This window comes from Collinsella sp. AM10-26, assembly GCF_003472525.1.
In the GTDB taxonomy this organism is placed as follows: domain Bacteria; phylum Actinomycetota; class Coriobacteriia; order Coriobacteriales; family Coriobacteriaceae; genus Collinsella.
The window spans coordinates 1-90,306 of record NZ_QRMC01000009.1 but is presented as its reverse complement, the minus strand read 5'-3'; the positions used below and the strand labels follow the sequence as shown (position 1 = coordinate 90,306).

Annotated in this window: 71 protein-coding genes and 7 tRNA genes; 43 read left to right on the top strand and 35 right to left on the bottom strand. The window is 59.1% G+C overall.

The window, feature by feature from the left end; all coding sequences use genetic code 11:
* Window positions 1-520: 520 nt before the first annotated feature.
* From DW123_RS08780 to DW123_RS08735, 10 genes are all read right to left on the bottom strand, one after another.
* Window positions 521-596 (bottom strand) — tRNA-Lys (locus DW123_RS08780).
* A 28-nt stretch (window positions 597-624) separates the two neighbouring features.
* Window positions 625-1,905, bottom strand: coding sequence for an aminopeptidase (locus DW123_RS08775; protein ID WP_118098374.1), 1,281 nt, complete (start codon window positions 1,903-1,905; stop codon window positions 625-627).
* An 89-nt stretch (window positions 1,906-1,994) separates the two neighbouring features.
* A complete protein-coding gene (locus DW123_RS08770) occupies window positions 1,995-2,570 on the bottom strand; it encodes a hypothetical protein (protein ID WP_118098372.1) in 576 nt (191 codons plus the stop codon).
* Window positions 2,571-3,449 (bottom strand): phosphoribosylaminoimidazolesuccinocarboxamide synthase, encoded by an 879-nt coding sequence (locus tag DW123_RS08765; RefSeq protein WP_118098370.1) that lies wholly within the window; start codon window positions 3,447-3,449, stop codon window positions 2,571-2,573.
* A 118-nt stretch (window positions 3,450-3,567) separates the two neighbouring features.
* Window positions 3,568-5,133: a cell wall metabolism sensor histidine kinase WalK gene (locus DW123_RS08760; RefSeq protein WP_117734831.1), complete on the bottom strand. Its 1,566-nt coding sequence runs from the start codon at window positions 5,131-5,133 to the stop codon at window positions 3,568-3,570.
* Window positions 5,134-5,144: 11 nt separating this feature from the next.
* Entirely contained in the window at window positions 5,145-5,867 is a 723-nt protein-coding gene (locus DW123_RS08755) for a response regulator transcription factor (protein WP_117716225.1), read from the bottom strand.
* Between the two features lie 152 nt (window positions 5,868-6,019).
* Complete coding sequence (locus DW123_RS08750) at window positions 6,020-7,231, bottom strand: twin-arginine translocation signal domain-containing protein (RefSeq protein ID WP_118273655.1); 1,212 nt, start codon at window positions 7,229-7,231, stop codon at window positions 6,020-6,022.
* Window positions 7,231-7,494: a TIGR03905 family TSCPD domain-containing protein gene (locus DW123_RS08745; RefSeq protein WP_117629999.1), complete on the bottom strand. Its 264-nt coding sequence runs from the start codon at window positions 7,492-7,494 to the stop codon at window positions 7,231-7,233. Before DW123_RS08745 ends, DW123_RS08750 begins: the two co-directional genes overlap by 1 nt.
* Window positions 7,495-7,622: 128 nt before the next feature.
* A complete protein-coding gene (gene purB / locus DW123_RS08740; protein WP_118273654.1) occupies window positions 7,623-8,969 on the bottom strand; it encodes an adenylosuccinate lyase in 1,347 nt (448 codons plus the stop codon).
* A 555-nt stretch (window positions 8,970-9,524) separates the two neighbouring features.
* A tRNA-Gly gene (locus DW123_RS08735) sits at window positions 9,525-9,599 on the bottom strand.
* A 297-nt stretch (window positions 9,600-9,896) separates the two neighbouring features.
* Between DW123_RS08735 and DW123_RS08730 the strand changes: the two genes are divergently transcribed.
* The gene (locus tag DW123_RS08730) at window positions 9,897-13,328 is read left to right on the top strand and encodes a SpaA isopeptide-forming pilin-related protein (RefSeq protein ID WP_118273653.1); all 3,432 of its coding nucleotides are present in this window, start codon (window positions 9,897-9,899) and stop codon (window positions 13,326-13,328) included.
* 66 nt (window positions 13,329-13,394) lie between these two features.
* On the opposite strand, the gene DW123_RS08725 is transcribed toward DW123_RS08730, so the two are convergent.
* Both DW123_RS08725 and DW123_RS08720 read right to left on the bottom strand, forming a co-directional pair.
* Window positions 13,395-13,613 (bottom strand): hypothetical protein, encoded by a 219-nt coding sequence (locus DW123_RS08725; RefSeq protein ID WP_022094153.1) that lies wholly within the window; start codon window positions 13,611-13,613, stop codon window positions 13,395-13,397.
* Between the two features lie 21 nt (window positions 13,614-13,634).
* The gene (locus DW123_RS08720) at window positions 13,635-16,832 is read right to left on the bottom strand and encodes a hypothetical protein (protein WP_118273652.1); all 3,198 of its coding nucleotides are present in this window, start codon (window positions 16,830-16,832) and stop codon (window positions 13,635-13,637) included.
* Window positions 16,833-17,030: 198 nt separating this feature from the next.
* Here DW123_RS08720 and DW123_RS08715 point away from each other — a divergent pair, with 198 nt between their 5' ends.
* Together DW123_RS08715 and DW123_RS08710 are read left to right on the top strand one after the other, a co-directional pair.
* A complete protein-coding gene (locus tag DW123_RS08715; RefSeq protein ID WP_118273651.1) occupies window positions 17,031-18,053 on the top strand; it encodes a YafY family protein in 1,023 nt (340 codons plus the stop codon).
* Complete coding sequence (locus DW123_RS08710) at window positions 18,040-18,957, top strand: YafY family protein (RefSeq protein ID WP_118273650.1); 918 nt, start codon at window positions 18,040-18,042, stop codon at window positions 18,955-18,957. Before DW123_RS08715 ends, DW123_RS08710 begins: the two co-directional genes overlap by 14 nt.
* On the opposite strand, the gene DW123_RS08705 is transcribed toward DW123_RS08710, so the two are convergent.
* Window positions 18,954-21,848 carry a helicase C-terminal domain-containing protein gene (locus DW123_RS08705; RefSeq protein WP_118273649.1) on the bottom strand — a complete coding sequence of 965 codons (2,895 nt, stop codon included), beginning with the start codon at window positions 21,846-21,848 and terminating at the stop codon, window positions 18,954-18,956. The genes DW123_RS08710 and DW123_RS08705 overlap by 4 nt on opposite strands.
* Complete coding sequence (locus DW123_RS08700; RefSeq protein WP_118273648.1) at window positions 21,842-22,807, bottom strand: D-alanine--D-alanine ligase; 966 nt, start codon at window positions 22,805-22,807, stop codon at window positions 21,842-21,844. The genes DW123_RS08705 and DW123_RS08700 overlap by 7 nt, the downstream gene beginning before the upstream one ends.
* Window positions 22,808-22,892: 85 nt before the next feature.
* Here DW123_RS08700 and rlmN point away from each other — a divergent pair, with 85 nt between their 5' ends.
* The gene (rlmN, locus tag DW123_RS08695; RefSeq protein ID WP_118273647.1) at window positions 22,893-23,945 is read left to right on the top strand and encodes a 23S rRNA (adenine(2503)-C(2))-methyltransferase RlmN; all 1,053 of its coding nucleotides are present in this window, start codon (window positions 22,893-22,895) and stop codon (window positions 23,943-23,945) included.
* A gap of 199 nt (window positions 23,946-24,144) precedes the next feature.
* On the opposite strand, the gene DW123_RS08690 is transcribed toward rlmN, so the two are convergent.
* From DW123_RS08690 to rpmH, 9 genes are all read right to left on the bottom strand, one after another.
* The gene (locus tag DW123_RS08690; RefSeq protein ID WP_118273646.1) at window positions 24,145-24,399 is read right to left on the bottom strand and encodes a hypothetical protein; all 255 of its coding nucleotides are present in this window, start codon (window positions 24,397-24,399) and stop codon (window positions 24,145-24,147) included.
* Window positions 24,389-25,294: a ParB/RepB/Spo0J family partition protein gene (locus DW123_RS08685; RefSeq protein WP_199570211.1), complete on the bottom strand. Its 906-nt coding sequence runs from the start codon at window positions 25,292-25,294 to the stop codon at window positions 24,389-24,391. The genes DW123_RS08690 and DW123_RS08685 overlap by 11 nt, the downstream gene beginning before the upstream one ends.
* Complete coding sequence (locus DW123_RS08680; RefSeq protein WP_117734820.1) at window positions 25,287-26,087, bottom strand: ParA family protein; 801 nt, start codon at window positions 26,085-26,087, stop codon at window positions 25,287-25,289. The genes DW123_RS08685 and DW123_RS08680 overlap by 8 nt, the downstream gene beginning before the upstream one ends.
* Window positions 26,088-26,221: 134 nt before the next feature.
* Window positions 26,222-26,887, bottom strand: a complete 666-nt coding sequence (gene rsmG / locus DW123_RS08675) for a 16S rRNA (guanine(527)-N(7))-methyltransferase RsmG (protein ID WP_233540176.1) — start codon at window positions 26,885-26,887, stop codon at window positions 26,222-26,224.
* 168 nt (window positions 26,888-27,055) lie between these two features.
* Entirely contained in the window at window positions 27,056-27,625 is a 570-nt protein-coding gene (locus tag DW123_RS08670) for a R3H domain-containing nucleic acid-binding protein (protein WP_118273644.1), read from the bottom strand.
* A gap of 44 nt (window positions 27,626-27,669) precedes the next feature.
* The gene (locus DW123_RS08665; RefSeq protein ID WP_117734818.1) at window positions 27,670-28,440 is read right to left on the bottom strand and encodes a YidC/Oxa1 family membrane protein insertase; all 771 of its coding nucleotides are present in this window, start codon (window positions 28,438-28,440) and stop codon (window positions 27,670-27,672) included.
* A gap of 29 nt (window positions 28,441-28,469) precedes the next feature.
* A complete protein-coding gene (gene yidD / locus DW123_RS08660) occupies window positions 28,470-28,694 on the bottom strand; it encodes a membrane protein insertion efficiency factor YidD (RefSeq protein WP_117584026.1) in 225 nt (74 codons plus the stop codon).
* Window positions 28,691-29,029 carry a ribonuclease P protein component gene (gene rnpA / locus DW123_RS08655; RefSeq protein WP_117763255.1) on the bottom strand — a complete coding sequence of 113 codons (339 nt, stop codon included), beginning with the start codon at window positions 29,027-29,029 and terminating at the stop codon, window positions 28,691-28,693. The genes yidD and rnpA overlap by 4 nt, the downstream gene beginning before the upstream one ends.
* Window positions 29,030-29,049: 20 nt before the next feature.
* Window positions 29,050-29,184 carry a 50S ribosomal protein L34 gene (rpmH, locus tag DW123_RS08650; RefSeq protein ID WP_019127408.1) on the bottom strand — a complete coding sequence of 45 codons (135 nt, stop codon included), beginning with the start codon at window positions 29,182-29,184 and terminating at the stop codon, window positions 29,050-29,052.
* Window positions 29,185-29,529: 345 nt separating this feature from the next.
* Between rpmH and DW123_RS08645 the strand changes: the two genes are divergently transcribed.
* The 7 genes from DW123_RS08645 to gyrA all read left to right on the top strand — a co-directional run bounded on the left by DW123_RS08645 (window position 29,530) and on the right by gyrA (window position 40,445).
* A complete protein-coding gene (locus tag DW123_RS08645) occupies window positions 29,530-30,675 on the top strand; it encodes an ATP-binding protein (protein ID WP_118273643.1) in 1,146 nt (381 codons plus the stop codon).
* Between the two features lie 15 nt (window positions 30,676-30,690).
* Window positions 30,691-32,415 (top strand): DnaA ATPase domain-containing protein, encoded by a 1,725-nt coding sequence (locus tag DW123_RS08640; protein WP_118273642.1) that lies wholly within the window; start codon window positions 30,691-30,693, stop codon window positions 32,413-32,415.
* Between the two features lie 238 nt (window positions 32,416-32,653).
* The gene (gene dnaN, locus DW123_RS08635) at window positions 32,654-33,757 is read left to right on the top strand and encodes a DNA polymerase III subunit beta (protein ID WP_022094338.1); all 1,104 of its coding nucleotides are present in this window, start codon (window positions 32,654-32,656) and stop codon (window positions 33,755-33,757) included.
* 9 nt (window positions 33,758-33,766) lie between these two features.
* Window positions 33,767-34,873, top strand: coding sequence for a DNA replication/repair protein RecF (locus DW123_RS08630; protein ID WP_118273641.1), 1,107 nt, complete (start codon window positions 33,767-33,769; stop codon window positions 34,871-34,873).
* A complete protein-coding gene (locus DW123_RS08625; RefSeq protein ID WP_118273640.1) occupies window positions 34,860-35,423 on the top strand; it encodes a DciA family protein in 564 nt (187 codons plus the stop codon). Before DW123_RS08630 ends, DW123_RS08625 begins: the two co-directional genes overlap by 14 nt.
* 105 nt (window positions 35,424-35,528) lie before the next feature.
* A complete protein-coding gene (gene gyrB / locus DW123_RS08620; RefSeq protein WP_118098354.1) occupies window positions 35,529-37,559 on the top strand; it encodes a DNA topoisomerase (ATP-hydrolyzing) subunit B in 2,031 nt (676 codons plus the stop codon).
* A gap of 186 nt (window positions 37,560-37,745) precedes the next feature.
* Window positions 37,746-40,445, top strand: coding sequence for a DNA gyrase subunit A (gene gyrA / locus DW123_RS08615; protein ID WP_199570214.1), 2,700 nt, complete (start codon window positions 37,746-37,748; stop codon window positions 40,443-40,445).
* Between the two features lie 158 nt (window positions 40,446-40,603).
* Here gyrA and DW123_RS08610 read toward each other — a convergent pair whose 3' ends face one another.
* Genes DW123_RS08610 through DW123_RS08580 form a run of 7 tightly spaced genes read right to left on the bottom strand, consistent with a single transcriptional unit; the run spans window position 40,604 to window position 45,466 of the window.
* Window positions 40,604-41,677: a type IV pilus twitching motility protein PilT gene (locus DW123_RS08610; RefSeq protein ID WP_118273639.1), complete on the bottom strand. Its 1,074-nt coding sequence runs from the start codon at window positions 41,675-41,677 to the stop codon at window positions 40,604-40,606.
* Window positions 41,678-41,697: 20 nt separating this feature from the next.
* Window positions 41,698-42,201, bottom strand: coding sequence for a hypothetical protein (locus DW123_RS08605; protein ID WP_118273638.1), 504 nt, complete (start codon window positions 42,199-42,201; stop codon window positions 41,698-41,700).
* Window positions 42,202-42,612 carry a hypothetical protein gene (locus tag DW123_RS08600; protein ID WP_118273637.1) on the bottom strand — a complete coding sequence of 137 codons (411 nt, stop codon included), beginning with the start codon at window positions 42,610-42,612 and terminating at the stop codon, window positions 42,202-42,204.
* A 1-nt stretch (window position 42,613) separates the two neighbouring features.
* Window positions 42,614-43,153, bottom strand: coding sequence for a DUF4860 domain-containing protein (locus DW123_RS08595; RefSeq protein WP_117743363.1), 540 nt, complete (start codon window positions 43,151-43,153; stop codon window positions 42,614-42,616).
* A complete protein-coding gene (locus tag DW123_RS08590; protein WP_117743362.1) occupies window positions 43,150-43,476 on the bottom strand; it encodes a hypothetical protein in 327 nt (108 codons plus the stop codon). Before DW123_RS08590 ends, DW123_RS08595 begins: the two co-directional genes overlap by 4 nt.
* 21 nt (window positions 43,477-43,497) lie before the next feature.
* Window positions 43,498-44,550: a type II secretion system F family protein gene (locus DW123_RS08585; protein ID WP_117743361.1), complete on the bottom strand. Its 1,053-nt coding sequence runs from the start codon at window positions 44,548-44,550 to the stop codon at window positions 43,498-43,500.
* Window positions 44,551-44,587: 37 nt separating this feature from the next.
* Entirely contained in the window at window positions 44,588-45,466 is an 879-nt protein-coding gene (locus DW123_RS08580; RefSeq protein ID WP_158570745.1) for a transglutaminase family protein, read from the bottom strand.
* 379 nt (window positions 45,467-45,845) lie between these two features.
* Here DW123_RS08580 and DW123_RS08575 point away from each other — a divergent pair, with 379 nt between their 5' ends.
* The 9 genes from DW123_RS08575 (at window position 45,846) to typA (ending at window position 60,434) form a co-directional block, all read left to right on the top strand.
* On the top strand, window positions 45,846-55,940 hold the full coding sequence (locus tag DW123_RS08575; RefSeq protein WP_118273635.1) for an Ig-like domain-containing protein: 10,095 nt from the start codon (window positions 45,846-45,848) through the stop codon (window positions 55,938-55,940).
* Window positions 55,941-55,955: 15 nt separating this feature from the next.
* Window positions 55,956-56,465 (top strand): hypothetical protein, encoded by a 510-nt coding sequence (locus DW123_RS08570; protein WP_118273634.1) that lies wholly within the window; start codon window positions 55,956-55,958, stop codon window positions 56,463-56,465.
* 156 nt (window positions 56,466-56,621) lie between these two features.
* Window positions 56,622-56,698 (top strand) — tRNA-Ile (locus DW123_RS08565).
* 67 nt (window positions 56,699-56,765) lie between these two features.
* Window positions 56,766-56,841 (top strand) — tRNA-Ala (locus tag DW123_RS08560).
* Window positions 56,842-56,845: 4 nt separating this feature from the next.
* Window positions 56,846-56,922 (top strand) — tRNA-Ile (locus DW123_RS08555).
* Between the two features lie 185 nt (window positions 56,923-57,107).
* Window positions 57,108-57,608, top strand: coding sequence for a bifunctional nuclease family protein (locus DW123_RS08550; protein WP_118098345.1), 501 nt, complete (start codon window positions 57,108-57,110; stop codon window positions 57,606-57,608).
* Window positions 57,609-57,998 (top strand): hypothetical protein, encoded by a 390-nt coding sequence (locus DW123_RS08545; protein WP_118273633.1) that lies wholly within the window; start codon window positions 57,609-57,611, stop codon window positions 57,996-57,998.
* Window positions 57,999-58,028: 30 nt separating this feature from the next.
* Window positions 58,029-58,478, top strand: a complete 450-nt coding sequence (locus DW123_RS08540) for a hypothetical protein (protein ID WP_117734803.1) — start codon at window positions 58,029-58,031, stop codon at window positions 58,476-58,478.
* Window positions 58,479-58,595: 117 nt separating this feature from the next.
* Complete coding sequence (typA, locus tag DW123_RS08535; RefSeq protein WP_118273632.1) at window positions 58,596-60,434, top strand: translational GTPase TypA; 1,839 nt, start codon at window positions 58,596-58,598, stop codon at window positions 60,432-60,434.
* A gap of 128 nt (window positions 60,435-60,562) precedes the next feature.
* On the opposite strand, the gene DW123_RS08530 is transcribed toward typA, so the two are convergent.
* Complete coding sequence (locus DW123_RS08530; protein ID WP_118273631.1) at window positions 60,563-61,708, bottom strand: polymer-forming cytoskeletal protein; 1,146 nt, start codon at window positions 61,706-61,708, stop codon at window positions 60,563-60,565.
* Window positions 61,709-61,814: 106 nt separating this feature from the next.
* Complete coding sequence (locus DW123_RS08525; protein ID WP_233540177.1) at window positions 61,815-62,504, bottom strand: trimeric intracellular cation channel family protein; 690 nt, start codon at window positions 62,502-62,504, stop codon at window positions 61,815-61,817.
* A gap of 303 nt (window positions 62,505-62,807) precedes the next feature.
* Here DW123_RS08525 and DW123_RS08520 point away from each other — a divergent pair, with 303 nt between their 5' ends.
* Entirely contained in the window at window positions 62,808-63,815 is a 1,008-nt protein-coding gene (locus tag DW123_RS08520; RefSeq protein ID WP_118273629.1) for a hypothetical protein, read from the top strand.
* 160 nt (window positions 63,816-63,975) lie between these two features.
* Here the strand turns inward: DW123_RS08520 and DW123_RS08515 are convergent.
* Together DW123_RS08515 and DW123_RS08510 are read right to left on the bottom strand one after the other, a co-directional pair.
* A tRNA-Ser gene (locus DW123_RS08515) sits at window positions 63,976-64,066 on the bottom strand.
* Between the two features lie 48 nt (window positions 64,067-64,114).
* Window positions 64,115-64,205: transfer RNA gene (locus DW123_RS08510), tRNA-Ser, on the bottom strand.
* Window positions 64,206-64,700: 495 nt separating this feature from the next.
* Between DW123_RS08510 and rpsF the strand changes: the two genes are divergently transcribed.
* The 16 genes from rpsF to DW123_RS09780 all read left to right on the top strand — a co-directional run bounded on the left by rpsF (window position 64,701) and on the right by DW123_RS09780 (window position 82,444).
* A complete protein-coding gene (gene rpsF, locus DW123_RS08505; protein WP_006235831.1) occupies window positions 64,701-64,994 on the top strand; it encodes a 30S ribosomal protein S6 in 294 nt (97 codons plus the stop codon).
* A gap of 48 nt (window positions 64,995-65,042) precedes the next feature.
* Window positions 65,043-65,495 (top strand): single-stranded DNA-binding protein, encoded by a 453-nt coding sequence (locus DW123_RS08500; RefSeq protein ID WP_117794619.1) that lies wholly within the window; start codon window positions 65,043-65,045, stop codon window positions 65,493-65,495.
* A 72-nt stretch (window positions 65,496-65,567) separates the two neighbouring features.
* A complete protein-coding gene (gene rpsR / locus DW123_RS08495) occupies window positions 65,568-65,834 on the top strand; it encodes a 30S ribosomal protein S18 (RefSeq protein WP_006235829.1) in 267 nt (88 codons plus the stop codon).
* Between the two features lie 15 nt (window positions 65,835-65,849).
* Entirely contained in the window at window positions 65,850-66,389 is a 540-nt protein-coding gene (gene rplI / locus DW123_RS08490) for a 50S ribosomal protein L9 (RefSeq protein ID WP_089572584.1), read from the top strand.
* Window positions 66,390-66,607: 218 nt separating this feature from the next.
* A complete protein-coding gene (dnaB, locus tag DW123_RS08485; RefSeq protein WP_117734797.1) occupies window positions 66,608-68,005 on the top strand; it encodes a replicative DNA helicase in 1,398 nt (465 codons plus the stop codon).
* 93 nt (window positions 68,006-68,098) lie between these two features.
* Window positions 68,099-69,385 carry an adenylosuccinate synthase gene (locus tag DW123_RS08480; protein WP_118273628.1) on the top strand — a complete coding sequence of 429 codons (1,287 nt, stop codon included), beginning with the start codon at window positions 68,099-68,101 and terminating at the stop codon, window positions 69,383-69,385.
* 118 nt (window positions 69,386-69,503) lie between these two features.
* Window positions 69,504-70,808: a phosphoribosylamine--glycine ligase gene (gene purD / locus DW123_RS08475; protein WP_118273627.1), complete on the top strand. Its 1,305-nt coding sequence runs from the start codon at window positions 69,504-69,506 to the stop codon at window positions 70,806-70,808.
* 21 nt (window positions 70,809-70,829) lie between these two features.
* A complete protein-coding gene (locus DW123_RS08470; protein WP_199406603.1) occupies window positions 70,830-71,525 on the top strand; it encodes an NUDIX domain-containing protein in 696 nt (231 codons plus the stop codon).
* Window positions 71,526-71,728: 203 nt separating this feature from the next.
* Window positions 71,729-73,501: an ABC transporter ATP-binding protein gene (locus DW123_RS08465; protein ID WP_118273626.1), complete on the top strand. Its 1,773-nt coding sequence runs from the start codon at window positions 71,729-71,731 to the stop codon at window positions 73,499-73,501.
* Between the two features lie 19 nt (window positions 73,502-73,520).
* Complete coding sequence (locus DW123_RS08460) at window positions 73,521-74,486, top strand: hypothetical protein (RefSeq protein ID WP_117743350.1); 966 nt, start codon at window positions 73,521-73,523, stop codon at window positions 74,484-74,486.
* A 317-nt stretch (window positions 74,487-74,803) separates the two neighbouring features.
* Window positions 74,804-76,309, top strand: a complete 1,506-nt coding sequence (gene carA / locus DW123_RS08455; RefSeq protein ID WP_233505199.1) for a glutamine-hydrolyzing carbamoyl-phosphate synthase small subunit — start codon at window positions 74,804-74,806, stop codon at window positions 76,307-76,309.
* 98 nt (window positions 76,310-76,407) lie between these two features.
* On the top strand, window positions 76,408-79,722 hold the full coding sequence (gene carB, locus DW123_RS08450; RefSeq protein WP_118273625.1) for a carbamoyl-phosphate synthase large subunit: 3,315 nt from the start codon (window positions 76,408-76,410) through the stop codon (window positions 79,720-79,722).
* 742 nt (window positions 79,723-80,464) lie between these two features.
* A complete protein-coding gene (gene purE / locus DW123_RS08445) occupies window positions 80,465-80,929 on the top strand; it encodes a 5-(carboxyamino)imidazole ribonucleotide mutase (protein ID WP_006235810.1) in 465 nt (154 codons plus the stop codon).
* 35 nt (window positions 80,930-80,964) lie between these two features.
* A complete protein-coding gene (locus DW123_RS08440; RefSeq protein ID WP_117734786.1) occupies window positions 80,965-81,960 on the top strand; it encodes a class B sortase in 996 nt (331 codons plus the stop codon).
* A gap of 64 nt (window positions 81,961-82,024) precedes the next feature.
* Window positions 82,025-82,243, top strand: coding sequence for a hypothetical protein (locus DW123_RS09785; RefSeq protein ID WP_233540178.1), 219 nt, complete (start codon window positions 82,025-82,027; stop codon window positions 82,241-82,243).
* Window positions 82,244-82,267: 24 nt separating this feature from the next.
* Window positions 82,268-82,444 carry an ABC transporter substrate-binding protein gene (locus tag DW123_RS09780; protein ID WP_233540179.1) on the top strand — a complete coding sequence of 59 codons (177 nt, stop codon included), beginning with the start codon at window positions 82,268-82,270 and terminating at the stop codon, window positions 82,442-82,444.
* 90 nt (window positions 82,445-82,534) lie between these two features.
* Here the strand turns inward: DW123_RS09780 and DW123_RS08430 are convergent, their stop codons facing one another.
* The gene (locus tag DW123_RS08430; RefSeq protein ID WP_117743346.1) at window positions 82,535-83,764 is read right to left on the bottom strand and encodes a putative ABC transporter permease; all 1,230 of its coding nucleotides are present in this window, start codon (window positions 83,762-83,764) and stop codon (window positions 82,535-82,537) included.
* A 285-nt stretch (window positions 83,765-84,049) separates the two neighbouring features.
* On the opposite strand from DW123_RS08430, the gene DW123_RS08425 reads away from it, so the two are divergent.
* From DW123_RS08425 to DW123_RS08400, 6 genes are all read left to right on the top strand, one after another.
* The gene (locus tag DW123_RS08425) at window positions 84,050-85,720 is read left to right on the top strand and encodes an amidophosphoribosyltransferase (protein WP_117743345.1); all 1,671 of its coding nucleotides are present in this window, start codon (window positions 84,050-84,052) and stop codon (window positions 85,718-85,720) included.
* 157 nt (window positions 85,721-85,877) lie between these two features.
* Window positions 85,878-86,981: a phosphoribosylformylglycinamidine cyclo-ligase gene (gene purM / locus DW123_RS08420; protein ID WP_117743344.1), complete on the top strand. Its 1,104-nt coding sequence runs from the start codon at window positions 85,878-85,880 to the stop codon at window positions 86,979-86,981.
* Complete coding sequence (gene purN, locus DW123_RS08415) at window positions 86,971-87,672, top strand: phosphoribosylglycinamide formyltransferase (RefSeq protein ID WP_117743343.1); 702 nt, start codon at window positions 86,971-86,973, stop codon at window positions 87,670-87,672. The genes purM and purN overlap by 11 nt, the downstream gene beginning before the upstream one ends.
* Before the next feature lie 152 nt (window positions 87,673-87,824).
* Window positions 87,825-88,289: a PTS sugar transporter subunit IIA gene (locus DW123_RS08410; RefSeq protein WP_117743342.1), complete on the top strand. Its 465-nt coding sequence runs from the start codon at window positions 87,825-87,827 to the stop codon at window positions 88,287-88,289.
* Window positions 88,290-88,423: 134 nt separating this feature from the next.
* Window positions 88,424-89,644, top strand: coding sequence for a peptidylprolyl isomerase (locus DW123_RS08405; protein ID WP_117743341.1), 1,221 nt, complete (start codon window positions 88,424-88,426; stop codon window positions 89,642-89,644).
* A 54-nt stretch (window positions 89,645-89,698) separates the two neighbouring features.
* Window positions 89,699-90,142, top strand: coding sequence for a GatB/YqeY domain-containing protein (locus DW123_RS08400; protein ID WP_117743340.1), 444 nt, complete (start codon window positions 89,699-89,701; stop codon window positions 90,140-90,142).
* Window positions 90,143-90,306: the final 164 nt, after the last annotated feature.

The following is a 90,306-nucleotide window of genomic DNA, read 5'->3' as shown; positions in this document are numbered from 1 at the left end:
CGCGCGGCAAGGAGATATATTGCCAGACCGGAGGGGCCCCGGGGGCGGGAATCACGCACTCCATATTTTGTTCACAAATAAATAGATCCCTCAGTCGCGTCACTGAGGTTAAAACTGAAGCATTGGCTTCTGATATTGGCGATGACCAGCTGTTTTACGAGTATTGAGACATCGGTCATCTCTGGAGCGCTACTTTACTCCAAAGGCATCAGCTATTTGTTTCTCATCGGTAAAAGGCGGGTTTTGTTCGCCAAGCGTTCTTATATATAGATAGATACGGGTTCGAACCCATGAAAGGGCGAAAAAAAGACGGCCAACCGAAGTTGACCGTCTCAACAATCTTTGGTGGGCCGTCAGGGGTTCAGCCTGCTTCGCAGGCGGCCGCTGCGGCGCTTTCTCGCCTCGCGCGCTGCGCTGGCAAACGCTCTCGCGTTTACTCAGCTCCGCGCCCCGACGGGTTCGAACCCGTGTACCGGCAACAAAAAAGCGGCCGGCATCCGCCAGTCGCTTTTCTTTTCTATGGTGGGCCGTCAGGGGTTCGAACCCTGGACCTTGGGATTAAAAGTCCCCTGCTCTGCCAGCTGAGCTAACGGCCCGCGGGTGGCATTGTACCACGGTCTGGGTCTATTCCCAACTCCATTGGCCGTTCTGGAAAATCACAACTTCACGTCCATCAGGCGTAATGCCCGTAATATCGATGTCGTCCGTGCCGATCATAAAGTCAACATGCGTGCTCGAGACGTTAACGCCATGCTCCAGGAGCTCCTCCTTGGACATGTCATACCCGCCCTCGATGCACTCGGGGAAGCCGACACCCAGCGCAAGGTGGCAGCTGGCGTTCTCGTCATAGAGCGTATCGTAGAACAGAACGCCACTTTCGCGGATCGGCGTGTTCTTGGAAATGAGCGCGACCTCTCCCAGATGAGCAGCGCCCTCATCGGTATCGATGATGCTCGCAAGCGTCGCCTTGCCCACGCGGGCGTCGTAGTCCACCACACGGCCGCCCTCGAACTTAATCCAAAAATCGTCGACCTTGTTACCGTGGTGGATGAGCGGCATGGCCGAGTACACGATACCGTCGGCACGCATGCGATCGGGCGAAGTGAAGACCTCCTCGGTGGGGATGTTGGGGAAGAAGGGATGTCCATCGGGCGTCTTACCCTTGCCGCCGGCCCACTCGTGACCCTTCGTCATGCCAATCGTCAGATCGGTTCCATTTGCCGCGGTGTAATGCAGCCGGTCAAAACGATTGTCGTTCAGGAAGCGCAAGTTCTTTTCGAACGCCGCGTCATGAAGCTCCCAGTCGCTCTCCGGGTCCTGGCCATCGGCGCGAGCGGTGTGCAGAATCGCATTCCACAGCTTATAGATTGCAACCTCATCGGCGTCTCCCGGGAACACCTCGTGCGCCCAAGCCACGACCGGAGCGCCGGCGATGCACCACGGATTGATGTTGTAATCCAGTCCACGGCGGAAAACTTTGCACTGCGTATTCCTCGCCTTGGATGCCGCGGCCGGCTTGGCTGGATCGATGCCCTTGAGGGCTGCGGGATCCGCACCCTCGATAAAGATAAAGCAGGCACCGTCCTGGGCTAGGGAATCCAGCTGCAGGCGCTTCCACTCGGGCGTCTGCTCAAAATAGCTTTTATCGACATGCTCGTACGTGAGCCTCGTCACGGCATCATCGGCCCAAATGACCGTCACGTGGCCGGCGCCGGCAGCATAGGCCTCCGCGACCACCACGCGCGCAAACGGCGCGCACTCGACCGGAGACTGAACGACGACTTCCTGGCCGGGCTTGACGTTTACGCCCTTGCAGACAACCAGGCGAGCGTAGTTTTTAATCTTGGGCTCCAGGGCCTTCATGCCCTCCAGAGCTTCTTCAACCGTCAGGGCAGCTCGAATCATGTGCCACTCCATCTATCTATAGAACAGTAAAAAGGCGCGTCGCAAAAACGACGCGCCTTATATCTTAGCGATAAGTATGAATGCAAACGCTATTTCTTCTTGGAGTCCTTTTTGTCCTCCTCGGCAGCCGCGCGCTCAATAAGAGCGTTGAGCTTGTTCTCGGACATGCCCTCGGCCTGCGTGCGGTACATGTTGCGTAGGGGGCGGATGCGCACGAAGTCATAGATAAAGTCGCCCAAAATGATGACGTAGGACAAAACGATGCCGACCATCTGGACGGGGCTGGACACCATGCCAGCGGGAGCGAAGTACAGCGAAGCCCAAATGGCCACGACGAGCACCATGCCAATGGCGAGCACAATCCACCAGATGCGACGGCGCTTGGTGTAGTCCTCGTCCTGCTTGAGGAGGATATTCGACACCGTATAGATGCGGTCCTCCTTGGCGCGCTGCTTAGCCTTGCGGGCGCGCTTCTCCTCTTTAGAGAGGCCCTCGAGGTTCTCACCCTTCTCGAGCTCTTTGCGGCGTGCCTTAGACGAAGCCGGCACGACGCGAACGGAGCTCGCTGCTTGGCGGGCGGGCTTAGCAGATGCGGCAGACTTGCGCGCAACCCCGGTAACTTCGTGGGATTGCGTGCGCTTGTTCGTGGCGCTACGGGTACTCACTTATGCGTTCTCCTTCATGCTTTTGAACTGGGAGCCCGTGATGATCTGGAAGGCCTCGCGATAGCGCTCAGACGTGCCATCGATGACCTCGGCGGGCAGGTGCGGGGTCTCCCCCGTCATATCCCAGTTGGCCTTGAGCCAATTGCGGACGAATTGCTTGTCGTAGCTAGGCTGGATCTTGCCCTCCTCGTAGCTGGCAGCAGGCCAGAAACGGCTGGAGTCGGGCGTGAGGCACTCGTCGATCAGCGTGACCTTGCCATCTATGACACCAAACTCAAACTTAGTGTCGGCAATGATGATGCCACGGGTCGCGGCGTACTCAGCAGCGGCCTTGTAGATCTTGAGAGACAGGTCACGAATCTGCGTGGCGATGTCCTCGCCCACGATCTCGCAGCAACGCTCGAACGAGATGTTCTCGTCGTGGTCACCGATCTCGGCCTTCGTGGACGGCGTGAACAGCGGCTCGGGAAGCTTGGAAGCCTCGATCAGGCCCTCAGGCAGCTGGATGCCGCAGACGGTGCCGTTCTCGTCGTAGGTCTTCTTGCCCGAACCGGTCAGATAGCCGCGGACGATGCACTCGATAGGAATCGTCTGGGCCTTCTTAACCAGCATGGCGCGGCCAGCGAGGTAGTCACGATACTCAGCAAACTCCTCGGGGAAATCCGCCGGGTCGATGGAGACGAGATGGTTGGGGACGATATCGGCAAACTTGTCGAACCAGAACGCCGAGATGCGATTGAGCACCTCTCCCTTAAACGGAATCTCGTCGGGAAGAATGAAGTCGAACGCAGAAATGCGGTCGGTGGCGACCATCAGCAGGTTTTCACCGGCATCGTAGATATCACGAACCTTGCCACGGGAATCCGGACGACGCTCCATCGTTGTCACGTGAGTCACTCCTTACCTAAATACGACAGAAATGCGGGTTCTTTCCCACACGTTTTCGCAAACTCGGAGCGGCAGGGACGCGGCCCCTCCTTCACCGAATAGCGAAAAGCTAGTGCTCCATTGTAGTAGATGCCGCGTCCGCCGTGTGCTCGCGGGGCAGATGAATTGTAAAAGTCGTACCCTTTCCAAGCTCCGACTCCACGGATATGTAGCCATGGTGACGCTCGACGATCTGCTTGGTCACGGCGAGGCCAACGCCCAGGCCGCCAGCTTCGCGGGCGCGGCTGGCATCGGCGCGCCAAAAACGGCCGAAGATGCGCGACAGATCGTCCTTGGCAATGCCGATACCGGTATCCGAAACGGCAATACTGACATGCTTGCGGTCACTGAGCACCGACACCACGACCCAACCGCCCTCGGGGGTGTAGCGCATGGCGTTGCTCATGAGGTTGATGACGCATTGCGTGATCATATCGGGGTCGGCCTCGACGACATCATCGTGACCTTGGGTCTCGTCTGCAAAGCGCAAGCGCAGATCGCGGTCGACAAACAGGCGCTCCTGAGCGTTGACGATGGAGCGCACGAAGGGGACCATGTCCACCTGCTCAAGGTTGAGCGGCGCCGTGCTGTTTTCCATGCGCGACAGGTCGAGCATCTGCTGCACCAGACGGGCAAGTCGACGCGTCTCGGAAGCAACGGTTTCCAAATGCTCATCATCGGTGGGATACACGCCGTCCTGCATGGCCTCGACCGTTGCAAGCATGGCCATAAGCGGTGTGCGAAGCTCGTGCGCGACATCCGAGGTCAGGCGCTTTTCGTGCTTCATATCCTTCTCGAGCGAGGTGGCCATCTCGTCAAAGGTCTCACCCAGCTGATCGATTTCGTCATCGCCGCGCAAGCCCGTGCGAGCGGATAGATCGCCATCGCGAATTTGCTTGGCCGTGCTGGTAATACGATGAATCGGCTTGGTGAGCATGCGCGACATGAGCGATCCGATAACGACCGAGATGCAGACTGCCACAACCGCGGCAAGGGCCATGGCGTTAAAGGTCTTCTCTCTAAACGCAGAATCTGCCTTGGTGAGCAGGGCGTCGGAGCCGATGGCCCATAGCTTTACCTGTCCGACATGCTCGCCGGAAGACGTTATGATTTCGACGTTGGCAACACTATCGGAGTCGGTGGGCGCCGACGAAACCGGGCTATGCGAGGCCTTTTTACCGCTCGAGCTGCTCGACGCCGATTCGCTCTCGCGCACATCGGCGGTCGCACTTGCCGAAGGCCATGAGTCGTCATAAACGATCACGCCCTTTTTGTTGACGACCTGCATGCCCAGATCGTCGGACACCAAACTCGATGTCGCGACCGTGCGCAGCTCGCCCGCCGTCCAATTGCCGTTTTCCTCGTACGAGGTCGCAAGCTTTTCGGCGGCAGAATTGGCGATCTCAACGATATTGGAACGCGTGTAATCCGAAAAGACGGTGCCCCATACAACGGAGACAACGCCCACCAGCACCAATACCGTCATGAGCGACGTCAGGGCAAAAGCCAGGGCCATACGCGAGGGATAGCTCATCGTTGGCCGTGAATCGGAACGAGGCGTGTTCCAACTTGCTTTGGAACCCGCCTCGTTCTCCTGCTTGTGCTTTTGTCCGATTTCAAAGCGCGCAGGTGTCATATGTGATTTCCCTATTTCTCGTCCGACTTATCGGTCTTGGCCGGGGCCTCGAAGCGATAGCCAACACCGTGGACGGTATAGAGCCACTTAGGCTTCTTGGGGTCGTCGCCCAGCTTGGCGCGAAGGTTCTTCACGTGGCTGTCGATGGTGCGCTCATAGCCCTCAAAGTCGTAGCCGAGAACCTTCTCAACCAGCTCCATACGGTTGTAGACACGACCGGGATGACGAGCAAGCGTGGTGAGCAGCTTAAACTCGGAAGCGGTCAGGTCCACTTCCTTGTTCTCGACCAAAATCTTGTGGCCCGAGATATCGATGACCAGATCGCCGAAGTCGAGTACCTCGACGGCGGGCTCGTCGGCCTGATGGGCACGGCGGAACAGAGCGCGAACGCGCGCAACAAGCTCGCGCGGCGAGAACGGCTTGATCAGATAGTCGTCGGCTCCGAGCTCGAGGCCGATAATACGGTCTTCGATCTCGCCCTTGGCGGTAAGCATGATAATAGGCACATCCGAGGTGTCGCGAATGGTGCGGCAAACGCGCTCACCGGGAATCTTAGGGAGCATGAGGTCGAGCACGACCAGGTCGAACTGATGCTTCTCGAACTCCTCGATAGCAGACTGGCCGTCGCCCACGCCCACAACCCAATAGCCCTCGCGCTCGAGATAGGCAGCGACAGCGTCACGGATTGCCTTCTCATCCTCGACCAGCAGAATCTTTTTTGCATCTGAAGCCATAACACGGCCCCCCTGTCTCAATTAGCTAAGAACAAGCCCATTTTAACGCACCTATGCCCACCGAGCACCGCTGCAGTGCGGCGGCTCGGCGGGCGGTACTCACAATTACAACGCGTTTATTCCCCCGTTGGCACCTTTTTAACCCCTCGGTACTAAAGAGAGAACAGGCGGGCAGTGACCGTCTCGGGGATTCCCTGGCTGTTGCGTACCGTGGCATAGGTCAAAAACGTATTCGATTTACCCGCCGTAGCTGGATAATCGCCATATTCAAGGGCGCGGTCGGGCGACAGCAGCGAGCCATAGGTTTTGGCGGAGGTATCGATCAGAAAATGCGATGCCTGAACCTTAACCAGATATTTGTTCTTCCTGCCGGCAGCACATGCAAGCGGCTCACGCGACAGGAATAGGAAGGTCCCGTTCTCGTTGCCAATATAGGTGCCCATGTTGCCAAGACTTCCCACGCCGTTATAGGTCGCCTCGATGGAGAACACAAATGTGTCACCCATATATACGGCCTCAAAGGGAGACACCGAGGAGGGAAGGACCAGCTGAGCCCTTTTGGTATTGTTGCCGTCCGTCAGGTCAATCGCCGTCATGCCGTAGTAGACACCCTCGTCATTGCGCACGCGCGGGGATATGGTCAAGATACCGTCACTCACGCGCGGGGCAGATGCAAAGCGACCCGTTGACTTCCAAATGGTCTCGGCCTTTGCCTCATCGAGCGAACGGCGGTAGCAATACGAATCGCTACTCGTCTTATTTCCGCCCGTTGAGGGCATCTTGTACCAAATGACAGACGATTCGAACGCCGTAAACATCGGCGGATCGTAGTCCTTGCCGCCTCGGTCGAGCTCAACCACATCGCCGGCAAGCGACGCGCCTGCCATACTTTGCGCATAGAGCTTCCATGACGAATTCGCAAAGTTCATCTCGACCCAAGCAAACACGCCATCGCCGGCGCGGACATCGTAAAACGAATACCCCGTACCTTCGACGGGATCCTCGATAAGCGTCGTGAGCGAGCCATCGCCCAGGTTGAGCACACCAAGCGTATTGGCATGCAGGGCAGAAGCAGGCGCCATCATCGCGGCAGCGTAGTCACCATCGCAGTAGTACAGTAGCGTGCCCAAGGGCAATGTCCATGAAGCCGTGGGCTCAAGATCGATATCGACGGCCTCATACTCATCCGTAATCGAGATAATCTTTGAGTCGTCTTTGATAACCTGTGGCTCGCCGGCAGCGTCGTCGCTGGTACCCGTTTTCTTTGAGCATCCGGCAAGCACCGTGGCAGCGCCCGCGGCAGCCCCTCCGAGCACAAAGCCGCGGCGCGATATTCCGTTCTTGATCTGGCCGGCGATACTCATTAGGCGATCTCGGCGCGAGCGGCCTCGATAGCGCGCGTGAGCTGATCGGCGCAAGAAGTCTTCTTCATACCGCAGGTATTACCAGCGAGAACCTCGATGACGCGATCGGCAGGAGCGCCCTCGACCAGCTTGGAGATAGCCTTGAGATTGCCGTTGCAGCCACCGGTAAACTCGACGCCCACCACCTTGTTGCCGTCATCGGACAGGTCAAGGTGAATATTGCGAGCACACACGCCCTGAGGCTTGTAATCAAACGAAATCATGCGATCCCCTCTCAGAATGTTATTCGAGACGACTATTATCCCCGTCTTTCCCTAAATGCAACGAGGCGCTTTGCCGGCAACACACATTACCAGCAAAGCGCCCTAAAAAGCTAACGTTATGCCCGAACCTACTCGAAGCTCAGCTGCTCCAGGCGATCGAAGACCGTGTCGATACGGGTGAGGAAGTCCCACGGATCAAAGATCTCGTCGAGCTTCTCCTGGCTGACGGTGCAGCGCGGGTCGGCCTCGAGACGCTCCTTAAAGGTGGGACCGGAGACGCAATCCTGCACCTCGTGCCAGGTAGCCATGGCGTTTTCCTGCACGATGGCATAGGCATCCTCGCGGGTGATGCCCGTATCGACGAGGGCCAGCAGGACCTTGGAGGAGAAGATGAGGCCGCGAGTCTTGTTGAGGTTGGCCATCATGCGAGCCGGATACAGCTGCAGGCCGTCGATAACGCGGATAAGGCACTGGAACATGTGGTCGAGTGCGATAAAGCTATCGGCCTGGGCGACGCGCTCGGCAGAGGAGTGCGAAATGTCGCGCTCATGCCACAGGGCGACATTGTCGAAGGCAACCTGGGCATTGGACTTCACGACGCGCGACAGGCCACAGACCTTCTCCATGGTGATCGGGTTGCGCTTATGTGGCATGGCGGAGCTGCCCTTTTGACCCTTGCGGAACGGCTCCTCGGCCTCGAGCGTATCGGTCTTCTGCAGATTGCGGACCTCGGTAGCAATGCGCTCGCAGGTGGCCGCCGTGGTGGCAAGGACGCCGGCCAGGTAGGCATGATGGTCGCGGCTGATGACCTGCGTGGACAGCGGATCGTGGACCAGGCCCAGGTGCTCACAGACGTACTCCTCGACGAACGGCTCGATGGAGCTGTAGGTGCCGACGGCACCGGAGATGGCACCGAAGGCAACGTTCTTGCGAGCGTCCTCAAGACGATCCAGATCGCGCTTGAGCTCCCAGGCCCAAGAGCCAAACTTCATACCGAAGGTCATCGGCTCGGCATGGATGCCATGGGTGCGACCGGCGCAGAGCGTGTTGCGCTCCTCGAAGGCGCGACGCTTGCAAATCTCGCCAAGCTTCTTGACGTCCTCGATAATCAGGTCACAGGCCTGGGTGAGCTGATAGCACAGAGCCGTATCGCCCAGATCGGAGCTGGTCATGCCATAGTGAACCCAGCGGCTGGGCTTGGGGTCGCCCTCGGGCACATCGGCGTCGATGTACTCCTTCATGTTGGTCAGGAAGGCAATAACGTCGTGGCGCGTGACTTCCTCGATCTCGTCGACCTTTGCCTTCTCAAAGTTGGCGTGGTCGCGGATCCACTGGGCCTCTTCTTTGGAAATACCGATCTTGCCGAGCTCCGCCTGAGCCTCGCAGGCCAGGACCTCAATCTCCTGCCAAATGGCGTACTTATTCTCGAGGGAGAAGATGTGTCCCATCTCCGGGCGGGTATAGCGATCGATCATAGCGGCTCCTTTTTGGTTATTGGCACGTTGGTCGTAACCCAACCATTGTACCGTGCGCGGGTGCGAGTATGGACAGTAGGCATGAACCTAACATTTTGGAATTGGAGCGGGCAACGGGACGTCCGCGCGCCCGCGTCGCGGACGCGCACCGGCTGTGGGCGATCTCCTCGGATTCACGGAGACGATGGGGAGGCTTTGTTGAATTGGCCGTCCCGAGGTCTCCCATGCTCGATGGAGCGGGCAACGGGACGTCCGCGTATTTGCTTCGCAAATCCGCACCGGCTGCGGTCGGCATGCTCCGGTCCACGGAACCGCTGAAGGAGACCCGGTCGAGCCGTGTGTCCCAGCGTCTCCCTTTGCTGGGGGAGCGGGCAACGGGACGTCCGCGTATTTGCTTCGCAAATCCGCACCGGCTTCAGGCGCCTGCCGGCGCCTTCGCCTGCTCGCTACAAACGCTTCGCGTTTGCTTTACGCTCGCACCCTGTCGGGTTCGAGTCCCGGCACTTTATTGAAAAAAGCACGGCACCGTAATGGTGCCGTGCTTGTGCTCTTAACTGGAGCGGGCAACGGGACTCGAACCCGCGAGTGTCAGCTTGGGAAGCTGATGCCTTACCACTTGGCGATGCCCGCTTGTGTGTTGGCTAGTATAACGCGGTTGTCTTGTTCGATACAAGGGTGGCGATGCTTGTTTTAGCTGTGGAGATTCGTTTGAAAATCGCATCAATTGTGGAGACGAGGACCTTTGACCTCCTGTTCTCCTTATCTTCTACCTGCGCTTTTGTCTGATTGTTGTATTTGAGCTCAATTTGTCAGGAATTGGGCAAGCTTTTGGTCAGGCTCCGGTACTTACCCGCATGAACCTCGGCTGTAGCCTCATCCTACGCGCCGCAGCCTCCCCGTGCGGCGCACGAGGGATAAGGAGCAGCCATGTCCAACGCACCCATGCACTCTGTCCACAGCGCAATCGCAACAGGTCCGCTGCTCCTGCTCCTCTTCCTGCTTTTCGGCTGCCTGGCACCGGGAGCCGCATTTGCCGTCGATGGCTACGATCGGCTCGGCTTCCGCACCATTAGCGATGATTGTGGACCCTTCTTCATCGGCAAATATGAAGCTCAGGACGCCTCGATTGCCTACTGCATGAACCAGGAACGCCCCGGGCCCACCAAGCCGGGCGGCCCATGGCTCAACTTTGATCAAGGCTGGGTGTGGCTCGACGACGAGTTCGCGGCAATCGTTTGTCACGGATATCCTACCGCCACGTCGTTTGGCGGTTATCATCTTTCACCAGATCGCGCCCGCGCTGCCACCCAGCTTGCCGTATGGATGCTCAACGGCACTACCCATGTCGACGGCACCTACTCCTACACGACCGCTCAGGGCAAAACCAAGAGTGGGCACTTTACCGCCGACAATGAAGTCGTGGCGGCTGCGCGGTGGCTCCACGACAACGCAAAATCAGGAAGCATCAAAGCCGCTCCGCACCGCGCGCGGCGCTATTTAGGAACCGTATCGGGCGGCAGCAAACGTCAAGACATGCTCTATGTACTGCCGGCGGTCTCTGTTTCCTTCCAAAAGCGGTCTGCGAACACCGTTATTACCAGCGGAAACAATACCTATCAGTTTGACGGGGCAACATTCGATGTTTTTGAGAGCGCCAGTGACGCACGTGTCGGCACCATCCAGATGGACGGCAACGGTCGAGCGCAGGCAGCACTTCTGCCCAATACGGCATACTACCTAGTTGAAACGAAGGCGCCGGCCGGCTATGTCCCCCGTCGTGATCGCATCGCCTTTACCACGGGGAATGACGGTGGACAGGTCACCATTGATGAACAGCCCGGCACCATCAACCTGTGTATCGTAAAACTCGATGCCGCGACGAATGCCGGCCCCCAGGTGGGATCTTCACTCGCAGGAGCAGAGTTCACGTGTGTGTCGCAATCAACCCCCGGATGGGCGCAAATCCTCACGACCGACGAAAGCGGTCGAGCCACCCTCACCGATGTCCCCCTAGGAACCTTTACCATCTATGAATCAAAAGCCCCCGAGGGCTACCTGCCATCCAACGACAGCTGGTCCTATACCGTTGGAGCCGACCAGCTCGGTGATTCAGGCGTGGTCGAGATCGAATCGCGCGTTTCCGATATCCCCATTGCGTTTGACCTTGAGATTTCCAAATTCAAGGACTACGGCAATAGCGATCAATCCGGCCTGGAGCAGACGGCAGGAGGTGTTGTCTTTGAGGTTGTCAGCAACAGCTCTCAGCAGGTCGTTGGCACGCTGACCACAAACATCTATGGCTTTGCCTCCACCAAAGATCAGTCAGAAGCATGGTTTGGCGCAGGCAAGCGACCCGCCGGTGTCCACGGAGCCATCCCATACGACCGCGCCGGCTACACCGTTCGCGAGGTTCCGGAAACCGTCCCCGAGGGTTTTAAACGTGCAGGGGAATGGACCGTCGAGGCCAATCAGATTTCCGACGGCGCCGAGCTTCAATATATCGTGGACAACCACGCTCTGTCGACGCATCTCCAAATTGTAAAACGCGATGCCCAAACAGGCGCTTCTGTTCCACTAGCCGGATTCACCTTCCAACTACTCGACAGCAATCACGAACCTGTCTCACAAACTTGCTGGTATCCAGCACATAACGTAATGGACACCTTTACGACTGACGCGACCGGGACCGTCACACTGCCCGAATCGCTCGTGCCGGGCACCTATTATGTACGCGAAACCTCGGCCAAAGAGCCCTATCTCGTCGGCAAAGAGATCGAGGTAAGTATACCCGCCGACATGAACCTAACACCCGTTGCAATCGCCTCGTATTATGACCACGCCGCGACCGGAAACATCAGGATCGTTAAAACCGATGCCGTAGACGGCAGCAGCCTCGCGGGCGCCATCTTTGAGATCCGCGCCTCGGGTGATATCGTGCGCCCCGACGGTAGCATTGCCGCGCTCGACGGTGAGACTGTCACTACTGTCATTACGGATGAAGCTGGAGAAGCGCGCGCGGACGACCTCCCGCTGGGATCTGGTACCGCGCACTACGAGGTTGTCGAGACTCAAGCGCCGGCAGGCTTCTTACTCGACCGGACGCCCTATATCGTAGACCTCGCTTATGCCGACCAAAAAACGCCCGTTGTAGAAGCACGGCTTAACGTATCCGACGATTACACCAAGGTTGATATCTCCAAGGTCGATGCAAGCGGAGAGCAGGAAGTGAAAGGCGCACAACTCACCTTATATGGTCCCGATAAAACCGAAATAGACTCCTGGACCTCATCCGACAAGCCGCACCGCGTCGAACATCTTGCACCCGGCACCTACTCGTTGCGCGAAATGATGTCTCCGCGGACCTATGACCTTGCCGAGGAGATAACGTTTGAAATAAAGGATACGGGAGAAGTCCAATCCGTCGCGATGAAGGATGCGCCCATCGAGATCAAAGGACAGGTCGACAAGCGTCAGGAGCTTGTCCAACCTATCGGGAAGGGTCTGCTGGCCAACGGCGATGGTAAAAATCGCGCCGCAACGCAAACCAATACGGACGGACTTTTCTCCTATACCATCGACGCTCGAAACGATTCAGCTACCTGGGTTGATGAGTTCACAATTACCGATGATCTTGAGTGTGCCGAGGACGATGCGGCGAGATTCGTCTCAATCGAAACTCCCGTCGCCATCGGCGACCTCAACGGTCTGTGCAACGTGTGGTATCGCACGACGCCGTTGGACTCGACAGACGTCGATGAGCCGGCAAACGCGACACTTGACGATGGGCACGAAAATCCTTGGCTTGAGTCCGACGAGGTAAAGGAGAGCCTTGGTGAGGACTGCCGCCTCGTCGATTACGACGGCTGGCACCTCTGGAAGGCGGATGTCTCGACCACGGAATCCACCACACTCGAGGCGAAAGAACTCGACCTTGCATCCAATACCGTCGTAACGGGTATTCGCATTGAATACGGTGCAGTAGCCGCCAACTTTACGACTCGAAGCGATGCAGATTCCTGGACCCGCGATGATCTCAAAGATGAGCACGACGACCTTGACGATGCCAAAGCAATCCTTGGCACAGACGCTCGGGCCGCAGTCGTGCACATGCAGGCAACGTCGGCTTATACGCCCCAAACCGCACTCACCAACAGCGCGCGCGTCGATCTTTGCCGCAACGGCGGCGGCGATAAACTTGAGTCACATGACGAGGACCGTGTCATTCAACGCTGTACCCTACCGCAGGACCTACCGGCAACAGGATCAGTTCCCATCGCCGCTTGCATCACCGCGCTCCTGACCTCGGGTGCCGCAGCCATATGGTTCGCTCGCCTTAGGTCGATCCCAAAGAAGCGCTAGCGCGATAAAAAAGCGGGCGCGCCAGTCCCCCGGCTCGCCCGCTTTCAATCATTTAAATCGCCGTATCTACTCTGCAGACGAAGATCCACCATCAACGATTGCCTGCTCGGACTCAGGAATCCCATCGGCACCCGTGCTCTGTTCTTGCTCCACCTCTTCGCTGATTGCGGAGGCGGGGGTCGAGCCCTTCGCACCCACGATGTAGGCAGCCCCAAATCCTAACGCAATGGCGATCAAGGTCAAAATCACGTAGACAGGCCAATGGCGCTTAATATACGAAAACACGTTGACTCCTTAGAGCTCCGTCTACGAACGGCGGATAACCTCGGTCACGACCTCGGATACCGTGGCAATGTTCGTCGGGTTGACATTGTGGGGCAGGTCGTCCTCGGTACGAGCGCAAGCCAGGCGCGTGCCGTCCACGCCGGCGATGGTGAGGGCTCGGCGGCTCGCCTCGAGCGCGGAGTAGGCATCGGTCTTGGCATAGGGCATCTCGAGCGCGCCACAATCGACATGGAACGACTTGCACACCTTGCTGACCAGGTTCATGATGCGGCGATCGCCCTTGAGCAGCTGCTGTTCGCCCTCAATCGTCACCACCGAAAGCCTACCGGCGCCGACGGATTCAAGATTGATGAAGAATACGCCGCGGAGCTTATCGCGATGCGAAGCCAAGAAGGCCTTCATACCGGCGCCATCACAATCCGAGGCGCCCGTTGCCACAAACCAGATATCGTGACCGAGCAGCTCATCATCGCCCATAGAGGCGACAGCCGAGAGCATATCTTCGGAAGAAGCGCCGTCGGAAGACGTAGCGCCGCCCTTCCAGCCATCGTTATCGTCCTCGAAATTATCCCACGAACCGATGCCGCGACCGGACTTCTTGGCATCGTAATCGTCTTCGACGCCCAGCCAATCACTCATGCTGTCCTGTTCGTTTTTCTTTTTACGACCGAACAGGCCGCCCAGGCCGCGCTTGCGAGACTTGGGTGCCGCCGGGGCGGGAGCCGAAATAGTCTCGATCGGCTGAGCGCCCGACGCAACGGGCATAGGAGGCGCAACGGGTGCCGATGTGGGTTCGGGACCCTGAGCGGTAGCAAAGGGGTCGTTGACCTGTGCGGAGGGGTCGGGAAGGTCGAACAGCGACGTGCGAGACGCAACGTTTGCCTGCTTCATCGACGGCAGCGACGGATCGGGGACCGAAGCCAACGGAGACGAGGAAGGTGCAGGCGACGGAGCCGACGCCGGATCGGGAACATTCATCTGCGGACGCGGCGATGCCTGGGAGGAAATCTGGGCCATAAGGGAATCGACCGTTTCGTCCTGGGTGGGAGCAACATCGGCAACCGTGGCACCGGAACCACTCGGGGTCGGCATGGTGAAAATCTGCGTGGAGTAAGGCCTCGACTCATCTATCTCGGGAGCCTCGGAAACCGCAGGCACTTCCTCCTGCTCGACCTCGGTCGAATCATCTTGCTCGGCTGTCGCGTATTGCTCTTCGTCAGAGTTGGCCTCGACGGGCTCGTCCTCGGCGGCATCTTGGATTTCGGCGGCATCAATAGGCTCGTCATCGTCTGCCGCATCGCCCTGCTCATCGGAAACAGGAAGGGGCTCGGCAATCGCGGTGCCTTGCTTTTCAAACGTTATCGTGGAATCGAACTGCGCGGCATCAAACGACATGGTGCTATCGACGTGCTGTTGAGCCTCGAAAGACGTTGTCGCCTCAACAATATCCGCGGACGTCGGCTGCTGGGACTCAAAGGACGTTGTAGCTTCGGCGGCATCGACGGGCACGGACTGCATAGCCTCGTTCTGCTCGAACTCTTGCGCCGCGAGCTCACGTGCCGCCTCGGCTGCCTGCTGCTGAGCGATAGCCTCCTGCTCGGCAGCCTCGCGTGCGGCAGCGCGCTTCTCCTCGAAATCGTCGACAAATTTCTTGCCCTTTGCAAGCGCACTCTTAAAGAAGTTGGAAGCGCTGGCGCCAATCGAAGAGAACGCGGATGCGATATCGGCATGGGGCGTTGCCGCGGGAATCTCGGCTGAGAAATCAGTATCGCTCTCGTAAGACACGAGCCTCGGCTGTTCAACGTAATCGTCGTCAGACTCGTCCGCAACGTCTTGCGCCGGCGCGGCGGGAGCCAAAACGTCCAGTCCTGCAGCGGGATCGATCGCGGACACTGCCTCGGGCTCGGCAACGGCAGCGGCCACCGCGGCAGACTCATCATCCACGGTGGCAACGGGCGCAGGCGCAGTCACGACGGGGACAGGCTCGGACTCAAACGTCGGCTCCTCGCCCTCCTCGTAATCGAGCGTGCAGGACTCGGGAAGCATTCCGAGAGCACGGATGGCATCCGAACCAAAACGGATGTTGCCGGCGGCATTGCGATAGAGCTTGGGCTCGGGGTCGGGCGCGACAGGCTCCTCCGCCGGCTCGACAGCGGGAACCTCGTCATTGAACTCTTCGGCCTGGACAGCCTGATTCTGATCCTCGGGCACAATGGCGCCAATCAGCGTCTCGTCGGCAGACGCACCCTCAAAGCCCTCGATCTGCTCGTCGAAAGCCTCACCCTGTTCGGGCTCGGCCTGAGCGTCGGGAGCAATCGGCTGACCGAACTCGTCCTCGGCGTAGGTGGGCTCTTCATACTCGATGGTGTTGCCGTAGTCGTTTTGCTGCTGGGCCGCGGCATACTCCGCCGCTGCGCGCGCCATTTCCTCGGCACGACGCTTTTGCTCCCCAAAATAGGTATCGAACGGAACATCGTCGGGAAACTCGTTTTCGCCCTGGAAGGGAGCAACGTTGTCCATAACGCCGAGCATAGCGGCGACAGAAGACTTGTTGCACACCGCGCCGGACGTATAGGGAAGAATGTGGCGGTTAGAGATGATGTTTGCCGCGTTGGCAAGTGCAACGAGGGAAGCGAGGATCGCGACAATCCACAGCAGAACCTTGAGCGCGCCGGGGAGCGGCAGGATACGCAGGATGGCAACGGCAGCGGGGGCAACCGTGGCAACGGGCAACAACTTGGCGATGAGCGCACGATACGAAGCATAAGGCTCGCGGGCAAGCAGCTCAGCGCGGGGAGAGTCGTAGTGTGCGACAACGACCACCGGGCGGTTGCGCGGAGACGCAAGCGGGCCCGAGGCCTTGTGGTAGGCGATGACATTTTGGCTCACGCCCGTCTTGCCCAGGCGCGAAACCACGGGGTGGCCCGTGCGCTCGAGCACGTAGAGCACGGCACCGACAATGGCCAGCAAGGTGCCGACCAAGCCGATACCGCCGCCGATGCCCATCAGCAGGGCGCCGGCAAACGCAAGAATACCGGTAACGGCAAATGCCAACCTACTGGGCGCCGGGGCATTGAACTCCTGAACCTCGGGATCAAAGCCGTGGTTGCGGAAGATCTGAGCGATATCCTCGGCAGCCAAGCGCTCTTCTTCACTGCATGCCGGCGTAATGCCGGTGTTCTGCAGCAGGTGGTTAATATAGTTCTGGGTGTTCGCCATGTGCGCTCCACATCCATAATCCGACAAATAGGCCCAATGCATGCACATTAGAACCGTATATAGTCGAAAGTATACCCCGAGCGAGCGCAAACGACCGAAATCGGGCCATCTTAACGCCCCGAGCGGACAAGGATATAGCCTAATCTCCATATCGGACTAAAATCATGGCAGCAAACCACCTTCTCATGCGAGGACTCTATGACGGCAAGCGACACGACCGCGACAATTAAAAAAGGGAATTCGGAGCCCAGTTTCGATAAAACGGCTCAGCGCATCCTCAATCTTTTCTTTGTGCTCAACAGCTCCCCCGAACCGCTGACGACCGAGCAGATCGTCTTGGATTCTGACCTGGGATATGGCTCGGGCAACATCGACTCGGATAAGCGCAAGTTTCGGCGCGATCGTGACAAACTGCTCGAGCGTGGCATCTTAATCAAGGAGGTTCGCCCCGCCGGCGCGCAGGAGACCGAGGAAAGCTCGTGGACAATCGACCGCGAGCACACGTTTGCCGCAGGTGGCCTCATCACCGCAGACGACGCCGACATCCTACTCAACGCCATTGACCAGACGCTAGCGGCCGGCTCTTCCACCTTTGCCGCGCCGCTTGCCGATATTCGCTCCAAAATTGCCTACCTCACCGGTGGGACGGCGGTGGACGAAGCACCGATCCGCCGCTCTCCCGCCGTCGATGCGGTATGGAGTGCCTTTGCCGAGCGTTGCGCGCTGCGCTTTTTGTACCAAAACGGACGCGGCGAGCAACGCGAGCGGACCGTTTGCGTCTACGGCATGTTCGAGCGCGAGGGCGTGGCGTACTTCTGCGGCCTCGACAATGTCACCGACGACATCAGGACATTCCGCTGCGACCGTATCGTTCGCGCTTGGCGTCCTTCGAAGGCCTACGCCATCCCTGCGGACTTCAACCTCAACGATTACTTATTCTTTGAGTTCGATTTTGCCGACCGACCGCCCGTTGCAGCTACGTTCTCGTTCGCCCCTCAGACGCAGATCGATATGATCAACGGTCTCACGCGCGGGCGCGGCGAGCTCGCACACACCGATTTGGGATGGACCTGGACCGTTGACGTGCGCGACCTTGAAGCCGCCGCTTCATTTTGCATGGCCCACGCCATGGACGGCATGAGGCCCGTGGCCCCCAAATTGCTCAAACAGGCGTGGAACCACCTCATTGAAAGGACGGTGTACGAGCATGCCCGTGCGTAAACTCACCAGCGAGCAGAGGCTCTCGCGCGCCATCGACATCATGGAGGCCCTCTACGCCGCCGGCGAGAACGGCATGACTCGAACCGAGATTTGCAGTCGCTTTAACATCACGGGGGTGTCGCTCGACGAGATTCTCGAGATCGTCTCGACGCTCGCTGATCGAGATTCGGGTGCGCGCATCATCTGCGAATGCCACGGCGAGCGTGTGGTCCTCACCGGTGACGCCGGGCGTGTGCTACCGCTGCGCCTGAGTGCCGCCGAGGGCGCTGTGCTCAACCATGAACTTGAATCGTTGGGGATCGAGCCGCAGACGGCGGCTCGGATTCGATCTGCTCTTCTACCCGAAGAGCTCGGCTATAACCAGCGCGTCTTTGACACCGTCAACCGCGGGTCGCACTGGCAGCAGCTGAGCTGCGCCATTCAGGACGGCGTTCGCTGTCGTATCTCGTATCGCTCGATGGATGACACACAAGCGCGAGAGCGTTTGGTCGACCCCTTGTGCATTACAACAAGCGGCGACCAAACGTATCTGATTGCCTGGGATGTCGCAGTCGACGAACAGCGTACCTATCGTATGGATAAAATCGAGGGCCTGGTCTTGACCGACGACTCCGTCGTGCGCCACGAACCGGAGCCCGCGACCCTCCATGACTCCCTCGCCCAGGCGGAGCGGAGCACGAAGCTTCTCATGCCACTCGACATGGCAGAGCGCCTAGACTGGCCCGGCATCATGTCGATTGAGCCCAATGGGGCGGACAGCTCGACAGTGAATGTGCGCTACGGCTCCGAGCGTTGGCTACTGAGCCAGGTAATCGCAGCGGGCGGGGCCATCCGCATCTTGGATGACCCCGCCCTGTCAGAGCGTCTGTGCGATATGGCAAAATCCCTCGTCTGTCCGCTTTAGCGGCGCCGTTCGTGGCGTGCGCGCCACAGCTGTAGATAGTGCCCGATTTGTGCCGATTCGATGCGCTGATAGGAACTCGTGGGCAGCGACGTTAAGAATTTCTTGCCGTAGCCCTTCGTCACCAGGCGCGGGTCGGCCAAGATGAGTACGCCACAATCGGTCGACGAGCGAATGAGGCGACCGGCCGCCTGCTTGACCTCGAGCACGGCCTCGGGCAGCGAATAGCGCGCCCAGGCGCGGTCTTCGCGCAGATTGCGCTCGCATGAGAGCGGGTCCGTGGGGCTCGAGAACGGCAGCTTGGGAATGATGACGCAGCGCAGCGTCTCGCCGCTGGCGTCAAACCCTTCCCAAAAGGCCTTAAGCGCAAAGAGTGACGAGGTCGGTTCGTTGATAAAGCGATCGCGCAGACGGCGAGGGGACGAGTTGCGCTGCTGGCAGTTGAGTTCCAGACCCGCACGGGCCATCTTGGGCTCAACGCGGGCGTATAGGTCTTCCATGTCGCGCCGATTGGTGAACAGCGTGAGCACCGAGCCGCCCATGGCAAGATGCGCGTCGACCAGCACACGCTCGAGCGCCGTAAGATAGCTCTCACGATCGCGCGGATCGGGGATATCGCCCGCAACGACTACAGCCATGTTCGAATCGAAGTCGTAGCTCGAGTCCAAGTGCAGCGATGAGGATGTCGAGGCACTGATGCGATCGAGGCCGACGGCGTGGTTAAAGTGCTCAAAGCTCTTGGAAACCGTCATGGTCGCCGATGCAAAGATAGCCGTGTGGACCTCGGGCAGCCACTCGGTTGCCAAGGCCTCGCCAATATCGATACGCTCCGCGGTCATCGACTCGCCGCCGGCACGCAGCCTGCGATTGACTTGCAACGAATACACGTAGTGCTCATCGGTACCGTCAATGATGAGCTTGAGGTTCTCGGCCAGCTCGTGCAGGCGGCGCGAGATTTCACCCAGGTCGACAACAACCTCGGGCTTGTCGGCGGCGACGGCTTGTACCAGCGCGTCGACGCTCTTGTCAGCTTGCTCCAATGCGTCGATGGCAGCGTAGGCCGACTGCAAGAAATCATGCCAGTCGTCAGATTCGCGCAGCTCGGGGCCGATCCATAGGTTCGCATTGTCATAGCCCCCGCGGGCACGGCGGCCAAGCTCGCGAACGCCATCGAACACGTCGGCGATCGCCATGCTCGCACGCGCAACCGTCGAGGTCGCTTTGGCAGTAAGGCCCAGATAGAGCGTAGAGCCCTCGGAGGTTGCCAAATCACGGGAAACCTGGCTTAGCGCGCCGGTGCTCGAGCCGCCCAGGCGCTCAAACAGAACGCGTGATTCGTCCGCCGACACCACGCGCGCCCACTGACGGCGTGCCTCGCGCTCGATGGAATGGGCCTCGTCGATTACCCAATGACGAATCGGAGGCAAAATCCTGCCTTCGGCCGCGACATTGCGGAACAGCAGGGAATGGTTGGTGACCACCACATCGGCATGCGCCGCACGACGGCGAGCGCCGTGGACCAAACATTTATCAGGGAAAAACGGGCAGAGGCGACGAGCACACTCGCGCGAGGCCGTCGTAAAGTCGGGGCGGTTAACGCTACGCCACCGAATGCCGAGCGAGTCGAGGTCGCCATCGGCTGATTGGCAGACGTACGCCATGATGACCGCGACTGCCGTAAGCGTATCGGCAGGATCACGCTTAGTCGTAATTTCGACTTGGCCGCGGCTCATGCGCTCAAGCTTGCGCAAGCATGGATAGTGGTCATAGCCCTTGAGGGCGCAAAACGATAGGCCTCCGTCCAGCTGCTCGGCAAGTTTGGGCAGCTCATGATACATGAGCTGGTCGGCGAGATTATTCGATTTAGTCGCGATACCAACCGTGATGTTGTTGCGGCGTGCTGCCTCGGCAAAAGGCACCAGATAGGCCATCGATTTGCCGACGCCTGTGCCCGCCTCAATTACACGATGAGTGCCCGTGACCAGCGCATCGCGGACCTCGAGCGCCATCGCGATCTGCTCATCACGTGGCTCGTAGGTGGGATACATGCGATTGACCAGGCCACCCGGCGCATAGTCTGCCTCAATCTCCTCACGACTCGGCATCTTGAGGACCGGCAGTTCATCGGCGTCCACCCGATCGTCGGCGCGATCGGCCTTGAGAGCGTCAGCACGAGCGGCGCTGAGAGAGAAGATAGAACCAGGGTTCTGCCCCGCCAAGAATGAGAATATAGGACGATAGGACCAGGGTACGTCGGGGTGCATGTCGGCCAGGCGCGCCATTAAGCCCTGGGGCAAGTCAGTGAGCGCCACGAGCAACACGCGCCATACGCCACACAGGGCGTCGACGTCGGCATTGGCACGGTGTGATACCGAGTCACAGCCAAACAGATCGGCCATAAAAGACAGCTTGTGCGAGGCCAGGCGCGGAAGCGCGATGCGCGACAGCGCCAGCGAATCGATCCAGATGTCGCTGACGTTGACGCCGCCTTTGACCGACTCGATAAACGAGCGGTCGAACGTGGCGTTATGTGCGATCACCGGGCAACCACCGACAAATTCGGCGAGAGCGGCCACGGCCTCGACGGCCGATGGGGCATCTGCCACATCGGCATTTGTAATGCTCGTGAGCTCGGTTATCTCGGCGGGAATCAGCTGCTTGGGATGCACGAAGGTATCGAAGCGGTCGATGATCTCGCGGCCCGAAAGACGGGCCGCGGAAATCTCAATTAACTCGTTGTCCTGTACCGAAAGACCCGTGGTCTCGGTATCGAGGACGATAACGTCCTCTTCGATGAGGCCAAACGATTGTGTCTTTGCGCGTTCTGCAAGCGTGGCATAGGAGTCGATGACAAACTGTGGCGTTCCAGGAGATACAGCGTCCTCGATTAGCATGCAACGCCCGCTCGACGGAGACCCATACGGATTAGGCTGTCGCACACCTGCGGGAACGTCATGTCGTCGGTGTGGCGGATTTCATCCGGATACAGCGACGTATCGGTCATGCCGGGAATGGTATTGGTCTCGAGGATAACGGGGCCGTCCTCGCTCACGATAAAATCGCTGCGCGAGATGACCAAGCAACCGAGTGCCCTATGGGCCGCACAGGCAAGTTCCTGGGCACGCGCATAGTTTTCGGGCGAGATCTGCGCCGGAATACGATGGATGTCAGTGGGATCGACGTACTTTACGTCCAAGTCGTAGAACTCGCAGTCCTCGGGCTTACGAATCTCGACGATCGGCAGGGCGCGCACGTCGTCCTCACCGTATACGCCGACGGTGATCTCGGTACCCTCGATGCACTTCTCGATCAGCACTTTGTCGCCGTACTCAAACGCCTTGGCGATTGCCGCGGGCAGCTCGGAGGACTCATGGACCAGGGAAATGCCATAGCTGGAACCGTTGACGGCCGGCTTCACAAAGCAGCGCTCGCCACAAACCTCGACGATATGATCGGTATCGACTTCATCGCCCACCTCGAGCGCGAGGCCGGGGGCAATGGGAATGCCCGCCTTGGCGTACAGGAGCTTAGAGACCTCCTTGTCGGCACCGCAGGCGCTGGCAAGCACGCCCGAGGCCGTGTAGGGGATACCCAGGGTCTCCATGGCACCCTGCATGGCGCCATCCTCACCGCCGGCGCCGTGCATGGCGATAAAGGCCACATCGAAACCGCCGGTCGCCATGGTTACCATAAAGTCATCGGCGGCGGTGTCGAGCAGCTCCACCGAGGTGTAGCCGGCTTCCTTCAGTGCCGCCACGACGTTCTTTCCCGAGTTGAGCGAGATCTCGCGCTCGGCGGAATGACCGCCCGCCAAGACCGCTACGTGCATGTTCTCTAGGCTTTTACCCGGCATGGGCAGACTCCTCCTCTATAATTTCTGCAGCTGATACCATATTGTAGCGATACACTCTACGTTTCCCCAAAATCGAAAGGCTTCCATGAATCCCAGGACTAAATCTCAGGACATTCGCGACTTGAGCCAAAACGATATTCGCGAGCTCGTGGCCGAACTTGGCCAGCCCGCCTTCCGCGCAAAGCAGCTTATCGAATGGGTCTTTGAGAAGAACGTTTGTTCGTTTGACGATATGACCAACCTTCCTAAGGCTTTCCGCGAGCAGCTTAAAGGCACTTTCGCCTTTGACACGCCGACTGAACTCACCAAGCAGGTTTCCAAAGATGGCTCTCGCAAGTATCTGCTCGAGTACCACGACGGCATTTCCGTCGAGACCGTCGGCATGCCCCGTCGTAATAAGCTTTCCGTCTGCGTTTCCACCCAGGCAGGCTGTGGCATGGGCTGCGCCTTTTGCGCTACTGGCCTCAACGGCCTCAAGCGCTCTCTGACCGCTCAAGAGATCGTCGACCAGGTACTTCATGTATCCAACGACTTTGGCGAGCGTGCCACGAGCGTTGTCTTCATGGGCCAGGGCGAGCCGTTTGCCAACTACGATGAGGTTCTCAAGGCACTGCGTATCCTCAACGACCCCGATGGCATCGGTATCGGCGCCCGTCACCTCACCGTCTCTACCAGCGGCGTTATTCCTGGTATTCGCAAATTTGCTGACATACCTGAGCAGTTCACGCTTGCCGTTTCCCTTCATTCCGCCATCCAGTCAACGCGCAATAAGCTCATGCCCGGTGTTAAGAAGTACACGCTGCTCCGCCTTCACGAAGCGCTTCAGCTCTACACCGAAAAAACTGGCCGCCGCCCGACCTATGAGTATGCCATGATTGAAGGCGTCAACGATACGAACCCCGAGATGCAGGCGCTCTGCGACTTCTGCGAGGGAACGCTGTGCCACGTTAACCTGATTCAGCTTAACGACATCGAGGGCAGCCCGCTCAAGCCGTCGCCGATTCATAAGGTTGAGGATCTTCAGCGCCGCCTTGAGTCTCGTGGCATCGAGACCACAATCCGTAATTCTCGCGGCAATGATATTGATGCCGCCTGCGGACAGCTGAAGCAGCGCTTCAAAGTTCAAAAGAACGCATAGGGGAGTCACACCCCAAAACGTTTCATGTGAAACATCGAGCAGCCCCGGTTGCAGGATATGCAACCGGGGCTGTTTCATTTATTGACCTCGATTATGAATCAGCTGCTACTGGTCCCATTAATAACAGCCAAAATATGGGGTCCTTGTCGTGTGAATCAGACAAGAACCCATCAAAAAATGCTGGGTAATTGTTAGGTACCTAATAGCCTACATTTTCCCATTGGTTGCTAACCCAACCTTGATTAATCTTGGGATTCTTCGTTACCTGAGCAGTACGCATGGCAACATCTTCAGTCATAACATCCATTTTCTTCTTGGACGTATCAACAATATCTTGCGCACCACGAAGCAAACGACCTCGGAGCTCATCGTCTGTCGCGATCTTATAGCCAGCAAAGGCACCAGCCGCGACAGTCGTAGCCAATGCAATCGCAGTTATAATTTTATTCCTCATCTTGGTCTCCTTGATCAAACTGAATCATTTCACCAAGAATACGAGAGAGCTCTTCCTCGTCTTTAAACTCAATCTCAATCTTATTCTTTCCACGTGAGCTCTTCACACGTACGTTGGTATTAAATACCTGACGAAGTACGCGGGCAGCCTTTTTAAAAGACTGAGGCGTTGCAGGCCGCGGCGTCTTAGGTGTCTCTCCGGCAGAAAACAACGGAGCAAGATTTTCTGTCGCTCTAACGGAAAGGCCCTCTGCAACAACCTTCTCAGCAAGTCGAATTCGAGCATCCTCATAGGGAACTGCAAGAATAGCACGTGCATGACCAGCTGTAAGTTTACCTTCAAAAACCATCTGCTGAACAACTTCGGGGAGATCGAGAAGGCGCAGCGAGTTTGTAATTGCAGAGCGTGACTTGCTTACCGCCTTCGACAATGCCTCCTGGGTCATACCGCTGGCATCAATGAGCTGGCGATACCCCTTAGCCTCTTCGACGGGATTCAGGTCAGAACGCTGAAGGTTTTCGATAAGTGCAAGAGCCAGCATCTCTTCATCATTAACATCTTTAATGATGACAGGCAACTCCTCAAGACCAGCAAGCTTTGATGCCTGGTAACGACGCTCACCAGCGATGATCTCATAGCCGTTTCCGTGCTTGCGAACCAAAAGCGGCTGCAAAACACCATGTTCTTGGATTGACTCGCTCAACTCGCGAAGTTCAGTTTCGTTAAAGTGAATTCGTGGCTGATTTGGGTTGGGAACGATATCCTCAATAGGTAGTTTTGCTTCAGATGCAGCATTTGAAGCAGATGCAGCCGAACCACCGGTCTCATACTCGGCCTCTGAGACCAAAGCATTGAGTCCACGTCCCAATCCGCCACGTTTCTTTGCACTAGGCACGCTTGATCACCTCTTTTGCAAGGTTCATATATGCTTTTGCACCCTTATTTTGTGGCGCATAGGTAATTACCGGCTCTCCAAAAGACGGAGCTTCGGAGATTTTAACCGTACGGGGAATAAGTGTCTTAAACGCCTTATCACCAAAGTACGATTGAACTTCCTCAACAACCTGATTCGACAGAGAAGTACGCGAGTCATACATAGTCATAAGCACTCCATAGGTGTCTAAGCCCTTGTTCAGACGTGATTTGACCATCTTCATTGACTCAAGCAGCTTCGTAACACCCTCAAGTGCGTAATACTCGCACTGGATCGGAATCAATACGCTATCTGCTGCAGTCAAGGCGTTAATAGTAAGCAGGCCGAGCGATGGAGGACAGTCAATAAAAATGAAATCGAACTCATTCTGAATCGGCTCAAGCAAATCTTTGAGGCGGGTTTCACGAGCAATTGCACTTACGAGCTCAATTTCGGCGCCTGCAAGCTGAATTGTAGCAGGAATTACGAATACCTTTTTGCAATTTGTATCAAGAACAAGCGATTCTGCCGGCACATCATTCAACAATGCATCGTAGATGCAGTGATCAAGGTCTTCTTTTTCAATTCCAAATCCACTGGTGCTATTTCCCTGCGGATCAAAATCGACAATCAGTGTCTTACGACCCTGCTCACCCAATGCTGCCGCAAGGTTTACAGCCGTCGTCGACTTACCAACGCCGCCTTTTTGATTGATGATTGCAATGATACGCGTGTCTTTTGCGCTCTTAGAGCGCTTAACGTCGCGAAATCCCACGGTCCCTCCTGGTGTGTATTAAAGCTGTCAAACGGAGGATGTTTCACGTGAAACATTCCGAATCGATATCAACCGCCATGTTTCACGTGAAACACTGCAAGTTGTTAATATCCATTATGTTTCACGTGAAACATCTAGGCAAGCGGATTCTTCTTTGCCATGCCATTTGCACGAGGCAATGAAACGGATGCCGGATGACTCTTTTTAAGAACAATAAACTCCCTGTGGCCCAAGCCCTCAGGCAAATCGATTGCATCATTCAGAAGCAAAGTGAAGCCGCAGATCTTAGCTGCTGACATGCCGGAAGCAAGCTCCTCATCCGAAGGATTGCCTTTGGTGACAACAAATAACCCTCCATCCTTGAGATACGGAGCCGCATACTCAACGAGAATCGGTAGAGGGGCCAGTGCGCGGGCGGTTACGACAGAGAACTGCTTCTTATGGCTTCGAGCATATTCTTCAAGACGATAATGAACCGCATGAGCATATTTCAATCCAAGAGCATGAACAAAAGAATTAACGGCATCAACCTTCTTGCCAACAGAGTCAATATAAGTAGCTTTACGATGCGTGGTTATGGTTAAAGGAATACCAGGGAAGCCAGCACCTGTTCCCATATCGAGCAAAGCCCCCTCAGGAGCCTTATTGATATAGGGGAGCAAAACTAGTGAGTCGAGGATATGAAGTATCGCAGCATCTTCTACGTTAAGGATACGGGTAAGATTCGTTGTCTTATTTGTTTCCAGAACTAAATCCAAATGCTGAATACATTTCCTCAGCTCAACTTCAGTTACGCTCAAGGAATACTCATTGCAATAGGAAGTTAGACGACTCAACATCTCGTCAGCTTGCTGATCAGTAAGTACTAACAACGAAAGCTCCTTTCTGACAAAAATCAGTGCATCGAGAACTTTTGACAAAAAAAGGGGACGTGGAAACCACGTCCCCTAAGCATAAGCTCGAGTAGATTATCGAGCAACAATCACAACATGGCGATCGGGATCAGAGCCCTCGGAATGAGTGTCAACGGCATCGTTGCAGCGAAGGGCAATGTGAACCAGTCGACGCTCATAGGCATTCATGGGCGGCAAGGAAACACTCTTATGGGTGCGAATGGCGCGCTCGGCAGCGGACTGCGCCATGGAAGCAACCTTGTCCTGTCGGCGGCTCTTATAACCCTCGACGTCCACGACGACCGGATACCTAAAGCCAAGCTTGCGGCTCACCAGCAGCGAGAACATAACCTGAAGGGCATCGAGGGTACGTCCATGACGCCCAATGAGAACAGCAAGATCCGGAGCCGTTACATCCAAAATCAGCTCACCCTCGTCGCCCTCATACTCATCGATAGGAGAGTTGGCGGCATCGAAGTGCGAAAGGATGGAACGCAGGATGGAAATCGCGACATCGGCAATGGTGTCGAGCTCCTCGTCTGTCAGCTCTTCACCAGCCTTGTAGCGCTGTGCAATCTCGGGATAATCGCCCGCGACCTGCGGGGCAACCTCCTCAAGCATATCCTCGATGATCTCTTCAGACATAACGTACTCCAAAAGTTAGGTACCTAAATAAGATTACTGTCCCACTACTTCTTCTTGTGCGGGCGCGGCTTCTTCTCGCGACGAGTGACCTCGACCTGTAGCGGAGCGTTCTTAAGACGCTCCTCCTCATCGGCCTTAGCCTTGTCAATAACCTTCTGCGTCACGAAGATCTGCTGGATAACCTGCCAGGCAGAGGACACATCGTAGTACAGCAGAACGCCGACGGGCAGGCTCCAGCCCATCCAAAGCATCATGACCGTCATGACAACGGCCATCATACGCATGCTCTGCGCCTGCTGGCCGGTCTGATTGCGCGACATATAGAGCTGCGGAATCAAGGTCAGGACGGCAAAGAGGATCAGGCAGATCAACGCAGGCAGTGCGACCATAAAGCCATCGGCAAAAGAGGCGCTCGGCGTGGTGGTCAGGTCGGGCAGAATATTAAAGAACGAGAACGTGCCGTCGTTAAAGTAGTCCGGCAGGTTACGCAGCAGCGTAAATAGGGCGAACAGGACAGGCATCTGGATCAACAGCGGCAGACAACCAGCCATGGGGTTGAACTTGTTCTCGCTGTAGAACTTCTGCATCTCCTCGGCCTGACGCTGGGGATCGTCGGCATAGCGCTCCTGGATCTCGAGCATCTTGGGCTGCAGCACCTGCATGCGAGCCGTCGACTTGGTCGACTTGAGCATAAGCGGCGTCAGCAGCAGACGGATGATGACCACCAGGATGATGATGGACAGGCCCCAGTCGACCGCAAAGGTCTGGATGAGCTTGAGCAGCTCGAAAAGGATGTTAACGATCCAATCCCACATGTAAGTTTTCCTCCGATAGCGAGTGCCCGCTAAGGCACAGGGTCATAACCGCCGACGTGCAGGGGATTGCAGCGAGCGATGCGCCTCACGGCAAGCCAGCAGCCTCTCAAAACACCGTACTTCTCAATCGCCTGGATGGCGTATTGCGAGCACGTTGGGTAATAAATGCAGGCGTCAGGCAATAAGGGCGAAATAACCTGTTGATATATGCGAATAGGAGCGATGGCAACACGTCGCAAAACGTGATTGCTCATCGCTCCTCCCCGGCAACGCCGGCGCGTTTCATAAGCGAACGCAATGCCTTGTCCATCTCCTGCGGCGAGGAATCCCTCGTCTTGGGAGTTGCGAACAAGATGATGTCATAACCCGCAACGGGAAATCCGCAGCTGTGGGCGGCCTCGCGCATCACACGCTTAGAACGGTTGCGCACGACTGCGCAACCGAGCCGTTTAGCACCAACGAAGGCGACCCTTCCGGAGTCGCCTTCGCCAACCGATTCACATATGGTCATTCGAATCAGAGGGTGATTGAAACGACGCCCCTGACTGAACACATGCTCGAAATCTTGCCGAGACTTAATAGTCTTCATGCGAGATGTGTGTATCGCTGCTAGACAGTGAGACGCTTGCGGCCCTTGGCGCGGCGACGGGCGAGCACGGCACGACCGCCCTTGGTGGCCATACGGGCACGGAAGCCATGGGTCTTGGCACGCTTACGCTTATTAGGCTGATACGTACGCTTCATCTTAAGTTCCTCCTGCTGCATTTCGAGTGTCCGCGGGGGCGCGGACGCAGATATAGACACGTGAGCTTGAAGATTGTAGGGAAATCAATGTTCAAATGTCAAGAAATCAAAGGTAAAAGGTTGCGCAGTTCACACGGTTCCCCCATAAGCCGAGCTCGATTTAGCGGTGCGTGGCAACTTTTCACGATATTTCATCGAGTTTTCAACAGGTCATGTTGGCAATGTTGAGAACTTTTCGTCCGTTTTCCAAAGTTTTCAACAGGTTTTGAAAAGTTGTCGAAAGATGAGAAACATTGCACGGTGAGCTACTATTTGTTCGAAACCTATTGAAAGATTGCGAGCGGCATGTCTGACGACTTTTACACCATGGTCGATTCCGGAGACCCGGCACCCGACAACGAGCACATCACCGGCGTGCGCGAAGAGCGCGACGAAGGCGAGCGGACGACCACGCAGGCGCCAAAAGCCATGTACGCCGCGCGTATCGCCGTCTATGACGACATGCTGTCGACACCGCGTGTGATCGTCATTGATCCGCAAGATGTCCGCACGTACTTGGAAGAGACAACCAACACCGTCTACCAGTGCATGAAAGAACAAGGTGGCCATATCTCGCTCATGGTCATCCGCGAGATTGTCGAAAACTTTATCCACGCGCACTTTGCCGAGCCCATCATCTCGATCCTGGACGGCGGCGACACTATCCGATTTGCAGACCAAGGACCGGGCATCGATGACAAGGAGCGCGCGTTCGACTTTGGCGTGACCAGCGCAAACAGCAACATGAAGCGATACATTCGCGGGACTGGGGCTGGGTTTCCCATGGTGCAGGAATACCTGGAAAATGCCGGCGGCGCCGTGTCCATCGAGGACAACATGGGCAGCGGCACCGTGGTTACGGTAAGTCTGGACCCCAAGCGCGTGCAGGAAATCGAGCGAGCCGGCGGACGCGGTGCTGCCGTGCGGCCCGAGACGGAGCAGCCCACATATCCCCTGCCGGGAGCTTTTGCGCAGCAGCCCATGGCAACGCAGCAGATGCCGCCACTGGGGTATGGCCAGCAGTTCCCGCAGCAGTACCAGCAGGGATATCAGCAGCCGTACCAGCAGATGCCGCAGCAGCAGTACAACCCCTGGGCCCAGCAGATGCCTCCGCAGCCTTACCAACAGTGGCCCCAAAGTTTTCAACAGCAAATGCCGCCGGTGCAGAGTTCTCAACAACCAGCAGCTCAAATGATGTATCCTAATGCAGCAAATCAGTATGCGCAGCCACAACCGGACGTGTTCGTAAGCGATCGCGGCAACGCCGCGCTGGGCTATCTGGCGCAAAATCAAGCGTGCGGCGCAACCGATCTGGCGAGGGCGTTTGGAAACTCGGCCCCCACTTGGTCACGCACGCTCAATGACTTGGCGCAGGCCGGCTTGGTCATCAAGCATGGCCAGAAATACCATCTGACCGAACTCGGCGCCGCTCGCGTGCGAGCTCAGAGCTAAAGAACGGGAGAGACAGTGGACGAGGAAGCAAGCATCATCCTGGGGGATGCCATCGCCTTCTGCCAGCGCGACGGCCAAGATGCACGCCTCATCAACATGCTGGGGCAATCGCGCGCCATAAGCCTGACCGAAGATACGCTCACGATCGAGGCGCCCTCGCGCTTTGCCATCGCGCAGCTCAAAAAGCATCAGTCGACTATTGAGGCCTATCTGGAAGAAATCGCCTTTGCACCGATTGCACTCGATATCGTGGCACCGCAAGGCGCCGCGACAGAATCCGCTGCCGCGACGGCGCCCGCCACGGCTCCCGCTGCTTCCCCGGCGGCGCCGGCCTCCGCAGGCGACGCGCCGACAATCGAGTACCAGCACGGCGATGTTTCCCGTGAAACCATGGCACCGTTGCCGGCCGCGGCGGCGACGTCAACGAACGCACCCGTCACGCACATGCCCATCGCCCACGACGCAGCGGCGGGCGCCGATTCGGGCATTGCAATCAAGAACACGCTCTCGGCCGATGATTTTCGTCGCATGATGAACCAGATGAAGGGCGGAGCGCCGACTAAATCCACGCAAGCTGCGACCCCCGCTTCACCCATGCCAGCACCGACCGTGCCGGCCGAGCAGAATACGGATGGAGCCCCACTCGCCGCGAACTCAAAATTTACCTTTGAGAACTTTGTCTACGGCCCCGAGAACAGCCATGCCTATCGCTCGGCACTCAAGTTTGCCGCCCTCGCGGACGAGCGCGGCACGTGCACATCGCTGTTCATCTACGGCAAATCGGGCCTGGGCAAGACGCACCTGCTGCTTGCCATCAAAAACGAGCTCGCCGAGAAGTCGCCCGAGATCAAGGTCAAGTATGCCAACTCCCAGGCATATCTGGACGACCTGATGACCGAGTTCGACCGCCAAAAGAAGAGCAACGCCCCCATCATGCAGGCGTACCACGGCGTGGACGTGCTCATCATCGATGACATCCAAAACATCATCGGCAAGCGCGCGAGCGTGGACTACTTTTTCCAGCTCATGGACGAGTTCATCCGCAACAACAAGAAGGTCGTCATCGCGGCAGACCGCGCCCCCAAGGACCTGAGCATGGACGAGCGTCTGACCAGCCGCTTCAACGCCGGCATGCTCTGCCTGGTCGCAGAGCCCAGCTACGAGATGAAATACAAGATCTTGCAGCGCTATTACGAGAACACCATCGTCGCCGCTCCCGAGGCAGGCGACGACTCGCTGCTGGCGGCCTATGGGGGCGACGGCGGGCACCTGACCGATGAGCACTTCAAACACATGGCCGAGGTCTCGGGCACCAACATCCGCGAACTCGAGAGCTTCTGCGAGCGCTGCGCCGGCGAGGCGGGCGACCGCGAGCGCGAGGGCGGGGAGCTCACCTTTAATGATATCGACGCCATCGCCAGCCAGTACTTCGACACATCGGCCAAAAAGATCAACGTGCAAACGGTTCAGTCCGTCATCGAAGAGCAGTACGGCGTGACGCACGAGGAGCTCATCGGCCCGCGGCGCAACGCCAACATCGCCAAAGCACGCCACATTGCCATCTATCTGGCAATCGAGATGTGCGAGATGACGACCACGGCGGTGGGCGCCGAATTTGGCAACCGCAACCACTCGACCGTCAGCACGAGCTACAAAAAGGTCCAGAAGATGATCCAGGAAGACCGCACCGTCACCGAAGACCTCAAGTCGCTGCGCGATAAAATTACACTGCGCTCGTAGGGAAATAGAGACACCTGTTGAAAACTTGTCGAAACCACGGGCATAAGGTGTCTAAAACCCAACCCGCGGTGATGAAAAGTTTTGCGCAGGTTTTGAACGTGGAAAACCACCCCCGTTGCACACAGGTTGCTGTCGATTCTCTTTTTGGGTCTGACCTGCGTCTTTGGGAGTAATCAACAGTTTCGTCAGTGCTATTACTATTATTAAGATATTTATATCTATAGAAAGGTATTAAAAGATGAAGTTCACCGTCAGTCAGAGCTCGCTTACACAAGCCATCGGCGTCGTTATGAAGGGTGTCGCTTCGGCATCCACCCTTCCCATCCTGTCGGGCGTGCTCGTTAAGGCGCAAGACGGCATCTTGGAATTCCAGACCTCTAACTACACCATCTCGATCCGTCATCGCATCGCGGCGCATGTCGAAGAAGAGGGCGAGATGGTTATCCCCTGTAAGATGCTCTCCAATATCACCAAGACTCTCCCCGATGCCCCGGTCACCTTTGAGCTGTCCGAGCGCCAGGTGCTGATTGGTTGCGAGAAGAGCTCTTTCCGCCTGAACACGCTCGATGCCAATGACTTCCCCGAGTTTCCGGCCTATGCCATCGAGAGTGCCGTGGAGCTGCCGACCGATATCTTGTCCGAGATGGTCGGCCGCGTGTGGCGCGTCACCTCGACCGATAAGGCCCGCCCCATCCTGGGCGGCGTGCACATGAAGGTCGAGAACAACACCGTGCGCCTGGTGGCGACCGATTCCTTCCGCTTGGCCGTGTGCGATACGCAGGTCGAGACCTCGACCCTCGAGGGCTCCTTTGAGCTCAACGTTCCGGCGGACGCCTTTAACGACGCACTGAACATCATGGCCAGCCAGGCGACCATCATGATCGGGGCTACCGACACCCAGGTCGTCTTCGAGGCCGGCAACACCACCTACGTGTCGCGCCGCATCGAGGGCGTGTACCCCAACTACAAGCAGCTCATCCCCGATTCGTGCGTGACGAGCGTCAAGATCGACGTCGCCGCCTTTAACGCCGCTCTCAAGCGCGTGGCCGTTATCGCGAGCGCCAACCCCGCCGTCAAGTTCGAGATCGATGTCGAGAACGGGCAGATGGGCTTGTCCTCCATTTCCAATGACCAGGACCTTGCGCAGGAGACGATCGATGTCGAGGCCGAGGGCGAGTCGGGTACTATCGCCTTCAACTACCACTACATCTTCGGCTGCCTCAATGCCCTGTCCAAGGAGAAGGAGATCACACTGGAGCTCAAGAGCTACTCGCAGGCGGGCATCTTCAAGTCCTACGACAAGATCAACTACCTGTACCTAGTCATGCCGGTCCGCATCTAGCGCTGCGCCATGACCATATTCGCCCGCGATCTTTCCGTCGCGCACTACCGCAGTTTCGATAGCTATCGCCTTGCCCTGGACGAAGGCGTGACGATACTTGCGGGACCCAACGCGGCGGGAAAGACCAATCTCATAGAGGCGCTGCAGCTGCTGACGAGCGGCGCCTCGTTTAGGCATCCGACCGCAGCCGAGCTCGTCCATGACGGCGTAGGCTCGTGCGAGGTCGAGCTGAGACTCGAGGGCGACGGCCGCGTGCTTGATATGGGATTGAGCGCGGAGGACGGTAAGCGCTCGTTTAGCCGCAACGGCAAGAGATGCTCTGCCGCCGGTGTGCGCGGGGTTCTGCCGAGCGTGCTGTTTTGCCCCGACCATCTGGACATGGTTAAGCGGGGCGCCAGTGTGCGCCGCGCCGCCCTCGATGACTTTGGCATGCAGCTGAGCGCACGCTATGCCGATCTTGCGAGCACCTATGGGCGCTGCGTGACCCAACGTAACGCCTTGCTCAAGGAAACCTGGTGCTGCCGCGAGATGCTCGGCGCGTGGAACGATTCGATTGCCCGCGCGGGCTCGGCTCTGCTCGTGCACCGGTTGGCCCTGCTCGACCGGCTGGCGGGCCATGTGCACACTGCCTACGGGCAAGTGGCGTCCGGCGAGGCCGCCAACGTGACCTATGCGTCCACGCTGGGGGATTTGCCCCAGGTCGAGGATCGCGAAGAGCTGAAGGGCTGGGCGTACGAGCGCATGCTGGCTGCCCTTGATGAGCACGCCGACGAGGAAATTCGCCGCGGCGTGACGTTGGTAGGACCGCATCGCGACGAGATCGAGTTTACCGTGGCGGGTCGCTCCGCCCGTTCATTTGCCAGCCAGGGACAGCAGCGAACGCTGGTGCTGTCCTGGAAGGTGGCCGAGGTGGCCGTGGCCCGCGATGTCCTGGGCACCGCCCCACTGCTGCTTTTGGACGACGTGATGAGCGAGCTCGACGGCGAGCGGCGCGGTGCTTTCCTGCGTCTGATCGGCGATGATATCCAGACGGTCATAACCACGACCAACCTGGGGTACTTTACCGATGACCTGCTTGATCGAGCCAAGGTGGTGAGCATGGGTGAGACGTGCTAATTACGAGCGCGAGAGCGAGACAGTCGCCTTCAGTGGCTTTTTGAACGCAGAGTGCCAGCGCATCCTGGCGTCGGCGACGCCTAAGCGCCGTGCGCAGATGGAGGCTGCCGAGGAGTCGCGCGCGGTCTATCGCGCGTGGAACGCGGTGTGCTCGGGCACGCGCGAGGGGCGGCATGTGACGGGGCTGCGCTACCTGCCCGAGTCCAATGAGCTGCTGGTGTATCTCGACTCGCCCTCGTGGACGCAGGAAATGACGCTGTTGCGCGAGATCATCCGCGCGCGCATGGAGCGCGCCGGTGCGCATGTGGACGGCCTGGTGTTCAAAACCACCGCACCCGGTCACACGCCGCCCGCCGCCAAGGAGCGCCTGCGCCCGGCGAAGACCGAGCGCCCGCCGGCCCCGCACGCCGACCTAAGTGAGGCCGAGCGCACCGAGATCAAGCGTCAAGTGGCGCCCATCGAAGACCAAAAACTGCGCGAGGCCCTCGAGAACGCCATGAGAGCCAGTGCCGAGTGGGCCAAGGGCGTGCAAAGCAAAAAAGAGCCTTAAATCGCATCTGGTGGCCTTGTAGAGCCAAATACCCTCGTTCCCGAGGGTATTTTTTTACGATAAACTAGTAAGGCTGTACACATTTTCTTGACTGAAGGAGGACGTGTGGCAAACGAAAACGATTACGATGGCGGCGAGATTAAGATTCTCGAAGGTCTCGAGGCCGTTCGTAAGCGCCCGGGCATGTATATCGGTTCGACGAGTGCCAGCGGTCTGCATCACCTGGTGTGGGAGATCGTTGACAACTCCGTTGACGAGGCCATGGCCGGTTTCTGCACCGAGATCCAGGTGACGGTCCACGCCGACAACTCCATCACGGTCGTCGACAACGGGCGCGGCATTCCCGTCGACGAGCACCCTGTTAAAAAGATCCCGACGCTCGAGGTCGTCATGACGATCCTGCACGCCGGCGGTAAGTTCGATAACTCGGCCTATAAGGTCTCGGGCGGCCTGCACGGCGTGGGCATCTCCGTCGTCAACGCACTGTCCAAGCGCGTGGTCGTTCAGGTTCGCCGCGATGGCAACACCTACGAGATGGAGTTCTCGCGCGGCAAGACCGTCAAGAAGATGGAGGTCGTGGACACCTCGGATTCGACGGGCACCACCGTTACCTTCTGGCCCGACGACGAGATCTTCGAGACCTGCATCTACGATTTCGATACGCTGCACAACCGTCTGCAGGAGACGGCGTTCCTCAATAAGAACCTCAAGATCGTGCTGACCGACGAGCGCGAGGCGACTCCCCACGTGGAGGAGTTTTGCTACGAGGGCGGCATCATAGACTTCGTCAAGTTCCTCAACGAGGGCAAGGACGTCCCCGAGGCCTTTAAGGAGCCCATCTACATCGAGGGCAAATCGGACCCGGACGCGCCTGTGGCCAAGATGGGCGAGGTCGAGGTTTCCCTGCAGTGGAATAGCGGCTACGGCGAGAACGTCATGTCGTTTGCCAACGATATCTACACCCCCGAGGGCGGCATGCACCTTGAGGGCTTCCGCACCGCGCTTACCCGCGTGATCAACGACTACGCGCGCAAGCAGAATCTGCTCAAGGAAAAGGACGCCAACCTGACCGGCGACGATGTGCGCGAGGGCCTTTCGGCCGTTATCTCGGTCAAGCTGCCCGACCCGCAGTTTGAGGGCCAGACCAAGGCCAAGCTCGGCAGCTCCTATATGCGTGCGCTGACGCTCAAGATCGTGACCGACGGCCTCGCCGATTACCTCGAGGAGCACCCTAAGCCTGCCCGCGAGATCGTCAAGAAGGCCCAGCAGGCCTGCAAGGCCCGCAATGCCGCCCGCAAGGCGCGCGAGGCGACGCGTCGCAAGAGCCTGCTCGAGACGGCGTCCCTGCCCGGTAAGCTCGCTGACTGCTCGGTGCGCGATGCCGAGCTGACCGAGCTCTTTATCGTAGAGGGCGACTCGGCAGGCGGCTCGGCCAAGGACGGCCGCCGCCGAGACATCCAGGCGATTCTGCCCCTGCGCGGCAAGATTTTGAATGTCGAACGCGTTGGTGACCATCGCGCGTTCTCGAGTGACACCATCCAGTCGCTGATTACCGCGATCGGCTGCGGCGTTACGACGAGTGCCGGCGACGGCGGCGACTTCGATATTGCTAAGGCGCGTTACCACAAGATCATCATCATGACCGATGCAGACGTCGACGGTGCGCATATCCGCATCCTGCTGCTGACATTCTTCTACAAGTACATGCGTCCGCTGATCGATGCCGGCTACGTCTATGTTGCCTGCCCGCCCATCTTTGGCATTAAGGTGCGCAACAAGATCCACTACGTGTATCCCAACGGCCGCCAGCCCGAAGACGAGATCCTACGCGACACCATCCAAAGTCTGGGCCTGAACCCCGACGACAACGACGAGGACGGCAAGGCCAAAGATGGCAAGATCACCAAGAAACGCAAGGGCTATACCGTCCAGCGCTACAAGGGCCTGGGCGAGATGGACCCCAAGCAGCTTGCCTCGACGACGATGGATCCCAAGACCCGCATTCTGCAGCGCGTATCGATCGAGGACGCCGTGGTGGCGGACCGCGCCGTGCGCGAACTGATGGGTTCCGAGGTCGGCTATCGCCGCGAGTACATTGAGAAGCACGCGCATGATGCACGATTCTTAGATGCGTAACCTGCTCGGCTTTCCCAGCCGCCGCACCTTCGCCCTCAATCGTCGGTCGCGTACCCAGGTACGCTTCCCTCCTCTTTCGAGCGAATCTGCGGCACCTGGAAAACCCGTCTCCGTGGCAGGATGATTAATGGACCACGCAAACCATGAGGAGGTAACGTGGCAGACGATATCAACAATAACGAGGGTATGGGCGAGGCCGGCGATGCCGGTATGCCCGACGATCTGAAGCGCCTGCTTGCCCGTGCTGAGCAGGGCGAGGACGGCGATCCGGACGCCTATAACCCCGATGCCGATGATGAGGAGGAAGAGGACGGCGACGCCGAGCTCGAGGAGAGCTTTGGCGAAGTCGACCGTGGCGCCTCGGCCGGCGAGGATATCAACGGCGGCCAGCTCCAGATTTCGGAGTTCGGTCGCGAGATGAAGCAGTCGTTTATCGAGTATTCGATGTCGGTCATCACGGCGCGCGCCCTGCCGGACGTGCGCGACGGCTTAAAGCCGGTGCACCGCCGCATCCTGTACGCGATGAACGAGAGCGGCATCTACCCCAACCGCCCGCACAAGAAGTCAGCTTGGACGGTCGGCGAAGTTATCGGTAAGTACCACCCGCACGGTGACTCTGCGGTCTACGAGGCCATGGTCCGCCTGGCACAGTGGTTCTCCATGCGCACGCCGCTCATCGACGGTCACGGTAACTTCGGTAACATCGACGGCGACGGCGCGGCAGCCATGCGTTACACCGAGAGCCGCCTGGCAAAGCCCGCCATGGAACTGCTGCGTGACTTGCAGAAGGATACCGTCGACTGGCAGCCCAACTACGACGAATCGCTCGCCGAGCCCGTGGCGCTGCCTGCGCGCTTCCCCAACCTGCTGGTCAACGGCAGCCAGGGCATCGCCGTCGGCATGGCCACCAACATCGCTCCGCATAACCTCACCGAGGCGATCGAGGCCACCTGCTACCTGATCGACAACCCCGACGCCACCGTCGACGAGCTCATGCAGATCATGCCCGGTCCGGACTTCCCCACCGGCGCCATCATCATGGGCAGCGCCGGCATTAAGCAGAGCTACGAGACCGGCCGCGGCTCCATTACCGTGCGCGCCAAGGCACATGTGGAGTCCACCAAGACCGGCCGCAGCCGCCTGGTCTTTACCGAGATTCCCTACATGGTCAACAAGGGCACGCTGCAGGAGAAGATCGCCCAGCTCGTCAACGATAAGCGCATCGAGGGCATCTCGGATATGCGCGATGAGTCCAACCAGAAGGGCATCCGTCTGGTCATCGAGCTCAAGAAGGGCGTCATTCCGCAGGTCGTGCTCAACAACCTGTATAAGTACACCTCACTGCAGACGACCTTCGGTGCCAACAACCTGGCGCTCGTCAACGGCGTTCCCAAATGCCTGAGCCTGCGCGAGATGCTGCAGCACTACATTGACCACCAGGTCGACGTCGTTACCCGCCGCACCCGCTTCGACCTTAAGAAGGCCCAGGCGCGTGCCCATATCCTCGAGGGCTACCTGATGGCCCTTGACCATATCGACGAGGTCATTAGCATCATCCGCTCCTCGCAGACCGACTCCGAGGCCAGCAGCCGCCTGATCGAGCGCTTTGGCTTTACGCCCGAGCAGACCACGGCCATCCTTGAGATGAAGCTCCGCCGCCTCACCGGCCTGGAGCGCGACAAGATCGAGGAAGAACTCGAAGGCCTGCGCCGCGCCATCGCCTACTACGAGGATCTGCTTGCGCACGAGGAGAAGATCCTCGGCGTGATCAAGGAGGAGATGCGCGAGATCGCCCGCAAGTTTGGCGACAAGCGCCGCACCGAGATCACCCACGCCGAGAAGGACCTTGACGTCGAGGACCTCATCGCCGACGAGGACATGGTCGTGACCATCACCCACACCGGCTACGTGAAGCGCATCCCGGTGGCCGCCTACCGCGCCCAGAAGCGCGGCGGCAAGGGCGTCTCCGGCGTGAGCCTCAAGGAAGACGACGTCATCGACGAGATGTTCATCGCCAGCACCCATGAATACGTGCTGTTCTTCTCGACGCGCGGCAAGGTGTACCGCCTCAAGGTGCATGAGCTGCCCGTGGGCACCCGCCAGGCCCGCGGCACCGCGATCGTCAACCTGCTGCCCTTCGAGGAGGGCGAGAAGATCGCGAGCGTCATCAGCTGCCGCGAGTTCCCGGCCGACGAGTACCTGATGTTTGCCACCAAGAGCGGCATGGTCAAGAAGACCGTGATGAGCGCATATGACCGCAGCCGCCGCGACGGCCTGATCGCTATCAACCTGCGTGACGACGACGCGCTGCTGAACGTGCGCCGCGTGCGCGAGGGTGACAAGATCATCCTGGCCACCACTGCGGGCAAGGCGATTATGTTCTCCGAGGAGCAGGTGCGCGCCACCGGCCGCGACACCAGCGGCGTTCGCGGTATCGGTATGAAGGACGGCGTGAGCGTTCTGGGCATGGAAGTCACTAACGGCAACGGCGATCTGTTCGTCATTACCGAGCGCGGCTACGGCAAACGCACGCCGGTTGCGGACTACCCGGAGCAGAATCGCGGCGGCCAGGGCGTCTACACCATCCAAATGACCGAGCGTAAGGGTAACCTCGCGGCCATGAAGGCGGTGGGCCCGCAGCACGAGCTGTTCATCGTGACGGAAGGCGCGACGGTCATTCGAGTCAAGACCGACGAGATCAGCCAGACCGGTCGCGCCACCCAGGGCGTCAAGATGATGACCGTCGACGACAACGACCGCATCTGCGCCGTAGCCCGCATGGAGAGCGACAAGAAGGAGCTCGACGGCGAAGACGCGGAGGAGCCCGCGGAGAACGCCGGCGAGGAAGTTTCTGAGGTTGCGCCCGAGGTTACAGACGAGGCATAAAAGAGCCTCTGTCTTGGACATATGGGCCGAGGCTGGGACCGGATGCAACTCGAATGGGCTGCGTCCGGTCCCTTTTTGTGCCGTGCTTAAGAAAAGAGCCCGTCCCCGGGTTATCGGGGACGGGCTTGCTATCTACGGTTCTGATGCCTTTTAAATTCCTACATGCCCTCGGCTTCGAAACGGCGGGTAAGGGCCTCTGGGTGGTTGGCGTGCTGCAAGGCGACATCTTTGGCCACGATGCCATCCTTTACGGTCTTGAATAGGGCTTGGTCCATGGTCTGCATGCCGAGCGCGCCGCCGGCGGCAATGACGGAATCGATCTGATGGGACTTTTCCTCGCGGATAAGGTTGCGGATGGCCGTGTTCATGACCATGACCTCAAACACCGGGGTGGTTCCACCGTCGATTGTGGGCACCAAGCGCTGGGCGACCGTAGCCTGCAGCACCATCGAGAGCTGTATGCGAACCTGGCGTTGCTGGTTGGGCGGGAAGGCGTCCAGAATGCGCTCGACGGTATCGGCGGCACTGGTGGTGTGCAGCGTGGACAGGACCAGCTGCGCCATCTCGGCTGCGGAGACGGCGGTGCTGATGGTTTCGGTGTCGCGCATCTCGCCCAGCAAGATCACATCGGGGCTCTCGCGCATGGCCGAGCGCAGCGCCTCGGCATACGTGGCGACATCCGTGGGAATCTCGCGCTGCGTAATGATGCAGCTGCCGTGGCGGTGCACATACTCGATGGGGTCTTCCATGGTGATGATGTGCCCCTGGCGGGTGTGGTTCATACGGTCGAGAATGCAGGCGAGGGTGGTGGACTTGCCGCTGCCGGCCGGTCCGGTGACCAGTACCAAACCGCTCGTAAAGTCGCCCAGGCGCAGCACCTGCTCGGGGATATGCATCTCCTGAGCGTTGGGAAGGCCAAACGGAATCACGCGGATAACCGCGCCAAAGGACCCACGCTGGCGGAAGATGTTTGCGCGAAAGCGGCCGACGCCCGGCACGGCAAAGCTAAAGTCGTCATCGTGGTTGTCGTTGTCGCGGAACAGCTTGATATCGCGATTGGCGAGTTCGTAAATACCGGCGATGTATTCCTCGGTATCGTTCGGCATGAGCGGCGTGCTGTCGGTTCGAACCTGAATACCGCTTTTTTGATAGGACAGGGGAAGCCCCGCAATGATAAAGACATCCGATGCCTTTGCATCGATCATCTGTTGAAGCAATTCTTTGAGCTGCATGAGAGTTCTCCTTATCGGTATCAGTTGGCGGCGGAGCCGGTCCACAGGGTGTCGGAGTCGGCTTGATCGTCTTGAGTTGTGGTGACCTTCCATTCGTCGATGGAATAGGAAAGGTCGTCGGCAAATGTTACGCGGGCGTCGAGCTTTCGCCCGTTGCGAGCACAGACGGTAAACAGGACGGACGTCCCGTCAACGGAGGTGTTGATGTCCAAATCCGTGGTATCGGCGTTGGCCTTTGCGTCCTGTTCGATGGCATCGAGCTGCGCACCGATGCCGGAAACAGCCGAGGCCGCATCCGTCCCGTTTGTGTGGGCGGCGTCGTCCAGAGCGGCAAGCATGGCCTGGCCGCACGATTCGATGCTGTAGGAGCTCGTAGAGGTAGCGGCTTGGCGCTTTGACATTTCCAGCGCCGCATTGGACGTGGTTGCACAAAGCATGGCAAGTACGGCGAGCAGGAGCACGGAGACGAGCGTGAGCAGGCTGACAGGCCCAATGCGTACGCCTTCGTTGGGCTGATGGGACATCTACCTCACCTCGCTAACATAACGGGACGTATCGAGGGAGTAAACCTTGCCCTGGCTGTCGGACACGGTGATGTGCGCGCGCCATAGTGTGCCCGCGTTTCGCTTGGCCTGCGCGGTCTCGCAGGAGACCTTGTAGCCGTCGCGCCCTTTTAAGGCGACGCCGCGTCCCACCTTTTTACCCGCAGCGACGCCGGCGGGGTCGGCGGCGAACTCCTCGGCGGCGTTTTCTGCCACGTCGACCGCCTGACATAGGCGTTCGGACTGTTGAGATGCCGCGATGGATCGGGAAAAGAGCTGTGTCAGGACGCCCATGGACGAAACAAGGGCAACCAGCAGGATGAGCGTCTCGACTACAAATGCTGTAGTCGATTTAATGTGCCGAGAATCGTTGTGTGCGTTCGCCAAGGACATGTCACTCGCCTCCCTGCAGGTAGCGGAGGGCGACTTCGCAGGTGCCCTGATCGGTCGTAACGGTCAAAAGGCCGTTGTCGTACGTAAAGGCAAAGCTCGATGAATCGGTAATATTGCTTGCCTTGGAGGGGGTGTATTCCGTTCCTGCCAGGCTGTATTCCTGCACGATGCTGCCCTTGTAAAGATACAGGCGCGTTTCGTAGGTGCCAGAATCGAGGTTTTGGACAATCACAAGCGATTTGCCCTCGGGACCGTCTCCGACGGCGACGGCGCCCTTGGCGTCGTTGGCGCGCACGATATTGCAGATAAGCTCGATACCCTCGCGATGGGAAACGTTGGCGGCCTGTACGTCGGAGACGTGCCGATACACGTTGACGCCGGCGATCAGGGCCAGCAGTAGTGCGATAAAGAACACGCAGAGCAGCAGTAGCGGGAAGAGCCTGCGATGCTTGCGCTCGGTATTGCTCCGTGCAGAGGCTTCGGATAGCTTGGACAGTGCGGTGATGCGGTTGCTGCCTGCGGTTTCGTCGACATGGCTCATCGCGGCATCACCACCACGCTAGGCACGATATTGTCCGCGAGGTGCTCGTAGCTCACAACGTAGTCGTCATGGTCGATGATGAGGCCGTAGTGCTCTTCGAGGTGCTCGACTGTCTTGGGATAGCTACCCTCTATGGCGCAGCATTGCCGTGCGGAGTTAAGAATGGAATTGCGAAGTGCCACGGCTCCCTGTTCGCGCTGCGCGCGGCGGATAAAAAACGCCCCGCCGGCGATGGCGACAACAAGAAGCACGGCCACCGCGGCGGCTATAATGCCCCGCCGCTTGCGTGCCCGCAGCTCTTTGTCGGTTATCTCGTGAAACATGCGAAAACGTCTTTTCTGCAGCTAGGCGATAGAACCCATGATACCGATGAGCGGCAGCATGACGGCAATGAGCGTGGCTCCCACGGCGACGGTCAAAAACCCGGCAAGTACCGGCTCGACGTTATCGACCACGGCGTCGAGTTGCGAGATGGCATCGTCAAAGAAGATGCCGGCCAGTTGCCCGAGCACCTCGTCGGCGGAGCCGGAGTGAATGCCCACGGTGAGCATGCGTCCGTAGATGGGCTCAAACACGTTGTTTTCGTTGATTGCCTGGCCCAGGCTGCGCGGGTTGTCCAGGCTGACCATGCTCTGATGCGCCCGCTGTAGCTTGGCGCTCAGCTCGTCGTGATCGACCGCCGCCGCTGCGCGCTCCACGGCAATGCCGTCCTGTACGCCCGAGGCGACAAAGGCCGAAAGCGCGCTGGCAAAGCGCGAGACGGCCAGCTGATACATGGCGTCCTTGGTGAGCGGAAACTTTTCGAACATCTTGATAACGCGGATACGGCCGGTTTCGGTGCGCGCGAGTACGGCCACAGCGAGCGCGATAGCCGTGGCCACAAGCACCACGACAAGCGCGATCCAGCCAATCACGGCGGATGCGCCGATCATGGAGAACGAGCCAGACGTGAGAGAGCCGGAGATATTGGAATAGGCGTCGGTGAACGTCGGCAAAATGAAGGCTACGGTAAATATAAGGATGCAGCTCATAATGCACAGGAGCGCTGCCGGATAGACCACGGCGTTGCGCAATTTATTAAAGATACGACCCTCGCTGTCATAGTGGCGTCCCAGGCTGCGCAGGGCGCGCTCAATGCGTCCGGATGCCTCACCAATACGCACCATCTCGACGGCGTATTCTGGAAAAGCGCCCGTGCTTTCCATGGCGGTCGCGAGTCCGGTGCCATGGATGAGCTTGGCATACACGCCGTCGCATACTGTTTTAAAGTGCGACTGCTCGCGTTTTTCCGCAAGCATGTAGACGGCTTCTTCGGTCTGAATGCCTGCGGAAAGCATGGTGGCGATACTGTCGCAAAAAGCGCTGACCGCGCTGCTCTCCAATAACTTTTTCGCCATTTATCTCCCTGCTTTCGTACAAGCTATTTGACAGTGCTCAGTATACATAACGATCGGTGTATTCCTTTCCATCCCCCACGTTTTTGTTATCCCCGCTCGCGGCGAATGTCAGGTCCACGCGCGACCACGCGTTTTTGTCTACGCTAAACTGCGCGTTTTTCCAGGTGCCATCGATATAGACCATGATCCACGCATGGTAGATCTGGTCGGGGGATACATAGCCGGTGACAATTTTTGTGGGGATGCCCACGCTACGAAGCATAGCGGCTCCCAGGCTGGCGTAATCAAAGCAGATGCCTTTTTTGCTTGTCAGGGTTTTGTCGGGATTGGGGACATAGCCCGTGGCCTGCTTAAGTTTGGATGCCTTGTCGTTGTCGTAGGAAACGTTATCTACCACCCACCGACAGATGTCTTTTACGGCATCGCCCTGGTTTTGGGCGCCTTTGGTCAGTTCGCGCGCTTTTTTAACGCATGCGCTGGTATCGGTGTAATTGCAATACACGTTGGGCACGGTAAAGGGCGCCCATTCACTGCTCAACGCCACCGAGGCAGTTGCGCTGAGCAGCTCGACATAGTTGTCGCCCGAGGTGTTTTGCATCACACGAAACTGATAAACGCCGTCGCCAAACGTGAGGGGGCAAATGATGGCCGCACCGTCCTGCGGCAGGTCGTAGCTGTAAGTAGCCTGCCCGCTGGTGACGAGAAACTTAAGTCGTTGCTGGCTGGCGGCCGCCGCTCCAACGTAGCCGGCGTTTACGCACGAGGTGTCGATAGAGGCGCCGTTGGATGATTGTGCCGCATCGGCATGAAAGGCCGACGGGGAGATATGCTTTGGTGTCGAGAAATCTGCCCCAGAGGTTTCGCCCGACGAGTCCCCGCAAGCGGTGAGCGTTAGCGCGACAAGCGCCAGCAGCACCGCACAGACGATACGTGCCCCGGGACGTGCCCTATGTGTAAAAGAAACGCTCATTCGGTTAAGTATAGACGCTCATGCGCCATGGGTGGCTGCCATTTTGGCCTATGGCAAAAGGTGCGTTGTGCGACGTTATCGAAATGCTGGCCCAGCAATGATGATTAACGTCCAAATTTGGTCTATCTCTATAGTATATTGACTATGACTGATTCTATTGATTTGCGTCGTTCTGCCAGGCGGCGCGTTCAATTTGGTCGTTGGCAGGGCCCGCGTGAGGGCGCGGTGACCTGCTCGGGCGGCATGATCTGCGTGAGGGCGCGGTGACTTGCCGGGTGACGCTATCCCGTGTGAGGGCACGGGGGACCTGTTGGAGTGAGGAACTGTGCGCAAGAACGATCGATTCGAGCAGGAATTGAACGTTGTCGGTGCCGCACGCCGGGCAAAGGCCTTTGGCATCAAGACTATGACGGTTGTTGTGACGGTAGCAATGCTGGTCTCGGGCGTGCCGACAAGGGTGATTGCCGAGGGTCTGCAAGAGGCAGGCGTTATTGCCGCGCAAGATTCGACGGACCAGAGTGCGTCGAGCAGCGGGCAGCAGGAAACTGCTCAGTCGAATACGCAGGAACAGCCTCAGGCGGCGTCCGAGCAAGCGGCTCAGCCCAGCTCGCAGGACAATGCTGCCGCTGCGCAGAATGACTCCCCGTCGGCCCAGCCCGCCCCGTCTGCTCAACCCTCCCAGCAGACGGAAACGGCCGATATCGCCCTCACGCTCAACAACGCCTCCATCACGTACAAGGGCCAGGTTGTTGCGCAGCCGGCCCAAAAGGTGACGGCGCCTACGAGCGACAGCTTTGAGTTCACCGTTCAGCCGGACAACGGTTACAAGCTGAGCAAGGTCACCCTCACGGTTAGCGGCGCCGACCGCGAACTCAAGGCCGATGCCAATGGCTTGTACACCGTAGACGCTGCCGACGTGGCGCAGTCTCCGCGCGTCACGCTCGAGACCGAGCAGGAAAAGGCCGCCGAGCCGGCAAAGGAGGCCACCCCGATCGAGGACACCGAGGGTGTCAGTGACGATAACGCAGCAGCCGATCAGGCTGAGAACAAAAAGTCGGACGAGAAGGACGTTAATGCCGTAGATGTCGCGGCACCGGCTGACGCTAAGGAGGAGAAGTATACCGTTGAGGTTGGCGGGACGGTCCCTATTGACGGCAGCTCTAGCTTTTTCAATACCTGGGAGTCTGATAACGAGTCGATTGCTACGGTTGACGACGCTGGCAATGTGACTGGCGTGGGAGTCGACACGACTACCATTAAGCACACGTTTGGTTTAATTCCCAGAAGTACCGAGACTTTCACCGTCCAGGTCACGCCGGCCCAGCCCAAGATTTCCGGCGCGGATACCGTCAAGAAGGGCGATTCTACTACCTTTACCGTATCCGGCTTTGAGCAGGGCCAGACCGTTCAGTGGATGTCCGCAGACAGCAATATCGCTACTGTTGACGCCAACGGCCAGGTGACTGGCGTCCATGTTGGCAAGACCAATATCACCGCTTACACCACTAACAAGCAGAGTGTTTCCAAGCAGATCGAAGTCAAGCGCGACGATTCGCACGGTGGCTATTATGTCTACCTTTACACCAAGGCCGAGGGCGACACGGATGGCCTTGCGCTGGAGGTTAACAGTAGGGGCTGGTACACCATTGGCCGCGTTTGGGTCAAGGATATTGCCCAACCCTGGGGGAGATCCGGGTACGCCACCAGCGGCACGAACTACGATAAGACTATTGAGGCTCTCCGCGACTCGGACAATATCGACCTTTACGGTGTAAACAGCATTGACATCAAAGATATTGACTGGGCTAAGTTCGGCTTAAAAACGGACAATGGAGCAAATGATTACGTCTATCCCGGTGAGTGGACCTGGCATCTTGACGGTTATGTCAAATTAGATAATTCCGGTTCTTTGGTCTTTCATTACAAGGATGTGGATACCGACGATCCGGTTCGCGAGGATTACACCACCACTGCTAAGGTGACGGGCGAGAACTTTGACTTCTCTTCGCTCAGATTTTCGATTGACGGCTACACGTACGATCATGCCGAACCTGAGTCTGTGAAGGTCGAGAAGAAACAGACCAAGTATGTCACCCTCTATTACAGGAAGGGCACGTACCCCTATACCGTTAAGTACTTGGAAGCTGGCACTAATAAAGTGCTCAGCAAGGAAAAGAAGGGCGGCGGTAAGTATGGCTCCGAGGTGACGGAGAAAGCCAGGGATATCGATGGCTATGAGCTTGCTGACAGTACCAAGCAACAACAGAGCATCCATCTTGGTACCGGGGACAATGTCATAACCTTCTATTACAAGAAGGCACCGGCCGCCTCCTATACCGTAAACTATTACTGGAACGGCACCAAAGAAAAAGTTGCCAAGTCGAAAACCGTCAGTACCGGCTATGTGGGTAAAAAGGTTGAAGAGGCCCCCGACGACAACGTCAAGGACTGCACTCCGGTGAGTGATGCCTCCAAGACCATCAAGTTGGTCAAGGACGAAAATGAGAACGTAATCAACTTCTATTACTACAAGAACGTTGAGCTAACGGCCAAGTCCGACACTGTTACTTATAACGGTAAGAAGCAGAGCGTCTCCGGCTTTACCGGTGCCCCCAAGGATGCCGACTTCTCTGAGATTAAAGTTGGTGCATCTGGCACCAATGCCGGGACCTACCCCGCTAGCTTTGCAGGCGGCACCGTTGGTAAAGTTGACGCAACCGGGAAGTACGTTGTTACTGGGGTCACTAGTGGCGAGCTTGTAATTAACCCCGTCACCAAACAGGTGGTTATTACCATCACTGGCCATAACGGCGGTGAAGAGTACAACGGCGAAGAGCAATCTGTGTCCGGTTTCGATGTCTCCGGTCTGCCCGAAGGCTTGACCAAGGATGACATTGCGTGCGACGGTAAGGCAGAGGCCAAGGGCAAAGATGCCGGCACTTACCCCATGAACCTTGAGGCGTCACAGTTCTCGCTTACTGGTGATGCTGCCAACAACTTCACTAACGTGACGTTCGAAGTGACCGACGGCAAGCTCACCATTAATAAGCGCGACGTGACCATTAAGCCCAAAGATGCCACTAAGGTCTACAACGGCAAGAAGCTTGTCGCGACTGATTGGGAGGTTGCGAAGGGCTCCCTTGATTTTGTTAAGGATCAGGGCATTGCCAATCCCAAGTACACTGGCTCTCAGACAAAGCCTGGTTCGAGCAAGAGTGGAATCTCGAGCTGGGGCTATAAGGACAATACCAAGGCAGATAACTATAACATCAAGACTGCAAACGGCACGCTGACCGTGACCTCACGTGGTGCGACTCAGACCATTACGGTTGAGGCCAATTCCACCGACGCGATTTACGATGGGACTGAGCACTCTGCCAAGGGCCTCAAGTCCACTACTTTTACTGTCGACGGAGAAACGTATACCGTTTCCGGTCTTACTACCGATGATCCGGTCAAAACCGACGCCGGCACCTACACCAACAACATCACCGGCACCGCCGTGGTGGAGGACGCCGAGGGCAACGACGTCACGGGCCAGTTCGAGGTCACGACCGAGAACGGTTCCCTCGTCATCGACAAGGCGACCGTCACTATGAAGTCCGCTTCTGACGAGTGGACCTATGACGGCAATGAGCACACTAAGCATGATATGGAGTTCGTGAATGGCTTCGTTGATGGCGAGGGCGCGACAATTAGTTATATCGGCGCCATCACCAATGCTGGCGAGACTAAGAACACCTTTACCTATAAGTTGAACGAGGGCACGAATCCCGATAACTACACCATTGCTGATCCCGAGTACGGCACCCTTAAGGTGAAGCCGGTTTCCGATAAGGTTACCGTTACCATCACGGGCAAAAAGGACACCAAGCCTTATAACGGCGAAGAGCAGTCTGTGACTGGCTATGACTTCTCCGCCGATAATGATCTCTACACTCAGAACTGTGTCGGATTTACCGGTGAGGCAACTGCTAAGGGTACCGCGGTCGGCACCTACGACATGGAGCTTAAGTCCACCGATTTCTCTAACAACAATCAGAACTTCTCCAAGGTCACCTTTGTGATTGTCGATGGTCGGCTCACCATTACATCCAAGAGCATCGAGACCGGTGAGGGTATGACGGTTGAGAAGCCAGCTGATGTGCCCTACAACGGAAAGGTCCAGAAGCAGAAGCCTGTCGTCAAGGACGGCGATAACACGCTGGTCGAGGATACCGACTACATACTCTCTTATAGCGAAGACGCTACCAACGTCGGAACGGTGAAGGTTACCGTTACCGGTGTGGGCAACTATAGCGGCAAAGCTGAGGTGACCTATCAGATCACCAAACGCTCCGTGGTTCTGACTAGTGAGACGGCATCGAAGCCTTACGACGGCACGCCGCTTACCAAACCCGTTGTGACCGTGGCAGGCGATGGCTTCGTCGAGGGCGAGGTTACCAGCATCCGTGCCGCCGGCTCCGTGACCACGGTCGCGGAGGGCAAGGTCACCAACGCTATTGAGTTTGACACGAGCAAAACATTTAAACCGACCAACTACGACATTACTAAGAATGAGGGCAAGCTCAGCATCACTGAACTCTCTGCTGAGAACGGTCTTACCATTAAACCGAACAGCGTCGACTATCCGTATGACGCAACGAAGCATGCCGCGGCTGCTGCCACTGCTAATGCCTCTGTAAGTGGCACCAAGGTGAACCTTGAGTATCGCGTCAAGGGTACCACTGATGACAACTGGACTAGCGATCCCGCAACAATCACTGCGGTCAATGCTGGCGAAACCGTGATTGAGGTCCGCGCTTCTGCCGCCAATTACAGTGGTTATAAGTACGCTGAGCAGACCCTCACTATTAATAAGCGCACCGTTGAGCTCGAGAGCGCCAGCGCCACTAAGGTTTACGACGGCACGCCGCTCGTCAACGACCGGGTTGCTGTTTCGCGCGAGGGCTTTATCAAGAGTGATCTTGCGGAAGACGTTCATGCAACCGGCACTCAGACTAAGGTCGGTGCGAGCGATAACACCATCTCCTATAAGCTCAAGGAAGGTGTCGCCGACAACTACAATATCCTGCCCGAGAAGCTGGGTACCCTGACCGTGACCGCTCAGTCCATTGTCCCCGATCCGGAGAATCCAGACGGCTACAAGGGCGTCACCATCAGCGACCCGTCCAGCTCCGTCTACAACGGCGAGGTGCACAAGTGGGTGCCCGAGGTCAAGGACGCCAAGGGTGTTGCACTCACGGAGGGTACCGACTACACGGTTTCCTATGACACCGATAACTTTATCGATGCAAAGAAGATTACGGTGACCATTGCCGGCACGGGCAACTATTGCGGCTCTGTCACCAAGACCTACAGGATTACCAAGGCGCCCCTTACGGTTAACGCCAAGAGCGCCTCGAAGGTCTACGACGGCAGCCCCCTGACCGCTGGTGGCACCATCAAGGGCCTCGTGGGCGACGAGACCGCGACTGTCAAGACTGAGGGTTCTCAGACTGAGGTCGGCAGCTCTGATAACAAGTTCGTCGGAATTGAGTGGGATGGTACCGCCAAGGAGGGTAACTACTACATTCAGTCGCAGAACGACGGCGTTCTGACCGTTACCGCCAAGGGTGTTGCTGCTCTTGAGGTCGGTACCTTGGCAGATGTCGTGTACAGCGGCGTCGACCAGGCGCAGAAGCCCGAGGTCAAGGATGGCGAGAAGACGCTCAAGGAGGGCACCGACTACAGGGTCTCCTTCTCCGAGGACGTCAAGAACGTCGGCACCGTGACCGTCACCGTCACCGGCAAGGGCAACTACAACGGCACTGTCGAGCGCACCTACCAGATCACTCCGGCCACGCTGACCGTCACCACGCCCAGCAAATCCGACGTCTACAACGGCAAGGCCCTGACCGCCGAGGGCACCATCTCCGGTTTCGTCAACGGCGAGACGGCCGCCTTCGCCACCACCGGTTCCCAGACCGAGGTCGGCAAGAGCAAGAATACCTACAAGATCGACTGGAGCGACACCGCCAAGGAGTCCAACTACACCGTCGAGGAGGACCTCGGCACCCTTGAGGTCACCAAGAACATGGCTGCAGTCATGGTCATCCCGAACGGCGGCAGCAAGGTCTACGACGGCAAGGTCCTCGAGAGTGATGGCGTGACTACCTATGGCCTGCCTTCTGGCTACACGCTCGAGGCTAAGACCAAGGGCTCCGTCACCAACGTCGGCAGCGCGACGGCCGAAGTTGAGTCCTATACCATCAAGAACGCCGCCGGCAAGGACGTCACCGACCAGTTCGGTAACGTTGCGACCGGCAAGGCGACGCTCGAGGTTAGCAAGCGCCCCGTGACGGTTACCTCCGCCACGGACTCCAAGGTCTACGACGGCAGCGCGCTTACCAAGCACGAGGCCAGCGTGACCGCCGGTTCGCTCGCCAAGGGCGAGATCTTCACTTACGACTTCACGGGCGAGCAGACCGTCGTCGGCAGCACCGCCAACTCCTTCACCGTCAAGGCGGGCGAGAACACGAACCTCGACAACTACAAGATCAGCAAGGCCGACGGCACCCTGACCGTTACTGCCAAGAGCATCGTCCCCGACCCGAGCGACGAGCACAACAAGATGAGCGTCGACGCGCCGGCGAGCGTCAAGTACGACGGCAATGCCCACAAGTGGATTCCGACCGTGAAGGACGGCGACAAGACCCTTAAGGAGGGCGCCGACTACACCGTCTCCTACAGCAAGGACGACTTCACGAACGTCACCGGCGTCATCACCGTGACCATTACCGGCAAGGGTAACTACGCCGGCACCGTCACCAGGACCTATGAGATCACCAAGCGTTCCGTCAAGCTGACCGGTGTCAAGAATGTCACCAAGGTCTATGACGGCACCGCGCTCGAGGCCAAGGACGTGACCGTGACTGGCGACGGCTTCGTCAAGGACGAGGTCACCGACATCAAGGCGACCGGCTCCGTGACCGAGGTCACCGCCAAGCCCGTCGAGAACCCGATTGAATTTACTGCCGGCAAGGGCTTCAAGGAAGGTAACTACACGATCGAGAAGGACCCCGGCACGCTCCAGGTCACCGCTCGCTCCATCGATGACGCCACCTACGGCATGAGTGTCAGCAAGCCCGAGTCCGTCGAGTATGACGGCCAGGCCCATAAGTGGGCGCCGACCGTCAAGGACGGCGAGAAGACGCTCGCCGAGGGCACCGACTACACGGTCGCCTACGGCAAGGACGACTTCACGAACGTGACGGGCGAGATCAAGGTGACCGTTACCGGCAAGGGCAACTACGCCGGCTCCGTCGAGCGCGCCTACCAGATCACCCCCGCCCCGCTTACGGTTGAGACTAAGGGCGCCACGAAGGTCTACGACGGCGAGGCGCTGACCCACGACGTCGCCACCATCAAGGGCCTCAAGAACAAGGAGACCGCGACGATCCATGCCACGGGCTCCCAGACCGAGGTCGGCGAGAGCGACAACGGCTATGCCATCACCTGGGACGGTTCTGCCCAGAAGGACAACTACACCATCAAGACCAAGACGATCGGCAAGCTCGTGGTGAGCGAGACGGCCGACCAGATCACGGCCACGCTGGTAAATGTCGAGACGACCTACGACGGCAGCGCGCATGGCACCACCGTCCAGGTCACCGGCCTGCCCAAGGGCTATACCGTCAAGAAGGCCGAGTCCAAGGCCACGGCGACCGACGTTGCCGACGGCGAAGTCAAGGCCACGGTCGACGAGCTCGTCATCGTGAACGCACAGGGCAAGGACGTCACGTCCAAGCTCAACATCAAGCGCGGCACCGCGACGATCAAGATCAATCCCGCCCCGCTGACGGTTACGACCGACGGCGGCGAGAAGGAGTACGACGGCACGGCACTGACCGCCAACGGCATTAAGGTCGAGGGCCTCAAAGGCAAGGACTCCGTCTCTGCCAAGACCACCGGCAGCCGCACCAAGGTCGGCTCCTCTAACAACACCTACGAGATCAACTGGAAGGACACCAAGAAATCCAACTACAAGGTGACCGATGTCCTCGGTAAGCTCAAAGTCAAGCCGTCCAACAAGGCCGTGACGCTTACGAGCGGCACTGCATCGCATGCCTACAGCGGCCATGCCCTGACGAGCGATGAGATTAAGGCCGAGGGCCTGCCCGAGGGCTTTACGGTCAAGGCCAAGATGGACGGCGCTCAGACCGACACCGGTTCTTCCAAGAATACGGTCAAGAGCTACAAGATCCTCGACGCCAAGGGCAACGACGTGACCGACATGTTCGCGAACGTCACCGTCAAGACCGGCACGCTCACGGTTAGCCCGAAGAAGATCACGGTCGAGACCGAGGGCGCCACCAAGGTATACGACGGCGAGGAGCTCACGAACAAGAACGGTGCCATTCACGGCCTGGTCTCTGGCGAGCACGCCGATGTCATGACCAACGGCACGCAGACCAACGTCGGCTCCAGCGACAACGGCTACACCATCGCCTGGGGTACCGCCAAGGAAGGCAACTACACGATCGCTTCCGATACGCTCGGCAAGCTCGTCGTCATGCCCCAGTCCGTGAACCCGAACGACCCGTCGTACCACAAGCTCCAGGTGAGCAATCCTGCGGACCTGACCTATGACGGCCAGACCCATAAGTGGGCTCCCGAGGTAAAGGACTACACCGGTACCGAGCTCAAGGAGGGTGTGGACTACACGCTCGCCTACGACACCGATGACTTTATCAACGCCGGTTCTATTACGGTGACGGTTGTCGGCAAGGGCAACTACACCGGCACGGTCTCGAGGACTTACCGCATTAAGCCGGCACCGGTCTCCATCAAGACCGAGAGCGCCGCGCGCGTCTACAACGGCAAGGCCCTGACGGCTGGCGGTGCTATCACCGGCCTCGTCAACGGCGAGACGGTCGACTTCCGTGTTATCGGCAGCCAGACCAAGGTCGGCCATTCGGCGAACACCTATAAGCTCGCTTGGACCGGCACGGCCCGTGAGGCGAACTACACCGTTGACTCCATCGAGACCGGCACGCTGACGGTGACTGAGTCCGAGGACACCGTGGTGGTTACCACGACGGGTGGCACCTTTACCTACGACGGCAAGGCGCACGGCGCGACGGTTGCCGTTTCGCAACTGCCCGAGGGTTACACCGTTGACGGCACGCCCAGCTCGGACGCAACCGCTACGGATGCGAACGGCGATGGCGTCAAGGCTACGGTGGACCACTTGGTGATCCGCAACGCCGAGGGCGAGGATGTGACGTCCAAGCTCAACATCAAGAAGGTTGACGGAACCATCAAGGTTCTGCCTGCGGAGTTGACGGTTACGACCGACTCTGCCACCAAGGTATACGACGGCACGGCGCTGACTGCCGGCGCCACCGTGACTGGCCTGGTGGGCGATGAGGAGGCAACGCTTGAGGCTACCGGCAAGCAGACCCAGGTGGGTTCCTCCGGCAACGGTTACAAGCTGACGTTTGACAAGACGGCCAAGGACAAGAACTACAAGGTTGTCTCCGAGAACCTCGGCACGCTTACCGTGACCAAGCAGTCCATCGTTCCGTCCGAACCCGGCACGCCGAGCGATAACTACAAGGGCGTTACGGTCGATGATCCCAAGGATGCCGTCTACGATGGCGTCGAGCATAAGTGGACGCCCGTTGTGAAGGACGCCGAAGGCAAGACGCTCGTTGAGGGTACTGACTACGTGGTCTCCTACGACACCGATGACTTTATCGATGTCGCGACGACCAACGTGACCATCACCGGCAAGGGCAACTACGCCGGAACGATTGTCAAGAGCTATCGCATCACCAAGGCCCCGCTGCACGTTGTGACGGGCAGCGCCACGAAGTTCTACGACGGCACAGCGCTTACGAGCGCAACCTTCACGATCGACGGCCTGGCTGAGCGCGATCGTATTGGCATCGCTGTCACCGGTAGCCAGACAAACGTCGGTAGTTCGCAGAACACCTACGCCATCGACTGGATGCAGACGAGTGCGGACAACTACGAGCTGACCGATGAGCTCGGTACGCTGACGGTTGCCGCCGCGCCTGCAAGGCCGACTACCCCGTCGACGCCGACCACTCCGGCCACGCCCACGGTTCCCAACCCGACGCCTAACAGCTCGGACGGTGGCTCCACCGCGACGACCTCGGCCCCCACGGGCGAGGACTCCGCGGCTGGCAACGATCAGGAGCAAAAGGAAGAGAAGATCTTCGACGCCAAGAACCCGCTGGGTAAGTTCGACGGCAAGAAGGACACCTGCTGGGTCCACTGGTACATGATCATCTGCGCAGTCGCAACTGCGGCATACGGCCTGTTTGTTGGCCTGCGTCGCGACAAGCACAGCCGTCGCCTGCAAAACGACCTGGACAAGGTCCTTGGCAACGACGACGAGACTCAGGAATAAAGGGAGGTTAGAGCCATGAAGAAGAGCAACTATCTGGTCCTTGCCGTTTCGGCTTTGGTTTCGATCTTCCTGCTGTACCTGTGGTACTCGCTGGGATTCAACAAGATCGACAGTCCGCTCGACTTGGTGATTTCCATCGTTTGGTGGGTGCTGATCGCCGTGTTGGTTGTTTGGATCAACAAGCTCGAGAAGACGCGCCAGCAGCGCATCAGGACGATGTATCTGGCGCCCACGGTTCTGTACAACAGCGAGACGGGCGTTCGTAGGCTGCAGGCGGGTGCGAACACCGTCGAGGCTATGCGGGAGGTTCTGGAGGGCCTGGAGTATGGCTTCGATACCCAGGATCTTCCCAGCCGCGACGAAGTCGATTTTGCCTACGTGGTAAAGACCGACGAGTACAAGCCTGCTCAGGACAAGGACTCCGAGCCCACTTGGAAAGGCTCGGTTGTAAAGATCGATCGCGCGGGCGAGAACACCGAGACCGCGTTTGACGGAATCCAACAGCTTTCTGCCGCCCTGGCGTAGATGGGGTATGGGGGCGAACCTGCGAGAGCGGGTTCGCCCTTTTTGTTGCCATTAGGGTCAATAGGATGCTTGACCTGCGAGAATACGACAGAAAAAAATTCTCAAATAATTGTTGACTCCCATCTTGCAACTAGGCTAATATATCCCTTGCGCGATGGACCTGTAGCTCAGTTGGTTAGAGCGTCCGGCTGATAACCGGGAGGTCACAAGTTCGAATCTTGTCAGGTCCACCACTTTCTTTCGCAATAAACACCCCAGCGAGAGCCGAGTCGCCGCTGGGGTGTTTATTACTGTCTCCGTGGGGGTTTAGCTCAGCTGGGAGAGCGCGGGCTTTGCAAGCCTGAGGTCAGGGGTTCGATCCCCCTAACCTCCACCATGATGGACCTGTAGCTCAGTTGGTTAGAGCGTCCGGCTGATAACCGGGAGGTCACAAGTTCGAATCTTGTCAGGTCCACCATCAAAACTGTTAAAAGCCTCGGGGCAATTGCCTCGAGGCTTTTTTCTTAGCCACAGAAGGTAGTCAAAAAGCTCTATCCCAAATTAACTACTTTGATTTTGTGTGCTACGCGAAAGTTTGGGTAGTATAGCTATTCAATGCGGCGAAGATGCCGTGTGTTAATCGCTACGTACCGGAGGTGTTCCATGGTTCGTGTCGACATAGAGACCATCGTCATGGCCGCCGGTCCCGTGCCATCGCTTATCGTGCTTCGCGAGCGCTGCAGCAAATCGGACTCGCCCGCGCCGCTGCGTTCCCTTTCCATTCAGACTGGTTCGTTTGAAGCTGCTGCCATCAGCCGCGGCATCGATAGCGGCCGCGCCGAGCGCCCGATTACCCATGACCTGCTGCTCGATACTGTTGGCGCCCTGGGCGCCAAACTCGAGCGCATCGAGATCGTCCGCGCCGAGCCGCCGGTGTTTTACGCGACGATCGTCGTGCTGGCCGATGGCGAGGAGCGTAAGATCGACGCCCGCCCTAGTGATGCCATTGCCCTTGCCGTGCGCAGCAATGCTCCCATGTTTGTGGAGGACGACATCATGAATCGCCTGGGCACTGTTTCTACCCACGCCGAGGAAGTTGACGACGAGCAGGAGTTCGAGAAGTTCGACGAGTTCGTCCATACGCTCTCCCCCGATGACTTCTAAATGCGGGGCGTCCAGGTTGCGGAGCGTTCGCTGATGGCCGGCGGCATGTCGGCCGAGGCGTCCGCCATCGCGCGTGAAGCCCAGATGCGCTCGGAAGCATCTGAGGCGGCTCGCATTGCCTATGTGACGCAGGCCCGCACGCTTCGCGAGCGCCGCGGCTCGTTTATCAAGATGGTCGTCATCTCCGCCCTTGTCGCGGCAATCTGCTCGCGCCTTCGTGGTACAGTTGGTGCGCTTGGGTTTTCGATCTCTACGGGCCTGGTGATCTGGGGCGTGGTCGACGCGGTAATGCTGACCAGTCAGATCAAGGTGCTCGACAAGCGCGCGATGGATATGATGCGCGCCCGCGACGCTGCCGCCAAGATCGCCGCCGAGGCACAGGAACTGTAACGACGCCGGACTCGATGGGAAGGTCTAAAGATGGCACAGGATATGCAGGACGCCGGTAACGTCTCCGCCGAGCTCGACGCCATGGTGTGCGATCTGATTGGCGCCTTCTTGGACGACCTGGCCGCGGGCGAAAACCCTGGCGTGGTTGTGGCAATTGAGGACGCCACTTCCAACCGTTATCTTGCCGCGCTCGATGAGGATGGCGAGGAGGCATGCCTGGAGGCGGCCACCAACTTTATCTCCGAGCACAAGATGGGTCTTAAGGACGAGGGTCTGGGCCGTATCGCCCGCTATGCCATCGGCTACACCGGCTGCGTCGAGATTGACGGCGGCTATCACGACGCCCTGCTCGTGAGCTTCTTCGAAACCACGCTCGAGAGCGGTTTTTCGGCATACGTGCTGTATGAGGGCATGGGTGCCGGCGATGGTTTTATGTGGAGCGACCCTGAACCTGCAGGTGAGGAAACCCCTCTTATCTAAAATCGCTAAAATAAACGAGTTTTCGGTAAAAGGCTCAATATTCCCGCTGAGCGTTGTATCGCTGGGCGGGCCGCATACGCGTGCCGTTTGTATATGGATAGAAGATAGGGGAACTACATGCGCGTAGACAATCTGAGGAACATCGCCATCATCGCCCACGTCGACCACGGCAAGACGACGATGGTCGACAAGCTCCTGCGTGCCACGGACGCCTTCCGTGCTAACCAGCAGGTCGAGGACCGCGTCCTGGATTCTAACGACCAGGAGCGCGAGCGCGGCATTACGATTCTCGCCAAGAACATCTCTATCGAGTACAAGGACGTTAAGATCAACGTCATCGACACCCCGGGCCACGCCGACTTCGGCGGCGAGGTCGAGCGCGTGCTGCGTATGGCCGACGGCGCCCTGCTGCTGGTCGACGCTTTTGAGGGTCCCATGCCCCAGACCCGCTTCGTGCTGCGTCACGCTATCGACACCGGCCTTAAGATCATGATCGTCATCAACAAGATCGATCGTCCGGGCGCTAACCCCGAGAAGGCCTACAACGACTGCCTCGACCTTATGGCCGACCTGGGCGCTACCGATGACCAGCTCGAGTTTGCCATGGAGCACGTTATCTACGCCAGCGGCGTCAACGGCTTTGCCCGTCATGACCCTGAGGACGGCAACATGGACATGTACCCGCTGCTCGACATGATCATCGACGACATGCCCGCGCCCGAGGTTGACGAGACCGCTCCGCTGGCCATGCAGTGCGTGACCATCGATCACTCCAACTTCGTCGGCCGTATCGGCATCGGCCGCGTGTACTCCGGCACCATCCACCAGGGCGACCAGATCCTGGTCGTCAAGAACGACGGCTCCAGCGCCACCGCTACCGTCAAGCAGCTCTTTACCTTCGACTACCTGGGACGTACCGAGTGCCAGGTAGTCGGCGCCGGCGACATTGCCGCCGTTGTGGGCATCGACCGCACCGATATCGGCGATGTCTACACCGACCCCGAGAACCCTGTCGAGCTCGAGCCCATCGAGATCGACCCGCCGACCCTGTCCATCGTCTTCGAGGCTTCGACCTCCCCGCTCGTCGGCCGCGATGGCGACATCGTGGGCGCCCGTCAGCTCAAGGAGCGCCTGTTCAACGAGGCCGAGAACAACGTGACCATGAAGATCGAGGAGCTCGAGGACAAGAGCGGCGTCGAGGTCTCGGGCCGCGGCATCCTGCATCTGTCCGTTCTGATGGAGTCCATGCGCCGCGAGGGCTTTGAGTTCCAGGTCGGCCGTCCCCGCGTTCTGTTTAAGAAGGACGAGAACGGCAACAAGATGGAGCCTGTCGAGCAGGCCGTCGTCGAGTGCCCGGACGAGTACTCGGGCAAGGTCGTTGAGGTCTTCGGCACCTCCGGTGGCATCATGACGAGCATGGATACCTCGGGCATCGTGACGCACCTCGAGTTCAAGATCCCGACGCGTGGCATCATGGGCCTTAAGAACCGCATCATGAACGTCACCCACGGCGAGGGCGTGTTCTACCACACCTTCCTGGAGTACGGTCCCTACGCCGGCGAGATCGGCAACCGTCAGAACGGTGCCATGATCTCCATGACCACTGAGAAGGCCGTTGCCTATGCTCTGGGTACGCTGCAGGAGCGCGGCCAGTTGTTTGTTGAGCCGGGTACCGAGTGCTACGAGGGCATGATCGTGGGCGAGCGCAGCAAGGCTGGTGACATGGTCGTCAACATCGCCCGTACCAAGAACCTGGGCAACCAGCGTTCTTCGACTTCCGATATCTCCGTCCAGCTGGTGCCGCCCCGCACCTTCTCGCTGGAGGAGGCGCTGGAGTACATCGCCGACGACGAGCTGGTCGAGATCACTCCCAAGAACATCCGCCTGCGCAAGCGTCTGCTCAACGCCACCGACCGCAAGAAGGCTGCCGTCCGCGCCGGTCAGGTCAACAAATAAGCGCTGGGCTTTATAGCTTTAACGAGAAAGGGCGTCGACCGCAATGGTCGGCGCCCTTTTTGGTACACGGGGATTGAGACGGCCTGCGCCACCACAAAGGTGCCTGTCCCCTTTGTGGTGGTTGGTGGTTAGGCGGTGGGAAGGCCTGGGGTGCTGGTGTTCTGTTGCGGCTTGAGGTGGGCGTTGCGCCAGATGATCTGGATAACGTAGCCGAGCATAAAGACAAAGGCCACGCCGCTGACAAAGTTGCCCATAAGAGGAAGTGCCGTGAGTGCGCCCGCGACGATACCGCCCACGGCGGCCATGGCATAGCGGTTCTGATTGTGTCCGACCATGCGTGCGACCGCGGTGCCCGTAAATGCCGCCGAGACCAGAGCGATGCCGATGATGCCGCACATGAGGGCGCCGGCGAGCGACAGGCCTGCAATCGAGATGATGAGCAACAGGACGGCGGGAACGACGGCGACCGTGCCCAGAAGACCGCTTACCCACAGCGGCGTGGGACGCTGATGCAGCATGCCGGCGGCGCTGGCGGTTGCGCGCGGAAAGACAAGCTCAAGCAGGATGGCGACAAAGCAGGTGGAAAGCGCCGCGGCAACGATGCCGCCGATAATGTCGTTGACCGTAGAGGTGTCCTCGTTTTCGGTTCGGTCGATCTTGAGAGCCCCGACCTGAGCGCCCTCTGCCCGCTCGGGATCCTGTGAGACGTGGGCGTTCACTGTGCCGGTGATACGGGCGTTTTTGCCCAGGATGAGCTTGTCGGCCCAGATCTCAACATCGCCATCGACGGTGCCGTCAATGGTAACGGTGTCGCCGGCGAGCGCCGCCGATTTGGCAGAGCCACGCAGGGCGACCGTCTCGCCCGCCGCGTAAAAACAGTTGGCAGTGCTACCGGTGTTAAGCACGACGTGCTGGCCGGCTACCGTCACGCTGCCATCGATTGCGGTTTTGGCGATATCGATGGTACGCGCCGCCAGGCGAACGGCGCCGCCTACGGTGCAGTCGCGAATCGACAGGCTCTCGCCCGCCGCGATAATATCGCGGCCGATGGAGGCATCGTCTAGGTTGAGGCTTTGGCCGGCCCAGTACAGGTCGCCTTCGACACCCGACGGAGTTGAGTCAACCTCGGTTGCGAGCACGTTTCCCGCGGTGTCGGTGCCGGCGAACGATGCCGTGGGGAGTGCGGTGAGCGCGAACGCAATCAGCGCGAATAGGATAGTGATGCGACTCAGCGCTTTGCGGCGCCGGGTTGACGGTACTTGGTTGTAAGGCATAGTGAATCCTTCGTTAGATACTCGACAGGTATCTAACAGGGTACCCAATGCGCAAGCGCTCTAAAAGAACCTGCCGGTTGCATTTCGAAGGGCTGGGCCGTGCTACCTACTTTTTACGGTGCAAAAAGCGTGCGATGTCGTCTTCGGTGGGGCTTTTGATGTCAAAGCGCAGCGATAGCCAACGCAGCCCCATGGTCACGATGACGCATACGACCAGCGCCGCGACATTGCTCATGAGCCCGCTCATGACGAGGCCTACATAGCTTGTCGATCCGGCGATGGCCGCGATGGCATAAAAGTTAGTGCGTTGGAAAATGCCCGGCACCACGCCCATAAAGCCGTCGCGCAGCATGCCGCCGCCCACTGCGGTGAAGAAGCCCATCATGATGCATACGGCGGGCGCAAATCCGTAGACCAGCGCCTTGTCCGCGCCGGTAGCCGCATAAATGCCGACCGAGATGATGTCGAGCAGGGGAATGAGCTTGTCGGGCTTATCGACGATTGCCGGGAAGATGTAGATGATGGCCGCCGTGGCGATGGAGAGCGGTAACGCCATTGGTTGGTTGAGGATATACACGTTGCCGACCTGGAGCGTCATATCGCGCAAGAGACCGCCGCCCAGACCGCAGACCACTGCGAGCGCGACCGCGCCCACCAGATCGAGCTTGTGCTCGCGCGCGACCAGCACGCCCGAGATCGATGCCGCGACAACGGCGAACATCTCGAGCCAAAACGGGATAGCGACCATGGCATCCGAAGCATGTGAAGTAACGGTCATAGCGGCGACGACGGGCAAGATGGGTCCTTTGAGTTGTAGGTTTGAACAATGCCCGTACATAGTACATGGTTGACGGGTCTGGCGACCCTATTGCTCGGCAAACGGTAGGGACTGGGCGCGGGCGTGGCATTGCTGGAATGCCAGGGGTCCAAAACATGTACGTCAGCCTCCAAAAACGACATTTTTCGACATCTTTGGAGGCTGACGTACATGTTTGGATTGAGCCCACAGCATGAATGAGTTGATTTACTCACATCCGGTATATTCCCCCACTTCAACGGACATAAGAGTTGGATACCGGCTCAGAGCGAGAGGTCCCCAATGGATACCCCTGTTCTCATTTCGCATAAAACCGCATGGCTTGTCCATCATGCACCCCAGAATTTGGTTCAGTCTCTTGCGCGGCACGACTACCAGATAGGTGCACAAGGCATTTCCACCCAGCAACGCGTTGCGCGCATACGACAGGCGCTTACCGACTGCGGCATTCCGTCCGATATGCTCAAGACTATCGATATCTCGGTTGTATTCGAATTCGAGCGAATTCGCACCAAAGGTGTCGTTTGCCACATGCTTGGACAAAATCTTCCTTACGAGCATATTAACGAGTTGACGCCCGGAGTCTTCATCACCGACGAAGCCTTCACCTTCGTGCTCGCTGCCGAGTGGATGAATAGGATCGAATATCTCGAATATGGCTATGAAGTTTGCGGCGATTATCGCATGAGGCTCAATCCCGCCGACCCTTATACCGAGCAACCAGCCACCACCTCCAAGGATGAAATAATCGAACTGCTCGATCGGCATCCCGGCAAACCCGGTGCCACACGTGCACGGCTCGCGCTCAGGCACATCTACGATCGCTCTGCCTCGCCTATGGAGACCGCTTCGGCAATCGCCCTCTCACTCCCAACAAGCGAAGGCGGCGTTGGCATCCGAGGTATCGAACTCAACAAACCGCTCGAGATCCCTCAACGTCTCTGGCATTGCGCCAAAGCTCGAACACTCAAAATCGATGCGCTCGTTACCTACAAGCGCAGGGAGCTCGGTATCGAATATAAGGGCGGCTTTCACGATGAGTTCGAGCGCAAAGGAGCAGATGCGGAGCGAGAGGCCGTTCTCTCCCAAATGGGATATCGAATCGTTACGCTCACTTCGGCTCAGTTCGGCAGCCAGCTCGCCTTTCACCGCGCCATGAACAACATTCGCGAAGCACTCGGCATGCCTCGCTGTACCGACACCGGGCACCAGCGAGAACAAAACGAACTACGCAAGACGCTTATCCGCAACTGGAAAGGCATGCGAGACGAAGAGGCGCCTTCCGAATAGTGCCACTCCCGTGAGCTCAATCCAAACGTGTACGTCAGCCTTCAAAGATGCCGAAAAATGTCGGTTTTGGAGGGTGACGTACATGTTTGGGGAAGCGTGGGATCGAGACGTATTTCGATAACAAAAAAGCTCCCATTGTTGGGAGCTTTCTCAACCAAAATGGCGGAGGAGGAGGGATTCGAACCCTCGTGACCTTATACAGGCCAAACGGTTTTCGAGACCGCCGCATTCAACCACTCTGCCACCCCTCCGCGTGGGGTAAAAACAAAGCAGGCTCGAAGGCCTGCTTTGGAATTAACTGGCGGAGAGTCAGGGATTTGAACCCTGGAGACGCTTTTGACGCCTACACGATTTCCAATCGTGCTCCTTCGGCCACTCGGACAACTCTCCGTTAAATGCGAAAGTTAGTATACACGAGGAATCGTAAGGTGCAAGCCGAAAACTTAGCATTTTTTGATTCACAGTGTCTTGCGCTATGCCTAAAACGTGCGGCATATGCAGCCTGACCAGCTAAATCATGCTAAGCGAATTGTTCAAAAAAGGACTTTATAGACCACGAGCAAACGAATTTAAATTCTTTTTGGCGATCAATTGGACCACTGGTATGCATTTCGCGACCACAGCGTTGTGCCCGTTGACCTGCGGCTTGGTGCGACTTGTCCCCACGGCGCCGTATCTTGTCCACAGTTCCGTCAAGCATTTGGTCAGCATTTGGTTGGAATGTGCATGAAACGTCGTGCGAGTATGGGCATATGTGGAGGTCATGAGGTTGTAGCTGCATATTCTTGCAGCCTAGGAGGTTGAAAGATATTATTACCAAGTCTTTTCCTGCTTCAGGCGCACCTTCACGACCTGAAGCCACATTTGCCCAGAGGAGGTGACAATATGAAGGCTTATGAACTGCTGTTCTTTGTTGACCCGTCGCTCGACCCCGAGACTCGTCTCGCTGTTATGAAGCGTATCGATACCACGATCGCTGAGGGCGCTGGCAAGGTCGACTCCGTTGACGAGTGGGGCAAGCGCAAGCTCGCCTACGAGATCAACGACCTCACCGATGGTGACTACACCCTCATCAACTTCCACGCAGATCCTACCCAGATCGCCGAGCTTGATCGCGTCCTGCGCATCACCGACGCTGTGGTCCGCCACATGATCGTCCGTCGTGACGACCAGGAGTAAGACTGTCGTTTTGGACTGGGCTTGTGCCCCAAGAGGAAGTAGTGAGTTATGAGCATCAATCGAGTGAACATCACCGGTAACCTCACCCGCGATCCCGAACTGCGCGCCACCGCCGGCGGAACCCAGGTTCTGTCCTTTGGCGTCGCTGTGAACGATCGTCGCCGCAACGCGCAGACTGGCGAGTGGGAGGACTATCCCAACTTTGTCGACTGCACTATGTTCGGCACCCGCGCCGAGGCCGTGAGCCGTTTCCTGGCAAAGGGAAACAAGGTCGCGATCGAGGGCAAGCTGCGCTACAGCTCTTGGGAGCGCGACGGCCAGCGCCGGAGCAAGCTTGAGGTCATCGTCGATGAGATCGAGTTTATGAGCTCCCGTGGTGGCCAGGGTGGTTACGATCAGGGCGGTTACGCCCCCGCAGCTCCCGCGCCCATAGCACGTCCTGCCGCACCGGTGGCTACGCCGCCCGCGGTCGACGTCTACGATGAGGACATCCCGTTCTAAGGGTTGTTCACCTATTTTTGAGTGAGAGGCGGCTTCGGTTCGCCGAAGTTGCCAAACGAAAGGTATTTTGACATGGCTAATGATTTTTCTGCACGTCAGCCGCGTCGTAAGTACTGCCAGTTCTGCAAGGAGAACACTGAGTTCATCGACTATAAGGACACTCAGCTTCTCCGTAAGTACATGACCGACCGTGGCAAGATCAAGCCCCGTCGCGTCACTGGCGCTTGCACGCAGCATCAGCATGACATCGCCAACGCCATCAAGCGCGCCCGCGAGATGGCTCTCCTGCCGTACACCGTCCCCGTGGTTTCCTCTCGTGGCAACCGCGACCGCGGCTAAGAAGGGAGACGCATCATGAAGGTTATTCTTCTCGATGAGATCAAGGGCAAGGGCGGCGAGGGTGACGTCGTAGAGGTCGCTCAGGGTTACGCTGAGAACTTCCTGTTCCCCAAGAAGCTCGCTGTTGCCGCCACCAAGGGCAACCTCAAGCAGCTCGACGAGCGTCGCAACAACATCGCCAAGCGCGAGGCCGTCCGTCTGGCTACCGCCAACGAGACCAAGGCTGCCCTCGAGGGCAAGCAGGTCACCGTTGACGTCAAGGTCGGCGACGAGGGCATCCTCTTTGGCTCCGTTACCGCCGCTATGATCGCTGACGCCATCAAGGCTCAGCTCGGTATGGACATCGACCGCAAGCGCGTCGAGCTCGGTAAGCCCATCAAGGTTGCCGGTGCCCACACCGTTGCCATCTCGCTGTACCGCGAGATCAAGGCCGAGGTTGTCGTTCTCGTCGGCGTTACCGCCGAGGAGCTCGCTGCCGAGGCTGAGGTCGAGGAGGCCGCTGAGGTCGCCGAGGCCGAGACCGCCGAGGTCGAGACTGAGGCTGCTGCCGAGTAGCATTTGCTGCAACGCAACAATCTTGTTCTAAGAAGGGCGCTCTGGGAAACCGGGGCGCCCTTTTGTTTTTTGCGCTGAGTGAGTGTCATGGTGAACGTTGCGTCGAAGTCCTATATACGGGACCGTTCATCCGTTTCGTTCGGTGATGATTGGCGGCGCGTGGCGCGTTTTGGGACCGTGGCTGATACTATGGATGCTCGCAAGCGATATGAATGAGGATGCTCATGGCATATGACGAAAGGGAGACCGGGCTGACGGTTGAGGACCGCGGCTCAAAGTTGGGTCTTCCCCAAAACCAAGATGCAGAGGCCAATGTACTGGCCGCCATGCTGCTATCGCCCGAGGTGGTCGAGGAGGCCCAGGTCGAGCTGCAGCCCGATGACTTCTACCGGCCCATTCATAAGACCATCTATACCGCGATGGTCGATATGTACAACAGCCGCATTCCCATCGACTCCATCTCGCTGATCGATTACCTGCGAAGCATCAACAAGCTCGATGCCGTGGGCGGCGAGGCGTACATTTTGGAGCTGATGGGTCAGACTCTGTCGCTCGTGAACTGGCAGCACCATGCCGCCATCGTCCGTCGCGACTCGATGCTGCGCGAGCTGATCGGTGCCACCAACGAGATCAACGCGCTGGCCTATAACGCTCCTACCGACACCAAGGAGGTCGTGGAGCTGGCCGAGAGCAAGCTGCTCAAGGTCACGGCGCGCGAGGTCAAGTCGAGCTACAAGACGTTGACCGAGTTTATGGTCGAGGCCTATAACGAGGCTGAGGAAGTGTGCCAGGCCGGTGGCCAGGCTGCGGGCGTGCCCACGGGCTTCCCGTCGCTCGACCGCATGCTCATGGGTTTCCGCGAGGGTCAGCTCATCATTATCGGTGCCCGTCCTGCTGTAGGTAAGACGTCGTTCGCCCTGAATCTGGCGCTCAACGCTGCCGCTGCCGGTTATACCGTCGGCTTCTTCTCGCTGGAGATGTCGGGTAAGGAAATTGCCCAGCGTCTGATTTGCGCCTACGCCATGATCTCGATCAGTGACTTCCGCATGGGCCGCATTAGCCCCGAGCAGTGGGCCAATATCAACGAGGCCACGCAGACCTTGTCTAAGCTCGATATTCTGATTGACGATACGCCCGGCACCACAGTGACCGAGATTCGCGCCAAGAGCCGCCGCATGCTCCACAACAAGGAGAAGGCCATCATCATCCTGGACTACCTGCAGCTGGTGAGTCCTCCGCCGGGACGCCGCTCCGAGAGCCGTACCGTCGAGGTCTCCGAGATGTCGCGTGGTCTGAAGATCATGGCCAAGGAGCTCAAGATCCCGCTCATCGCGCTGTCGCAGCTCTCGCGTCAGGTCGAATCCCGTACCGGCAAGCGCCCGCAGCTTTCCGACCTTCGTGAATCGGGCTCCATCGAGCAAGACGCCGATATCGTTATGTTCTTGGACCGCTCCGCCGACGAGGCCGAAGCCTCACGCGACGATCGACCCGACGAGGGCGTTACGCGTATCGTCGTGGCCAAGAACCGTTCGGGCCCGATCGGCGACGTCGACCTGATGTTCCTGCCGGCATCCACCAAGTTCTATGAGCTTGATGGGGCACATGCCGAGGAGTAGGACAGGCGCCCGTTGCACGGGTATACTGGGAATGTTTTGTGCTTCTGCGTGCCGGCGTGGCGCGTAGACAGTCCATGAATGTAAGGAGTAAACATGCCGTCAACCGTTTTGGTCGGTGCCCAGTGGGGCGATGAGGGCAAGGGTAAGATTTGCGACCTGGTCGCCGGCGACTTCGATGCCGTCGTGCGCTACTCGGGCGGCAACAACGCCGGCCACACCATCGTCGTCAACGGCAAGAAGTACGGCCTGCACCAGGTGCCCTCCGGCATCATGTATTCCGACCACGTGTCGGTGATCGGTAACGGCTGCGTCGTTAACCCCAAGGTTGTCCTTGAGGAGATCGACATGTTCGAGGCCGACGGCATCACCACCAAGAACCTCAAGATTAGCGGTAACGCGCATGTCATCATGCCGTACCACATCGATCTGGATGGCGCCTTTGAGCAGAAGCTCGGCAAGAAGAACATCGGTACCACCAAGCGCGGCATCGGTCCGTGCTACCAGGACAAGATGGCCCGCATTGGCCTGCGTATGCAGGACATGCTGGACGAGGCGCTGTTCCGCGACAAGCTGGAGACCGCTCTCGCCCGTGTGAACCCCGAGCTCGAGCTCATCTACAACCTGCCCACCTACACCGTGGACCAGATTTGCGACGAGTACCTGCCGATGGCCGAGCGCCTGCGCCCCTACATCACCGAGACGAGCCTGCTGCTCAACAACATGATCGATGAGGGCAAGGACCTGCTGTTTGAGGGCGCCCAGGCGACGCTGCTCGACATCGACCACGGCACCTATCCGTACGTGACGTCTTCCAACTGCACCGCCGGCGGTGCCATCACCGGCTCCGGCGTGGGCATGAAGAACGTCGACCGCGTGCTGGGTGTCATGAAGGCCTATATCACCCGCGTCGGTTCGGGCCCCATGCCCACCGAGCTTTCCTATGAGTCCGAGGCCGGTCACACGCTGACCGAGGAGGGCTATGAATACGGCGTGACCACCGGTCGCCGTCGTCGCTGCGGCTGGTTCGACGGCCCCATCGCCAACTACGCCTCGCGCGTCAACGGCCTCACCGATATTGCCCTGACCAAGCTCGACGTGCTTTCGGCCTTCGACACCATCAAGGTGTGCGTGGCCTACGACGTCGATGGCGAGCGCTATACGAGCGTGCCCGAGCACCAGGTGCGTTTTGAGAATGCCAAGCCCATCTACGAGGAGCTCCCTGGCTGGAAGTGCGACATCACCGGCTGCCGCAGCTTTGACGAGCTGCCGCAGGAGGCCCAGGACTACGTGGCGTTTATCGAGGATCTGGCACACACCCGCGTGACGTTTATTGGCGTTGGCGCTGGTCGCGAGCAGATCATCAACCGATTCTGGAAGTAATCGGGACCATTTGGTTATTGCGATATACCCCTTTGCAGCCCAAGTGGGCGGCCGAGGGGTATATTTGCTTGCAAAGGGCTCGCGCGGAGCGGGCCATTCATCCATAGAGGAGGCACCCTTGAAGGCGGACACTCAAACCATCGACATCCTGTTGTTGGGCAGCGGCGGCCGCGAGCATGCTTTGGCAGCAAAGCTCGCAGCATCACCGCGCGCCGGCAAGCTCTACATTGCGCCGGGTAACGGCGGCACCGCGAGCTGCGGCGAGAACGTTGTTCTCGACGACTGCGATCCTGCGGCCGTGGCGGCGTTTGCTCAGAGCCACGGATGCGGACTCGTGGTAATTGGCCCCGAGGCTCCGCTCGTGGCGGCCGTGGCCGACGCCGTGCGCGCGGCGGGTATTCCGTGCTTTGGCCCGGGTGCCGAGGGCGCCCAGATGGAGGGCTCCAAGCTGTTCTCCAAGCAGCTCATGGAGCGCGCCGGTATCCCGACGGCAGCCTACGGCTCGTTTACCGACGAGGCTTCGGCTCTCGCCTACGTGCGCGAGCAGGGCGCCCCGCTGGTCGTCAAGGCCGACGGCCTTGCCGCGGGCAAGGGCGTTATCGTGGCGACCGAACTTGAGCAGGCCGAGGAGGCCGTGCGAGAGTGCTTTGGCGGCACCTTTGGCGATGCCGGCAACACCGTGGTCATCGAGGAGATGCTGACCGGTCCCGAGTGCTCGCTGCTTGCCTTTACCGACGGCAAGACCGTGCGCCCCATGGCCACCTCGCAGGACCACAAGCGCGCGCTCGAGGGCGACAAGGGCCCCAACACCGGCGGCATGGGCGTCTACAGCCCGGTGCCCATCGTGACCGACGAGGAGCACGCCACCATGGTGGCGGTCATGGAACAGACCGTTGCCGAACTTGCTGCCGAGGGCATTGACTACCGCGGCTGCCTGTACGGCGGCTTTATGCTCACGCCCGCCGGCCCCAAGGTGCTGGAGTTCAATGCTCGCTTTGGCGACCCCGAGACGCAGGTCGTGCTGCCGCGCCTTAAGAACGACCTGGTCGAGGTCATGCTGGCCTGCGCCAACTGCGAGCTCGATCAGATTGAGCTCGACTGGCGCGACGAGTGGGCCGTGGCCGTTGTCCTGACGAGCGCGGGCTACCCCGGCAGCTACGAGAAGGGCAAGGTCATTACCGGTATCGAGGATGCCGAGGCCATGGAGAACGTGACGGTGTACCACGCCGGCACCGCCGTGGCGGACGGCCGGCTCGTGACCAACGGCGGCCGCGTGCTCGCCGTGACCGCGCTGGGCGACACGTTTGAGAACGCCCGCAACCTTGCCTACGAGGCCTGCGAGAAGATCGATTTTGAGGGTAAGACCCTGCGTCATGACATTGGCCTGCGCGCGCTGCGCGGCCGCGACGCCTGGGATGCCTAAAGTCCGAGAGGAATGAGACGGATGGACGATAAGAACGAAGAGCTCGTGGACGCGCAGATCGTCGAGGAGGACAGCCGCGTGTATGGGCACGCCGAGGGCGAGCCTGGCGGCGAGGTTGCTGACGAGCCGGTGCTGGTGCTGGGCGATGACGACCCGCACGATGCCGAGCTACACGAGAAGATTCTCTCGGAGGAGTGCGCCTGGAAGGGCAAGATCCTCGACGTCCACCGTCTTGAGGTTGAGCTGCCCAACGGCCACCGCAGCGCCCGCGACATCATTCGCCATCCGGGTGCGGCGGCCGTTGTGGCGCTGACCGAGAGCGGCAAGATTGTGCTGGTGCGTCAGTACCGCACCGCCATCGACCGCGTGACGGTCGAGATTCCCGCCGGCAAGCTCGACCCGGGCGAGGATCCGCTCGATTGCGCCAAGCGCGAACTGCACGAGGAGACGGGCTTTCGGGCCGGTCGCATTCGCTTTTTGACGTCAATTGTCACGACCTGCGGCTTCTGCGACGAGATCATTCACATCTACCTGGCCACCAAGCTCGAGTTCGACGCGCCTAATCCCGACGATGACGAGTTTGTCAACGTGGACCTGGTGCCGCTGCACGAGCTGATCGACGCCGTACTCGACGGTAAGATCGAAGACGCCAAGACCGTCGTGGGCGCCTTGGCCTGCGATAGCATCGCGCATCGCCTTGGTGGAGCCGAACTGTAGCGAGCGGTTACTTTGTTGAGGCGGGGTTATGACCTCGCTGGTTTGTGTAAGTCAGCGAAAGTGCTCCATTTGAGACGAGGTGGCCTAAAAGAGGAGGGAAGCGTATGGATATACGCGACCGACGATTGAAGGCCAGATTGTCCAAATGGGGCACTTGCAGCGTCGAGACGAAACGCGGTTTGGTAAAACCGCGTAAGGTGATTATGCTGAAGCATTTTTTGTCGTATTACAGGCCCCAGATGGGGCTTCTTGTTGCCGATACGGTTTGCGCCCTGGTGCTTGCCGCCATTGACCTAGCGTTTCCTATTATTCTGCGCAATCTGACCGGTGGGCTGTTTACCCAGGGTCAGGCTGCCATTATGCAGGCGCTCGGTATGATCGCGGTGGGCTTGGTGCTGATGTATGCCGTCCGCTGTGCCTGCCGCTACTTTGTGAGCTATTGGGGTCACGTGATGGGCGCGCGCATGGAGTCCAAGATGCGCGAGGACCTGTTTGACCAGTATGAGCGCTTTAGCTTTGCGTACTTCGACCGCAACAGCTCGGGCGACATGATGAGCCGCGTGGTCAACGACCTGTTCGATATCTGCGAGGCGGCGCATCACGTGCCCGAGTGGATCATCATCTGCGGCATCGAGATCATTGGCTCGTTTGTGATCCTCTTTACCATCGCCCCGGTGTTGGCGCTTGCCATGGCCGTGGTGACGGCGGTGTTTGCGGTCATCATGTTTTGGCAGAACATGCGTATGCGCGAGGTCTTTAGCGACAACCGCAAAAAGATCAGCGGCATCAATGCGCAGCTGCAGGATTCGCTGGCGGGCATGCGCGTAGTCAAGAGCTTTGCCAACGAGGAGACCGAGCGCGCCAAGTTCCGTGCCTCTAACGATTGCTACCTTTCGTCCAAAGAGAACATGTACCACGCCATGGGCGTCTATACCGCGACGTATGGCCTGCTCTCGGGCGTGCTCTACGTGATCGTGGTGCTGCTCGGCGGTTGGCTGGTGGCTCAGGGCGAGCTGCAAGCAGTCGATATGGCGACGTTTGCGCTCTACATTTCGTTGTTCTGCACGCCGCTCGAGACGCTTGTCAATTCCGCCGAGATGTATCAGAAGGCTATCGCCGGCTTTAAGCGTATGGACGAGGTGCTCTCGACCGCGCCGGATATCCAGGACAAGCCGGGCGCTACGGATCTGCAGGTGACCGCCGGCGCCGTGGAGTATCACGACGTGTGCTTTAACTACGAGGATGTTGAGCTGGGCGAGGGCGATGCCGACGAGCGTCCCGTTATCGACCATATGGACCTGTCCATCAGGCCTGGTCAGACCATCGCTTTGGTTGGCCCTTCGGGCGGTGGCAAGTCCACGACCTGTTCGCTGCTTCCGCGCTTTTATGACGTGGCCGCCGGATCCATTAGCATCGACGGCCAGGACGTGCGCGATGTGACACAACAGAGCCTGCGTCGTGCCATCGGCCTGGTGCAACAGGATGTCTACCTGTTTGACGGAACAATCGGCGAGAACATCGCTTACGGCAAGCCGGGCGCTACAACAGAAGAGATTGCCAAAGCCGCTCGCCGCGCCAACATCGATGCCTTTATCGAGTCGCTGCCGCAGGGCTATGACACGGTCGTGGGCGAGCGCGGCAGCCGTCTTTCGGGCGGACAGAAGCAGCGCGTCGCCATCGCGCGCGTGTTTCTCAAGAACCCCAAGATCCTGATCTTGGACGAGGCGACGAGTGCTTTGGATAACGAGAGCGAGGAGGCGGTGCAGGAGTCACTCGAAGAGCTGGCGCGCGGCCGCACCACGATTATCATCGCCCACCGCCTCTCGACCATTAAGCATGCTGACGAGATTGCGACCGTTGAGCATGGTCGCGTTGTGGAACGTGGCACGCACGAGGAGCTTCTCGCCCGTGGCGGCACCTATGCCCGTTACTATCGAATGCAGTTCGAAGGTGCGCGTGCGCACGAGCTCGACTGATTGGTATGACAGGAAGTTTATGGCTGACAAGAACCCTTTGACTCCGGAAGAGGTGACGGAGTTATTCTCCGAAATCGATGCATCCGGCGTCTTGGATCCTACGCTTGCCAAAAAGCGTACCGAGCGCATGCGCGAGAAGGAGGCTGCGGCCAAGCGCGGTGACAAAGCGGCGCTAGCGCAGCTGCGCAGCGAGGACCGCGCGAGCCAGGCAAAACATATCGACCCGCTGTCCGAGGACGATCCTTCGGGCTCGCAGGTGAGCCATACCATTACGAAGACCGCGATGGCCGTGGTCATCGGTATTTTGGTGCTGATCGTGGGCATGCAGATCGGCTACGGCGTGATGCGCCGTCTGAATACCGCCAATCTGTCCGAGAGCGTTTCGGTCGATACCGTTTCGACGGCGCTGAAGGGCGGCCTTGAGTGGGGCAACGGCTTTACGCAGTTTCCGCTCGACTTTTCCGTCGACGAGGCCGATGAGCGTACGGGCACGGTCGAGGTAACGGTGTTGGACACATCGTCTGCCAACGAGCTCGAACTGCTGTCCAACGGGCAGATTCAGGCCGCGGCACTTGCGACCAACGCGCTGCTCAACGATAAGATTGACCGCGTGGTGTATAACGTGCACGCCTATATCGACGAAGATAGCAACATTCAGCACGATTCCTTCTTTGGCATGTTTCCCGCCCAGGGCCACCAGAGCGCCATTCTGACGTTCGTGTGGACCAAGAGTTCATCCAACGCCACGAGTATCGACTGGAAGATGCGCATCGTGAGTATGGATGACACCATCGCCGAGCGCATTCAGAAGCAGGTGAACTCGGTGTCGTCGTTGATTGAGGACCCGGTGGTGAGCCAGACCAAGATTGACGAGGAAAAGGCCGAACGTGACCTGGAACATCGTCTGCATGGTCGCGAGATTTTCCGCGGCGGCAAGCCCGATCGCTCACCGTCCGATCTGCTGGAACAGGACAAGAAAAAGTAGGAGGCCATCATCCCGCGTGAGCCACAAGCCCACGCGGGATGATTTTTCTGGGTAGTCTTTTTGGGACGGGGCTATTTTAGCTACCCCGGCCGTCAATCAGACAAAACGCTAGCGCTAGCAGCCGAGGCAGCTAAAATAGCCCCGTCCCAAAAAGACTACCCGATGGCGGTTGTGAATCATTATGCATGGGGAGTCATAATTATCATTTTGTAAACAATTCTATGAAATTAACGCCATAAGTGATGCTTGCGGTTACAATACCGCGAGGCCTAACTACACACCTTTAAGCCGGTCCTGTGAGACCGGGAAGGAGAACTATGGCGAACAACCATACCGCGGGCGCTGCCGCCCGCACCTTCGCGCCCAGCGAGCTTTGCCAGCGTATGCTGGCCAAAACCAGCAAGGGCACCTGCGGTCCCTGCATCCTGTATCTTGAGGATGGGACCATTTTTTATGGACGTGCATGCGGCGCCGAGGGCACCGCGACCGGCGAAGTCTGCTTCAATACCTCGCTCGAGGGCTACTTTGAGGTTATGACCGACCCGAGTTATGCCGGCCAAATCGTAACCATGACCTATCCGCAGATCGGTAACTACGGCATCGACGAGACCGACGTCCAGTCGGCCTTCCCCGGCGATACCGCTCGCCCCGCGAGCGCTCCCGCCATGCGCGGCATGATCGTCCGCGACATGTGCACCACGCCTTCTAACTGGCGCTCGGCCGTCAGCGTGCCGGAGTACCTGCGCGCTCACGGCATCGTCGCTATCGAGGGTGTCGACACCCGCGCTCTGGTGCGCCATCTGCGCGACAATGGTTCCAAGATGGGCATTATCTCGACCGAGATCTTCGACGTCGACGAGCTTGCCGAGCGTCTGGCCGCAGCGCCCACACTGGTGGGCGAGAATTTGGTCAAGACCGTAAGTTGCCCTGAACCCCACGTCTTTGCCGCGAGTGACCTGCCTGCCACGCATGACTTTGCGCTTGCGGCTGCCGCTCCTGCCCGTCACAAAGTGGTCGCCTACGACTGCGGTGTCAAGCGCGGCATTCTGGAGGGCCTGGTCCGTGCCGGCTGCGACCTTACCGTCGTGCCGTGGGATACGCCCGCGAGTGAGGTGCTCGACATGAATCCCGACGGTGTCTTTTTGTCCAATGGTCCCGGCGACCCCGACGCCGTGGTGGAGACCTATGAGCAGGTGCAGCAGCTGATCGGCAAGGTGCCGGTCTTTGGCATTTGCCTGGGTCATCAGATGATCAGCCTGGCCTGCGGCGCCCAGATGGAAAAGCTTAAGTTCGGTCACCGCGGTGGCAACCAGCCAGTCATGAACCTGGTAAGCCGTCGCGTGGAGATTACCGCGCAAAATCATGGCTTTGGCCTGCTGTTCCCCAGCTTGGGCAAGCTTGTCCCCGAGCTTTCCGGCGGCGAGACCGAGCATGCGGCCGATGGAGATCTGCGCGTCTGGGTGCGCCGCGGCATCGCGCCGGTCGTGATGAACGAGCGCTTTGGCCGCATTCGCCTGACGCATGTGAACCTTAACGACGGCACCGCCGAGGGCATCCAGTTGCTCGACGCCCCGTGCTTCTCGGTCCAGTACCACCCCGAGGCCTCGCCTGGCCCCACCGATGCCCACTATCTCTTTACCGCCTTTACGCGACTCATGGACGGCGAGGAGAACTACCTGGACATCGACACCGCGAAGGACCGCCTTGCCGGTTGGAATTTCGCCGACGATGGTTCCGCCGTTCTGCCGAACGGCGGACCGATCGACGCTGCGGCTGCATCTGGCACATCATCTTGCCGTTCTGCTTCGGACGCGCGGGCATAAGCCCAGCGCGCCCTCGCATCACGGCAACCTGATGCACCAGCTGCACCCTCGCTGACTTTTCCAAAACATTGAGTCAGCCTCTCTAGGAGGTTTTAAACATGCCGAAACGTACTGACATCAAGCGTATCCTCGTTATTGGTTCGGGTCCCATCGTCATTGGCCAGGCCTGCGAGTTCGACTACTCCGGCGCCCAAGCCTGCAAGGTGCTCAAGGAGGATGGCTTTGAGGTCATCCTGGTTAACTCCAACCCGGCGACTATCATGACCGACCCGGGTCTTGCCGACCGCACCTATGTCGAGCCCATCACCGCCGAGTTTATCGAGCGCGTGATCAAGAAAGAGCGCCCGGACGCGCTGCTGCCCACGCTGGGTGGCCAGACCGGTCTGAACGCCGCCGTCGAGCTGGCGAAAGACGGCACGCTGGACAAGTACGGCGTCGAGATGATCGGTTGCGACCTTGCCGCCATCGAGCGCGGCGAGGACCGCAAACTCTTTAACGAGGCCATGGCCGAGATTGGCCTGGAGGTCGCGCGCTCGGGCTATGCCTACAGCGTGGCTGACGCCGAGGCTATCGCCGAGCGCGTGGGATATCCTTGCGTGCTGCGTCCGAGCTTTACCCTCGGTGGCGCCGGCGGCGGCATCGCGCATACCCACGAGGAGCTCGTCTCCATCGTGAGCCAGGGCCTTGAGCTCTCGCCTGCCCACGAGGTGCTGGTCGAGGAGTCCATCGAGGGTTGGAAAGAGTATGAGATGGAGGTCATGCGTGACCACGCCGGCAACGGCATCATCGTGTGCTCTATCGAGAACCTCGACCCCATGGGTGTGCACACCGGCGACTCCATTACCGTGGCGCCGGCGCAGACGCTCTCCGACCTTGAGTATCAGCGCATGCGTGTCGCCTCGCTCGCCATCTTGGAGAAGATCGGCGTCGAGACCGGCGGCTCCAACGTGCAGTTTGCCGTGAACCCCCAGACCGGCCGCCTGATCGTCATCGAGATGAACCCGCGCGTGAGCCGCTCGTCCGCACTGGCCTCCAAGGCCACGGGCTTTCCCATCGCCAAGGCCGCCGCGCGCCTGGCCGTTGGCTATACGCTCGACGAGATCGTCAACGACATTACCAAGGCAACGCCTGCCTGCTTTGAGCCCACGATTGACTACTGCGTGGTCAAGGTGCCGCGCTTTGCCTTCGAGAAGTTCAAGGGTACCGACCCCACGCTCACCACGCGCATGAAGGCCGTGGGCGAGATTATGGCGATCGGCCGCACCTTCGAGGAAGCCTTTGGCAAGGCCATGCGCTCGCTGGAGGATGGACACCAGGGTATTTGCGCCGGTGGCAAGGAGGGTGCCGATAAGCTGAGCGACAATGAGCTCGCCCAAGCCGTGGCAACCCCGACCGAGCACCGCATCTTCTTTGTGGTCGAGGCCCTGCGCCGCGGCTGGGACATCGCCCAGATCCATGCCATCTGCGGCATCGATCCGTGGTACCTCAACCGCATCAACGACATGGTGCAGGTCCAGGAGAGCATCCGCGGCCTGCGTGTGGAGGACATTGACGCCGACGCGATGCGCCTGCTCAAGCAGTATGGCACGAGTGATGCCGAGATTGCCGCGCTGACCGGCTCGGACGAGCGCTTTGTGCGCGCCTACCGCAAGGGTCTGGGCGTGGTTCCCAGCATGAAGACGGTCGATACCTGCGCTGCGGAGTTCTCGAGCGCCACGGAGTACCACTACAAGACGTACGAGAACATCTATCGCACGAGCCCGGATGCCAAGAAGTGCGTTGCCCCCGACGAGACCACGCCGGCGGACAAGCCCAAGGCGATGATCCTGGGAGCCGGCCCCAACCGTATTGGTCAGGGTATCGAGTTTGACTACTGCTGCGTGCATGCGAGCTATGCGCTGGCGGCTCGCGGTTTTGAGACCATCATGGTCAACTGCAATCCCGAGACTGTCTCGACCGACTACGACACGTCCGACCGCCTGTACTTTGAGCCGCTCACCTACGAGGACGTTATGGACGTCATCGATGTTGAGCGTCCCGACGGCGTCGTGGTGACGCTCGGCGGTCAGACTCCGCTTAAGCTGGCGCGCATGCTCGAGGAGAGCGGCGTGAACATCATGGGCACCAAGCCCGATGCCATCGACTTTGCCGAGGACCGCGAGCGTTTTGCCGCCCTACTCGACAAGCTGGGCATTATGTACCCGCCGGCGGGCCAGGCAACCTCGTTTGAGGAGGCCGAGGCCGTGGCCGCGCACATCGGCTACCCGCTGCTGGTGCGTCCGAGCTACGTGCTGGGCGGCCGCGGCATGATGATCGCCTACGATGCCGAGCATCTGCGCGATTACATGGCCGAGGCCGCGCGCATTAGCCCCGACTACCCGGTGTATCTGGATCGCTTCCTGGAGGGTGCGATCGAGTCCGATGTCGACGCCCTGTGCGACGGCGAGGAGGTCTACATCGGCGGTATCCTGGAGCATATCGAGGAGGCCGGTATCCACTCCGGCGACTCCGCGACGTGCATTCCGCCGTTTAGCTTTAGCGAGAGCCTGCAGGCGAAGCTCCGCGAGACTACGCGCCGCATCGCGATGGCGCTGGGAGTCCGCGGCCTGGTCAACGTGCAGTATGCCATCAAGGGCGAGACCGTCTACGTGATCGAGGCTAACCCGCGTGCCAGCCGTACCGTGCCGTTCATTTCCAAGGCCACCGGCGTGCCGCTGGCCAAGTGCGCGGCGCGTATCATGGCGGGCGATTCCATCGCGAGCCTGGGCCTGCCGAGCGACGAGCGTCAGCTGGACTGGTTCTGCATGAAGGAAGCCGTTATGCCCTGGGGTCGTTTCCCGGGAGCCGACGTTATCCTGGGGCCCGAGATGAAGTCGACGGGCGAGGTCATGGGTATCGCCAAGAGCTATCCCGAGGCATATGCCAAGACGCAGCTGGCGATTGACTACAAGCTGCCCGACCCGAGCTGCGGCAAGGTGTTCATTAGCGTGTGCGACCGCGACAAGCGCCACATCCTTTCGGTCGCCCGTATCCTGCGCTACCTTGGCTTTGATATCTGCTCTACCGAGGGTACGGCGCGCGTGCTGCGCGGCGGCAATGTGACGTGCGAAATCGTGGAAAAGATCAGCGGCCCGCATGACGGCGAGCGTCCCAATATCGGCGACCTTATCGCCGATGGCAAGATTGCGGTGATCATCAACACGCCGTACGGCCCGGGTTCGCGTGGCGACGGCTATCTGTTGCGTACCGAGGCGGTGCGCCGCGGCGTGACCTGCGTGACCGCGATGTCCGCTGCCAACACATACGTGAGTGCCATCGAGGCGGTGCGCGAGGACCAGCAGGGTCACGGCAGCGCCAACGACATGGGTATGGACGTCATCGCCCTGCAGGACCTGCCACAGCACACGGTGTAGTTGACCTGGCCGGCCGGGGCGGGAGGGGCCGAGATTTCCCCCTTTCGCTCCGGCTGCAAGCAGAGTCGCTCAGGAGGAAACTCAGCCCCTCCCGCCCCGGCCTGCGGTGACTTGGCTGCACCGCGTGCTGCCGAAGGGGCTTTGCGCGATGACTGGGGCTAAATAAAAAGTGAGTGTGGGCGCCGTCGTTCATTCGAACGACGGCGCCCACGTTTTGTATGGGGCCTCCTGGCGAATTTTGATTCGCCAGGAGGCCTTTTGCCGGGGGGGTGAAACATACCCTTGGACAGTTGGTTCAGATACGTATTTTTTAGAGGGTGTGTAAAGGCCGACCCGAGTCCGATTGGGCTGAATTTGACTTTCCGAACCGGTGGAGACGCTCAAATAAGGGCGATAAAGGTCATTATGGGGCTCAAAGTGACTTCAAACCACTTTATTAGCTCCAAGAGGCACGGCCAAAAAATACGTATCTGAACTAACTGTCCACTACCCTCCGCAAACCTTTCATTCCAACCTAAATTAGCCAACGTACGTCATAGCAATTCCCGGTAGGTCCCTGGGTGCCCCGCGGCGGGCCGGGTTTATTATCGGAGCGACTTTGCGAAGCAAGGGGAGCGAAGATAAAAACCCGGCCCGCCGCGGGGCACCCGGGGACCGCAGGGACGGGAGCAGCTATACTACTCTCAGTAGTTAAGGGTCGCGGATCCGCCGCGTCATCGCTCTCAACAGGAGGTCTTTGTTTATGGCAGATCAGAAGCCGGTTGTCGGGATCATCATGGGCTCCAAGTCCGATCTGGGCGTTATGGAAGGCTGTACCGCCGAGCTCGAGGCGCTCGGTGTGCCCTATGAGCTCGTCATTGCAAGCGCGCACCGCACGCCGGCGAAGGTCCACGAGTGGGCTTCGACTGCTGCCGACCGCGGCATCAAGGTGATTATTGCTGCTGCCGGCAAGGCTGCTCACCTGGGCGGTGTCGTGGCTGCGTTTACGCCGCTGCCGGTCATCGGCGTGCCTATGAAGACGAGTGACCTGGGCGGCATGGATTCGCTGCTGTCGATGGTGCAGATGCCTTCGGGCGTGCCCGTGGCCTGTGTGGCCATCAACGGTGCCAAGAACGCCGCCATCTACGCCACGCAGATTCTGGGCGCATGCGACCCCGAGTACCGCAAGGTTATCGAGAAGATGAAGCAGGAGATGGCCGACGCCTAGGCGTTCCGCCGTTTCACCGCAGTATAAGGAGAGCCATGTCCGACTATCAGGGAAAACGATTCAAGGTTTCTCAGATTCCCGATCCGTCGAAGCCGGGTGCTGCCCGTGCGGCACAGCAGGGTCGGACATCCTCTCCTCAGCAGCCGCGCGCGCCGCGTCCCGTAACGCCGACATCCCATCGTCGTCAGGATACGCCGGCTGCGTATCGTCCTTCGTCTTATAGCACCGCTAAGAAGCCGCCCCTGTCTTCATCGCATGCCACGCCGTCGGATTACACCGAGCCGCCGCGCAAGAAACGCCGGTCCGTCATTCCCATTCTGCTCATCATTATCGGTATCGGTCTGATCGTTGCCGCTGCCGCCATCTTTATCGATGCGCAGATTGGCTACAAACAGGCGAGCGAGTCGTATCAAAAGATCGAACGGCAGTATAGTGATAAGGACGCTAGCGGCGTGCCGATTATCGATTTCAATGCTCTTGCCCAGACAAATCCCGAGGTCGTCGGTTGGATTTACGTACCGGGCACCAACATTAACTATCCCGTAGTGCAGGCTACTGATAATTCCAAGTACCTCAACACGTTGTTCGATGGCACGTCCAACGCATCGGGTGCCATCTTCTTGGATTACGAGGACACTGCGCCCGGCATGGTGGATCAGCAGACTACGATCTATGGTCACCACATGAACGACGGATCGATGTTCAATGTGATCTCGGACACGACCGATCAGGCGACGTTCGACAGCATAGAGTGCGTGTATTACATCACGCGCGATGCGACGTATAAGCTGCGTCCGCTGGCGACCAAGGTCGTTGAGGATACGTACTCCAAGGCGCGCGCGGCCAATTTTGAGGGCGATGACGGGCTCAAGAACTACCTGTCCGAGATGCTCGACGGTGCCTCTGCCGTGGCGAGCGATGCCACCGATCGCGCCGCCTCGGCAACCAAGGTCTTGACGCTCGTGACCTGTCGTTCGTTATCGCTGAGCAACACGCGTGCCGTCATGGTGCTCACGCCGGTCGAGGAGTAGATTATCCAGGGGTAGCTAAAAGAGCCCCGTCCCAAATTAGCTACTCGCTGACGGTAAGGGAGAAATGATGCTTGAAAGTGGCAAAACGATGCCTTCGGTTGATGCTTGGCTGCGTGAGGCTAAGGCCGATGCTTCGGCGGCTGGCTGCGGCATGTACCTGACACACAACGGTGTGGTGCGTGCGACGCCCAAGGCCGAGGTGCGCGGAGTCGAGACCGATGGCGTGGCGCCTGGGCATAAGGTGGGCGGCATGGTGTTTGGCTTCGATACTCAGAAGGTGTAGGCTGCTATCGAGGCCACGCGCGCGATGCCGGGTATCGGCTATGTGCGCGTGTGGCTGGCAAGCGGCGAGCTTACCGTGGGCGACGACATCATGCTCGTGCTCATTGGCGGAGACGTTCGTCCGCACATGGTCGATGCCCTGCAGTCGCTTGTCGGCACCATCAAAAATGAGTGTGTGAGTGAGGTCGAGCGCGAGGCGTAGAGGCTTGCGTCGACAGAAGGCTCGTTTATAAAAATGCCCGCCGGTACGTGTGATACCGGCGGGCATTTTGCGTTTTGGGCGCGGTGGGCGCTACACGCGCGTCGCATCCTTGGGGCTCATGGTCATGCTCTGGAAACGATTTTCCATATACTCATTATCGAAGTACGTGCCGTAGAACTGCGCAACGGGAATATCGCTGACCGTGCCGTTGACGCGCTGGTACCAGTAATCGAGCGACTGCAGCGTCATGACGCCGTCGACCAGCATGATGATGGTGAAGATGACGGTAGCGGAGTAGCGGCTCTTCCACGGAATCATGTTGATGAGATTGAGCAGCCTCGGCAGCAGCAGCTTGATCCAGATGAGGCCACCCAGGCCCCACAGGCAGGCAAAGCCCGTGCAGGTGCGTCCGCCGGTAAGGACGGCGAGTGGGTCGGGCATGCCAAAGAGCTTCATGTGCGAGTAGTTCCACGAGACCACACCGAACGAGGTCTGCATAAACCAGCCCACGAACACCTCAAAGCTTGCGCCGAGCAGGGCACTCACCAAAAAGATAATGATGGGGTTCTTTTTGTAGAAGCGGTTGAGCACCATGGTCATGAGTACGGCGCCAAATCCGTAGATGGGGCTGAAGGGACCAAACAGCATGCCGGCGCGGTTCTGGTAGACGCCCGGGTCGTCGACCGTCATATGCCAGATGTCCTCCAGGATCAGGCCGAGTACGCAGCAGACAAAGAATACCCAGAACAGGTTGAAGTAGTTGAGCTTGATGTAGCCTTCGCCGGTCTCATCGCGGCCGAGCATGCCCTCGGCGGCGGCGTCGCGATCGAGCATCTCCTGCAGGCGGCGCTGCAGCTCGCGCTCCTGACGAAGCGTGGGGTCGACGGTGGCCGAAAGCGCGACGAGGATGCCGAGCTGGATGGCGGGGCGCAGCAAGAACGGCCCGATACCCTGGAGCATCACGTCGACCAAAAGCTCAACGACGGTAAATGCGATAAGGATATAGGACAGGCGCGCGGCGTTGCGGCGCTGGTTTTTGATAAGGTCCAGGCCAAAGATGATCAAGATGACCGCGCTCGCCGCCGAGAGCATGATGCCGGCGACGATAAGGCCGACCGCGACGAGCGTGTTGTCGCCGAGCTTGGCGGCGGTGTTGCCGGTGATGAGCGCGGTGATGACCTGCCACATAAAGGCGGCGACCGACGGGAGCGTGCCCACGCCGGACAGAATGCACAGGGCGGCGTACACCTTAATGATCAGGGGGATCTTCTTGACCTCTGTGGCGCTGGGGACGCTGGGGTCGAGCTCATTTCGATCCATACATAACCTTTCTCGCTTTGTTGCAGGTTATAAGGATACGCCGCCGACCTGCCAAAAGACAGGACAAACGACCCAATTGCAACTTTGTAATCCCCAACGGTGGACACGGCGGCCATCTGGGGGAGCGGGCGCTTGCGCTGGACAGACCGATAAAATGTTTGGCTACAAAACTGATTATTAGCTCGGTGGGCTTTTAAAAAGCGCTGTTCATGCGCGGGAGTGCTTGTCCTGCCGTGCGTATAATAAGGTGGGTAACGCCAAAATACGAGGCTCTGAGGGGATGCCATGTCTCAAGAAACCATCCGCGCGGCCGAGCGTGCCGCGGGACAGGTGAACACCATGTCGACGTATGATCCGGACTCCGACCAGCTGCATGAGGAATGTGGCATTTTCGGCGTATGGGCGCCCGATCGCGACGTGGCTCGACTGACGTACTTTGGCCTGCGTGCGCTGCAGCACCGTGGCCAGGAATCGGCGGGAATCGCCGTGGGTGACGGCGGCACGGTTATGGTCCGCAAGGATCTGGGCCTGCTCGACCGCGTGTTCTCCAACGCCGACCTGTCGACGCTCTCCGGCCAGCTGGCCGTGGGCCACGTGCGCTATGGCACCGCCGGTGCCAAGAGCTGGGAAGCCTCTCAGCCGCATCTTTCTACCATCAACAGCGTCATTATCGCGCTTGCTCACAACGGCACGCTGGTCAACACCGACGAGCTGCGCCGCCAGCTGATCGAGCTGGGCGTGCCGTTCCTCTCCAATTCGGATTCCGAGGTCGCGACCAAGCTCATCGGCTACTTTACTCAGCGTACAGGCCATCTGCGCGAGGGCATTCGTAAGACCATGGAACTCGTGCGCGGCGGCTACGCCATGACGCTCATCAATGAGCAGGCGCTCTATGCCTTCCGCGACCCGCACGGCATTCGCCCGCTGGTGCTGGGCAAGCTCGTGGACGAGGGCCTGGACCAAGCCGATGCCGCATCCGTTTCGCAGCTGCCGTCGCAAGACGACGCCGCGACGGTCGACGCCACCACCCATGTCACGCGCGCTGGCGGCTGGGTCGTTGCCTCGGAGACCTGTGCGCTCGACATCGTGGGTGCCGAGTACGTCCGTGATGTCCGCCCCGGTGAGATTTTGCGCATCAGCGCCGAGGGCCTGGTATCCGAGCAGGGCGTACCTGCAGCCGAAGAGCCTGCCAACTGCATCTTTGAGCAGGTCTACTTCGCCCGCCCCGACTCCATCATGAACGGCAAGAGCGTCTACGCCTGCCGCTACGACATGGGTCGCCAGCTGGCACACGAGGAGCCCGTCGAGGCTGATCTGGTCATCGGCGTGCCCGACTCCGGCCTGCCGCCCGCGGAGGGGTATTCGCACGAGAGCGGCATTCCCTTTGGCGAGGGCCTCATCAAGAATCGCTATGTGGGCCGTACGTTTATCGAGCCCACGCAGGAGCTGCGCGCCATGGGCGTGCGCATGAAGCTCAACCCGCTGCGCGACAACATCGAGGGCAAGCGCCTGGTCGTCATCGACGACTCCATCGTGCGCGGCACCACCATGGTGCAGCTCGTCAAGATGCTGCGTAACGCCGGCGCCAAGGAGATTCACATTCGCATCAACTCGCCCGAGGTCATTTGGCCGTGCTTCTACGGCATCGATACCGACGTGCAGTCGCAGCTCATCAGTGCCAACAAGACGGTCGATGAGATCTGCGAGTACATTGGCGCCGATTCGCTGGCCTTCCTTTCGGTCGAGGGCCTGCTGAAGGTCATGCCCAAGGGCGGCTATTGCGATGCATGCTTTACCGGCCGCTATCCCGTGGCGATTCCCGAGAGCTTTGGCCGCGACAAATTTATGGAGGGCTTTAAGCCCCGCAACCTGGACAAGCCGCTGCACTTTGACGACGACGCCGTGGTCGAGAAATACGACGACCGCAGCTGGGAAGAGGAACACGGCGAGGCCTAAAGCCTGCCAAAAAGGGACAGGTTTATTTTGGTAGGTTTTACCTGCTGTTTTGTTGATATGGCGGCGCGTGCTGTTATGGCGCGCGCCGAAATGAACGCAACTATGAGCACCGTTTGGCGCCCGCGCGGCGCCACGGTAATGGGAGAGGAAGGCTCAGATGAGCGACAGCAAGCATGTGACGTATGAGGATGCCGGCGTCGATACCGCCGAGGGCGGCCGCGCCGTCGACGCGATTAAGCAGATGGTCAAGGACACCAATCGCCCCGAGGTTATCGGCGGCATTGGCGGCTTCGGTGGCCTGTTCTCGGCTGCCGCGCTTAAGGATATGGAAGACCCGATCCTGATCAGCGGCACCGACGGCGTGGGCACCAAGCTCGTGCTCGCCCAGATCATGGACCGTCACGAGACGGTGGGCCAGGACCTGGTCGCTATGTGCGTCAACGACATTCTGGCTTCGGGCGCCGAGCCGCTGTTCTTCCTGGACTACGTTGCCATCGGTCACATCGAGGCCGAGCACATGGCAAAGATCATCAAGGGCGTGGCCGATGGCTGTAAGCTCGCGGGCTGCGCGCTTGTGGGCGGCGAGATGGCCGAGCACCCGGGCGTCATGGCCCCCGCCGATTACGACCTCGCCGGCTTTACCGTGGGTGTCGTCGACCGTCCCAAGATGCTCGACCCCGCAAACGTCCGCCCGGGCGATGTAATCCTGGGCCTGCCTTCCACCGGCGTGCACTCCAACGGCTACTCGCTCGTGCGCAAGGTCATCGGCGTCGACGGCATTAAGCCGGGCACGCCCGAGGCCGCCGCTAAGGCCGAGGAGCTGAGCCGTCCGCTCGAGGAGCTCGGCGGCGCATCGCTCGCTGACGCCCTGCTCGCTCCCACGCGCATCTACGTCAAGCCGATTCTTGAGCTGCTGCGCGGCGGCGCTCCGGTGCACGCGATTGCCCACATCACCGGCGGCGGTATTACCGAGAACCTCAACCGCGCGCTCGCCGACGACGTCGATGCCGTGGTCACCCGCAATGGCGCTGAGATGGGCTGGGACGTTCCGCCCGTCATCACCTACGTGTCGCGCCAAGCCGAGCTCGCGCCCGACGAGGCATGCAAGACCTTCAACATGGGCGTTGGCCTGTGCCTGATCGTCGCCCCCGAGGACGAGGCCGCGGTTACCGAGGCCCTGGTCGCGCTGGGCGAGAAGCCGTTCCGCGTAGGCGAGTGCGTCGAGGGTTCCGGTAAGGTCGTGTACTCCGATGAGCGCTAACGAGCAGATGGCTGCCGCCGAGGGCCTGGACTTTGTGCCCTATGCCCGTCCGACCGGCACCGATACGGACGAGCCGCTCAAGATCGGTGTGCTCATCAGCGGTTCGGGTACCAACCTGCAGGCGCTGATCGACCTGATCGCCGCTGGCAAGCTCAATGCTTCGATTGAGCTGGTGGTCTCGAGCCGTCCTTCGGCCAAGGGCCTGCAGCGTGCCGAGCGTGCGGGCATTCAGACGCTGACGCTTTCCAAGGATGTCTATGCCGACCCTATTGCCGCCGACGAGATCATTGCGCACGAGCTGCTCGAGCGCGGCTGCGAATATGTGGTCATGGCTGGCTACATGCGCATGGTCCGCACGCCCCTGCTGGCGGCGTTCCCCAACCGCGTGGTAAATCTGCATCCGGCGCTGCTGCCGAGCTTTACCGGCGCGCATGCGATCGACGATGCCTTTGCGCGCGGCGTCAAGGTGACCGGTGTGACCGTGCACTTTGCCAACGAGATCTACGACAACGGTCCCATCATCGCCCAGCGTGCGCTGGCTGTCGAGGAAGGCTGGGACGTCGACACGCTCGAGGAGCACATCCATGCCATTGAGCACGTCCTGTATCCCGAGGTGGTCCAGATGCTCGCCGACGGCCGCGTCCACGTGCTGGAGAGCGGCAAGGTCGCAATTGACGCGCCTCGCGGCTAGCGGCGCACAGTACAATTTATCCGAGTAGTCAGGGTGGTCATTGGCGCCAAGGCGCGCGTGGCCACCTTTTGTTTTAGGTAGTCACCTGCGACGTTCTTGAATGACTAGTCGTTTAAGAACGTCGCAGGTGACTAGGTGAGAGAGGTGAGCGCATGGCGGATAACGAAGCGCTGTTTACGCCTGAGCTGGTGTTTTTTGATTGGGAGTGCGCGACGCCGGATGAGGTGTTTGCGCGGCTCGAGGACGAGCTTGCGCCTCGCGGCTACACTGCGCCCGGTTGGCTCGATGCCGTCCGCATGCGCGAGGATGCCTATCCCACGGGTCTTGCCATGCCGGCGGCAAATATCGCCATTCCACATACCGATCCGGGGTTTGTAGCCAAGCCCTATATCGCGGTGGTAAAGCCCGCCGCGCCCGTGACATTTAACGCTATGGCTGGCATGGGCGCTCCGGTGCCGGCGCAGATCGTCATCAATCTGGGCATCGCCGAGCCGGGCGGTCAGGTCGAGGCCCTGCAGGCGCTCATGAACATCTTTATGGACGCGGATGTCGCGGCCGATGTGCTCGGCCAGACCACACCTCAAGGCATGGTCGACGCCATCCGCCGCCACTTTTAAAGCCGGCACTTGGGGACAGTCCCTAACTGCCGGCAGAAAAGGAACGTCCCCAAGTGCCAGGGTTGCCCCCTTTGTCGCGGGGCCGCGTTGTGACACAATGGCGTTTGTTCGATTCGTGATGCGAAAGGCCAAACATGGCAAATAAGAAAAAGAACTCCGAGGCCGCGCCGACGCCCGAGCAGCAGGCTCGCGCTGCCTCCAACTCTCGTAAGAAGCAGCGCAAGACGTACGTGTCTAAGACCGTCAAGATCGTTCTGGTGGTCATCGGTGTGTTGGCGATGCTGCTTTCCGTCTCGGCCATGGCGTGCTCCGGCCTTATGTCGCAAGCAGAGGATACCTCGGGCTACAAGCTTACCGGCGGTGTGGCTGCCACTATCAACGGCACCAACCTCACCGAGGACACCGTGACCAAGCAGATCATGAGCATGCGCACGTCCTACGGCTACACCAAGGACAAGGACTGGGCGCAGTATCTGGTCGACAACGACCTCACGCCCAAGAAGTACCGCAAGCAACTCATCGACTCCTACACGCAGCAGATTCTGCTTCAACAGGCACAGAAGGAGAACGGCGTGACGGTGTCGGACGAGGAGGTCGAGAAGGCTTGGAAGGACGCGTGCAAGAGCGCGGGCGGTGCCAAGGCCTTTAAGAAGACCCTTAAGACCTACGGCTACACCGAGGACACCTATAAGAGCTCGCTCAAGGAGAGCCTGGCGCAGCAAAAGCTCAAAGATGCCGTGGCGCCCACCAGCAAGCCCAAGGACAGCGAGATCGTCGATTACATCAACGAGAATCTGTCGAACTACAACGATGCCCGCCGCTCGTCGAACATCCTGATCAAGGTCGATTCCGACGCATCCGACGAGGACAAGGCTGCCGCCAAGGCTAAGGCGCAGGAGTGCCTGGACAAGATCAACTCCGGCGAGCTGAGCTTTGAAGACGCCGTGAAGCAGTATTCCGACGACACCGGCTCCAAGGAGAAGAAGGGTGACGTGGGCTGGGACAAGCTCACCACCTTCGTCGACAGCTACCAGGCGGCACTCGAGGGGCTCAACAAGGGCGATGTGAGCGACGTGGTCGAGTCGACGTACGGCTATCACATCATCAAGTGCACCGACTACTTCCATGTCGATAATCAGGTCGATGACATCAACCAGGTGCCCAAGGCCATCAAAAAGTACGTCTCCAACGTGGTGAAGACGCAGGCAGAGAGCACTGCGTATAGCGAGTGGTTGGAGCAGTACAAGAAGGATGCCGACATTACCGTTAACCCCATGCCCAAGGACGTGCCGTACAACGTCAGCCTGAAGGGCGTCACCAAGAGTTCGACCGACGATTCGTCGACGACTGAGTAATCATGGGGCGGCGCTCGTGTGAGTGCCGCCCGCACTATTGAGGAGGGTTTGCAGATGACCAACGAAGAGCTGCAGAAGGAAATGATTGCGGCCATGAAGGCCAAGGACAGGGTTCGCCTGTCTATCATTCGCCAGGTTAAGGCTGAGGTGAAGAACATCGAGGTCAATGAGCGCCGCGACGTGACCGAGGAAGACGTCAACAGCATGATCAAACGTCTGATCAAGCAGACAAGCGAGACGCTGGAGATGTCTATCAAGGCCGGCACCGACCAAGAGCGTACCGACAACCTGACCGAGCAGGTCAAGATTCTGGAGAGCCTGCTGCCCGCGCAGGTTTCGGGCGAGGAACTCGAGGCCCTGATCGAGCAGGTCATCGCCGAGCTGGGCGCCACGTCCAAGAAGCAGATGGGCCAGGTCATGGGTGCACTCGGCAAGGCCACCGGCGGCAACTTCGACAAGCCTGCGGCGGCAAAGATCGTCGGAGCCAAATTGGCGTAATTTGTTACGCGGTTTTACCAAACCGCGTAACGGCTCGACGCTGCAAACCCACACACACGGCAATCTGACGTTCAATTTCAAGGGCGCGACCATAAGGTCTGCGCCCTTTCATTCAAGACTTTAGTCTGCTGGCCGCGCAGCGGCCAGCTTTAAACCACCCGCTA

Excerpts from the sequence above, each read along its gene's own strand:
- DW123_RS08775 (WP_118098374.1), bottom strand. The coding sequence starts at position 1,905 with ATGATTCGAGCTGCCCTGACGGTTGAAGAAGCTCTGGAGGGCATGAAG.
- DW123_RS08765 (WP_118098370.1), bottom strand. The coding sequence starts at position 3,449 with ATGGAGCGTCGTCCGGATTCCCGTGGCAAGGTTCGTGATATCTACGAT.
- DW123_RS08760 (WP_117734831.1), bottom strand. The coding sequence starts at position 5,133 with ATGACACCTGCGCGCTTTGAAATCGGACAAAAGCACAAGCAGGAGAAC.
- DW123_RS08755 (WP_117716225.1), bottom strand. The coding sequence starts at position 5,867 with ATGGCTTCAGATGCAAAAAAGATTCTGCTGGTCGAGGATGAGAAGGCA.
- DW123_RS08750 (WP_118273655.1), bottom strand. The coding sequence starts at position 7,231 with ATGAGTATCGCCGGCCAGATCAAGAACGGAATATCGCGCCGCGGCTTT.
- DW123_RS08745 (WP_117629999.1), bottom strand. The coding sequence starts at position 7,494 with ATGATTTCGTTTGATTACAAGCCTCAGGGCGTGTGTGCTCGCAATATT.
- purB (WP_118273654.1), bottom strand. The coding sequence starts at position 8,969 with ATGATCGATCGCTATACCCGCCCGGAGATGGGACACATCTTCTCCCTC.
- DW123_RS08730 (WP_118273653.1), top strand. The coding sequence starts at position 9,897 with ATGTCCAACGCACCCATGCACTCTGTCCACAGCGCAATCGCAACAGGT.
- DW123_RS08720 (WP_118273652.1), bottom strand. The coding sequence starts at position 16,832 with ATGGCGAACACCCAGAACTATATTAACCACCTGCTGCAGAACACCGGC.
- DW123_RS08715 (WP_118273651.1), top strand. The coding sequence starts at position 17,031 with ATGACGGCAAGCGACACGACCGCGACAATTAAAAAAGGGAATTCGGAG.
- DW123_RS08710 (WP_118273650.1), top strand. The coding sequence starts at position 18,040 with ATGCCCGTGCGTAAACTCACCAGCGAGCAGAGGCTCTCGCGCGCCATC.
- DW123_RS08705 (WP_118273649.1), bottom strand. The coding sequence starts at position 21,848 with ATGCTAATCGAGGACGCTGTATCTCCTGGAACGCCACAGTTTGTCATC.
- DW123_RS08700 (WP_118273648.1), bottom strand. The coding sequence starts at position 22,807 with ATGCCGGGTAAAAGCCTAGAGAACATGCACGTAGCGGTCTTGGCGGGC.
- rlmN (WP_118273647.1), top strand. The coding sequence starts at position 22,893 with ATGAATCCCAGGACTAAATCTCAGGACATTCGCGACTTGAGCCAAAAC.
- DW123_RS08690 (WP_118273646.1), bottom strand. The coding sequence starts at position 24,399 with ATGAGGAATAAAATTATAACTGCGATTGCATTGGCTACGACTGTCGCG.
- DW123_RS08670 (WP_118273644.1), bottom strand. The coding sequence starts at position 27,625 with ATGTCTGAAGAGATCATCGAGGATATGCTTGAGGAGGTTGCCCCGCAG.
- DW123_RS08665 (WP_117734818.1), bottom strand. The coding sequence starts at position 28,440 with ATGTGGGATTGGATCGTTAACATCCTTTTCGAGCTGCTCAAGCTCATC.
- yidD (WP_117584026.1), bottom strand. The coding sequence starts at position 28,694 with ATGAGCAATCACGTTTTGCGACGTGTTGCCATCGCTCCTATTCGCATA.
- rnpA (WP_117763255.1), bottom strand. The coding sequence starts at position 29,029 with ATGAAGACTATTAAGTCTCGGCAAGATTTCGAGCATGTGTTCAGTCAG.
- rpmH (WP_019127408.1), bottom strand. The coding sequence starts at position 29,184 with ATGAAGCGTACGTATCAGCCTAATAAGCGTAAGCGTGCCAAGACCCAT.
- DW123_RS08645 (WP_118273643.1), top strand. The coding sequence starts at position 29,530 with ATGTCTGACGACTTTTACACCATGGTCGATTCCGGAGACCCGGCACCC.
- dnaN (WP_022094338.1), top strand. The coding sequence starts at position 32,654 with ATGAAGTTCACCGTCAGTCAGAGCTCGCTTACACAAGCCATCGGCGTC.
- DW123_RS08630 (WP_118273641.1), top strand. The coding sequence starts at position 33,767 with ATGACCATATTCGCCCGCGATCTTTCCGTCGCGCACTACCGCAGTTTC.
- gyrA (WP_199570214.1), top strand. The coding sequence starts at position 37,746 with ATGGGCGAGGCCGGCGATGCCGGTATGCCCGACGATCTGAAGCGCCTG.
- DW123_RS08610 (WP_118273639.1), bottom strand. The coding sequence starts at position 41,677 with ATGCAGCTCAAAGAATTGCTTCAACAGATGATCGATGCAAAGGCATCG.
- DW123_RS08605 (WP_118273638.1), bottom strand. The coding sequence starts at position 42,201 with ATGTCCCATCAGCCCAACGAAGGCGTACGCATTGGGCCTGTCAGCCTG.
- DW123_RS08600 (WP_118273637.1), bottom strand. The coding sequence starts at position 42,612 with ATGTCCTTGGCGAACGCACACAACGATTCTCGGCACATTAAATCGACT.
- DW123_RS08595 (WP_117743363.1), bottom strand. The coding sequence starts at position 43,153 with ATGAGCCATGTCGACGAAACCGCAGGCAGCAACCGCATCACCGCACTG.
- DW123_RS08590 (WP_117743362.1), bottom strand. The coding sequence starts at position 43,476 with ATGTTTCACGAGATAACCGACAAAGAGCTGCGGGCACGCAAGCGGCGG.
- DW123_RS08585 (WP_117743361.1), bottom strand. The coding sequence starts at position 44,550 with ATGGCGAAAAAGTTATTGGAGAGCAGCGCGGTCAGCGCTTTTTGCGAC.
- DW123_RS08570 (WP_118273634.1), top strand. The coding sequence starts at position 55,956 with ATGAAGAAGAGCAACTATCTGGTCCTTGCCGTTTCGGCTTTGGTTTCG.
- DW123_RS08550 (WP_118098345.1), top strand. The coding sequence starts at position 57,108 with ATGGTTCGTGTCGACATAGAGACCATCGTCATGGCCGCCGGTCCCGTG.
- DW123_RS08545 (WP_118273633.1), top strand. The coding sequence starts at position 57,609 with ATGCGGGGCGTCCAGGTTGCGGAGCGTTCGCTGATGGCCGGCGGCATG.
- DW123_RS08540 (WP_117734803.1), top strand. The coding sequence starts at position 58,029 with ATGGCACAGGATATGCAGGACGCCGGTAACGTCTCCGCCGAGCTCGAC.
- typA (WP_118273632.1), top strand. The coding sequence starts at position 58,596 with ATGCGCGTAGACAATCTGAGGAACATCGCCATCATCGCCCACGTCGAC.
- DW123_RS08530 (WP_118273631.1), bottom strand. The coding sequence starts at position 61,708 with ATGCCTTACAACCAAGTACCGTCAACCCGGCGCCGCAAAGCGCTGAGT.
- DW123_RS08520 (WP_118273629.1), top strand. The coding sequence starts at position 62,808 with ATGGATACCCCTGTTCTCATTTCGCATAAAACCGCATGGCTTGTCCAT.
- rpsF (WP_006235831.1), top strand. The coding sequence starts at position 64,701 with ATGAAGGCTTATGAACTGCTGTTCTTTGTTGACCCGTCGCTCGACCCC.
- DW123_RS08500 (WP_117794619.1), top strand. The coding sequence starts at position 65,043 with ATGAGCATCAATCGAGTGAACATCACCGGTAACCTCACCCGCGATCCC.
- rpsR (WP_006235829.1), top strand. The coding sequence starts at position 65,568 with ATGGCTAATGATTTTTCTGCACGTCAGCCGCGTCGTAAGTACTGCCAG.
- rplI (WP_089572584.1), top strand. The coding sequence starts at position 65,850 with ATGAAGGTTATTCTTCTCGATGAGATCAAGGGCAAGGGCGGCGAGGGT.
- dnaB (WP_117734797.1), top strand. The coding sequence starts at position 66,608 with ATGCTCATGGCATATGACGAAAGGGAGACCGGGCTGACGGTTGAGGAC.
- DW123_RS08480 (WP_118273628.1), top strand. The coding sequence starts at position 68,099 with ATGCCGTCAACCGTTTTGGTCGGTGCCCAGTGGGGCGATGAGGGCAAG.
- DW123_RS08470 (WP_199406603.1), top strand. The coding sequence starts at position 70,830 with ATGGACGATAAGAACGAAGAGCTCGTGGACGCGCAGATCGTCGAGGAG.
- DW123_RS08465 (WP_118273626.1), top strand. The coding sequence starts at position 71,729 with ATGCTGAAGCATTTTTTGTCGTATTACAGGCCCCAGATGGGGCTTCTT.
- DW123_RS08460 (WP_117743350.1), top strand. The coding sequence starts at position 73,521 with ATGGCTGACAAGAACCCTTTGACTCCGGAAGAGGTGACGGAGTTATTC.
- carA (WP_233505199.1), top strand. The coding sequence starts at position 74,804 with ATGGCGAACAACCATACCGCGGGCGCTGCCGCCCGCACCTTCGCGCCC.
- carB (WP_118273625.1), top strand. The coding sequence starts at position 76,408 with ATGCCGAAACGTACTGACATCAAGCGTATCCTCGTTATTGGTTCGGGT.
- purE (WP_006235810.1), top strand. The coding sequence starts at position 80,465 with ATGGCAGATCAGAAGCCGGTTGTCGGGATCATCATGGGCTCCAAGTCC.
- DW123_RS08440 (WP_117734786.1), top strand. The coding sequence starts at position 80,965 with ATGTCCGACTATCAGGGAAAACGATTCAAGGTTTCTCAGATTCCCGAT.
- DW123_RS09785 (WP_233540178.1), top strand. The coding sequence starts at position 82,025 with ATGATGCTTGAAAGTGGCAAAACGATGCCTTCGGTTGATGCTTGGCTG.
- DW123_RS09780 (WP_233540179.1), top strand. The coding sequence starts at position 82,268 with ATGCCGGGTATCGGCTATGTGCGCGTGTGGCTGGCAAGCGGCGAGCTT.
- DW123_RS08430 (WP_117743346.1), bottom strand. The coding sequence starts at position 83,764 with ATGGATCGAAATGAGCTCGACCCCAGCGTCCCCAGCGCCACAGAGGTC.
- DW123_RS08425 (WP_117743345.1), top strand. The coding sequence starts at position 84,050 with ATGTCTCAAGAAACCATCCGCGCGGCCGAGCGTGCCGCGGGACAGGTG.
- purM (WP_117743344.1), top strand. The coding sequence starts at position 85,878 with ATGAGCGACAGCAAGCATGTGACGTATGAGGATGCCGGCGTCGATACC.
- purN (WP_117743343.1), top strand. The coding sequence starts at position 86,971 with ATGAGCGCTAACGAGCAGATGGCTGCCGCCGAGGGCCTGGACTTTGTG.
- DW123_RS08410 (WP_117743342.1), top strand. The coding sequence starts at position 87,825 with ATGGCGGATAACGAAGCGCTGTTTACGCCTGAGCTGGTGTTTTTTGAT.
- DW123_RS08405 (WP_117743341.1), top strand. The coding sequence starts at position 88,424 with ATGGCAAATAAGAAAAAGAACTCCGAGGCCGCGCCGACGCCCGAGCAG.
- DW123_RS08400 (WP_117743340.1), top strand. The coding sequence starts at position 89,699 with ATGACCAACGAAGAGCTGCAGAAGGAAATGATTGCGGCCATGAAGGCC.